Source organism: Pseudoalteromonas sp. S2893, assembly GCF_005887105.1.
In the GTDB taxonomy this organism is placed as follows: Bacteria; Pseudomonadota; Gammaproteobacteria; order Enterobacterales; family Alteromonadaceae; genus Pseudoalteromonas; species Pseudoalteromonas atlantica.
In genome coordinates, this window is record NZ_PNCY01000001.1 from 1 (window position 1) to 115,343 (window position 115,343).

Annotated in this window: 108 protein-coding genes, 4 tRNA genes and 1 other RNA gene (1 of these 113 running past the window's edge); 70 read left to right on the forward strand and 43 right to left on the reverse strand. The window is 40.8% G+C overall.

What is annotated here, in order from left to right; all coding sequences use genetic code 11:
• Nucleotides 1-9 precede the first annotated feature (9 nt).
• The 5 genes from CWC04_RS00005 to CWC04_RS00025 all read left to right on the forward strand — a co-directional run bounded on the left by CWC04_RS00005 (nt 10) and on the right by CWC04_RS00025 (nt 6,969).
• Nucleotides 10-86, forward strand: a tRNA-Arg gene (locus CWC04_RS00005).
• Nucleotides 87-626: 540 nt separating this feature from the next.
• Nucleotides 627-1,814: an exo-beta-N-acetylmuramidase NamZ family protein gene (locus CWC04_RS00010; protein WP_138684309.1), complete on the forward strand. Its 1,188-nt coding sequence runs from the start codon at nt 627-629 to the stop codon at nt 1,812-1,814.
• A 9-nt stretch (nt 1,815-1,823) separates the two neighbouring features.
• A complete protein-coding gene (pbp4b, locus tag CWC04_RS00015) occupies nt 1,824-3,488 on the forward strand; it encodes a penicillin binding protein PBP4B (protein WP_138684310.1) in 1,665 nt (554 codons plus the stop codon).
• 187 nt (nt 3,489-3,675) lie between these two features.
• Complete coding sequence (locus CWC04_RS00020; protein ID WP_029773935.1) at nt 3,676-5,052, forward strand: Na+/H+ antiporter NhaC family protein; 1,377 nt, start codon at nt 3,676-3,678, stop codon at nt 5,050-5,052.
• Between the two features lie 174 nt (nt 5,053-5,226).
• Entirely contained in the window at nt 5,227-6,969 is a 1,743-nt protein-coding gene (locus tag CWC04_RS00025; protein WP_138684311.1) for a potassium/proton antiporter, read from the forward strand.
• 219 nt (nt 6,970-7,188) lie between these two features.
• Here the strand turns inward: CWC04_RS00025 and CWC04_RS00030 are convergent, their stop codons facing one another.
• The 4 genes from CWC04_RS00030 to CWC04_RS00045 all read right to left on the reverse strand — a co-directional run bounded on the left by CWC04_RS00030 (nt 7,189) and on the right by CWC04_RS00045 (nt 9,829).
• Entirely contained in the window at nt 7,189-7,698 is a 510-nt protein-coding gene (locus tag CWC04_RS00030) for a hypothetical protein (RefSeq protein ID WP_138684312.1), read from the reverse strand.
• Nucleotides 7,699-7,996: 298 nt separating this feature from the next.
• Nucleotides 7,997-8,620: a hypothetical protein gene (locus tag CWC04_RS00035; RefSeq protein WP_138684313.1), complete on the reverse strand. Its 624-nt coding sequence runs from the start codon at nt 8,618-8,620 to the stop codon at nt 7,997-7,999.
• Nucleotides 8,613-9,179: a sigma-70 family RNA polymerase sigma factor gene (locus tag CWC04_RS00040; protein ID WP_138684314.1), complete on the reverse strand. Its 567-nt coding sequence runs from the start codon at nt 9,177-9,179 to the stop codon at nt 8,613-8,615. Before CWC04_RS00040 ends, CWC04_RS00035 begins: the two co-directional genes overlap by 8 nt.
• A 14-nt stretch (nt 9,180-9,193) precedes the next feature.
• Nucleotides 9,194-9,829 carry an energy transducer TonB gene (locus CWC04_RS00045; RefSeq protein ID WP_138684315.1) on the reverse strand — a complete coding sequence of 212 codons (636 nt, stop codon included), beginning with the start codon at nt 9,827-9,829 and terminating at the stop codon, nt 9,194-9,196.
• A gap of 145 nt (nt 9,830-9,974) precedes the next feature.
• On the opposite strand from CWC04_RS00045, the gene CWC04_RS00050 reads away from it, so the two are divergent.
• Nucleotides 9,975-10,481, forward strand: coding sequence for a DUF3087 domain-containing protein (locus CWC04_RS00050; protein WP_138684316.1), 507 nt, complete (start codon nt 9,975-9,977; stop codon nt 10,479-10,481).
• Nucleotides 10,482-10,515: 34 nt separating this feature from the next.
• Nucleotides 10,516-10,965 carry a low molecular weight protein-tyrosine-phosphatase gene (locus CWC04_RS00055; RefSeq protein ID WP_024031596.1) on the forward strand — a complete coding sequence of 150 codons (450 nt, stop codon included), beginning with the start codon at nt 10,516-10,518 and terminating at the stop codon, nt 10,963-10,965.
• A gap of 42 nt (nt 10,966-11,007) precedes the next feature.
• Here the strand turns inward: CWC04_RS00055 and CWC04_RS00060 are convergent, their stop codons facing one another.
• Nucleotides 11,008-12,120 carry an energy transducer TonB gene (locus CWC04_RS00060; RefSeq protein WP_138684317.1) on the reverse strand — a complete coding sequence of 371 codons (1,113 nt, stop codon included), beginning with the start codon at nt 12,118-12,120 and terminating at the stop codon, nt 11,008-11,010.
• A 455-nt stretch (nt 12,121-12,575) separates the two neighbouring features.
• Between CWC04_RS00060 and CWC04_RS00065 the strand changes: the two genes are divergently transcribed.
• From CWC04_RS00065 to csrA, 6 genes are all read left to right on the forward strand, one after another.
• Nucleotides 12,576-13,199, forward strand: coding sequence for a GTP cyclohydrolase II (locus tag CWC04_RS00065; protein ID WP_024031598.1), 624 nt, complete (start codon nt 12,576-12,578; stop codon nt 13,197-13,199).
• Nucleotides 13,200-13,279: 80 nt separating this feature from the next.
• Nucleotides 13,280-14,068, forward strand: coding sequence for a BPSS1780 family membrane protein (locus CWC04_RS00070; RefSeq protein ID WP_004587511.1), 789 nt, complete (start codon nt 13,280-13,282; stop codon nt 14,066-14,068).
• Entirely contained in the window at nt 14,068-14,520 is a 453-nt protein-coding gene (locus CWC04_RS00075) for a regulatory protein RecX (RefSeq protein ID WP_004587512.1), read from the forward strand. Before CWC04_RS00070 ends, CWC04_RS00075 begins: the two co-directional genes overlap by 1 nt.
• Nucleotides 14,521-14,539: 19 nt before the next feature.
• On the forward strand, nt 14,540-17,140 hold the full coding sequence (alaS, locus tag CWC04_RS00080; RefSeq protein WP_138684318.1) for an alanine--tRNA ligase: 2,601 nt from the start codon (nt 14,540-14,542) through the stop codon (nt 17,138-17,140).
• A 6-nt stretch (nt 17,141-17,146) separates the two neighbouring features.
• The gene (locus CWC04_RS00085; protein WP_054983851.1) at nt 17,147-18,364 is read left to right on the forward strand and encodes an aspartate kinase; all 1,218 of its coding nucleotides are present in this window, start codon (nt 17,147-17,149) and stop codon (nt 18,362-18,364) included.
• 89 nt (nt 18,365-18,453) lie between these two features.
• Nucleotides 18,454-18,645: a carbon storage regulator CsrA gene (gene csrA, locus CWC04_RS00090; RefSeq protein WP_004587515.1), complete on the forward strand. Its 192-nt coding sequence runs from the start codon at nt 18,454-18,456 to the stop codon at nt 18,643-18,645.
• A 50-nt stretch (nt 18,646-18,695) separates the two neighbouring features.
• Here the strand turns inward: csrA and CWC04_RS00095 are convergent, their stop codons facing one another.
• The 3 genes from CWC04_RS00095 to CWC04_RS00105 all read right to left on the reverse strand — a co-directional run bounded on the left by CWC04_RS00095 (nt 18,696) and on the right by CWC04_RS00105 (nt 19,737).
• Complete coding sequence (locus CWC04_RS00095; protein WP_138684319.1) at nt 18,696-19,163, reverse strand: YcxB family protein; 468 nt, start codon at nt 19,161-19,163, stop codon at nt 18,696-18,698.
• Nucleotides 19,164-19,319: 156 nt separating this feature from the next.
• Nucleotides 19,320-19,511, reverse strand: a complete 192-nt coding sequence (locus CWC04_RS00100) for a hypothetical protein (protein ID WP_004587517.1) — start codon at nt 19,509-19,511, stop codon at nt 19,320-19,322.
• A 52-nt stretch (nt 19,512-19,563) separates the two neighbouring features.
• Entirely contained in the window at nt 19,564-19,737 is a 174-nt protein-coding gene (locus tag CWC04_RS00105; protein ID WP_002961939.1) for a DUF1328 domain-containing protein, read from the reverse strand.
• Between the two features lie 528 nt (nt 19,738-20,265).
• On the opposite strand from CWC04_RS00105, the gene CWC04_RS00110 reads away from it, so the two are divergent.
• The 5 genes from CWC04_RS00110 to CWC04_RS19625 all read left to right on the forward strand — a co-directional run bounded on the left by CWC04_RS00110 (nt 20,266) and on the right by CWC04_RS19625 (nt 24,741).
• Complete coding sequence (locus CWC04_RS00110; RefSeq protein WP_024031602.1) at nt 20,266-20,511, forward strand: OadG family protein; 246 nt, start codon at nt 20,266-20,268, stop codon at nt 20,509-20,511.
• A 9-nt stretch (nt 20,512-20,520) separates the two neighbouring features.
• Nucleotides 20,521-22,299 (forward strand): sodium-extruding oxaloacetate decarboxylase subunit alpha, encoded by a 1,779-nt coding sequence (oadA, locus tag CWC04_RS00115; RefSeq protein WP_138684320.1) that lies wholly within the window; start codon nt 20,521-20,523, stop codon nt 22,297-22,299.
• A gap of 11 nt (nt 22,300-22,310) precedes the next feature.
• On the forward strand, nt 22,311-23,441 hold the full coding sequence (locus CWC04_RS00120) for a sodium ion-translocating decarboxylase subunit beta (protein ID WP_138684321.1): 1,131 nt from the start codon (nt 22,311-22,313) through the stop codon (nt 23,439-23,441).
• Nucleotides 23,442-23,579: 138 nt separating this feature from the next.
• Nucleotides 23,580-24,551: an aldo/keto reductase gene (locus tag CWC04_RS00125; RefSeq protein WP_004587521.1), complete on the forward strand. Its 972-nt coding sequence runs from the start codon at nt 23,580-23,582 to the stop codon at nt 24,549-24,551.
• 13 nt (nt 24,552-24,564) lie between these two features.
• Nucleotides 24,565-24,741 carry a hypothetical protein gene (locus CWC04_RS19625; protein WP_024031605.1) on the forward strand — a complete coding sequence of 59 codons (177 nt, stop codon included), beginning with the start codon at nt 24,565-24,567 and terminating at the stop codon, nt 24,739-24,741.
• A gap of 83 nt (nt 24,742-24,824) precedes the next feature.
• On the opposite strand, the gene CWC04_RS00130 is transcribed toward CWC04_RS19625, so the two are convergent.
• On the reverse strand, nt 24,825-26,138 hold the full coding sequence (locus CWC04_RS00130; RefSeq protein ID WP_004587523.1) for a peptidoglycan DD-metalloendopeptidase family protein: 1,314 nt from the start codon (nt 26,136-26,138) through the stop codon (nt 24,825-24,827).
• 379 nt (nt 26,139-26,517) lie between these two features.
• Here CWC04_RS00130 and tyrS point away from each other — a divergent pair, with 379 nt between their 5' ends.
• Nucleotides 26,518-27,717, forward strand: coding sequence for a tyrosine--tRNA ligase (gene tyrS / locus CWC04_RS00135; protein ID WP_024031606.1), 1,200 nt, complete (start codon nt 26,518-26,520; stop codon nt 27,715-27,717).
• A 70-nt stretch (nt 27,718-27,787) separates the two neighbouring features.
• Here the strand turns inward: tyrS and CWC04_RS00140 are convergent, their stop codons facing one another.
• The 4 genes from CWC04_RS00140 to folE2 all read right to left on the reverse strand — a co-directional run bounded on the left by CWC04_RS00140 (nt 27,788) and on the right by folE2 (nt 31,191).
• Entirely contained in the window at nt 27,788-28,732 is a 945-nt protein-coding gene (locus tag CWC04_RS00140) for a cobalamin biosynthesis protein CobD/CbiB (protein WP_138684322.1), read from the reverse strand.
• Entirely contained in the window at nt 28,733-29,440 is a 708-nt protein-coding gene (mtnN, locus tag CWC04_RS00145; RefSeq protein WP_138684323.1) for a 5'-methylthioadenosine/S-adenosylhomocysteine nucleosidase, read from the reverse strand.
• 119 nt (nt 29,441-29,559) lie between these two features.
• Nucleotides 29,560-30,156 carry a DUF2726 domain-containing protein gene (locus tag CWC04_RS00150; protein ID WP_024031608.1) on the reverse strand — a complete coding sequence of 199 codons (597 nt, stop codon included), beginning with the start codon at nt 30,154-30,156 and terminating at the stop codon, nt 29,560-29,562.
• 114 nt (nt 30,157-30,270) lie between these two features.
• The gene (gene folE2 / locus CWC04_RS00155) at nt 30,271-31,191 is read right to left on the reverse strand and encodes a GTP cyclohydrolase FolE2 (protein WP_055254809.1); all 921 of its coding nucleotides are present in this window, start codon (nt 31,189-31,191) and stop codon (nt 30,271-30,273) included.
• Nucleotides 31,192-31,417: 226 nt separating this feature from the next.
• On the opposite strand from folE2, the gene arcB reads away from it, so the two are divergent.
• Nucleotides 31,418-33,736, forward strand: a complete 2,319-nt coding sequence (gene arcB, locus CWC04_RS00160) for an aerobic respiration two-component sensor histidine kinase ArcB (protein ID WP_024031610.1) — start codon at nt 31,418-31,420, stop codon at nt 33,734-33,736.
• Between the two features lie 14 nt (nt 33,737-33,750).
• Here arcB and arcA read toward each other — a convergent pair whose 3' ends face one another.
• The 4 genes from arcA to trmB all read right to left on the reverse strand — a co-directional run bounded on the left by arcA (nt 33,751) and on the right by trmB (nt 38,512).
• Nucleotides 33,751-34,467, reverse strand: a complete 717-nt coding sequence (gene arcA / locus CWC04_RS00165) for a two-component system response regulator ArcA (RefSeq protein ID WP_004587530.1) — start codon at nt 34,465-34,467, stop codon at nt 33,751-33,753.
• A 490-nt stretch (nt 34,468-34,957) separates the two neighbouring features.
• Nucleotides 34,958-36,562, reverse strand: coding sequence for a HAMP domain-containing sensor histidine kinase (locus CWC04_RS00170; RefSeq protein ID WP_054983844.1), 1,605 nt, complete (start codon nt 36,560-36,562; stop codon nt 34,958-34,960).
• A gap of 154 nt (nt 36,563-36,716) precedes the next feature.
• Nucleotides 36,717-37,742: a methyltransferase gene (locus tag CWC04_RS00175; protein ID WP_054983843.1), complete on the reverse strand. Its 1,026-nt coding sequence runs from the start codon at nt 37,740-37,742 to the stop codon at nt 36,717-36,719.
• Between the two features lie 44 nt (nt 37,743-37,786).
• Nucleotides 37,787-38,512: a tRNA (guanosine(46)-N7)-methyltransferase TrmB gene (gene trmB / locus CWC04_RS00180; RefSeq protein WP_138578545.1), complete on the reverse strand. Its 726-nt coding sequence runs from the start codon at nt 38,510-38,512 to the stop codon at nt 37,787-37,789.
• Between the two features lie 161 nt (nt 38,513-38,673).
• On the opposite strand from trmB, the gene mutY reads away from it, so the two are divergent.
• Together mutY and CWC04_RS00190 are read left to right on the forward strand one after the other, a co-directional pair.
• A complete protein-coding gene (gene mutY / locus CWC04_RS00185) occupies nt 38,674-39,735 on the forward strand; it encodes an A/G-specific adenine glycosylase (RefSeq protein ID WP_031289382.1) in 1,062 nt (353 codons plus the stop codon).
• Between the two features lie 33 nt (nt 39,736-39,768).
• A complete protein-coding gene (locus tag CWC04_RS00190; protein ID WP_004587535.1) occupies nt 39,769-40,041 on the forward strand; it encodes an oxidative damage protection protein in 273 nt (90 codons plus the stop codon).
• A 50-nt stretch (nt 40,042-40,091) separates the two neighbouring features.
• On the opposite strand, the gene CWC04_RS00195 is transcribed toward CWC04_RS00190, so the two are convergent.
• Complete coding sequence (locus CWC04_RS00195; RefSeq protein ID WP_064385646.1) at nt 40,092-42,866, reverse strand: hybrid sensor histidine kinase/response regulator; 2,775 nt, start codon at nt 42,864-42,866, stop codon at nt 40,092-40,094.
• Between the two features lie 338 nt (nt 42,867-43,204).
• Here CWC04_RS00195 and CWC04_RS00200 point away from each other — a divergent pair.
• From CWC04_RS00200 to CWC04_RS00220, 5 genes are all read left to right on the forward strand, one after another.
• Nucleotides 43,205-43,280 (forward strand) — tRNA-Phe (locus CWC04_RS00200).
• Nucleotides 43,281-43,689: 409 nt separating this feature from the next.
• Nucleotides 43,690-44,322 carry a putative quinol monooxygenase gene (locus CWC04_RS00205; RefSeq protein WP_138684324.1) on the forward strand — a complete coding sequence of 211 codons (633 nt, stop codon included), beginning with the start codon at nt 43,690-43,692 and terminating at the stop codon, nt 44,320-44,322.
• Nucleotides 44,323-44,544: 222 nt separating this feature from the next.
• The gene (locus tag CWC04_RS00210) at nt 44,545-45,960 is read left to right on the forward strand and encodes a TolC family protein (RefSeq protein WP_138684325.1); all 1,416 of its coding nucleotides are present in this window, start codon (nt 44,545-44,547) and stop codon (nt 45,958-45,960) included.
• Nucleotides 45,950-47,266, forward strand: coding sequence for an efflux RND transporter periplasmic adaptor subunit (locus CWC04_RS00215; RefSeq protein ID WP_138684326.1), 1,317 nt, complete (start codon nt 45,950-45,952; stop codon nt 47,264-47,266). Before CWC04_RS00210 ends, CWC04_RS00215 begins: the two co-directional genes overlap by 11 nt.
• The gene (locus tag CWC04_RS00220; protein WP_004589597.1) at nt 47,263-50,346 is read left to right on the forward strand and encodes an efflux RND transporter permease subunit; all 3,084 of its coding nucleotides are present in this window, start codon (nt 47,263-47,265) and stop codon (nt 50,344-50,346) included. The genes CWC04_RS00215 and CWC04_RS00220 overlap by 4 nt, the downstream gene beginning before the upstream one ends.
• 142 nt (nt 50,347-50,488) lie before the next feature.
• On the opposite strand, the gene ssrS is transcribed toward CWC04_RS00220, so the two are convergent.
• Nucleotides 50,489-50,672: non-coding RNA, 6S RNA (ssrS, locus tag CWC04_RS00225), on the reverse strand.
• Between the two features lie 193 nt (nt 50,673-50,865).
• Here ssrS and CWC04_RS00230 point away from each other — a divergent pair.
• Genes CWC04_RS00230 through CWC04_RS00245 form a run of 4 tightly spaced genes read left to right on the forward strand, consistent with a single transcriptional unit; the run spans nt 50,866 to nt 55,134 of the window.
• On the forward strand, nt 50,866-51,420 hold the full coding sequence (locus CWC04_RS00230; RefSeq protein WP_004589599.1) for a UPF0149 family protein: 555 nt from the start codon (nt 50,866-50,868) through the stop codon (nt 51,418-51,420).
• A gap of 25 nt (nt 51,421-51,445) precedes the next feature.
• Nucleotides 51,446-52,768 (forward strand): Xaa-Pro aminopeptidase, encoded by a 1,323-nt coding sequence (gene pepP / locus CWC04_RS00235; RefSeq protein WP_138684327.1) that lies wholly within the window; start codon nt 51,446-51,448, stop codon nt 52,766-52,768.
• A gap of 15 nt (nt 52,769-52,783) precedes the next feature.
• Complete coding sequence (gene ubiH, locus CWC04_RS00240; protein WP_138684328.1) at nt 52,784-53,971, forward strand: 2-octaprenyl-6-methoxyphenyl hydroxylase; 1,188 nt, start codon at nt 52,784-52,786, stop codon at nt 53,969-53,971.
• Nucleotides 53,968-55,134, forward strand: coding sequence for an FAD-dependent monooxygenase (locus CWC04_RS00245; RefSeq protein ID WP_126006025.1), 1,167 nt, complete (start codon nt 53,968-53,970; stop codon nt 55,132-55,134). Before ubiH ends, CWC04_RS00245 begins: the two co-directional genes overlap by 4 nt.
• A gap of 289 nt (nt 55,135-55,423) precedes the next feature.
• On the opposite strand, the gene CWC04_RS00250 is transcribed toward CWC04_RS00245, so the two are convergent.
• Nucleotides 55,424-56,623, reverse strand: a complete 1,200-nt coding sequence (locus CWC04_RS00250; RefSeq protein WP_138684329.1) for an alpha/beta hydrolase-fold protein — start codon at nt 56,621-56,623, stop codon at nt 55,424-55,426.
• A gap of 368 nt (nt 56,624-56,991) precedes the next feature.
• On the opposite strand from CWC04_RS00250, the gene rpsF reads away from it, so the two are divergent.
• The 9 genes from rpsF to alr all read left to right on the forward strand — a co-directional run bounded on the left by rpsF (nt 56,992) and on the right by alr (nt 63,170).
• A complete protein-coding gene (rpsF, locus tag CWC04_RS00255) occupies nt 56,992-57,333 on the forward strand; it encodes a 30S ribosomal protein S6 (RefSeq protein ID WP_004588455.1) in 342 nt (113 codons plus the stop codon).
• A gap of 43 nt (nt 57,334-57,376) precedes the next feature.
• Entirely contained in the window at nt 57,377-57,694 is a 318-nt protein-coding gene (gene priB / locus CWC04_RS00260) for a primosomal replication protein N (RefSeq protein ID WP_004588456.1), read from the forward strand.
• A gap of 12 nt (nt 57,695-57,706) precedes the next feature.
• Complete coding sequence (rpsR, locus tag CWC04_RS00265) at nt 57,707-57,934, forward strand: 30S ribosomal protein S18 (RefSeq protein WP_002962753.1); 228 nt, start codon at nt 57,707-57,709, stop codon at nt 57,932-57,934.
• A 35-nt stretch (nt 57,935-57,969) separates the two neighbouring features.
• On the forward strand, nt 57,970-58,422 hold the full coding sequence (gene rplI / locus CWC04_RS00270) for a 50S ribosomal protein L9 (RefSeq protein ID WP_004588457.1): 453 nt from the start codon (nt 57,970-57,972) through the stop codon (nt 58,420-58,422).
• Between the two features lie 210 nt (nt 58,423-58,632).
• Nucleotides 58,633-59,181, forward strand: coding sequence for an RNA polymerase sigma factor (locus tag CWC04_RS00275; protein ID WP_138684330.1), 549 nt, complete (start codon nt 58,633-58,635; stop codon nt 59,179-59,181).
• Nucleotides 59,174-59,650 (forward strand): hypothetical protein, encoded by a 477-nt coding sequence (locus CWC04_RS00280; RefSeq protein WP_096740095.1) that lies wholly within the window; start codon nt 59,174-59,176, stop codon nt 59,648-59,650. The genes CWC04_RS00275 and CWC04_RS00280 overlap by 8 nt, the downstream gene beginning before the upstream one ends.
• A 9-nt stretch (nt 59,651-59,659) precedes the next feature.
• The gene (locus CWC04_RS00285; RefSeq protein ID WP_138684331.1) at nt 59,660-60,598 is read left to right on the forward strand and encodes a DUF4097 family beta strand repeat-containing protein; all 939 of its coding nucleotides are present in this window, start codon (nt 59,660-59,662) and stop codon (nt 60,596-60,598) included.
• A 113-nt stretch (nt 60,599-60,711) separates the two neighbouring features.
• A complete protein-coding gene (gene dnaB, locus CWC04_RS00290; RefSeq protein ID WP_126006033.1) occupies nt 60,712-62,091 on the forward strand; it encodes a replicative DNA helicase in 1,380 nt (459 codons plus the stop codon).
• Nucleotides 62,091-63,170: an alanine racemase gene (gene alr, locus CWC04_RS00295; protein ID WP_024031627.1), complete on the forward strand. Its 1,080-nt coding sequence runs from the start codon at nt 62,091-62,093 to the stop codon at nt 63,168-63,170. The genes dnaB and alr overlap by 1 nt, the downstream gene beginning before the upstream one ends.
• Nucleotides 63,171-63,184: 14 nt before the next feature.
• Here the strand turns inward: alr and CWC04_RS00300 are convergent, their stop codons facing one another.
• Nucleotides 63,185-63,424: a DUF2960 domain-containing protein gene (locus tag CWC04_RS00300; protein ID WP_004588463.1), complete on the reverse strand. Its 240-nt coding sequence runs from the start codon at nt 63,422-63,424 to the stop codon at nt 63,185-63,187.
• A gap of 98 nt (nt 63,425-63,522) precedes the next feature.
• Here CWC04_RS00300 and CWC04_RS00305 point away from each other — a divergent pair, with 98 nt between their 5' ends.
• The 3 genes from CWC04_RS00305 to CWC04_RS00315 are packed head-to-tail and all read left to right on the forward strand — an operon-like array spanning nt 63,523 to nt 65,243.
• The gene (locus CWC04_RS00305) at nt 63,523-63,774 is read left to right on the forward strand and encodes a hypothetical protein (protein ID WP_004588464.1); all 252 of its coding nucleotides are present in this window, start codon (nt 63,523-63,525) and stop codon (nt 63,772-63,774) included.
• A 41-nt stretch (nt 63,775-63,815) separates the two neighbouring features.
• Nucleotides 63,816-64,433: a nicotinamide riboside transporter PnuC gene (gene pnuC, locus CWC04_RS00310; protein WP_004588465.1), complete on the forward strand. Its 618-nt coding sequence runs from the start codon at nt 63,816-63,818 to the stop codon at nt 64,431-64,433.
• Nucleotides 64,434-64,436: 3 nt separating this feature from the next.
• On the forward strand, nt 64,437-65,243 hold the full coding sequence (locus CWC04_RS00315) for a phosphotransferase (RefSeq protein ID WP_138684332.1): 807 nt from the start codon (nt 64,437-64,439) through the stop codon (nt 65,241-65,243).
• On the opposite strand, the gene CWC04_RS00320 is transcribed toward CWC04_RS00315, so the two are convergent.
• The gene (locus CWC04_RS00320; protein ID WP_024031630.1) at nt 65,240-65,422 is read right to left on the reverse strand and encodes a hypothetical protein; all 183 of its coding nucleotides are present in this window, start codon (nt 65,420-65,422) and stop codon (nt 65,240-65,242) included. The genes CWC04_RS00315 and CWC04_RS00320 overlap by 4 nt on opposite strands.
• A 386-nt stretch (nt 65,423-65,808) precedes the next feature.
• On the opposite strand from CWC04_RS00320, the gene CWC04_RS00325 reads away from it, so the two are divergent.
• The 6 genes from CWC04_RS00325 (at nt 65,809) to CWC04_RS00350 (ending at nt 74,002) form a co-directional block, all read left to right on the forward strand.
• A tRNA-Arg gene (locus tag CWC04_RS00325) sits at nt 65,809-65,885 on the forward strand.
• A 264-nt stretch (nt 65,886-66,149) separates the two neighbouring features.
• Nucleotides 66,150-67,610, forward strand: a complete 1,461-nt coding sequence (locus tag CWC04_RS00330; RefSeq protein ID WP_138684333.1) for a PAS domain-containing sensor histidine kinase — start codon at nt 66,150-66,152, stop codon at nt 67,608-67,610.
• Entirely contained in the window at nt 67,603-68,208 is a 606-nt protein-coding gene (locus CWC04_RS00335; protein WP_201780875.1) for a response regulator transcription factor, read from the forward strand. The genes CWC04_RS00330 and CWC04_RS00335 overlap by 8 nt, the downstream gene beginning before the upstream one ends.
• A 166-nt stretch (nt 68,209-68,374) precedes the next feature.
• Complete coding sequence (locus tag CWC04_RS00340) at nt 68,375-70,009, forward strand: methyl-accepting chemotaxis protein (protein ID WP_138684334.1); 1,635 nt, start codon at nt 68,375-68,377, stop codon at nt 70,007-70,009.
• A gap of 19 nt (nt 70,010-70,028) precedes the next feature.
• Nucleotides 70,029-72,635 carry an EAL domain-containing protein gene (locus CWC04_RS00345; protein ID WP_138684335.1) on the forward strand — a complete coding sequence of 869 codons (2,607 nt, stop codon included), beginning with the start codon at nt 70,029-70,031 and terminating at the stop codon, nt 72,633-72,635.
• Nucleotides 72,636-72,775: 140 nt separating this feature from the next.
• Entirely contained in the window at nt 72,776-74,002 is a 1,227-nt protein-coding gene (locus CWC04_RS00350; protein WP_138684336.1) for a cyclic di-GMP phosphodiesterase, read from the forward strand.
• Here the strand turns inward: CWC04_RS00350 and CWC04_RS00355 are convergent.
• Complete coding sequence (locus CWC04_RS00355) at nt 73,962-74,285, reverse strand: hypothetical protein (protein ID WP_029772472.1); 324 nt, start codon at nt 74,283-74,285, stop codon at nt 73,962-73,964. The genes CWC04_RS00350 and CWC04_RS00355 overlap by 41 nt on opposite strands.
• A gap of 281 nt (nt 74,286-74,566) precedes the next feature.
• On the opposite strand from CWC04_RS00355, the gene CWC04_RS00360 reads away from it, so the two are divergent.
• Nucleotides 74,567-75,835, forward strand: coding sequence for an outer membrane protein transport protein (locus CWC04_RS00360; protein ID WP_138684337.1), 1,269 nt, complete (start codon nt 74,567-74,569; stop codon nt 75,833-75,835).
• A gap of 105 nt (nt 75,836-75,940) precedes the next feature.
• Here the strand turns inward: CWC04_RS00360 and CWC04_RS00365 are convergent, their stop codons facing one another.
• The 3 genes from CWC04_RS00365 to pepA all read right to left on the reverse strand — a co-directional run bounded on the left by CWC04_RS00365 (nt 75,941) and on the right by pepA (nt 81,076).
• Nucleotides 75,941-78,793, reverse strand: coding sequence for a valine--tRNA ligase (locus CWC04_RS00365; RefSeq protein WP_138684338.1), 2,853 nt, complete (start codon nt 78,791-78,793; stop codon nt 75,941-75,943).
• A gap of 55 nt (nt 78,794-78,848) precedes the next feature.
• Complete coding sequence (locus CWC04_RS00370) at nt 78,849-79,295, reverse strand: DNA polymerase III subunit chi (RefSeq protein ID WP_004588472.1); 447 nt, start codon at nt 79,293-79,295, stop codon at nt 78,849-78,851.
• 269 nt (nt 79,296-79,564) lie between these two features.
• Entirely contained in the window at nt 79,565-81,076 is a 1,512-nt protein-coding gene (gene pepA, locus CWC04_RS00375; RefSeq protein ID WP_029772475.1) for a leucyl aminopeptidase, read from the reverse strand.
• A 308-nt stretch (nt 81,077-81,384) separates the two neighbouring features.
• On the opposite strand from pepA, the gene lptF reads away from it, so the two are divergent.
• Both lptF and lptG read left to right on the forward strand, forming a co-directional pair.
• A complete protein-coding gene (gene lptF, locus CWC04_RS00380; RefSeq protein WP_138684339.1) occupies nt 81,385-82,497 on the forward strand; it encodes an LPS export ABC transporter permease LptF in 1,113 nt (370 codons plus the stop codon).
• Complete coding sequence (lptG, locus tag CWC04_RS00385; protein WP_031289389.1) at nt 82,494-83,561, forward strand: LPS export ABC transporter permease LptG; 1,068 nt, start codon at nt 82,494-82,496, stop codon at nt 83,559-83,561. The genes lptF and lptG overlap by 4 nt, the downstream gene beginning before the upstream one ends.
• 298 nt (nt 83,562-83,859) lie before the next feature.
• Here the strand turns inward: lptG and CWC04_RS00390 are convergent, their stop codons facing one another.
• Nucleotides 83,860-84,360 carry an RDD family protein gene (locus tag CWC04_RS00390; RefSeq protein WP_138684340.1) on the reverse strand — a complete coding sequence of 167 codons (501 nt, stop codon included), beginning with the start codon at nt 84,358-84,360 and terminating at the stop codon, nt 83,860-83,862.
• A gap of 306 nt (nt 84,361-84,666) precedes the next feature.
• On the opposite strand from CWC04_RS00390, the gene CWC04_RS00395 reads away from it, so the two are divergent.
• Nucleotides 84,667-84,751, forward strand: a tRNA-Leu gene (locus tag CWC04_RS00395).
• Between the two features lie 376 nt (nt 84,752-85,127).
• On the opposite strand, the gene CWC04_RS00400 is transcribed toward CWC04_RS00395, so the two are convergent.
• The 7 genes from CWC04_RS00400 to CWC04_RS00430 all read right to left on the reverse strand — a co-directional run bounded on the left by CWC04_RS00400 (nt 85,128) and on the right by CWC04_RS00430 (nt 92,988).
• Nucleotides 85,128-85,901 (reverse strand): polysaccharide deacetylase family protein, encoded by a 774-nt coding sequence (locus CWC04_RS00400; protein WP_138684341.1) that lies wholly within the window; start codon nt 85,899-85,901, stop codon nt 85,128-85,130.
• Nucleotides 85,898-86,617 (reverse strand): GDSL-type esterase/lipase family protein, encoded by a 720-nt coding sequence (locus CWC04_RS00405; protein WP_138684342.1) that lies wholly within the window; start codon nt 86,615-86,617, stop codon nt 85,898-85,900. The genes CWC04_RS00400 and CWC04_RS00405 overlap by 4 nt, the downstream gene beginning before the upstream one ends.
• A gap of 78 nt (nt 86,618-86,695) precedes the next feature.
• Nucleotides 86,696-86,989, reverse strand: a complete 294-nt coding sequence (locus CWC04_RS00410; RefSeq protein WP_055254763.1) for a hypothetical protein — start codon at nt 86,987-86,989, stop codon at nt 86,696-86,698.
• The gene (locus tag CWC04_RS00415) at nt 86,989-87,456 is read right to left on the reverse strand and encodes a DUF4405 domain-containing protein (RefSeq protein ID WP_138684343.1); all 468 of its coding nucleotides are present in this window, start codon (nt 87,454-87,456) and stop codon (nt 86,989-86,991) included. The genes CWC04_RS00410 and CWC04_RS00415 overlap by 1 nt, the downstream gene beginning before the upstream one ends.
• 322 nt (nt 87,457-87,778) lie before the next feature.
• Complete coding sequence (locus CWC04_RS00420; RefSeq protein ID WP_138684344.1) at nt 87,779-89,734, reverse strand: TonB-dependent receptor domain-containing protein; 1,956 nt, start codon at nt 89,732-89,734, stop codon at nt 87,779-87,781.
• 108 nt (nt 89,735-89,842) lie between these two features.
• Nucleotides 89,843-90,757, reverse strand: a complete 915-nt coding sequence (locus CWC04_RS00425) for a LysR family transcriptional regulator (protein ID WP_138684345.1) — start codon at nt 90,755-90,757, stop codon at nt 89,843-89,845.
• Nucleotides 90,758-90,918: 161 nt separating this feature from the next.
• Nucleotides 90,919-92,988, reverse strand: a complete 2,070-nt coding sequence (locus CWC04_RS00430; RefSeq protein ID WP_138684346.1) for a bifunctional 2',3'-cyclic-nucleotide 2'-phosphodiesterase/3'-nucleotidase — start codon at nt 92,986-92,988, stop codon at nt 90,919-90,921.
• 259 nt (nt 92,989-93,247) lie between these two features.
• On the opposite strand from CWC04_RS00430, the gene CWC04_RS00435 reads away from it, so the two are divergent.
• The 11 genes from CWC04_RS00435 (at nt 93,248) to CWC04_RS00480 (ending at nt 101,163) form a co-directional block, all read left to right on the forward strand.
• On the forward strand, nt 93,248-94,537 hold the full coding sequence (locus tag CWC04_RS00435) for a M20 family metallopeptidase (RefSeq protein ID WP_054983526.1): 1,290 nt from the start codon (nt 93,248-93,250) through the stop codon (nt 94,535-94,537).
• 73 nt (nt 94,538-94,610) lie between these two features.
• The gene (locus CWC04_RS00440) at nt 94,611-95,252 is read left to right on the forward strand and encodes a TetR/AcrR family transcriptional regulator (protein WP_138684347.1); all 642 of its coding nucleotides are present in this window, start codon (nt 94,611-94,613) and stop codon (nt 95,250-95,252) included.
• A gap of 30 nt (nt 95,253-95,282) precedes the next feature.
• The gene (locus CWC04_RS00445; RefSeq protein ID WP_004588484.1) at nt 95,283-95,696 is read left to right on the forward strand and encodes a GFA family protein; all 414 of its coding nucleotides are present in this window, start codon (nt 95,283-95,285) and stop codon (nt 95,694-95,696) included.
• A 368-nt stretch (nt 95,697-96,064) separates the two neighbouring features.
• Nucleotides 96,065-96,217 (forward strand): hypothetical protein, encoded by a 153-nt coding sequence (locus CWC04_RS19630; protein ID WP_024031649.1) that lies wholly within the window; start codon nt 96,065-96,067, stop codon nt 96,215-96,217.
• 85 nt (nt 96,218-96,302) lie between these two features.
• Nucleotides 96,303-96,887 carry a glycosyltransferase gene (locus tag CWC04_RS00450; protein ID WP_121637043.1) on the forward strand — a complete coding sequence of 195 codons (585 nt, stop codon included), beginning with the start codon at nt 96,303-96,305 and terminating at the stop codon, nt 96,885-96,887.
• On the forward strand, nt 96,884-97,903 hold the full coding sequence (locus CWC04_RS00455; protein WP_138684348.1) for a glycosyltransferase: 1,020 nt from the start codon (nt 96,884-96,886) through the stop codon (nt 97,901-97,903). Before CWC04_RS00450 ends, CWC04_RS00455 begins: the two co-directional genes overlap by 4 nt.
• Nucleotides 97,900-98,163 carry a glycosyltransferase family 4 protein gene (locus CWC04_RS00460; protein ID WP_138684349.1) on the forward strand — a complete coding sequence of 88 codons (264 nt, stop codon included), beginning with the start codon at nt 97,900-97,902 and terminating at the stop codon, nt 98,161-98,163. The genes CWC04_RS00455 and CWC04_RS00460 overlap by 4 nt, the downstream gene beginning before the upstream one ends.
• A gap of 16 nt (nt 98,164-98,179) precedes the next feature.
• Nucleotides 98,180-98,935, forward strand: coding sequence for a glycosyltransferase (locus CWC04_RS00465; RefSeq protein WP_249326002.1), 756 nt, complete (start codon nt 98,180-98,182; stop codon nt 98,933-98,935).
• A complete protein-coding gene (locus CWC04_RS00470) occupies nt 98,919-99,989 on the forward strand; it encodes a glycosyltransferase (protein WP_171038547.1) in 1,071 nt (356 codons plus the stop codon). The genes CWC04_RS00465 and CWC04_RS00470 overlap by 17 nt, the downstream gene beginning before the upstream one ends.
• Nucleotides 99,979-100,821: a glycosyltransferase family 2 protein gene (locus CWC04_RS00475; RefSeq protein ID WP_164521609.1), complete on the forward strand. Its 843-nt coding sequence runs from the start codon at nt 99,979-99,981 to the stop codon at nt 100,819-100,821. Before CWC04_RS00470 ends, CWC04_RS00475 begins: the two co-directional genes overlap by 11 nt.
• Before the next feature lie 117 nt (nt 100,822-100,938).
• Nucleotides 100,939-101,163 (forward strand): hypothetical protein, encoded by a 225-nt coding sequence (locus tag CWC04_RS00480; RefSeq protein ID WP_138684352.1) that lies wholly within the window; start codon nt 100,939-100,941, stop codon nt 101,161-101,163.
• On the opposite strand, the gene CWC04_RS00485 is transcribed toward CWC04_RS00480, so the two are convergent.
• Complete coding sequence (locus CWC04_RS00485) at nt 101,160-102,362, reverse strand: MFS transporter (protein WP_249326000.1); 1,203 nt, start codon at nt 102,360-102,362, stop codon at nt 101,160-101,162. The genes CWC04_RS00480 and CWC04_RS00485 overlap by 4 nt on opposite strands.
• 101 nt (nt 102,363-102,463) lie before the next feature.
• Here CWC04_RS00485 and CWC04_RS00490 point away from each other — a divergent pair, with 101 nt between their 5' ends.
• Nucleotides 102,464-103,246 carry an AraC family transcriptional regulator gene (locus CWC04_RS00490; protein ID WP_138684353.1) on the forward strand — a complete coding sequence of 261 codons (783 nt, stop codon included), beginning with the start codon at nt 102,464-102,466 and terminating at the stop codon, nt 103,244-103,246.
• 15 nt (nt 103,247-103,261) lie between these two features.
• Here CWC04_RS00490 and CWC04_RS00495 read toward each other — a convergent pair whose 3' ends face one another.
• From CWC04_RS00495 to CWC04_RS00505, 3 genes are all read right to left on the reverse strand, one after another.
• Nucleotides 103,262-105,322 (reverse strand): TonB-dependent receptor, encoded by a 2,061-nt coding sequence (locus tag CWC04_RS00495; RefSeq protein ID WP_138684354.1) that lies wholly within the window; start codon nt 105,320-105,322, stop codon nt 103,262-103,264.
• A gap of 74 nt (nt 105,323-105,396) precedes the next feature.
• On the reverse strand, nt 105,397-106,053 hold the full coding sequence (locus CWC04_RS00500) for a YoaK family protein (RefSeq protein WP_138684355.1): 657 nt from the start codon (nt 106,051-106,053) through the stop codon (nt 105,397-105,399).
• Nucleotides 106,054-106,064: 11 nt separating this feature from the next.
• Nucleotides 106,065-106,757, reverse strand: a complete 693-nt coding sequence (locus CWC04_RS00505; protein WP_138684356.1) for a substrate-binding periplasmic protein — start codon at nt 106,755-106,757, stop codon at nt 106,065-106,067.
• 118 nt (nt 106,758-106,875) lie between these two features.
• Here CWC04_RS00505 and CWC04_RS00510 point away from each other — a divergent pair, with 118 nt between their 5' ends.
• From CWC04_RS00510 to CWC04_RS00520, 3 genes are all read left to right on the forward strand, one after another.
• The gene (locus CWC04_RS00510; RefSeq protein ID WP_004588496.1) at nt 106,876-107,124 is read left to right on the forward strand and encodes a TIGR03643 family protein; all 249 of its coding nucleotides are present in this window, start codon (nt 106,876-106,878) and stop codon (nt 107,122-107,124) included.
• 76 nt (nt 107,125-107,200) lie between these two features.
• Nucleotides 107,201-107,563: a hypothetical protein gene (locus CWC04_RS00515; RefSeq protein WP_024031662.1), complete on the forward strand. Its 363-nt coding sequence runs from the start codon at nt 107,201-107,203 to the stop codon at nt 107,561-107,563.
• Between the two features lie 23 nt (nt 107,564-107,586).
• Nucleotides 107,587-108,669 (forward strand): endonuclease/exonuclease/phosphatase family protein, encoded by a 1,083-nt coding sequence (locus CWC04_RS00520; RefSeq protein ID WP_138684357.1) that lies wholly within the window; start codon nt 107,587-107,589, stop codon nt 108,667-108,669.
• Between the two features lie 143 nt (nt 108,670-108,812).
• On the opposite strand, the gene CWC04_RS00525 is transcribed toward CWC04_RS00520, so the two are convergent.
• The 5 genes from CWC04_RS00525 to CWC04_RS00545 all read right to left on the reverse strand — a co-directional run bounded on the left by CWC04_RS00525 (nt 108,813) and on the right by CWC04_RS00545 (nt 113,407).
• Entirely contained in the window at nt 108,813-109,331 is a 519-nt protein-coding gene (locus CWC04_RS00525; RefSeq protein ID WP_138684358.1) for a hypothetical protein, read from the reverse strand.
• Between the two features lie 102 nt (nt 109,332-109,433).
• Complete coding sequence (locus CWC04_RS00530) at nt 109,434-109,820, reverse strand: hypothetical protein (RefSeq protein ID WP_138684359.1); 387 nt, start codon at nt 109,818-109,820, stop codon at nt 109,434-109,436.
• Nucleotides 109,821-109,928: 108 nt separating this feature from the next.
• The gene (locus tag CWC04_RS00535; RefSeq protein WP_138684360.1) at nt 109,929-110,714 is read right to left on the reverse strand and encodes an HNH endonuclease; all 786 of its coding nucleotides are present in this window, start codon (nt 110,712-110,714) and stop codon (nt 109,929-109,931) included.
• A 615-nt stretch (nt 110,715-111,329) separates the two neighbouring features.
• The gene (locus CWC04_RS00540) at nt 111,330-112,706 is read right to left on the reverse strand and encodes an NAD-dependent succinate-semialdehyde dehydrogenase (RefSeq protein WP_055254734.1); all 1,377 of its coding nucleotides are present in this window, start codon (nt 112,704-112,706) and stop codon (nt 111,330-111,332) included.
• 182 nt (nt 112,707-112,888) lie between these two features.
• Nucleotides 112,889-113,407, reverse strand: a complete 519-nt coding sequence (locus CWC04_RS00545) for an NUDIX hydrolase (RefSeq protein ID WP_138684361.1) — start codon at nt 113,405-113,407, stop codon at nt 112,889-112,891.
• A gap of 238 nt (nt 113,408-113,645) precedes the next feature.
• Here CWC04_RS00545 and CWC04_RS00550 point away from each other — a divergent pair, with 238 nt between their 5' ends.
• Together CWC04_RS00550 and CWC04_RS00555 are read left to right on the forward strand one after the other, a co-directional pair.
• The gene (locus tag CWC04_RS00550; RefSeq protein WP_024031667.1) at nt 113,646-114,986 is read left to right on the forward strand and encodes a sigma-54-dependent transcriptional regulator; all 1,341 of its coding nucleotides are present in this window, start codon (nt 113,646-113,648) and stop codon (nt 114,984-114,986) included.
• A gap of 212 nt (nt 114,987-115,198) precedes the next feature.
• Nucleotides 115,199-115,343 carry the 5' portion of a hypothetical protein gene (locus CWC04_RS00555; protein ID WP_004588505.1) on the forward strand. It continues 71 nt past the right edge of the window, so 145 of the gene's 216 nt are visible here — the first part of the coding sequence; the start codon lies at nt 115,199-115,201; the stop codon falls past the right edge of the window.

A 115,343-nucleotide genomic window follows, 5' to 3' on the forward strand; every position in this document is an offset into this window, starting at 1 on the left:
AATGAAAGTGGGCGCATAGCTCAGCTGGATAGAGTACCTGGCTACGAACCAGGCGGTCGGAGGTTCGAATCCTCCTGCGCCCACCACTTTCATAGACTCTGCTTAGAGTATAAATAAGTAAAGTGTTGGCTTAAAAAGCCAAGCGGTCGGAGGTTCACTCTTAGAAGATACGTCCTGCGCCCACCACTTTCATACATATGCCGACATTAAGTCGGTTTTTTTGTGTCTGAAATTTGAGAAAGCTTTCAGCTATCAGGTATTAGTAAAATCCAATTTTACATAGTGCCAAATCTTCTATTCAGTCACTTCTCTAAAAGCGCAGCGCCTCTTAACCTCTTTGTGAATAATTTGTTTTAAGAAACATTACAAAGAGAAGTGAAAGAGGAATAAATGAGAAGCTCAAAACCAACATTAGTATTTAACCCATTTACGAGCTATGCTCGTCGCGCTAGCAAGCTTAGCGCCTACGGGAAAACTTTAAAGCCTGAGTTTAATTGTCGTGGACGTAGAGCGTGATCACGTTAGAAGCGCAGCTTCTAGTTACTTATGTACAGCTCAAAACCATTCACTGCTCTTTAACTTAAGCTGTGGTATTTTAAACACCTTGTTTAAAAGGAACTTGCTGTATGTTTAAAGCTGTATTCATCACCTTTGTTTTACTATTTATTATCACTATTTTTAATGTGGGCGCGCACGCTCACACAGCTCAAACAGCTCAAACAACGCCAATTGTTGGCGCTGCTCAATACAAACATTATTTGCCGCAGCTACAAAATAAACGTGTTGGGCTTGTGGTAAATCAAACATCGCTTGTTGAAAATACTCATTTAGTTGATGCTTTACTCACTAAAAATATAAACATAACCAAAATTTTTGCACCTGAACATGGCTTTAGAGGCGATCACGACGCTGGAGCCCATGTTAAAAATGCGGTTGATAGTAAAACCGGTATCCCGCTTATTTCTATTTATGGTAAAAACAAAAAACCAAGCGCTGAGGCTCTGAGCGAAGTAGATGTTATTATTTTTGATATACAAGATGTGGGCGTGCGCTTTTATACCTACATAAGCTCTATGCATTACATGATGGAAGCCGCAGCCGAGCAAGGTATTGAGTTTATTGCGCTTGATAGGCCAAACCCCAATATTGCCTACGTTGATGGGCCAATACTTGAGCGCCAATTTAAATCGTTTGTAGGCATGCACCCAATACCCGTGCTGCACGGCATGACAGTAGGCGAGCTTGCTAAAATGATTAAAGGCGAAAGCTGGATCAATAAAGCGGCTGATTTAAAGCTTACGGTGATCCCAGTTGATCATTATACGCGCTCAACATCCTACAATTTACCTGTAAAACCCAGCCCTAATTTACCGAACGATCAATCAATTGCGCTGTATCCGTCGCTTTGCTTTTTTGAGTCAACCCCTGTAAGTATTGGCAGAGGCACCGACTTTGCGTTTCAAGTAATTGGCTACTCGCCCGTTGCGCTTGGGGATTTTAGTTTTACACCGCGCTCTATTAAAGGGGCGGCAGCAAACCCTAAATTTAAAAATACTCCTGTAAAAGGGCTCGATCTACGCACAGCAAACACGCGTGGGCTTGATTTAAGTTATTTAATTACGGCTTATAATAAATTATCTAAAAACAATATTACCTTTTTTGAACGCGCTGATTTTATGGATAAATTGGCTGGTACCAACAAACTACGGTTAGCTATTGAAGCAGGGCAATCAGAGCAGCAAATAAAACAAAGTTGGCAGCAAGGGCTTGCAGCATTTAAAAAGCAACGAGCGCCGTATTTGCTGTACAAGTAAGGGGTGCAAATGGCTTTAGTAATAAATAAAAAATTAAGCAGCTGTTTTAAAACGGCTTTACTGGCGCTTGTTAGTGTTACTCTTGTAGCGTGCAGTACGGCAAATAAGCCAAATGAGTTTACAGCAAGTGAGCTTAAGCAAAGCAAATTAGTAACGCTTCCAAACGCCCAAGTTATTGTCACTTTTCCTGAGGCTAACCCAAGTAGCCGTGAGTACGTAAATAACCGTGGCACATTCAAAGCGTATAAAGGGCGAGGGCAGTTATTAATTCAAAATAATAACGCGATAAGCGCCGATATTTTTATAAATAACCAAAAGCTTAATATTACCAATCAATTAGCCGCTAATACTTTATATGAGTATTCGCTAGCAAGGCGCACCCACAACGGGGTAAATACGTTTAAGGTTGAAAATATTAAACCTAAAGGCGCAAGCCTTACCTTGCGCTTTGAGTTTCCGACCTTAAATACCGCTGCGCAAAGTAATATAGACTTTAGCCAGGTCGATGCCCTTATTGAAAAAGACATACAAGCTGGTTTTCCTGGGGCGGTATTAGCCGTTATTAAAAGTGGCGAACTCATAAAGCTTAGTGCCTATGGCGAAGCCAAAAAGTACCAGCAAAGTGATTTAATGCTACTACGCCCAGAGCCAATGCAAACACATACTCTGTTTGATTTAGCCTCTAACACCAAAATATTTGCCACTAATTTTGCCCTTATGAAACTTGTAAGTGAAGGGCTTTTAAATATAAATAACTCCGTACAAAGTTACTTACCCGAATACAAAGGTGATGGCCGCGAGCTGCGCACAGTTAAAGATTTACTCACGCATACAGCGGGTTACCCGCCTGTGTTTGATTTTCATCGTAAAGAAACTAAAAATGGCGATGCGTATTTTTCGCAAAATAGCCAAACCACAAAGCAGCTGTTACTTACGCAAGTACCGCTGAGCAATAAATACCCCGCACAAGCTGTTTACTCCGATATTGATTACATGATTTTAGGCGTACTAGTTGAGCGTATAACCGGGCAACCACTTGATGACTACCTAGAGCAACACATTTACGCCCCACTTAAACTGACCAATACGGTATTTAACCCACTTAAAAAGGGCTTTAAACGCGCTGAATTTGCAGCAACCGAGCTTAGCGGCAATACCCGTGATGGCCGTATTACCTTTGATAATATTCGTACCAATGTTTTGCAAGGCGAAGTGCACGACGAGCGAGCATTTTATTCGTTTAATGGCGTAGCAGGGCATGCCGGTTTATTTAGTAATGCACCCGATTTAGCTGTGCTTTGCCAAGTACTATTAAACCAAGGTGGCTTTGGCAATACCCAATTATTTAGCGCATCAACCTTAGCGCAGTTTGTAACGCCACAATTAAACAACGAAACCTATGGCCTAGGCTTTAGGCTTGCAGGTAACAACCAAGCCAGGCGTTGGCATTTTGGCCCTTACGCAAGTGCACAAGCGTATGGGCACACCGGCTGGACGGGTACAGTAACGGTTATTGATCCAACCTACGATTTAGCCATTATTTTATTGACCAATGCACGGCACACAAAAATAAAAGGAAGCCAAAAACATTACCAGTTTTTGGGCAAACAATACGAGACCGCGCAATATGGCTCGGTGGTATCGCTTATTTACGAAGCAGTACTAAATCAATAAATTATCGTTTAGGCTAAAACGGCCTAAGTGCAGTGCCTTAAGTGATTTATTTGCAGGTGACTTAACTAAGCCAATCCATTAAGCTAAGCGGTTTACAAATTCAGGCCTCATTTTTAAAACGGCCTGTAAAATAAGCGTTTCAACGTGAATAAAGCGAACGCACTTCGCTATTAATAAAGGTTAATTTATGTCTTGGTATTCTATATTACCGCCGCTCATTGCTATCGCTATCGTATTTTGGCGAAAAGAAGTAATAATGGCACTTTTGGTGGCCGTGGCTTCGTCAGAATTTTTACTCGCTATACAAGGCGAGGGTAATACCTTATTTGCTACATTTTTAAATACCATTGAGCGCATAATATCGGTAGCCAGCTCGCCGGGTAACACTCGCATTTTAATATTTAGTATTATGATTGGTGCCTTGCTTGCCTACATACGCGAATCTGGCGGCGTAGCAGCCACCGTTAATATGCTTATGAATAAAGGCATTGCAAAAAGTAAGCGCCAAGTTGGCTTTTTAACCATGTTTACCGGCATCGCGGTATTTATAGAGTCAAACCTCAGCGTATTAACCTCAGGTATTGTATCGCGTGGTCTGTTCGACAAATTTAAAATGAGCCGAGCGCGTCTTGCTTATATTATTGATAGTACCAGTGCACCGGTGTGTATTTTAATATTACTTAACGGTTGGGGCGCATTTGTACTGGGTTTACTTGGCAATTACGAACTAAGCGAATCGGCGGTTTCTATTTTATGGGGCAGCGTAGGGTACAACTTTTACGCCATTATCACGCTAGTCATTGTGTTTTACACTATCGCGTTTGATAAAGTACACGGCCCAATGAAAGAAGCCGAGCAAAAGCTAGAGCTGCAAAAAACCGATCTAAAAGAAGAAGTAAAAGGCTCTAAAGCGCGTTACATGCTCGTGCCATTACTTACCCTAATTGTGAGCATGGTAGGCTTTATGTTTTACACCGGCAACGGCGTACTTGCAGAAGGCAGCGGCTCTAAATCGGTTTTATACGCAACGGTATTAGCCATTGTAGTTGCATATGTTTTAATGATTAGCTCGCGCCAATTTACTCACCATCAATTAGTCGACACCGGCTTTAAAGGCATGGGCGAGTTATTACCGCTAGTGAGCATTGTATTGCTTTCACTTACACTGGGCGCAAGCTTAAAAGAGCTAGGCACGGGCGTATTTGTCGCATCACTAGTGGGTGATTACCTACCTATTTACTTAATTGTACCAGTGCTGTTTTTAACCGGCGCGGTTATGTCGTTTACTACGGGTACATCGTGGGGCACATTTGCCATACTTATTCCTATTGGCGTACCGCTTATTCAGGCGCTCGGTTTGCCACCTTCACTGGTGGTAGGCGCTATTTTAGGCGGCGGTATATTTGGCGATCACTGCTCCCCTATATCCGACACCAGCGCCGTATCGGCACTCGCCTCGGGGTGTGATTTGCTCACCCACGTTAAAACGCAGCTACCGTATGCATTATTTGGCGGCGCACTGACGTTTATAGCGTACTTAGTAACAAGCATAATAGTGTTATAAAATTTGCTCGTTTAAATACTCAAAGGCCTGCTTAATCGCAGGCTTTTTTGTTTTAAATATGCAGTTAAGTACCCGTATTTATATTTTTTAGGTTATTGTATGGCATGAGCTTTAAGCTTTTTAATAGCTATAAATTCTTACTTTTTAACTTATACAAGGCTGTAAACCCACACTATGTTTGTAATAGATAATATCATTCTTGTTAGTGCCATTTTAATTTTACTAGGGGTTATCTCGAGCAAGCTATCTGCGCGCGTTGGCTTACCCGTGCTAGTGCTATTTTTACTGGTGGGCATGCTTGCAGGTGAAGACGGTATTGCCGGTATATCATTTGATAACGCAGAGGCTGCGCATGCTCTGGGCACGTTAGCACTGGCTATTATTCTATTTGATGGTGGGCTACAAACGCCAACCAGCTCTATTAAACAAGTGTGGAAACCTGCTTCGGCTTTAGCAACGGTTGGGGTGCTATTAACGGCGGTAATTACCGGCCTTGTCGCCACTTATATTTTAGACTTACCCGTATTACAAGGCGTTTTGCTGGGCGCTATTGTGGGCTCTACAGATGCCGCAGCGGTATTTGCACTTTTACGAAGCGCCGGTATTCACCTAAATAAAAAGCTTAAATCAACCCTTGAAATAGAAAGTGCCTCGAACGACCCAATGGCTATTTTTTTAACGGTTGGTTTGCTCGAAATGCTAGTGAACGACATGCCAATAGGGCTGGGTTTACTGCAGTTATTTGTCCAGCAAATGGGCGTAGGCGCCGTTTGTGGGTTTTTAATTGGTAAGGTGTCGGTGTGGTTTATTAATCGAATAAAATTAAATGCATCAGGTTTGTATTTAGTAATGGTAACCGCATTTGGGCTGCTTTCTTTTGGCCTTTCTGCAACGCTTGGCGGCAGTGGCTTTTTAGCTGTATTTATAACCGGCGTTATTTTAGGTAACAGTAAATTTGTATATAAACGCGGTATTTTTCTGTTTCACGATGGTTTAGCGTGGCTTGGGCAAATAACCATGTTTGTTGTGTTAGGGCTTTTAATTAACCCCTCGTCGTTGGTTGATGTATGGCTAGAAGGGTTGTTAATTGCACTGGCACTTATTTTTGTTGCTCGCCCACTAGCGGTAGCGCCAATTTTAAAATTATTTGGCTTTAATAATCGCGAAACTTTATTTGTATCTTGGGTGGGGTTAAGAGGCTCAGTGCCGATTATTTTAGCTATATTCCCACTGTTGTTTGGCCTTTCAGGGGCGGAGCTTATTTTTAATGTGGTTTTTTTCGTGGTGTTAATCTCGGCCACGTTGCAAGGCTCAACTATGCCTTGGATGGCTAAAAAGTTAAGTTTAATAGAGCCGCCACCCGATTTAGCAGCTGCAACGCTCGAAATTACCGCCTTAAACGATATTGATATAGAAATTGTAGAGTACACGTTAAGTGATGTTTCTCGGGTTTCTGGGCGCAGTTTGTCTCATGCTGCACTGCCAGAAAGTGTAGTTGTAGCCATGATCACACGAGGACCTTCAATCATACCGCCACGCGGCTCAACTAAATTAAAACCAAACGATCATTTATTTGTTGTTTTAAAACCCGCTAACAGACCTTTTGTTGATTTAGTTTTTACAGCAACCGATAAAACAAACCATCAAGACAGTCACTTAGCGCGCAACGAACTTAAAGTGAAAGGGGTTACGCTAGTAGGCGATATATTTTACTCATACCACATGAAAATAGACGCGCCAGAGGGCATAAGCTTGGAAGAGGTGATCAACCAAAAGCTCTCAGGAGAAATCAGTAAAGGGTCAATTGTGGTTATTGGTAATGTTCAACTACGCGTTATAACAATGGTACATACGCGTATAGTGACCATTGGCTTAAAGTACTTACACAATCCAGAACAACGACTTTTAAAGCAGTAACCATTACCGATAATTTACAAGATATTAGCGACGTAGGTTGGGTTGAGTGACACGAAACCCAACGTATCACCGATGCAATGAGCAAACCCAAGCTAATTATATGTAGTGTTTATTTTAAGCGCATAGCTTGCTGATACACCGGGTGTTAGCCTGAGTTTAATTACAAAATACATAAAAGCCTGCTTAATAGCAGGTTTTATAAAGCATTGAATGTGGATTTTACTTATTAAATGAGTAATCAACGCGTGCAAAAGGCCATTCGTTTTTAATCCATGCTTTAACGCTCGTTTTTAATTCGGTAAAAAGTGGTGTAGCAATATGCTCTTTAGCGACCCAACTAAACACGGTGGCGTCAAACTTATCACTAGCGGCACCTGAAATGTAAATGCAGCCAATCACTTTCGTTTTATTGTTATTCATTACATGGAAGGTAAAAGATTCTTTATTATCAAATGCGATTAAATCATTTTCTAATGTTTGTGTGTTTTCATCCAAAGTAAAGTTATCAGCAGGCCATGTTGTGCCTAAGCTATTTTGAATAAACTCGCGAGCAGACATAAGCGCTTTGTAATCAAGAACTGTGTATTTAGGGTTTACCTTAACTAAGGTAAAGTTTTCAAAGCGCTTTTCAACCGGTACTACAAATACGTTACTCACTAAAGCCTCAGCCTGCACAAACGAGCAGCAAAATGTATAAATAGTAAAAACGAGTAAAAGTAGCTTTTTCATATTTTTTCTTAAATTTAAACTAAAAGTTAAATAAAATTATATTCGTACAACTCATAAATCCAAAGAGCTAAAATAATGTATTTTCAGGAGTGAATATATTTGCTGTCAATAAAAACCAAAATGAGACTGACTGCTTTCTAACTTTTATAGGGCGCTACTCGAGGCTTGAAATAATGATGAGGAATAAAGTTAGCTATGTAGTAATTTTACCTCTGTGCAGCGCGAAGCGCCTCTGTGTTCTCGGTGGTAATATATATCTAAATTACCACTACCACCAACCTTAACTGAGCTAAACCACCTAAGCCCCACACTGCCTAACTCCAGCACCCGCATGTTTAAGTGCTACAATCTGCCCTTTACCGTTATGCGCCATAGCCAGCATATCACCCGTATTTAGACCACTTTCTACCGCATGTTTACCCTTTAAATCACTGAGCAGTGACTGCTTAATTTGCACTAGTACCTCGTCATTACAGCTGGCTATGTACCAGTCGTTATCAACCTTTACTAGCGTGCCGTATTCTATGTGGCGTTGTTGGTGTAAGCGCAAGCTATTAGCGTGTTGAGTATCGAGTGCGTGTTTTTGCTCGGTAATGGCGCTTGTGTAACTGCCCGATGGGGTTATTTCGTGGGTTTTAATAATTGAGTAGTCGTGAATGTCTATAGTTTTAAATGAGCTGTTAAGCACCGTTTTAGGTGCGTGGTTAATGCCCTCGTTACTATCAAACACAATAAAGGCGAATACGCCCAGTGCGCAGGCAAGGCTGGTTAACTGTAGCGTAAAACTAAGCCTTGAGGGCTTTTTATGGCTGGCATTATTAAGTAACGCTTTTTGTTGGGAAGCGCTGAGTGTAGTGCGTGCTTTTCGCTCTTTGTAGTGTTGAGTGAGCTTTTGATCAAACTGCTCATCAGGCTTATTCATTGTTTGCTCCTAATAAACGTTTAAGGTTTTGCTTGGCATAGCGCAGCCTTGTTTTTACGCTCTCATGGTTGCTTTGCGTTATAAGCTCTATGTCGGCAAGGCTAAAGCCTTCTTGTTGTAAGGTAATGACTTCGCGCTGTACAAAGCTCAGTTGCTTGAGTGCGCTATCGAACGCTTGGTAATTTATATTGCTAATACTATTGTTATTACCTTGCTCATTTTGCTGCGCGGGTAGGTGGGTGTTTTCGTCAAGCTCTACAAAGCGTTGCTGTTTGCGGTATTCGTCTACTAATGTGTTGCGCGCGAGTTTAAATAACCACGCTTTTGGCGTGGTTTGCGCTTGGTAAAGGTGGCGTTTTTCGATTACTTTTAGCCAGGTTTGTTGGCTTACGTCGTATGCTAAATGCGTATTAGATTGCGTCACTAGGTAGTGATATAAATCGTTACTGTATAAGGCAATAAGCTGCTCTAAGTAGCGGTTGTCGCCACTTTTTGCGTAACTTGCCATGCAATCCTTGCTTGGCGTTTCAAATAACCATGACTTAATACTGAGTAGCATAGGCGTTTAGTCCGTTAAATAGAGTTATCTAATTTAAAATCGAGCTGTACGGTTTGATCTGTTTGTAATTGTGCCACACCTTCTATTACTTTGGGGCGATATTTCCAGCGTTTTATGGCTCTTATTGCTTCGCGGTCAAAGGTGCGTTTGGGCTCGGCGTTTATTACCACTGGGTTTATTACTTCGCCGGTGGGCGAAATACTAAAGCTCAGTTGCACCCAGCCTTCTATGCCATTGCGCGCGGCAGCTGTTGGGTATTTTGGATTTATGCGTACTATGGGTGTTGCATCGCCTGTTGGGCGGTTAATCGTGCTATTTATATCATCTCCAAAATCATCAATAGTGACCGGTGTTAATTCGTTAATCGCTATTACAGGGTCGTTTGAGGTATCTATTGGTGGTGCTTTAGGCGGCGTTTTTGGCACAGGCGGTGGTGGCTGTATTTTTTGTATATGCCTTACTTGTGAATCCTCTGGTGTCTGAAAAATCTCTACAATAATATCGTCGCCGAGCTTTATAGGTGCGCGCTGCTCGCCACTAATTAGGTATTGCATAAATGCAAAGGCGGCAAAGGTCATTACTGCGCCGCCAATAACGGCGGTTGATGTTTTAATAAATGCTGAATTATTGGGTATTTCAAGTGTGTGCATAAGCCGCTCCGAGTAAACTTATTGGGTTGTTTAAAAGCTATAACGGGGGGCAAATCAAAAAGGGGTTAAATAATTTTATAAAAATTGCGGGGTTTAGTTACAATAGCGTTCGCTATATTTTTACTTATTAATTTTTTAGGCTGTTATGCAACTCATACAAATAGATAAAGCACGTTACCGCAAACATTTAAATAGGGTAATTGCTGGGTGTGCGGCGGGTTTAGCTGTTGGTAGCTTGGCTATATCGCAAACGTTAATTGCGTTGTTTCCTGATGAAAGCGAGAGTCACTTTCATTGGAATTTAACCGGTGTTGTTATAACAAGTTTGGCCATTGGCTGGCTGTTAAATAAATACCGTACCCATAGTTTTATGACCGAAGTGGTATATGTGTGGGAGCTTAAACAAGCGCTTAATAAAATAACCCGCAAAATGCCAAAGCTAAAAGCGGCAGGGCGCGAGGGTAATGCCGATGCATTGTTAGCGATTCATTATAGTTATGCGGGCTCACGGCTTTTATGGCAGCTTGACGATAACACCATTACTATGGATGAGTTAGCTATAAAACAAGCGGAGCTTGATAGTGTGGCGGCCAAGTATAACCTGACGTTAAATGCCGATGACTATAACGAGGCTATATTAAAACAGTTTTAAAGCCTAGGTGGTTAAATTAGCTAAAGGAGCCTTAATGAAAAAAGTACTGATAGTGTGTTTAGGTAATATTTGCCGCTCGCCCACAGCAGAGGCGGTGTTAAAAGCGCGTGCTAAAAAATTAGGTGTTGAGGTAAAAGTCGACTCGGCAGGGACTATTGGCTACCACGAAGGTAAAACGCCAGATAGCCGCTCAATGGCTGCAGGCGAAAAACGCGGTTATAGCTTTAAAGGTATATTTTCGCGCCCAGTTCGCAGCAGCGATTTTACTGAGTTTGATTTAATTTTAGCGGCCGACACACAAAACTTAGCTGACTTAAAAGCGCAATGCCCCACCCATTTACATTACAAGCTGGCATTGTTTTTAGAATACGGCGAGCAAAGCCAAAGCGCCATACCCGACCCATACTACGGCGGCGATGATGGCTTTGAAAATGTGCTCGATTTAATTGAAGCCGCTAGCGATAAAATACTCGCAAAGCTTTGAGTAAAACTACCTGAACAAAAAGACGCTATAATACCTTGCGTGTTATCTGGCTATTTTAAAGTCGAGCTGTACTTGCGTACTTGCAACAACGGGTTGGCCGTCTTCAAATTTTGGTGCATAACGCCACTTTTTAAGTGCTGTAAGTGCTGACCTTTCAAACTCTTTCCCCCCTTGTGAGCTAACTACCTCTGGGTTTTTAACAAAGCCAGCGGTATCTACGTCAAATTCAACAACGACAATACCATCTCGCATTTGGCGTGCTTTGTTTTGTGGGTACTCAGGGTTTTTGCGGTATATAGGTGTTTGCTCTTGTGTTTTTTTCCACGGCACCATTTTAGCAATTGCTAAACAATGCTTAGTGGCTTGTTCGCTTTGGCCTGTTTTTTCGTAAAGGTTAACAAGCTTTGAGTGCGCAGTAAGCTCAGCGCTGTGATCAAAGCTTAAGTTGTTATCAAATACCGATACAACATGGTTTAGTCGTTCAATGGCTTCATTGTATTTTTTCTTACCTTGAGCAAACGACGCCATTAAAAAGTCGGCTTTAATGCGCTCTACGGTGTTGTCGTCTAGGTTATTACGGTAGTAGTCATCGGCTTGGTTAAGCAGTGTTTTAGCTTTATGGTATTTTTTATGAGCAAATTTTTTGGCTAGCAGCGAGGCTGCTTCAAACTGCATATCGGCAACAAATTTAGGGTTGTTTTGTGTTTTAGCTATTTCAATTATACGGTCGTAATCGTTATCGGCTTGATAGGCCGAGCTGGTGTTTTCCGCTTTGCCTATTAGGGCATCGATTGTTTCTATTGCATTTTTACCGTGGTTATTTGCCAGTATTGTATAGGCTTGCGAGTAAAGTTCGAAGCGTTGCTCTGATACATTTTTTTTGTCGTTGATAGAGCGCGGCGCTGTAATTGCTTTGGCGTAATTAATAGCAAGGCTTGCGGTGTTATCACTTTTATCACCATAAAGCGCAAGGCCTGTAATATAGGCATGTTTAGCTGCTTGCTCTATGTTTTCGTCTTTTTTAACAGCCGTTAAATAACTTTGGTATGCATCAGAAAAGGCGGCTTTATCATCGCTTACTTGGCTTGCATTGGCCTGGCTTGCAAAAGCCGTAAAGGTTAATCCGATAACTAAGGCGAGGCGTTGTGCTTTCATAATAATCCCTATTAGTGTTCAATCTAGAAACAAAATACCACAAGTGATAATAGTTTTCATTACTCTTTGTGTGGGCGCTTGCTTATAAAACTAACTAATTACCTAATACCCATGTGCACTAAGCTGTAACTAACTTTCGTCATTAAACTGTACTAATAGTGTCTACTGAGGTAACTAGGTAACACCGTTTTAGCTTTTTATAGGTGCGGTGTATTAACTTAATGTATAAGCAGCGTGGTAAAAGTAATAAAATTAAAATAGCAAATGCGTACAAGTTTGTCATTGTTTTGGGGAAATAGCTCTAGGTAGTGGGAGTTTATTGCATATTAAGATTGAAAATAGGCTGTGTAATCGCCATATATTTGCCATAAACCTAGTGTACTACGATCTAACTTTAAACATTTGTGATATTATCACCTTATGGTGTCGTAGTTATTTAATTATTTGGATTTGTCGTGGCGCAAGTAAGAGCAAGAGCCCAGCTTAATGTTGGCAAAAATAGTGATATTCCCGCAGAAATAGTGTCTTTTAGTGGCTTAAAAGACGGCCAAGAACACGTTGCGTTTGTATTTAATAATGCTGATGTAAATCAAAATGTGCCGCTTATTCGCATGCACTCTGAGTGTTTAACCGGTGATGTGTTTCATTCATCGCGCTGCGATTGTGGCGAGCAGTTAAATGAGTGTATTGAAATGATGCACGAGCAAGGCGGGGTGTTATTGTATTTACGCCAAGAGGGCCGAGGTATTGGTTTATATAATAAAATTGATGCTTACGTGCTGCAATCTCAAGGTATGAACACTTACGAGGCTAATAACCACTTAGGCTTTGCCGACGACTTACGAGATTTTTCGGACGCGGTATTAATGCTCAACGCACTTAATTTAAGCCACGTTAAATTAATGACCAATAACCCTAAAAAGCTTAATGCATTAAAAGATGCCGGCATTGAAGTAGACACCGTTATTGGTACCCATGCGCATATTAAAGCAGGCCTTACAGGTAACAAAGCTTACCTAGAAACCAAAATAAAACACGGCGCACATATGTTAGATATTAAAAAAATTAAAAAACCTTAACTATTTAATCATGTAGTGTCTGTTAATCCCCCCTCACGCCAAGTTATACTTGGCGTGTTTTGTTTAATTTAAGAGCCAGTATGTCTAACGAATTACGAATTTTTAAAGCCGATGCCGGGCTAAAGTGGTTTAAAGCCGGTTGGCATATTTTTAAAACCCAGCCATTTACCTTTGTAGTTATGCACTTATTAATAGGCATAGTGGGCATACTGTCGTTATTTTTACCTTTGCTGCAAGTTGTTGCGGCACTTGCTACGCCTTTTTTAACCGCTGGTTTTTACCAAGCGGTACTGAGCAAGCAGCAGGGCGGTAAAATTATGCTGGCCGACATACTCAAACCCTTTAGCGCAAAAGGTAACCGTTTAGGACTACTACGTTTAGCGCTTTACCAAATGGGGGCGGGTATTTTAATGGCCTTATTAGCTAATGGCCTATTTGCCGATGCGGTGGCTATTATGAGCCAAGAGGGGCTTGATCCTAACATTGCGCTTGAGCAAACCTTAAATAGTATTTCGGGCGCCAGTGTGGTGCTATTTTTAGTGGCAATGGCGGTGTATTTAATGGCGTTTGCTTACGCGGTACCGCTTATTTATTTTAGTAAAGAAAAACGCATTTTAACGGCGCTTAAAAATTCGCTATTGGTTTTTTATCATAACCTGTTCGCATTGAGTGTTTTTGGCATTATTTGTGTGTTATTTATGGCGCTTTCTATGTTCTTATCGTTCTTACCGCTGTTGATTTTAATGCCAATTTGCTACATTAGTTTCTTTGTATCTTATCAGGCTATTTTTATGCCAGTTGTACCGCCAAGTGACGATAGTAATGTTAAACCACTTAGCAGTGAACAAAGCGGGCGCTTTGACGCTTAATGGATGATAAGTTAAAACAAAAGCTTAAAAACTATGTACTGTGGTTACTTGGGCGCCAAGAGTATTCGCGCCGCGAGTTAACCTTTAAGCTTCAGCAAAAAGAAGCCAGCGACGAGTTTATAGAAACCCTGCTTAATTGGTGCGAAGAGCACAATTTTATTAATGAGCAACGCTATTGCGAAGGGTTTGTCAGAAAACACATTTTTAAAGGCCATGGCTTAAAGCGCATTCAAAGCGAAGCCATAGGCAAAGGGATTGACCGTTCACTACTTGAAAGAGTGGTTGAAGAGCTTGAAATAGACTGGTTTGAGCTTGCGCAGGAAGCGTACAACAAGAAGTATTCAACTACACCGGCCAACCTCGAGTACAAAGATAAAGCTAAGCGCGTGCGCTACTTAATGTACCGAGGATTTAGCTACGAACAAATTGATTTTGCAATGCAAGCACAGTAAATACAGGTGAGATTTTCACATGCAGCACATGACTACGGCACAACTTAGGCAACAGTTTTTAGACTTTTTTGCCAGCAAACAGCACCAAATTGTCCAATCGGCTTCACTTATTCCGGGTAACGATGCCACGTTGTTATTTAACAATGCCGGCATGGTTCCTTTTAAGGATGTGTTTTTAGGCGCCGAAACTCGCCCTTACACGCGTGCTACAAGTGCACAGCGTTGTGTGCGTGCTGGTGGTAAACATAACGATTTAGAAAATGTAGGTTACACAGCGCGTCACCATACATTTTTTGAAATGCTAGGTAACTTTAGTTTTGGCGATTACTTTAAACAAGACGCTATTAAGTTTGCGTGGGAGTTTTTAACTGAGGTTGTTAAATTACCACAAGAAAAACTACTTGTTACTATTTATCACGACGATGAAGATGCATTTGGCTTTTGGCACAATGATATTGGCCTAAGCGAAGATCGTATTATTCGTATTGCTACCTCAGATAACTTTTGGTCAATGGGCGATACTGGCCCGTGTGGCCCGTGTTCTGAAATATTTTACGATCACGGTGAGCACATTTGGGGTGGTCCTCCGGGCTCGCCTGAAGAAGATGGCGACCGCTTTATCGAAATTTGGAACCTTGTATTTATGCAGTACAACCGTCAAAGCGACGGTACTATGGAGCCGCTGCCTAAGCAATCTGTCGATACGGGAATGGGCCTTGAGCGTATTGCTGCTATTTTACAAGGCGTGCATTCAAACTATGAAATCGATTTGTTCCAAGGCTTAATTGCAGCTGCGGCAAGTGTAACTAACGCGCAAGATATGGATGATAAGTCACTTCGCGTAGTAGCGGATCATATTCGTTCGTGTGCGTTTTTAATTTCTGATGGTGTTATGCCATCAAACGAAGGCCGTGGTTATGTATTGCGTCGTATTATTCGTCGTGCAGTACGCCATGGTAACAAGCTTGGTGCACAAGGTGCGTTTTTCTATAAACTGGTTGCAGCGCTTATTGAACAAATGGGCCAAGCTTACCCAGAGCTGGCAAAGCAGCAAGAAATTATCGAAAAAGTACTGCGCATTGAAGAAGAACAATTTGGTAAAACCCTTGAGCGTGGCTTAGCTATTTTAGAGGAAAGCCTAAGCGAGCTTAAAGGCGATGTTATTCCTGGTGATTTAGTATTTAAGTTATACGACACCTATGGTTTCCCCGCTGATTTAACGGCCGATGTAGCCCGTGAGCGCCAAATGACAATAGACCATGCAGGCTTTGAAGAGTGCATGGCTGTACAGCGTAAAACAGCGCAGCAAGCGGGTAAATTTGGTGCCGATTATAACGAGCAATTAAAGTCAGAAAAACACACTGAGTTTAAAGGCTACGACAGCACACATCATAGCGCTACAGTAGTAGAAGTGTTTGCAAATGGTGAGTCGGTTTCTATTTTAGAAGACGGCCAACAAGGCATTGTGGTACTTAACCATACGCCATTTTATGCAGAATCTGGTGGCCAAACAGGCGATACCGGTACCATTACTGTTGCAGGTGGCGAGTTTACAGTGACTAACACTACTAAGCTGGGTAATGCGTTTGCGCACCACGGTAGCGTACAAGGGCGCATTGCGGTTAACGATAAAGTAGACGCAACTATTGATGATGCACGCCGTGAACGCATTAAGAAAAATCACACAGCTACGCATATTTTACACGAAGCTCTGCGCCAATTATTAGGTGAACACGTAAGCCAAAAAGGCTCGCTGGTTGAGCCTGAGCGTTTACGTTTTGACTTCTCACACTTTGAAGCGGTTACTAAAGACGAACTACGTGAAATTGAGCGTGTAGTTAACGATGAAATTCGTCGTAACTTTGCCCTAAACACTGAGCTTATGGCGATTGATGACGCTAAAGCAAAAGGGGCAATGGCGCTGTTTGGCGAAAAGTACGACGATGAAGTACGCGTAGTAACCATTGGCGATTACTCAATTGAACTGTGTGGCGGTACGCACGTAGAGCGCGCGGGAGATATTGGCTTATTTAAAATTGTATCTGAAAGCGGTATTGCTGCAGGCGTGCGCCGTATTGAAGCAGTAACAGGCGCAGATGCAGTGGCGTATGTAAGCGAGCAAGAAAAACAGCTAAACGATGTAGCGGCGCTGGTAAAAGGTGATAGCGCATCGGTACTTGAAAAAGTAACTGCGCTTCTTGAAAAGTCTAAAGGCCTTGAAAAGCAAATTGCACAGCTTAACGATAAGCTAGCCAGTGCAGCGGGTGCGTCTTTACTTGATTCGATTGTTGAAATTAATGGCGTTAAGCTACTAGTGGCAAACGTTGAAGGAACTGAGTCTAAAGCGCTTCGTGGCATGGTTGACGACCTTAAAAACAAGATTGGCTCAGGTGTTATTGCACTGGGTGTTGCCAGCGGCGAAAAAGTAAGCCTAATTGCCGGTGTAACGAAAGATTTAACCGGTAAAGTTAAAGCCGGTGAGCTTGTAAACCACATGGCAGGCCAAGTAGGCGGTAAAGGGGGCGGTCGTCCTGATATGGCACAAGCGGGTGGTTCACAGCCTGAAAACCTAAACGCCGCGCTTGAAAGCGTGACAGCCTGGGTAAGTGAGAAAGTTTAAGCTTACGTGGCACTTATTGTCCAAAAGTTTGGCGGCACTTCGGTTGGCTCTATTGAGCGAATAGAAGCGGTCGCCGACCTTGTTGTTAAAACTAAGCAGCAAGGTCATCAAGTGGTTGTGGTTCTTTCGGCCATGTCGGGAGAAACCAACCGCTTAATTAACCTCGCCAAGCAAATAGATACTCGCCCGAGTAGCCGAGAATTAGACGTACTTATTAGCACTGGAGAACAGGTTTCTGTTTCGCTCCTTGCTATGGCTATTATAAAACGTGGCCATTCGGCTGTAAGCCTACTAGCCGATCAGGTTAATATTCAAACCGATAACATGTTTGGTAAAGCCCGTATTGAAGAGGTTGCTGCGACGCGTTTAAAGCATGAGCTTGAGCATAATCGGATTGCGATTATTGCCGGTTTTCAGGGGCGCGATGTAGAGGGCAATATTACAACCCTTGGGCGCGGCGGCACCGATACCTCTGCGGTAGAAATAGCCGCGGCAATAAAAGCCGATGAATGTCAGATCTATACCGACGTTGATGGCGTATACACTACTGATCCTCGTGTAGAACCAAACGCACAGCGAATGCGCCATGTAACGTTTGCCGAAATGCTAGAGCTGGCAAGTTTAGGCGCAAAAGTATTGCATATTCGTGCTGTTGAGTCGGCTGGTAATCATAAAATGCCGCTAAGGGTGCTTTCGAGTTTTGAGCCCGATGAAGGAACGCTAATAAGTTTTGAGGAGAGCGATATGCCAACTAAGGTTGTGTCGGGGATTGCGTTTAATCGTGACGAATGCTTGATAAAGGTACATGGCGTACCATACTGTGTTCATTCTCTTACAAAAATTTTGAAACTTTTTGCAGAAAATGGCATCGAAATAGATATGATTAGTCAAGTTAATCATAACTTTGAAAAAATAGACTATGCTTTTACTGTGCATTCAAATGACTATTTGCAAGCACACGATTTACTAACTCAACAACAGGTAAATCTGCAGGCTGATAGCATTTCTAGTGATACAACAGTTGCAAAAGTGTCGGCTGTTGGCATAGGAATGAAGTCTCACAGTGGTGTAGCGCATCAATTTTTTGATGCATTGGCGCAAGAAGGTATACACATAGTTTTAGTATCGACGTCTGAAATCAAGGTATCGGTTTTAATTGACGAGAAGTATTTAGAACTAGCAGTAAGAGCGTTACACTCAGAATTTTTAACAGAAAATGGATAGTTTGGGAGTTTTTACTTACTTTTCAATCAATTTTTCATTAAAATGGTCAAGCGGAATCTTATAATTTATTGGAACATGGGAGCAAGAGAATGCTAATACTAACTCGTAGAGTAGGTGAAACCCTAATGATTGGTGACGAAGTAACTGTTACTGTATTAGGTGTTAAAGGAAATCAAGTTCGAATTGGTGTTAACGCACCTAAAGACGTTTCAGTGCATCGTGAAGAGATTTACATGCGTATACAAGCTGAAAAGTCTAACCCTAATCCGGGCAATGCTTAATCAACAGTTATACTTAGCTGAGTAATGCACTTAGCTATACCAAAAGCCACTCATTGAGTGGCTTTTTTGTTTATAAAATAGCGCATTTCATCGGTTAATACACTGCTAGAAATATATTGCATACCTTTATTATGGTGCACTAAGTAGCCGTGGTTAGTTTTAATAATATGGGTTATTTCTGCCCACTTAAATGTATGGCTTTTATAGTGGTTTTCGGTGCTAATAGCGTCATCGGTAAACGAAAGAGTAACCGTTGAGCCCGAAGCACGACTAAACATTTGGCGCGCAACCCACCAAGGCCTGCGGTAATAAAAGGCAACGCATTCTAATACACCCAGCATTATTAAAAATGTACCTAGGTAATGATCGTCCATAGCGTAAATACTAATTAAACCTAAGCACACCAGTAATGCCAGCAAAAAATACTTTGGTTTGGCTGCTTTACTATAAGAGTGGGACTCGTCAAAGCATTCGTAGTAGTAGGGTTTATCGAGTGTGTAAGTGGTGGTCAGTGCCATAATTGCTAATAAGTAATAGTTTTCGCTATTTTAACAAGCTAGCGTAAAAATCACACCCGTTAATGTAGACTATGCATTTTAAGAGTTAGAATCCGCTTTTTATTCGCGCACAAAAAAACGGCTTATTAAAAGCCGTTTTTTACGTTACCAAACAGATTAACAGTTAGTTTCTTCTGCGTTAACGCCTTCTTTTACATTTTCACATGCATCTTCAACAGAGTTTTGCACGTCAGTTACTGCTTCATCAATACGCTCACCTGCTTCTTCTGCGTGGTTGTCTTCACAACCCATCATAAAGAAACCTGCAAATACGGCGATTAGTGCTGCTTTTAAAGTTGTTGAGTTCATAATGTAATTCCTTGTATATGTTGATTGTTTAGTGTTTTAAGTATGTTAGTAGCTACCTAGGCGATTTACCGCGCAGCGCACCTGAAACTAAAGAAATCACTAAAAGTACTAAAAAGATAAAGAATATAATTTTTGCTATACCAGCTGCGGCACCTGCGATACCACCAAAACCTAACACTGCAGCGATTAAAGCAATAACTAAAAATGTAATTGTCCAGCGTAACATTGTTTTCTCCTTGGTTATCAAATTCGTTCGAAAGTAATAATGCTAGTTGCGTGCCAGAGTTTAATTTTATTAATTTTCAATATGTTATGGTTTTTTGAGCGAGGGTTATAAATTTAGGATTGGTAAGTTTTACGTTTAACGATGTAACTTATTCACACTATTGTAAAGAGAGTAAAAAAATAAATATTTTTTGTGCGCTTCTTTATTAATCTTGGTAAGACCAATTTACATTTTAGCGCAAAATGATTTTTTACTTGCCGTTTAACTTACTATTTTTTATGGTTTTTAAGTTTTTTTGGGTTTAACCATATAACCTTTGCCTATAACGGTTATTTTTATCATCTATATCTAAGCTAATTTAACCCAGTATTAGCTATGTTAACTATTGTGGCTGTATGTTAGTTTAATTTTAATTGGTTTTACCAATTGACAGGTGGTAGACAAAGTTAAAAGTTTTGTTATCATTCGGTGAATAATTATTTAAATAAAGCGGTTTTTTATATCGCTATATAGTGCAGGGGGAGAAAAATGGATATAGGAGCTGTACTCACAACCGCAGGTAGCTTGATGCTTACGGGCATGGTGGGCGTGTTTGTATTTCTTTCAATATTGATTGGTGCTGTGTCACTCATGTCTAACTTGGTTGCTCGTTTTGACGAGGCTGAAGTTGCAATACCGGTTAAATCACCATCTTTAAAATCTCAAGGTGTGCCAAACGAGCACATCGCTGCTATTAGTGCTGCCATTGCTCAGTACAAATCAAATAATAAATAAGAGGCACACATGGCTAAATTAAAATTAACAGAACTTGTTTTACGCGATGCTCATCAGTCTTTACTTGCAACCCGTATGCGCTTAGATGACATGCTCCCTATTGCTAACAAACTTGATGATGCCGGTTATTGGTCTATTGAGTCGTGGGGCGGCGCTACGTTTGACTCGTGTATTCGTTATTTAGGTGAAGATCCGTGGGAGCGTATTCGTGCCCTTAAAAAAGCAATGCCGAATACTAAACAGCAAATGCTATTGCGCGGGCAAAATTTATTGGGTTACCGCCACTATGCCGATGACGTGGTAGAAAAGTTTGTAGAGCGTGCCCACAAAAATGGTGTAGATGTATTTCGTATTTTTGACGCCATGAACGATGTACGTAACTTAGAAACGGCAATTAAAGCGGCTGTAAAAGTAGGAGCACACGCGCAAGGTACTATTTCTTATACTGTAAGCCCAGTGCATACCCTAGATATGTGGTTAACCCTTGCAAAACAGCTAGAGGATTTAGGTTGTCACTCTATTTGTATTAAAGATATGGCAGGCTTATTAAAACCATACGATGCAGAGCAACTTATTAAAGGGCTAAAAGAAACCGTTTCTATCCCTATTGCTATGCAGTGCCATGCAACCACAGGTTTAAGTACAGCTACATATCAAAAAGCCATTGATGCAGGCATTGATATGCTTGATACCGCAATTTCTTCAATGAGTATGACTTACGGTCATTCAGCTACAGAAACCATTGTAGCAATTGTTGAAGGAACGCCCCGCGATACCGAATTAGATTTAAACCAGCTAGAAGAAATAGCGGCTTACTTTAGAGATGTACGTAAAAAGTACGCTGCCTTTGAGGGGAGCCTTAAAGGTGTTGATGGCCGTATTTTACTCGCGCAAGTACCTGGCGGCATGTTAACCAACATGGAAAATCAACTGAAAGAGCAAGGCGCAGCAGATAAGCTAAATGAAGTATTACTTGAGATCCCACGCGTGCGTGAAGATTTAGGTTTTATCCCGCTAGTTACTCCAACATCGCAAATTGTAGGCACACAAGCAGTACTAAATGTGCTTACGGGAGAGCGTTATAAAACAATTACCAAAGAAACCGCCGGTGTTTTAAAAGGCGAGTATGGTTTAACACCAGCACCTATGAATAAAGAGCTGCAAGAGCGAGTGCTTGATGGCAGTGAGGTTATTACGTGTCGTCCTGCAGATAATATAGCCCCAGAGCTTGCCACGCTTGAAGCAGAGCTGCAAAAAGAAGCGCAAGAGCAAGGCTTAACACTTGCTGATGAGCAAATAGATGATGTGCTTACCTATGCATTATTCCCACAGGTTGGCCTTAAATTTATTAAAAACCGTAATAACCCAGATGCCTTTGAAGCAGTGCCAAGTGCTGATGATGCAAACGCTAAGCCTGCAGCAAATCCTGCAAGTAACAAAGGTGTTAGCGCTGAGCAATACAGCGTTAAAGTTGACGGTAAAGTTTACGATGTAGTGGTTGCGCAAGGTGGCGAGCTTAAAGAGGTAACGCTAAAAGATTCAGAGCACTTACCACAATCAGCATCGGTTGCATCAGGTGAAACACTGAATGCGCCACTGGCAGGTAATATTTTTAAGGTAAAAGTAAAAGCAGGCCAAGCCGTAAACGAAGGCGATGTGGTTGTTATTATGGAAGCGATGAAAATGGAAACTGAGGTTCGTGCAATGCACTCAGGTACTGTGGCTGAGGTCTTAGTGTCTGAAGGTGATGCTGTGACAACGGGCGATGCAATTATAGCGATGGCGTAGGAGTAGCTTTAATGGAAGGTCTTTTAAACCTTTGGCATGCTACCGGCATTGCTAACTTTACGTTTCCTAGCTTAATAATGGTTGCGGTAGGGTGTTTGTTGTTGTTTTTAGCCATTGCTAAAAACTTTGAACCCCTATTACTGCTGCCGATTGGCTTTGGCGCAATACTGACTAATATTCCGGTTGCTGGGCTTTCTGACCCAGGTGGTTTGCTTTATTACGTGTATTACGTAGGTATTGATACGGGGATCTTCCCTTTATTAATTTTTATGGGAGTAGGGGCGCTGACTGATTTTAGTGCGCTTATTGCCAACCCGCGTATGTTATTACTGGGTGCAGCCGCGCAGTTTGGTATTTTTGCCACCTTGTTTGGGGCAATTTTATTAAACTATGTACCTGGCTTTGAATTTAGCTTACAAGATGCCTCAGCCATTGCCATTATTGGTGGTGCCGATGGCCCTACAGCCATATTTTTAGCGTCTAAGCTTGCCCCTGATTTACTAGGTGCCATTGCGGTTGCTGCTTATTCTTACATGGCGTTAGTGCCAATTATTCAGCCGCCTATTATGCGCGCATTAACTACACCTGATGAGCGTGCTATTAAAATGCCAGAGCTGCGCAAAGTATCTAAAAAAGAGAAAATAGTATTTCCTTTAATGGTACTGAGCTTAACCGCTATGTTTTTACCAGCGGCTATTCCCTTAGTAGGCATGTTCTGTTTAGGTAATTTAATGCGTGAGTCAGGTGTTGTAGACAGGCTTAGTAACAGTGCCCAAAACGAAATTATTAATATAACCACGATATTTTTAGGTTTGGCAGTAGGCTCTAAACTAGCGGCCGATCAGTTTTTAACTGTAGAAACCATTGGTATTTTGGTGCTCGGTGCGCTGGCATTTGCTATTGGTACAGCGTCGGGTGTGTTTATGGCAAAAGGCCTTAACAAGCTTTCTAAAACACCTATTAACCCTTTAATTGGTGCTGCGGGTGTATCGGCAGTACCGATGGCGGCGCGTGTAGTTAATAAAGTTGGGCTTGAGAATAACCCACATAACTTTTTACTTATGCATGCTATGGGGCCAAACGTAGCTGGGGTGCTAGGAAGTGCCGTAGCCGCAGGTATATTACTGGCGCTTGTTGGCTAGTATTTAGGATTTAATCCAACCGATTAGCGCAGTTTACTGCGCTTTTTTTATGCCTATAAAACTGCACGTATTAAAGTTTGTTTGCAGACGTGTTTTTGTTTACAGTGAGGGCTATGCACACTAATAAGGATAGTCATCATGCTTCACACCCCTTTGGCAAAATATTTACCTCATGTTAGTAGACTCGTTTTTGGCTGTATGGGCCTAGGCGGCGGTTGGAATAAAGACGCCATTACTAAGGCTCACTTAAAGCAAACTCACGAGTGTATTGATGCAGCCATAGCTGGCGGCATTAACTTTTTTGATCACGCCGATATTTATACCTTTGGCAAAGCCGAGCAGGTATTTGGCCAAGCACTAGCTGAGCGACCAGAGCTGCGCGAGCACATGTATATTCAATCTAAATGCGGTATACGTTTTGAAGATGATAAAGGCCCTAAGCGTTACGATTTTTCGGCCAAGTGGATTGAAGAGTCAGTTGAAGGTTCACTTAAACGTTTAAACACCGATTATCTTGATGTGCTTATGCTTCATCGCCCTGATCCGTTAATGGAAGTAGAAGAAATTGCACAAGTATTTAGCTGTCTTCAAGAAAGCGGCAAAGTACGTAATTTTGCCGTATCGAACATGCAGCAGCACCAAATGAACTTTTTACAACACGCCCTAGATATGCCAATTGTTGCTAACCAAATTGAAGCAAGTTTACAAAAACACCAATTTGTTGATGAAGGCGTTTATGCAGGTAATGCAGATGGAAAAGATCTTAACTTTACACCGGGCAGTGTAGAGTATTGCCGCCACTTTGATATTCAAATACAAAGCTGGGGAAGTTTATGCCAAGGGCTATACACAGGGGGCGATTTAACAAATGCATCGCAAGCCGATATAAATACCAGCATACTCGTAAATAAGCTTGCTGCACTTTACGATACAACGCCTGAGGCAATTGTTTTAGCTTGGTTATTACGCCACCCTGCATTAATACAGCCAATTATTGGCACAACGAACGTTGAGCGTATTGCAGCGTCATGCGGTGCGCTAAATGTTACGTTAAGTCGCGAACATTGGTATGCATTGTATGTAAGCGCCAAAGGCCATGAATTACCATAATTAAGGTTTAGGAATGAATATATTTGTTATTTTAATTTGCTTGTTTGTCGCTCTAGCGGTGCTGATACCTTTGCTTGAAAAGTACCAAGGAAAAATGGGATTGGATGGCGCAACCAAATACAGCAAATATATTTGGCCGCTGGTTATGGTTTCTTTAGTCGTACAGCTAATTTATGTATTAATAAACTAATAAACTAATAAACTAATAAAAACACAAAAAAGCCTTTGCAAGTTAACCCTGCAAAGGCTTTTTTAGTATCTATAACTTATACGTTACTTAAGTGCTAGCTGTAGTTCGCGATTGCGTTCAAGCTGTGCAATAAAGTTTTCGGCAATAGGTTTAAACTTAGCAAGTTCAGAGCGTGGTAATGGCTCAGACTTAGGTAACTTAACGGTTTTAGGATTACGGTGTACACCATTTACTAAAAATTCGTAGTGTAGGTGCGCGCCTGTTACACGGCCAGTAGAGCCCACGGTACCAATTTTGTCACCTTGTTTAACCTTTTGGCCTGTTTTAACAAGCTTTTTGTTAAGGTGTAAGTACTTAGTTACGTACTGTGTGCCATGGCTTATAAATACGTAGTTACCATTGTACTTACTGTAACCTGCTTTAATTACTTTACCGTTACCCGAGGCTACAACCGGAGTGCCTGTACGTGCTGCGTAATCAATACCACGGTGCGCTCTTACTTGCCCTGTTACTGGGTGTAAGCGACGTGGGTTAAAGCTCGAGCTAATATATTTAAAGTTTACTGGCGCACGTAAAAATGCTTTTTTCATGCTGCGCCCTTCAGGCGTATAAAAGCTGCCGTCGGTATGGCGAATAGCCGCATAACGCTGGCCTTGGTTTATAAATTCTGCCGCAATAATTTTACCAGTGCCAATAAACTCGCCATCAACATAATGCGACTCGTAAATTAGCCCAAACTGATCGCCCTTACGAATATCGTTGGCAAAATCCACATCCCAACCAAATATATCAGCAAAGTTCATTATTTGGCGCTCGCTTAAGCCTGCAGCAATTGCTGAGGTCCAAAAGCTGCTAGAAATTTCGCCACCGGCTGTTTTGCTCAGTGTTTCTATTTCTTTGCTATCTATTGATGTGTCGTAATTACCTTCGTCATTTAAGGTAACAAACAAAGTATCTGTTTTTGAAATAACATAACGAAGCTGAGCTAAATCACCGTTTTCTGCTGTTGCAAAACTAAGTATTTCACCTGGGTGAATTTTAGTTAGTTTGCGTGTTTCAGCATTGGTGTTAATTAGCTTGTGAAGCGTTTGCGCTGAAAAGCCAGCACGCTTGAAGATAATTGCTAAATTATCGCCGTTTTTAACTTGATGATCGACTAAGTCGTATTCTGGCAGCTTTTCTGCTGCTTCTGGCGAATTTAATTCAGTTAATTTTTCGTTGTCTTCAACTTTAACTTGTAACTCGTAACGCTTACCAATTTCTAGTGCATTTGCACTATTGTCTTTGGATGCAGTCGCTTTTTCTGAAGGAAGAAAGGCTAAGCCAACAATAGCAGAAACCAAACCTAGAATAAGCAATTTGTGTTTTTTGGGAAGCGTGTTAACCACGTGAACCATAACGTGCCTTTTCTGCTGTCGTGAAAATAAAATATATATTAATGCAGGATATACGTAATAAGGTACGAATACTAGTAAATAAAGCTAAAAGCCCCGCAAATGTTAGTAAAATGACAATTTATAGTTGTTTAAGTTTATCGATTTAAACTGATTCTAAAGTGCGCTAAAATCGGCGTTTAAACACCATTTCTAATTGCCTAACACAGTGAGACTAAGCTTATTGAGTTTAGTTGCATTATTCGCATAAAAAATTGTTTTAATTAGGTAGAAATTTGTTATGTTAGCAACATAAGTGCTTTTGGTTTAAATCTGTTTTAAACCCTTATGTAGCAAGTCATCTAGTTGCCCCTTCGTTGGCAGAATTTTGGAGTAATACACAGTGGATTTACAAACCGCTCTAGCAGAGATAAAACGCGGTGCAGAAGAGATATTAATTGAAGACGAATTAGTTGAAAAACTAAAGTCGGGCAAAAAGTTAAAAATTAAAGCCGGTTTCGATCCTACCGCGCCAGACTTACATTTAGGTCACACTGTACTAATTAATAAAATGAAAACCTTTCAAGATTTAGGTCATGAGGTTATTTTCTTAATTGGTGACTTTACCGGCATGATTGGCGATCCAACAGGCAAAAATGTAACACGTAAACCACTGACCCGTGAAGATGTGCTTGCCAATGCTGAGACTTATAAAGAGCAAGTTTTTAAGATTTTAGACCCAGCTAAAACCACCGTTGCGTTTAACTCTTCGTGGATGGAAAACCTCGGTGCCGCAGGTATGATCAAACTTGCAGCTAATCAAACTGTAGCGCGTATGCTAGAGCGTGACGACTTTAAAAAGCGTTACGGTAGCGGCCAACCCATTGCAATTCACGAATTTTTATACCCACTCGTACAAGGTTGGGATTCGGTTGCACTTGAGTCAGACGTAGAGCTTGGTGGTACTGATCAGCGCTTTAACCTTTTAATGGGCCGCGAGCTTCAAAAAGTAGAAGGCCAAAAGCCTCAAACAGTATTAATGATGCCATTACTTGAAGGCACTGACGGCGTTCAAAAAATGTCTAAGTCGCTTGGTAATTACATTGGTATTACTGATGCGCCAAACGATATGTTTGGTAAAGTAATGTCGATTAGCGACGTACTTATGTGGCGCTACTACGACTTACTAAGCAGCTTATCAATCGAAGAAATTGCAGCGCAAAAACAACGCGTAGAGCAGGGCACTAACCCGCGTGATATTAAGATTGAGCTGGCGAAAGAGTTAATTGCACGTTTTCACAGTGAAGAAGCTGCGCAAGCCGCACACGATGACTTTATCAAACGTTTTCAGAAAAAAGCGCTACCTGATGAAATCCCTGAGCTGACAATTACCATTGCAGAAGAAGGTATTTTAATTGCTAACTTACTTAAAGAAGCTAATTTAGTAGCCAGTACTTCTGAAGCAATGCGCATGATTAAGCAAGGTGCAGTAAAACTTAACGGTGAGGATAAAATCACTGATACAAAACTTGAAGTAGCAAAAGGCACGACCGCTATTTACCAAGTAGGTAAACGTAAGTTTGCCAACATTACTGTAGCGTAAGCGCAGTTAAAACTAAAAAACCAGCTTAGGCTGGTTTTTTTGTGCGCGTATTTTGGCTGCTAAAAAACCACTAAATCAGCTTTAATATCTCAATACTGATAATGACTAACAGCCAAAATGCACGCGCTTGATTTAATCTATTTATGATCACAGGGACGTCTTCGGGTTTTGGGAGTCGCTCGGTTCCAATTCGCATTTTATTAAAACGCTTACCAAAATAAACCGCAGGGCCGCCTAGCTGTACGCCAATAGAGGCGGAGCACACACTTAAAATCCACCCCGTATTTGTTTGATAAAAGTGTCTGCCATAGTGCTTTATGTAATGCATACTTTGTTTACTGGCTTTGCTTGCGGCAATGGTTAATGCAAGTAAGCGTACGGGGATAAATTCGATTACAAACAAAAGGATTTTAAGCGGTTTTAAAAAGTGACTATTAGGTGAAATATTGGTGCGCCAAGCATGCTGCATTAAAGTCAGTAGCCGATACGCTAAAGCGGCAATTGGACCAAGTAATAAAAATATAAATATAACGGTAAAGTAATTACGGGCAGTTCGTAAAATTAAGCTTTCAATTAAAGCTTTAATAATACCTGGCGCTGAGAGCTTATTAACCTCTCGGGCAAGCAGTGGCTTTACGAGTTCACGCGCGGTAGATTTTTGGTTTTGTTTTACTAACTTTGCAACACGCAGGGCTTTTTTTTCAATCGCTTTGCTTTCTAGGCACAAATATAAAATGAGGCCCGCGAGCAGCTCAGGATAAAAGGCAAATTCAAGCAGTAACACAATAATAATAAGAATAACGCTTAAAACTAGCGCACAGGCAAGAGTGGATGCTAAATAAAGGTAACTTTTAGGTTCACTTGGTTTATAAACCCGTTTTCCTATAGCACTAAATACAGCGGTTAATACTGTATTAGGGTGATACCAGCTTTTTAACGGGAAAAAGCGCTCAGCAATGAGCGCCACAAAAAAGGCAATAAAGTCCAAATGGTTTTGAACAATATTGCTTAGCATTTACAGCGTAACTTTTGTTAGTTTTTTCAATAGTGCAACAACCATTTTTGATGAATTGATTGATGCAGTCTCTAGGTATTCTTCAAACGATTGCGGCGACTCTTTACCGGCAATGTCAGACATAGAGCGAATAACCACAAATGGCGTATTAAGCGCAAAACACGTTTGTGCAATAGATGCGCCTTCCATTTCTACTGCAAGCATTGTAGGAAAGTCGCTGCGTGCTTTATCAATTCGCACTGGGTCACACATAAATGAATCACCTGTACAAATTAAGCCTACTAAGGTTTTTACTTCGCTAATTTGCGCAATGGTTTGCTCGGCAGCTTCAACTAGTTTTGGGTGTGCGGCAAAGCCTGCTGGCATTTGTGGAACTTGGCCAATTTCGTAGCCAAAAGCGGTTACATCTACATCGTGATGGCGTACTTCTGAAGAGATAACAACATCGCCAACACTTAAAGAGGGATCAAAGCCACCGGCAGAACCTGTGTTGATAACACAATCAGGATTAAAGTTATCAATTAATAACGTGGTTGCAATCGTTGATGCCACTTTACCAATACCCGATTGCACAAGTGTTACTGTATTACCTGCTAATTCGCCTGTGTAAAAGGTAAACCCTGCTTTAGTTAGCACTTGTGGGTTTTGCATTGCTTCACGTAAAATTTTAACTTCTGGCTCCATTGCGCCAATAATACCAACATTCATAGTGTTTGATTCCTGAGTTTGAATACGTAGATTATACGTGAAGTTAGCAATAAAAAACAAAAAAGCGAGCTGTTTTACGGCTCGCTTTAAATACTTTTAGGAGAGTATTTAATTCTATTTTAAATTTCGGCTAACGCAGTGGTTTGCGCTTTAGCCTGAGAAGGTGACAATACCGCAGGTTTACTTACACGATTACGTGTTGGACGAGCTGATTGCACCGCTGCAGGTTTGCCTAATTTAAACATAATTGCATCGCGCACCTCAGAAGGGCGGTAGCCTGATTTTACTTTCATACGAATATGTGGAATGCCAGCGGATTCTAAAGCGCCGTTTACAAACCAGTCGCGCTGCGCTTTGTGGCCATCTTTATTGGCGTTGTTAACTAAATCGACCGCTGCCACTATCGTCATTTTTTCTTTATCTACCAGCACAAAATCGAGTTGCTTATTTTTAGCTTTAGCTAAAGCTGCACGTTTTGATTTAGCTGAGAGGCCTTGCTTGCAGTCGATTACATCGATGAGTTTGACGCGGCTCACAATTTTATATTGATCGCCTACCGCACGCTCTAAAAGATTTAAAAATGCACCCTCAACCTGTGTAAACACGGTTTGTTTGCGGGTAAAAGGATAGGGATTGCCGCCATCATCACTAAATTTTGACGCAACCACAGAGGCCCCAACCACTAATACTAAAATTGATAATAAAGCGAATTCCATACGGTAACTCCATAACAACAAATTGACACTGCTCAAGTAAAGCAATTTACGTGCCTAAAAATTGGTTGTTATGGCTAATTACCGTATGTATTTATTATTAATGCAGCAGGGCTGCTAGGCTTTGTAACCGCCCTCAATTCCTTTAACGGCAATAGCGACTGCATCATGCGCATGGAGTGATTCGTAATGATTAATTTGTAGCCAGTAATCACTAAAGTTATCGTTTTCAAGAACCGCTTTAATTTTACGTGCAGCGTCTTCACAAAACATTAAATTTTGACCGTTAAGGCGGGCAAATTCTTGCTCATCTTCACGTTTTACTGCCGCTTGTACGGGGGTTTTTAGCTCAGCTTCTAATGTATCAATTAAATTTACTACGTCAAACTCACTAATTGTGTTGTCTAGCTTTACTTTAACGTTTGCAATTGAACGCTGTGAGTGAGGCGTTGCCACAATACCCTGCGTTGTACCTAGCCATGCTAAAACATCTTTTTGATTCAGTGTTTCTTGATTAAACTTTTCGCTAAAAGCATTTTGAATAAGTTGGCGAGCAAGTGCTGCAGAGCATGGACAGGTTGATGAATAAGTAACATCAACGCTTAGCTCGTAGCTAATTACGCTATTTTCAATAGTGCTGGTTAGGGTAATTGGGTAGCTTTTCCAACCTGCTTTACCGCTTAATAACGATTTACGACGCAGCGGTAACTCAAATTTAAACTCTATTTGGGCTTTGTCACTTAATCCTTCGTGGCTGGTGATAAAGGTATCGAGTGCTTGAGCTAAAGTTTGTGGGTTAACTTGTTGCTCTGTTGAGAGTAAATCAAGCGCTAAAAATAAACGCGACATATGAATGCCTTTAGCGTCTTCTTTATGCAAATTAACAAAGGCACGCGCTTTTGCGTTAACGGTAACGGGTGCTAAATCTTTCGATTCAAAAATAAATGGCAGTTCTATTTCGCCCATACCAACCCAGTCTAACTTACCTGTTTGTAAGGCGGGAGCCGTATCAGCTATATCGGGCATGTTGGTTTGCATGTGCGCTACTCGTTATTGGTCATAATAAAGCGCAGCATTTTACACTAAATAATTTATTGCTGAAATGATGAGTTTAACAAGTAGGCAAAAGTAAACATGAAAATTTTCTGTTTTTGTCGCACAACATGAATATAGCTAATAGAAAAATGCTAAAATCTGCTGCAAAATGCGTTTGACTATTAATAGGCACTTTTTATTTATGCCTAGTAACGAGATACACTGACCTATGACCGATTCTTCTTTGAGCCCTTGGGCTCGAGTACTTTCTAGTTTAATAACTCGCTTTGGTGAGTTAAAAACCGCGGCAATGTGCTACGCGCTTTTATTAGGCGTGTCGCTTATATTGTCGAGTATGTTTTATTATGTGGCACTGGGTGAGGTTAATTTAGTTGATATTTTAGCGGTGGTATTTTTTACCGCGGTTGTATCTCCGTTTATGATCAGTATTTTACTCAACTCGATTAGACAATTAGATGCCTCATACGCTTATTTAGACAGCGCCACAAAACAAGAAAAGCTGTTAAATCAAACATTAAAAGATAATATTAACCGCCTCAACATTGAAATAGATGAGCGAAAAATGGCTTTTCATGCTAAGCATCGCGCCATTGAAGAGCTTCGCCGCGAAATAGCAGAGCGTAAAAAAACACAACAAGAACTAGCTCAGCAAGGCATGCTCCTTCGCTCTATTGTCGACTCTTCCCCCGATTTATTTTATTACCGAGATAACAACGGCGTGTTTGCCGGCTGTAATAAAATGTTTGAAGAGGTTATGGGCAAAACCAGCGCTGAACTAATTGGTAAAACAGTGGAGCAGATTTTCCCAAGCTACTTTTTAGCAGAAGTACTCAGAACCGATAAACAAGTCGAGCAAACGCATCAAGCGCTGACAATTGATGTTGAATATATGGTTAATGGCGAAAACCGTTGGTTTGAGCTGCGTAAATTACCGTTTATAAACGATCAAGGTGACTACATAGGTTTGCTTGCATTTGGCCGTGATATAACCAGCCGTAAAGAAGCAGCACAAGCGCTTGAAACAGCCTATAAGGATAAAGGTAAGTTTATAGCAACGCTTAGTCATGAGCTGCGCACGCCATTAAATGGCATTGTAGGTTTAACCCGCATGCTGCTTGATACAGAGCTTAATAAGCAGCAACGCAGTTGGTGTAATACGGTGTTTTCGAGCGCTGAAACCTTAGGTAATATTTTTAACGATATTATAGATTTAGATAAAATAGACCGAGAGCAGTTAGATATAGCAACCGACTCTATTAACGTTTCAGACTTTATTAACGATGTAGTGAACTTTGCCGGTTTAATTGCTGAACAAAAAGAGCTTGAATTTTCAATTGAGCGAAATGGCACATTAGATGTTTATGCACTCCTAGACCCAACGCGTTTACGCCAAGTGGTATGGAACTTAATTAATAATGCCGTTAAGTTTACCCAGCATGGCGAGGTAAAACTCACATGTAGCCGAGAAGAGCGTAACGATGGACCGTGGCTTGAACTTAAAATATCAGACACAGGGCAGGGGATCCCAGAGGATCAACTCTCGCGCATATTTGATATGTACTACAAAGCCCCAGATTTAAGCGGTAAAAATGCGATTGGCTCAGGCATTGGTTTAGCCGTAACCAAAGCGTTGGTCAGTGCAATGAAAGGCACTATTTCGGTAACCAGTACAGAAGGTGAAGGCAGCTGCTTTACAGTACACATACCGCTTAGCTTATGTGTAGCGCCTACCGAACAAAGCTATGCAGGTAGAGGTTTATATATTTTACTTGTAGAGGATGTGCCATTAAATGCTGAAATTGCGACAAACCTGTTAGAGCAGCGCGGCCATGAAGTAATTTGGGCCGAAACGGGTGAAGATGCACTTTCGTTTGTAGAAACCGAAGACGAGCTAGATTTAGTACTACTTGATATGCAACTGCCCGATATAAATGGTGATGAGGTGGCAAGACAAATACGTGCCGATAGCCATTTTGATAAATTACCTATCGTTGCGCTTACAGCGAATGTACGTAGCGCCGAAGAAGACTTAGAAGGTATTTCGGTGCAAGGGGCGCTTGCTAAACCGATTAATACAATAAAGCTTGATAAAATGCTGGCTGATTTGTTTGATATTCAACAAAGTGAATCTGACAAGCCGCTGCTAACGGTAAGTAAAGAAGCGCTTGAGGGTATTAATGCAGGTGTGCTTGATGTTGAAACCATTGAAGACTTTGTAAACTCTATGGGGCTTGAAGTATTTAAGCGCAGCAGTGGTTTATTTGAAAAACTAAACCCGCAATATCAGCAAGAGCTGCAAAGCGCGTTAAATGAAAACGACAGGGAAGAGTACAAATCGGTGGCGCATAAGCTTAAAGGTGCTGCGGGCTCTGTAGGATTAAACGACGTACAGTTACATGCTAAAAAGATGGAGCACGGTGCGCTTGATGAATCAGATGAAGTACTAAAAGAATGGTTAGATATATTGGCAGATAAAATAAATGAAGGACAAATTGCCCTTCATTCGTTTTTACAATTATTAGAGTAAGCGGTTTACTCTAATTAAGCGTCGATTTTACCAATAAAGCGGTAACCTTCACCATGGATGGTGCTGATTAGCTCAGAAGTAGAATTATCACTTTCGAAGTGCTTACGAATACGACGAATCGTTACATCTACTGTACGGTCATTAGCGCGAAGCTCACGGCCAGTCATATGCTTAATAAGTTGCTCACGGCTAAAAATACGCCCTGGAGAATCAAGCATTAAACGCAGTGCTCTGTATTCACCTTTAGGTAAACGCTTAGCATCACCATTTGGTGACGTTAAACAACGGCTGTTTTCGTCAAGTTCCCAACCGTTAAATGTAATTACACCGTTGGTTTCTAGCACTGACTCTTCGCCGCCTAGCGCTGTACGGGTAATTAAGTTGCGAGCGCGTATAGTCAATTCACGAGGGTTAAAAGGTTTAGTGATGTAATCATCAGCACCAATTTCTAAACCTAAAATACGGTCTACATCGTTATCACGGCCGGTTAAAAAGATTAAACCGACTTTACGTTTTTGGCGTAATTCACGTGCTAAAATTAGCCCGTTTTTACCCGGTAGGTTGATGTCCATAACTACAAGATTGACGTCATCATTATTTGTAAGCTTGTCATGCATATCATCGCCATCAATGGCTTCAATAACTTTGTAACCTTCAGCTTCAAATAAACTCACGAGGTTTAGTCGAGTTACGTCTTCATCCTCTACGATTAGAATGACTGGCGTTTGCATTATTAATTAACCTTTTTGGAATATTTTATTTACAAAAAATCGAATCTTAACTAAATAATTCGATTACTAGAGATTATAGGATTATACCCAAATGTTAACAAGAAAAAACAAGTTGGATAAAAATAAAACAGTAGGGGTGTTCCAAACTAACCAAAAGGCATTGTGCAAAAACTACTGTTTAATGATATATAACGGATGCAGCTTTTTGAATTATGAAAACGAAGCCATTTCCTTTAATAATTGATACATCCACCAATCGCTTAAAGGTACTAAAAATAATCGCGCAAATTCAAAACGGAATTATATCATTTTATAACCTTTCATCAATGTATGTGATACTGCAAAAGCAATAAAGTTCAGAAATTGTATCGCTTAATTATTAGATCAAGTTAAATAATTAAACATGAAATATCACATGCTCTCTCTATAAGGTCATTAAATGGTAATTCAAGTAAAAAGCGTAAATAAATACTCTTTTTTTAAACACTTTTTATGGAATTGTAATAACAAAGCGTACGCCGGGTTTTGCATCTAGGTCATACAGTATATGCCCACCTAATGCTTGGGTTACTAAGTTGTACACTAAGTGCATGCCTAAACCACTTGCCCCTTGGCCTCGCTTAGAGGTTACAAATGGGTCAAATATCCTATTTTTGACATTTTTATCAACGCCTTGGCCGTTATCTGTGTAGATTATTTTTATTTGTGGGCCCGTTATTTCTATATCAAACTTAATTTCGTTATTTTCGCTATTGCTAAAACCATGAATGGCAGAGTTTAAAATAAGCTGTTGGAAAATTTGTTGTAGTGGCTCAGATTTACTCTCAATGGTTAAATCACTCGGACAATTGATCACAACGTTAGGCTTTGACTTTATTAACTCTGATTGAATCGACATTAACACATCAGATATTAACCTATGGATGTTTACATGGGTTTTAATCCCGTCATCCTGAATTACAGCTACCTTTTTAAAGTTAGAGATAAGGTCGGCCGCACGGTTTAGGTTTCTATAAATTAAATCAAGGTTTTCGATACCTTCGTCAATAAAGCGTTTTAGTTGGTTAGAAGTTAGAGACTTATTATCAAAACTAAGCTGAATATCGGCAAGTTTATCGCGCAGCAAGGTTGAGCCAGTAATACCTAGGCCAATTGGGGTGTTAACCTCATGGGCTACGCCGGCTACCATTTGCCCTAATGATGCCATTTTTTCGTTTTCTACTATTTGTTCTTGGTATTGGTGCATTCGCTCAAGGGTAGAAAGCAGTTCTTGGTTTGCTTCGCGCAGGGCTATTGTTCTTTGGCTTACCTTTTCTTCTAAGCTTTGGTTGAGCTGTTTGATCTCTAGTTTGTCTTTTTCATGACGTTCTATTTGCTTACGGGTGCGGGTAAGCATGATATTTAAGCTGTTTGATAAGGCTGTAACCTCTTTTACGCTGGTGCTTGGTGCGCGTACGTCATAGTTATGATTTTTTGATACGTCTTGTAGCAATACACTTAAGTGTTCAATAGGGTTAGCGATACTTTTTTGTGTTTTTATCGCTATAAAGTACACAAAAAACAAAATAAACAGGGTAAGGAAAATATCTATAATAATTTTTTGTTTTATAAATTCATCTAGGCTTTCTAAGCTGCCACGCATATAAACGTAACCCACCACCTGCTCGTTATTAAGTACAGGTGTTATTAGCTCAATGTAGTTGTTGGTCACTCTTGGCTCGTTAAGCTCTTTAATGCTGTCTACGCGCAGCGGAACAGGTGGGGTTTTTTTAGCATTAAAGCTAATAAAAAATACAGGTTTACTCGATGTTTTTTCTATTGCGTAAATATGAATGTTTTTAACAAGGGGGATTTTATCAAACGACTTTAGGCGTTTTTCTTCTGTTTTTCTGTCGTCTTTTACCAATGAATCTGCGGCATCAAAAGCAACAATATCGGAAAGGATCACGAGCTTGTTTATGATCAGTTCCTTTTGTTCTTTTACACTCATATAAGTGGAAATTGAAACCGATAAAGTTAAACAAATAGCAGTGATAAGCATGATGGTGTTGATCAGCGCTTTTCGAATACTTTTTTGATGTACTTTTTTTGGCATTATTGCTGCATCGCCTAAGCATGAATATTTATATTTAGAACTTTAGTTTAGCAAAAACCATAGAAAGTGAAGGGAAATAGTGAAATTAATTCTGATATTTATTCGAAAGTTAGGCTAAGTATTAATTACACTTAGCCTAACTAAGTATAATTAGTTAGCTACTGTAAACGGCAAATTTGTTATTTTTGTACACAGTGTGGAAGCTACCAAACTGCGCCTCTAAAATTGGCGGGTATTTTAAAAAGCTATTAGCCACTATGCTTAGCTTTCCTACCTTGGTTAAGTGCTGCTTAGCATTTGATAAAAATGCTTCTGCAATTGTGTAGTCGGTCGCTATGCCAGTATGAAAAGGCGGGTTACTAACTATTAAATCAAACTTGCCGCTAATACTTTTTAAGCCATCACTTAAAATAGTGCCGCCTTTAATATTATTAAGCTTTAATGTTTGCTCAGTAGCATAAGTTGCAAGTGCGCTCACATCGCTGCAAGTAAAAGTCAGTGCTGGGTTTTTAATACCCAAAAAAGTGGCTATTAAGCCTGCGCCACAGCCAAAATCTAGTACATTACCTTGTTTAGTGGTCGGGGCATTTTCTAGTAGCATTTTTGTGCCAGCATCTAAAGCGCCGTGGTTAAATACACCCGGAACACTGATAGCATCAAACTCTACTCCTGCTACATTTACTCTAAACGTTTTATGGTAGCGGCTAATCTCAAAAGTTGGGTTGTTCTCTAGTTGCTCAAATGAAAACAAAATACAATGTTTAGCAGAGTCAATTTTATTACTGTACTGCGCTTTGCCCGCGAGCTGTTTTTCTATCGATTTAACGCCACTTTTATTTTCACCTACCACAAGTAGCTGTGCTTTTTCGTTAATAACGGCGCGAATATTATCAAGTGCCATTAATACTTCAGGCTTTGATTTTGGGTAGTAAAGAATGACTAAATCGTAGTCGTTGGCGGCCATTTCATGGTTAACACACACGTTTATGCCATTTATTTTTTTAGCAAATTCACCATTAGCATGGTTATAACTAAATGCGGTGATGGCACTTTGAGGATTTAGCTGCTTTAGCTCTGCTAAAAAGCCATCTTGAACAAAGTTGACCACCAAGATAGATTTTCCCACTAGTTCTTCGCTATTACGAAGTAACAGTAAACTTGGGTTGGTTAATACGCTCATAAATGGCTTTGCCTTACAAATTATTGATTAGTAAATTGGTGTAATTATTTTGTGCGCTCAAACATTAAGTCCCACACGCCGTGACCTAAACGGTGGCCGCGCTGTTCAAACTTAGTTAGCGGGCGCGAATCAGGGCGAGGTACGAAGTCGTTGGTAGATGACTGATTTTTATAGCCTGGCGCTGCTTGCATAACTTCTAGCATGTGCTCGGCGTAGTTTTCCCAGTCAGTAGCCATATGAAAAACACCGCCAATTTTTAATTTGCTACGCAGTTTTTCAGCAAATTCTGTTTGCACTATACGGCGTTTATGATGACGCTTTTTATGCCATGGATCAGGGAAGAATAACTGCAGCGTTGTTAAGCTTTCATCTGCAAGGCAGTCAGCGAGTACTTCTACCGCATCGTGTTCAAATACACGTAAATTAGTAACACCGGCTTCATCTGCATCCATTAAACATGCGCCAACGCCTGGGCGATGTACTTCAATACCAATAAAGTTTAGGTGCGGTGCATTTTTTGCCATTTCAACTAATGACTTGCCCATACCAAAACCAATTTCTAATACTACATCATTGTTATTGCCAAATACTTGAGCTAAGTCGAGTAGGCCATTTTTATGCTCAAGCCCCATAGTTGGCCAGCATTTTTCAATTGCGGCAGCTTGGCCTTTAGTTAAGCGGCCTTCGCGTTTTACAAAACTGCGAATTGTGCGGATATACTTACCTTCTTGCTTAGCTTGCTCAAGGTTGTTGTTACTTGATTCACTCATATTATTGGCCTGACAAAAACAATGTGTTTAAAAATGGTTGCGTATTATCCCTGACCACGCAGCTAATCACAAGTATTAGCGTGTTATAGCCCCTTCATACCTTGATCTTTTTATTAACTGCAATAGACTGAGCCGCTATTGAGCATGAGTAAAAGTAGTATATGTTGGATTTAAATAAACAGCAGTCAGACAAATTTGCTAACCAAGTGGTTCAGTGGTATCACCTTCATGGGCGTAAAACACTGCCTTGGCAACTAGGTAAAACACCGTATAAAGTGTGGGTGTCAGAAGTAATGTTACAGCAAACGCAAGTTGTTACGGTTATTCCATACTTTGAAAAGTTTATGGCAAGCTTCCCAGATATCATTGCTTTAGCAAATGCAGATGAAGATTTAGTGCTGCATCATTGGACTGGCTTAGGTTACTACGCACGGGCACGTAACTTACATAAAACGGCCAAAATAGTGCGAGATAAATACCAAGGTAAATTTCCAACTACACTTGAAGAGGTCATGGATTTACCCGGAATAGGGCGCTCTACGGCAGGTGCGGTATTATCGCTGTCGCTTGGCCAGCACCACCCTATTTTAGATGGTAATGTTAAGCGAGTGCTTGCCCGTTATTTTATGGTTGAAGGATGGTATGGGGTAAAAAAAGTAGAAAACCAACTTTGGCATTTGTCTACCCAGTTAACCCCTAAAAACAATGTGACTGAGTTTAACCAAGCCATGATGGACTTGGGCGCCAGCCTTTGCTCTCGCAGTCGCTTTGACTGCCAAGCGTGCCCACTTAATAGCGATTGCGGTGCGTTTAATGCCGGTAAAGTAAAAGAGTTTCCTCATTCTAAACCTAAAAAAGTGGTTCCTAAAAAGAGTTGTCATCAATTAATTATTCAGCATGACGAGAAAGTTTTAATGGAAAAGCGCCCAAGTAGCGGTATTTGGGGCGGTCTGTTTGGCTTTTTTGAGTTTAACGAATACAGCGAAATGGTGTTATTTTTAAATCAGCAAGGCTTAAAAACCGAGCTGGAAGAGTTAACGCCTTTTACTCATGTGTTTTCGCACTTTGAGCTGACAATAAATCCACATGTGCTTAATATTAATAACGTACCGGATGTAGTAAACGATAAACAACTTGTGTGGTACCCACTCGATCAATCTATAGAGGTGGGTTTAGCCGCACCGACTAAAAAGTTGGTTAAACAAATGAGCCCAATAGGTTAAACTATTAGCATTTAGCGCTTAAGAGAGTCAATTATGGCACGTACAGTATTTTGTCAAAAGTTACAAAAAGAAGCCGAAGGGCTTGGATTTCAGTTATACCCTGGTGAACTAGGCGAGAAAATTTTTAATAATATTTCTAAAGAAGCATGGGGCCAGTGGCAGCATAAGCAAACTATGCTAATTAACGAAAAGCATTTAAATATGATGGACCCAGAGCACCGTACGTTTTTAGAAGAGCAAATGGTTGGCTTTTTGTTTGAAGACAAAGACGTAGAAATTGAAGGTTATCGACCTCCTGAAAAGTAATTTTTAGGCATAAAAAAAGGGCTGTATAGCCCTTTTTTTATAGCTATATTTTATAGCGTTTCTTCATCAGTATTCGCTGAGCGCACTTGCTCTTTTAAAAACTGTGCGGCTTTAGAGTATTCAATTTCAAGGGTATCTCTTTGCGCTATTAGCTCATCAGTATCAAGCTCTGCATTTCGACACTTCTCTTCAAACTCTTCTGCACATTGCGCAACGGCCTCAGCACCAATAGTTTTAGAGATAGCCTTGAGCTGATGACAAGCACTGCTGATCTCGTCTCTGTCATTAACCATAACGCCGGAATTAATGCTTTTAATTAGGCTTTGGCTTTGCTCTAAAAACATTTTGAAAAAGCGTAATTGTTTGGCTTCGTCGCCGTTTACATAAGTAGATACCGCGTCCATATTAATAGGCATGGCAGGCTTTTGATGAATAACAACAGTTTGGTCTTTATTATGCTTATCATACCAACGCTTTAAGGTATCTTCTAAGGCATTAAGCTCTATAGGCTTAGTAATAAAGTCATTAATACCTACCGCCAGGCAACGCTCCTTTTCACCTTTGAGCGCATTGGCAGTAACCGCAATAATATAAGGCTGAGCGTCTATAGAATCTAACAACTCGGCTTCATCACGAATTTTTTCAACCATATCGTAACCTGACATTTTTGGCATATGTAAGTCGGTTAATATGAGCGAGTAATTGTTTTGACGCCACATATCTAAACCTTCTTCACCGTTATTTGCTACTTCAACGCCATAGCCTAGTATATGCAGCTGGTCGGTTAAAACTTGCTGGTTTAGTAGGTTATCTTCTACTAATAAAATGAGTTTATTGGCATCGCGTGCTTGTTCAACATTTAAATAATTGTTGAGTGTTTTTGTTTTTTTAATTTGTTTAGGTTGATGCAAGCCTGCTGCTACCAATATCGACATCATAAAGTTAGATTTACACAGCGGTGAGGCATTAATATAAAATACATTTTTATGGTTTATAGCGGCTTCATCAAGCTTACTTAATACCACTACTTGTTGATTATTATCTTCAAGTGAGTAAATAAGACGACGCAGTAAAGAGTTAACTTTTTCCATATCATCTATGCCATCGACAACCCATATAATGTCGTGCTGCTCTTGTTGAGCTTCTATTTCTTGCTGGTTGTGCACGTAGGTAATTTTAGCGCCCATAAATGATAAATAGCGGTACATTGCTTTTTCGCGCTCTAAATGATTACTCACTACCACTACATGTTTGCCATTGAGCGCATTTTTATGTGCGTACTTAATTTTTCCTGAGGTACCAAATGGAAGCTCAACGGTAAATTCGCTACCAATGCCTGCATGGCTAGTTACATTAATAGTACCGAGCATAAGCTCGGTTAAACTTTTACAAATAGATAGCCCTAAACCAGTGCCGCCGTATTCACGGGTAATTGAGTTTTCAGCTTGCACAAACGGGTTAAATATTTCTCGCAGTTGCGCTTGGGTCATGCCCTTGCCATTATCGGTTACGCAAAAACGCAGCGTAAAATGATCCGCCGTATTATGGGCCACTTCTACCGATATTTTTACGTGCCCTTGGCGTTTGTCATCAGTACTGGTGAACTTAATTGCATTACTACAAAGGTTATACAGTACTTGGCGAACCCGTATTGTATCGCCAGTTAAATTAGTTGGAATATCTGGCGCAATAGAAAGCTCTAAATCTAATTTGCGCTTTTTAGCAACAGATGAAAGCACGCGAGCCACTTCTTCAATCGTATCAGTAACTGAAAAAGGCGTAGGGTCAATATTTAGCTTACCCGCTTCAATTTTAGAGAAGTCTAAAATATCATCCAAAATACTTAATAGTGAAAACGCTGACTCACGGATAATAGTACTTAAACGATGCTGCGCGCCATCAAGCTCTGTTTGTCTTAATAAATCTATAGTGCCAATAACGCCGTTCATAGGCGTGCGAATTTCATGGCTCATAGTGGCTAAAAAGGTCGTTTTAGTTTCGCTAGCGCGTTGTGCTTTTAATGTCGCTTGCTCTAATGCAATTGTTCTTTGTTGTACTTCGCTCTCAAGGCCAGTTTGTAATTTTTGAAGCTCTTTTTGCGCAGCCTCTTTTTCAGACATTACCGAGTTAACTTTATCTAGTAGCAAGTTTATGTTTTTAGCCACGCCAGATAAGCCTAAGTCTAGTTTTTCACTTACTTTACTGTCGTAATTGCCATTTTCGGTAATCGCTTGAAGTTCTTCATTTAACAAATGGCTACTTTTACGTAAGCGAGTATTTATATAGGTATTAAATAGTAGAGCTAATGCAAATAAGGCAAACACGCTTACAATTGCAATAATATAGGCTATTACTTGCGAGTCTTGCTGCGTTAAAGGCGGTGCTGGTAACTGCTGTTTTATTATTAGCTCACCAATAGGCTGGTCGTTCAAAAGCAATATATGGTGCAATACACCTTGCTCAGTTAAATGCTCATTTACTTTTTTAGACTCGATAGCGGGTTTAGTGCTGCTATATACAAGTTGGGTTTCTGAGGTGGCATTAAAGCGATAGAGCGTATATTCAAACTCATCATCTAATACTGAAGTAAGCTCAAGTAGCTGGCGAACCTTGCCTTGCCCATACATAGTAAGTGCATCTACCATTGGTAAATCAAGTTGTTGTGCTAGCTGCGTAATACTTACTTTTTGTTTGGCTGCTGGTGCAGGTTGTGTGTTTTGCGAGTAAAACGCAAAGGCAACAATAGCAAGCGCTGTTACTGCAATATTAATTATTAAAAAAAGCGGCAGTAAGCCTTTCACCGGCGAAGAGAATTTACTCTGCATTGATTGTTCCCATTGGTATTTGTTTGTACGATAAGCCCTTATCGTATTTTCACAGTAATCGTATCATTTACGTAAAATAATTCACTACGTTTTTAGTCTGGTTTAATTGATTAAATTAAGGTTTTTTGTGAGCTTTTGTTGGATAAATAAACATTAGTCTATAAAAACTCGCTTTGTTGTGTGAAAACCGTTCAAACAGTTATAAAGAGTAAAAAAAAAGTTGACTTGTAAGGGCAAAACTCGTTTAATACGCCGCACGCACAGATGGCTCAGTCGATAGCGCTGAGTGGGAATTGCATTAAAAATCATTTATGATTTTTAATTAGCACTGTGAAAGTGCCTCGATAGCTCAGTTGGTAGAGCAGAGGATTGAAAATCCTCGTGTCCCTGGTTCGATTCCGGGTCGAGGCACCATTTATATTAAAGCCCTGCATACACATGCAGGGCTTTTTTTTGCTTTAAATTTATTATGGACAAAACAGTCCATATTAATTGGGTATATCCTCTCTTTTTCTCCCTTGTTTGCATGCGCATAATTACCTCATCAAAAGGTTAGGTGCTGTTATTACTCACTCCATTTACTCACTCAATATGATTGATTTAAGTAATAAAGTGCAGTGTACCTTTAGCCCTAATAATGCCAATCCGTAATAATATTTAATCATTTTGCGGGGCTAAACGTGTCGCTACCGGCGTTAAAAATTCCTACTTAGAACAACTGAATAGCGAGTTTTTTGCCTAGCTATCAACATGATTTTCAAGCCTCAAAATAGATCACTTAATTAAGCGTATTGGTATAAGTAATTTAAAGCTGGAGCTAATTATGATCACGCAAATTGTTAAGTTTGAAATTAAAGACGAGCACATCGCACAATTTAAAGCGCTACTAGAAGAAGACAAGCAAGGCGCTAAAGCCGAAACAGGTCTTATAGAGATGCGTTTATATCAGGATAAAAACGAGCCAGGCGTCTTTTTTGCTTATGAGCGTTTTGAAGATCAAAATGCAGTTGATTACCATGGCGCACAAGATTACACACAAACGTTATTAAATGCGTGGCCTGAAATCAGCCAATCGGCGCCACAGGTCATGTTATTAGAAAATACAGTGCCAGCTCCGCTGCATGAGCGTAATACAAAAGTTGTTAACCCTGAAGATGATATATGTATTGTGTTTTTTATTTTTAAGATTAAGCCAAGTTTTAAAAATAAAGTCATTGAGCGTTTCGCAACTCATGTAACGCAAACGCGCAGCCAAGAGCCTGGTAACTTAGTGTTTGATTTGTATAGTATTGAAAATAACGACGATACATTAGTTGTTTATGAACATTGGCGCAGTGAATCTGCGTTGTGGGATATTCACTTTAAGCAGCCGTACGCAGTAAAAACAAGCGAATTATTAGCGCAAGCAGTTGTTGGCGATATGCAGCAATATATGAGCTTCGTTAAAGAAATTTAAAGGCTTGTGTTTAACAATATTACTTATCCCGTTTAGCAAATAGTGTATTACACGCTATTTGCTTTTTTGTATAAATACCCTCCAAATTCCCTGCCGGTTTTTATAATAACTGACTATTATGTTAATTCATCGCAACGTATGTAATGTTATGTAAAGTAAGTTGAGCAAAATTTGCCAAAGTGCTTGAATTACATTCATAAATGGCAGTAATTTAGGTTAACTATGATTTGGCAAACTAAGCCAACTTTATTGGCTCTTAGCTTGGTATTGTTGAGCGGCTGTGCGGGTACGCTAAACCCTCAGCAGCGCGAGCAAGCACCCAGCGACATTGCAGCGACATGGCAACATGGTTTAGCACAAAATACACTTGCAGTAGATCAGCAATGGCTGCAAACCTTAGAAAACCCTTACATTGAAAACCTTGTTAGTAAAGCACTTAATAATAATCAGGCTTTGCTGCAAAGTGCCTACGATGTACAAATACAAAAGCAGCAATTAATAATTTCAGGCTCTGCGCTTTGGCCCGATCTTGATTTATCTGCGCAAACTAGGCGCAGTAAAGACAATAGACCTGTAAGTTATGATAATGCCAGCTCTGTCACGCTAGAGCTAAGCTATGAAGTAGATGTGTGGGGTAAGTTATCTGATGCTAAACGCCAAGCCAACCTAAACTACTTAGCGCAACAAGCTAGTTTTGAGCAAGCTAAGCAGCAATTGGTGGCCGATGTTGTCACCGGCTGGTTTGATTTAGTAACCGCCCAGCAGTTACTCGATTTATATAAACGCCGAGAAGAAAACGCACAGCAAAACTTAGATATTATTGAATCAGGCTACCGCCAAGGTATTAATGAAGCACTCGATGTATATTTAGCCCGTAATGAGCTTAATAACGAGCGTACGCGTATTGCTAATCAACAAGCCACGCTTGTAAGCGCGTCGCGTTCTTTAGAGCGCTTATTAGGCGGCTACCCCAAAGGCGATATATCAGCAGAGGTTGAACTGCCTGTTTTTCTTTCGCCAATTAATACCGGTATTCCCTCTGAGCTAATTACACGCAAGCCTCAATTGCGCGCAAGCTGGTACCAGTTATTAGCAAGCGATGCAGGCCTAGCCTATGCACATAAACAGCGTTTCCCTAGTTTAAACTTATCAGCAAGCGTGAGTGATAGCACCGATAGAGTGAGCGATTTATTCTCGCCATCAAGCTTAGCGTGGTCTTTATTAGGCAGTATTTCTGCGCCAATATTCAATGGTGGCCAGCTAAAAGCAAATGAAGAAATAGCACGCTTAAATGCACAAAAACAAGAGCAAGTATATTTAGATACCTTGTACGATGCATTCAGCGATGTTGAAAACGCAATTACTCAGCAGCAATCCTTGCAAGCCAGTTATAAAAGCACGTTAGAGGCACAAGAAAACGCCCTTGCAGCAGAGCAACTCTCGTTTGAGCAGTACCAAAGCGGCTTAGTAACTTACACTACTGTGCTTGATGCCCAGTCGCGCTCTTTTGATGCGCAAAGCTCACTCATTGAAACAAAAAACCAGCTAATTGCTAACCGAATAAACCTATACGTTGCCCTTGGCGGCGATTTTAACGCCCCAACAAGCGAACCTAAGAGCAATAACGATGAAAACTAAATCAGCAAAACTTTTAATCCCAGCCGTAGTGGTGGTGGCCACCATTTTAATTGTTATGTTTATTAAGGGTAATCCACCTGAAGCAAAACGTTTTGGCTCACCTCCTAAAGCCACGGTGAGCGTATCGGTAAGAAAGATTGAGCCACAAGATTACTTAATTTTTATTGATAGCTATGGCACGGTAAAGCCGCGTACTCAAAGTTTGTTAGTTGCTCAAGCATCTGGGCAAATTAATAAAGTAAGTGATGATTTTAGAGAGGGTGGTTTTTTTGAAAAAGGCGATGTACTGCTACAGCTAGATGATAGAGATCATCAGGCTGAGGTCAAATCGGCGCAGGCAGCATTACTTACTGCAGAGCAAAGTTTGTTAGAAGAAAAAGCCCGCGGCCAACAAGCAATTACTGATTGGAAGCGTTTAGGTGGATCATCGCAAGCGAGCAGCTTAGTACTTCGCGAGCCCCAACTAGCGGCTGCACAAGCACAAGTACTTTCAGCACAAGCCGCACTTGAAAAAGCACAGCTTGATTTAGAGCGCACCCAAATTACTGCGCCTTACGCTGGGCGTGTGCTTAGTCGTAATGTAGACCTTGGCCAAGTGGTAAGCGAAAACACAGAACTTGCAACTATTTATGCCATAGACAGCGTTGAAGTGCGCTTACCAATTAAAAATAAAGACCTCTCGTATATTAGTTTGCCAGAGCAATACAGAGATGGCAGTAAAAACCAAGCCGGCTCACTCGTTAAGTTTAAATCTGACTTAGTGGGCGAGCAAACATGGCAAGGGCAAATAATACGCACTGAAGGCGCTATCGATGAAGGTGCACAGCAATTGTATATTGTTGCGCAAATAAATGACCCTTACAAAGCCACGGCTAATAACCAATACCCAATTAAAATTGGGCAATACATCACTGCGCAAATTAGCGGTAAAACAGTGCCTGATGCGTTAATAATCCCTAATAGTACTATTTATCAAGGCAGCTACGTGTATGTGGTTGAAGAGGGGCTGTTAAAGCGTAAAAACATTACGCTTGCATGGCAAAATGCTACACAAGCTATGGTAAAAACAGGCCTTAATGCAGGCGATAAGTTAGTAATTACACCGCTTGGGCAAGTAAGTTCAGGCACAGCAGTAAGCATTTTAGGCGAAACCGATACGCAAAATATGCGAGCAAAAGGCCCAAATGGCGCAGGCAAAGGTAAGCGTCCATCGCGTGAGCAGCTAGAAAAAAAAGCGCAAGAAATGGGAATTAGTGTTGAAGAGCTAATACAAAAACGCCGCGCTGCACAAGGAGATAAGCCATGATCGCTTGGTTTACAAAAAACCATGTAGCAGCCAATTTATTGCTTATTACGTTACTGCTATCGGGTTTATTTAGTTTATCGAGTCAAATACCGCTTGAGGTGTTTCCATCGTTTGAAACAGATCGCATAAGTGTAAGCGTTACTTTGCGCGGCTCAACCCCAGAGGATGTAGAGCAAGGGGTTACCATTCGAATAGAAGAAGCCGTTCAAGATTTAGAAGGTATAGAGCAAATATCTAGCCGCTCATCTGAGGGCTCTGCGTCGGTAACCATAGAAGTAGAAAGTGGCTACGACCCGCGCGAGTTATTAGCCGATATAAAAAGCCGTGTAGATGCTATAAACACTTTTCCGGCCGATGCTGAAAAGCCCATTGTGGCGCTTGCCGAGCGAAAACGCGAAGTAATAGCTGTTACCGTAGCGAGCGATTACGGTGAAAAAGAAACCTTAGAATACGCCGAGCAAGTTCGCGACGATATTTTACGCCTTCCGAATGTAACGCAGGTTGAGCTAAGTGGTGTACGCGATTACGAGCTCGCCATAGAAGTAAGCCAAGATACACTTCGCCAATATAATTTAACCCTTGCGCAAATATCCACTGCTGTGGCTAAGTCGAGCTCTGATATTTCGGCTGGTAATTTAAAAACAGAAGGGGGCGATGTACTTATAAGCTCAAAAGGGCAAGCTTACCGAAAAGATGAATTTGCAAACATTGTAGTTAAAAATCAAAGCGACGGTACAGTAATACGCTTAGGTGATATAGCAAACATTAATGATGACTTTGAAGAGACCCCAGTACGCACACGCTTTAATGGTAAACAAGCCGCCTTTATAGATGTATACCGCATAGGGCCGCAAAGTGCGATAGATGTCGCAGATGATGTAAAAAACTACATAGAGTCTAAGCAAAGCTCCTTACCACAAGGTTTTGAATTAAGTTACTGGGATGACGACTCTCAAGTTGTAAAAAGCCGTATTGCTACGCTAACCAGCAGTGCCCTTCAAGGGGGCATTTTAGTACTGGCTTTGCTAACCCTATTTTTACGCCCAGCCATCGCATTTTGGGTGTTTATTGGTATTCCTGTTTCGTTTATGGGCGCATTTATTGCGATGCCTATTTTTGGTGTAACCCTTAATATAATGAGCTTATTTGGCTTTATTTTAGTACTGGGTATTGTGGTGGATGACGCCATAGTAACGGGGGAGAACGTTTATACTCATTTAAAAACCGCAGAGTCGGGCGAACAAGCTGCCATTTTAGGCACGCAAGAAGTAGCAACACCAGTTACCTTTGGGGTACTAACAACCGTAGCGGCTTTTTTACCTTTAGCGTTTATTGAAGGCGCGCGGGGTGCCTTGTTTGCACAAATTCCGGTGGTGGTTATTCCTGTATTACTGTTCTCATTAATTGAGTCTAAGTTTGTGCTGCCAGCTCATTTAAAGTACATAAAACTACGTAATCAAAAAACAAAATCATCAAAGCTTGAAGTACTTCAGCAGCGTTTTGCAGACGGATTTGAAAGCGCTATTTTAAAATACTATCAGCCTATTTTAGCTAAAGCATTGCGCTATAAATTAGCGACGGTGAGTTTGTTTGTTGGTGTGTTTTTTATAATTTTAACTTTAATAACCAGCGGTTGGACTAAGTTTGTATTTTTTCCGCGTATCCCAAGCGAAACCGTACGAGTAACATTAACCTTGCCCACAGGCACGCCGTTTGAAGTTACCAATAAATATGTAATGGATATGTCGCAAAAAGCGCAGTTATTGCAAGACAAATACCGCGATGAAGATACCGGCGAAAGCGTTATATTAAATATTTTAGCCTCAACCGGTGGCCGTGGTGGCGTGTCTAACTCAGGCAGTGTGCGCTTTGAAATAACTCCTGCAGAGAGCCGCGACTCAGACATTGGGTCACGTGAGCTGGTAAGTGAGTGGCGCGATTTAATAGGGATTATTCCTGGCGCCGAAAGCGTAACCTTTAGGGCCGAAATAGGACGCAGCTCAGACCCTATAGATGTGCAGTTAAGTGGTACATCGCTCGATACGTTACAAAAAATTGCCGAAAGCGTTAAAGCGCGCTTAAGTACTTACCCAACCGTATTTGATATTGCCGATAGCATGTCTGATGGTAAAGAAGAGTTGCAAATAGAGCTTACCGAGCAAGGTTTTGCTTTAGGCTTAAACCGAGTTGATGTAGCAAACCAAGTTCGTAACTCGTTTTTTGGCTCGCAGGTGCAGCGTATTCAACGCGGGCGTGACGATGTACGCGTTATGGTACGCCTACCTATTGAAGAGCGTCGCTCTGTAGCCGACTTACAAAATATACTTATTACTACGCCTACGGGCGGCTCGGTGCCACTTTCGCATGTAGCTACATTAATTGCAGGGCAAAGCCCATCTACGATTAACCGAATAGACCGCTACCGCACACTTAACGTGACTGCCGACATAGAAAAAAGCAATACCAACATGACCGCGCTGCAAGCCGACCTAACTGAGTATTTAGATGAATTAATGCAGCAATACCCAGGTGTTGATTACAAGCTAGAAGGTGAAGCTAAAGAGCAAAGAGAGTCGTTTGGCTCGCTTGCTTGGGCATTGTTATTTGTATTTTTTATTATTTACTCACTATTAGCGATACCGCTTAAATCCTACATGCAGCCAATTATTGTAATGAGCGTTATTCCGTTTGGCATGATAGGCGCTGTAATAGGGCACTGGGTTATGGGGATGGAGTTAACCATTATGAGCTTACTTGGTATGTTGGCACTTATTGGTGTGGTGGTTAACGATTCACTTGTGTTGGTCGACTTTATTAATAAAAAACGCAGTGAAGGCGGCAAAATTATTGATGCGGTTAAACTTGCAGGGGCTGCACGTTTTCGCCCAGTAATGCTCACAAGTTTAACCACCTTTATTGGTTTAATGCCGCTACTATTTGAAAAGGCGACACAAGCACAGTTTTTAATTCCAATGGCAGTAAGCCTTGGCTTTGGTATTGTGTTTGCTACGTTTATTACGCTTATATTAGTGCCAGTAAACTATATGCTGATGGAGCGTTTTCAAAGCTGGTTTAGATAAATAACGAAATGTGTTCTAGGACTAAGCTGTGGTTGATTAATATCAATTGCAGCTTTTTTTTTGCTAAAAATTTATAAAGGTAATAAAGGGTATTTAAAAACAGGGGAGTAGCAAAAAATGCAAAAACAGAAAAATAAGAAAAGTGTTCCCCAAGCGTGCGGTGTCCGGCGTCAGTCCTGAAACCAGAAGGTTTCAGGGCGGAAAGCTGCGGTCTACCGTAGGCTTCTCGGTACATGCCGAGCTTGCACAATAGTAGACGAACAGAAATCCTGGTATAAAATTTATCGGCTCAGGGACTTAACCAAACTCCGGCACCCCAGGGAACAAGTTCAGTATATAAGACATAATCCATTCCTTAAACCCCAAACGTAAAAAATTGAACCGTTCGAGCATTTTTCGCCCGCTGGTAACTCGCTATTTACTTATCATGCTACTTTTTGAGCAGGATCATACAATTAATTGGAGTTGCTTTTTATCGAGTGGTAGCATTGCCTTAACTAGCAAAGCGAAGATATAAACATGAGCGACTTACCAGATTACCAAAAAGCCCAGCTGCTTTTAGAAAAAAACGAAATTTTTGTCTCACCGGCAGAAGCGCACGGCGTAATTAGTGGATTACTAGCGTGTGGTTTAAGTATTGATGACAAAGAATACTTAGGCCTATTAAGTGATGTATTTAATGATGGCCAAGCGTTTAGCAACGACCTAAAGCAGTTTTTTGGCACCATTTATAAGCAAGTGGTAGCAAGTTTTAACGATGAAGCTTTTGCGTTCGATTTATTTTTACCAAGCGATGATGAAACACTCATCGATCAAGCCAATGGTCTCGTATCATGGGTTGCAGGGTTTATGCTTGGATTTGGTTTAAAGCAAAAAGATTACGGTAAGTTATCGGCAGATGTAAAAGAAGTTATTAGCGATTTTAGCGAAATTACACGCCTGGATACCATGTTTGACGAAACCGAAGAAGACAGCCAAGCCCTGCATGAAGTGATTGAATATGTACGTGTATCGGCATTGCTTTGTTTTGCCGAGCTTGGCAAAGAAAAAGCACCTAAAAAAACACTACATTAATCTAAATAAAACGGGTTGTTAAAGCATGGTTGAAATACAAAAGTCAGAATTTAAAGCACGCCGTGAGCGTTTACTTGCGAAAATGGATGCAAATAGTGTGGCCATTATTCCTGCGGCCAGTGAAGTAACTCGTAGCCGCGATACGGAATATGCATTTAGACAAGACAGCGACTTTTTTTACTTAACCGGCTTTAACGAACCCGATGCCGTTTTAGTGCTGTGTAATAACAGCGATACGCCAAGTACGTTATTTTGTCTTGATAAAGATAAACTGGCCGAAATTTGGCACGGCCGCAGAATTGGCTTCGAAAAAGCTAAAAATGAGTACTTATTCGACGAAACTTACGCATTAAGTGAGCTAACTGAACAATTATTAGATTTGGTTAACGGTCAGCAGATTTTATTTTATGCACAAGGCGCTTACCCAAGTTTTGATACCAAAGTATTTACCTTGTTAAACACACTTCGCAGCGCGCCTAAAAAAGGCTATCAGGCACCGAGTACGATAAAAGATGTGCGTGGTCTTATTCACGAAATGCGCTTGTTTAAATCGCCAAGCGAAGTAAACATTATGCGTGAAGGCTGCGAAATAAGTGCCCGTGGGCATATGCGCGCAATGCGTTATTCGCACCCTGGTGCTACTGAGTTTCAGCTAGAGGCAGAGCTGCATCATCATTATGCAATGAACGGAGCCCCGCACCCAGCGTACGGCACCATTGTTGGCAGTGGCGATAACGCTAATATTTTGCACTACACGCAAAATAGCGATGTGCTAAAAGATGGCGACCTAGTATTAATTGACTCAGGGTGTGAGTTACAAGGTTACGCTGCCGATATTACGCGTACTTTTCCGGTTAATGGCAAGTTTAGCGAACCTCAAGCCGCGCTTTATAACATTGTACTTAAAGCCCAAGAAGTGGCTTTTGAAGAAGTTAAACCCGGCGGGTTTATGTCGCATGCCAATAAACGTGCAATGGAAGTAATGACTCAAGGTTTACTTGATTTAGGTATTTTAACCGGCGACTTTGATGAGTTAAGGGCAAAAGGTGCCTGTAAAGAATATTACATGCACGGCCTTGGCCACTGGTTAGGCCTTGATGTTCACGATGTAGGCGATTACAAACAAAACAATGTTGAGCGCGCATTTGAGCCAGGCATGGTTTTAACCATAGAGCCTGGGCTTTACATTAGTGAAGATTCAAACGCACCGCAGCAATATAAAGGCATTGGTATTCGTATCGAAGATAATTTACTTATTACTGAGTCAGGGCATGAAAACCTCACCCTGAGTGTGCCTAAAACCATAAACGATATAGAAGCATTTATGCAAAGTGCAAAAAGCGCATAAGCTTGGAGAAATAAAGTGGCTAAGCAGTTTGATGTCGTTGTTATTGGGGGCGGGCTTGCAGGGGCAAGTTGTGCGCTAAGCATTGCTAAAACAAACCCTTCACTCACTATTGCTGTAGTAGAAGCAAACCAAGTAACGGGCGATTACCACCCAAGTTTTGACGACAGAAGTATTGCTCTTGCACAGCAGTCGGTTGAGTATTTACAGCAGTTAAATTTATTTGAGCCAAGTGCGCCATACACAGCAGCAATAAAAAAAGTAAGCGTGTCGGATCGTGGTCACTTTGGTAAAGCACATATTAGTTGCGACGAGTTTGCTAAACCGTCATTAGGTTACGTGGTTGAGGTAAACCCGTTTGGCCGCGCACTTTATCAGCGTTTAACGCAAGCGAGTATTGCACTTTATTGCCCCGATAGCGTAAGCGCTATTAAGCAAAGCCTAAACAGTAATGAGGTTACTTTACAAAGCGGCGAGCAACTCAATACTAAACTACTGGTTATTGCTGATGGTGCGCAATCTCCAACCCGTAACTTACTTGGTTTAGGCTTTAATACTCAGCCCTATGAGCAAGGCGCTATTATAGCCAATGTTGAAGTAGCAGGCGGGCATAACAACCATGCGTATGAGCGCTTTACCGAGCACGGCCCGATGGCACTTTTACCAATGAGCAATAACCGTTACTCATTAGTGTGGTGCATGAAACAACAGCACGTTGAGCAGCATACCGTTTTAAGTGAAAGCGACTTTTTAAATGCGCTACAAAGTGCATTTGGTTACCGAGCAGGGCAATTTACAAAAGTGGGCACACGCACAAGCTACCCGCTGGTTTATGGCCAAGCTGAATCATTAACGGCGCATCGTACAGTAGTCATTGGTAACGCTGCGCATGCTATTCACCCTATTGCAGGGCAGGGCTTTAATTTAGGCCTGCGTGATGTACAAGTACTTAGTAATTTAATTGCAACAAGTAAAAACGAGTTAGGCTGTTATGCGTTTACCCGTGAGTATTCACTAAAGCGTAGCAGCGATATAAATACCGTAATGAGTTTAACCGATGCACTGGTTAGGCTTTTTTCAAACTCGTCACGGGTATTAGCGCTTGGGCGCAGCATTGGGCTTTTCTCAATGGATTTATTTCCCGTATTAAAAGCACCGTTGGCCAAGCAGCTAATGGGGCAAGTTAAACAAGGTACACGTTTATGAAGCAAGCACAGGTTTGTATAGTGGGTGGTGGCTGCGTAGGCTTAACCCTCGCGTTAGGACTCGCTAAAGCCAATGTAAGTGTTGTGGTGTTAGACGCCGCGCCAAAGCAATTACCGCCAAGTGATGAATACGCCTTGCGCGTAAGTGCGCTGAGTATTGCAAGCCAAAACCTGTTTGAGCAATTAAACGTGTGGCCACACATAATGGCAGAGCGAGCGTGCGCATATACGCATATGGACGTACGCGATGCCGACAGCTTTGGTAAAATAACCTTTAATAATGAGCAACTTGAGCTTGATCACTTAGGCCATATAGTTGAAAACGATATTATTCGTTTTGCACTTATAAAAGAGCTAGAGCAACAACCAAGTGCCACGTTGATGTTTGATACTGAGTATCAACAAATACACCAAAGTGAGTCTGATGTATTTATAACCCTTAAAAGCGGTGAGCCTATTATTGCTAAGCTGCTGGTGGCGGCCGATGGCGCAAATTCGGCTATTCGTAAACAATTTAATATGGCGCTAAGCTTTAAAGATTACGACCATCATGCATTGGTTGCTACGGTTAAAACCAAAGAGCCACACGCAAACACCGCACGCCAAGTGTTTTTACCAACTGGGCCACTGGCTTTTTTACCCCTTAGCGATGACAACACCCATTCTATTGTGTGGTCTACCAGCCCTAATCATTGCGATGAATTGCTAGCAATGGACGACGCTACTTTTAATAAAGCTGTAATGGCAGCCATAGATGGCCAATGTGGGCTGTGTGAAGTGCAAAGTAAACGCGCAGCATTTCCACTTAAAATGCGCTACGCCCAGCAATGGGTGAGCGGCAAAGTGGTATTAATGGGCGATGCAGCTCACACCATTCACCCACTTGCAGGGCTTGGTATGAACCTAGGCCTAAAAGACGCCGCGTATTTAATTGAGCTACTGACCAGTGATAGTAAAGAGTTTGCGAGTACCCGCACGCTTCGCGATTATGAGCGCACCCGTAAGCTCGACGCGCAAAAGCACATAGCCATGATGCAGGGGCTTAAAGAATTATTTGAAGGGGCCAACCCGGTTAAAAAGCTGATACGTGGAGTCGGGCTATCACTCGTTGATAACCTAGGCCCAATAAAACACCTATTCGCCAAAGAAGCGATAGGCAAATAACGTAGGTTGGGAAGAGCGAAGCGAAACCCAACGTATAAAGTAAAGTAGTTAGTTTTTAGCTATCAGCTTTCAGTAAAGAAAAACCGATGTTTAGTTTAAACATCGGTTTTTTGTTTTTAAGTGGCTTTAAACAGATTAAAAACTGCGCTTTTCACGCGAGCAAGCTTTGCGTCTACATGCAAAGTTTAACACTGAGCTTAATTTTACCTGTAGGCATTTAGCTTGCTGACGCGACGAGCGTAGCGCGTAATTACTATCGTTAGTTAAAAAGCGCTTTGCGTTAAATTAGTTACAAATTGGCTTGCGCTTCATTCACCATATCTTGTAGTGCATCAATTAACAGTGGGTCGCGCGAGTTTTGTTTAGCAAGTTTTAGTGCATGCTTCATGCTAGTAACAGCCTCTTTAAACTGTTCGTCAGCCGTGTACCCTTGCGATAACCGCATGTGGGAGTAAGCAGCATTAGGGTAATCACGAGTAAAGTGTTTAAGTGTAGTTATCGCTTTTTTAGTGTTATCAAACTTTTGCTGGCTGTGGGCAAACTCTACGTACACATCTTGTGGAATTTTAAGCTCAAATCCGTACTTATCGCTCAGTGCTTGGTAGTAACTTGAAATAAGCGATACATCGGCAAATTTTCCGTGCTCGTCAGTCACGTTAAATATTAGGTCACTAAATAAGTGAATTAGGCTATCGCTAAGGGCTGGCAGTATAGTGCCCATATGAGTAAAAGTAGGGTAATGCTTATATTCCCATTTTAGCTGTGTGGGCATTTGTTGTTCTAAATTTACTAACGTATTTAATGCGCCTGTATAAAAACGTGCGCCTTCACTCGCTACACTAATAAATAACTCTTGAGTGCCTTTAGGGTTTTTAGTGTATTTAATAATATTATTTTTTAACTCTTCGTCACTCCACCAACTATTTGGGCTTATAGCTATGTAGTTGTTAAATAATTCAGGCTGATTAACTAAAGTGTAAAGCGCTAATGTACCAGCATTAGAGTGACCAATTAAGGTGTTGTAGCCGTTAGTTGAGTAATTGCTATTTATGTAGGGCATGAGCTCGTCAGACACAAATTTTAAAAAGCTGTCGGTTTTCCCAGCATCAGGCCATTTATTTTTTACAAAGGTTTGAAACTCAGTTTTCGGCTCGTCATCTACTTTAGGTAAGTAATCACGCACGCGGTTAGTTGTATCAATACCAACAAGCATGGCATTAGGTATTTGTTCGTAATCAACTAAGGATTTTATAACACCTGACGCCGTATGAAAGTGCTCAACACCATCTAGTAAATAAATAACATAAAGCGGCTGATCGTCTTTTACAGTGTCAGGTATGAAAATTCTGATAGGCCTGTCTTCGTTAAGTATTTTTGATTGTAAAATGATTTTTTTACCAACGGTTATGTCGGTTGTAGCAGTGTCTGCGTGGCTTAAAAAAGAGGTACTAAAAGCAAGTGTAAATACAAGTGATAGTAAGAGCTTCATAAATATCCTTATTAAATAATGTGTTGCTTAATAATTGCACGGCTTTAGGTTTGAGTAAATGTTTATATTTTAGGCGCAAATGGAGGGGGTAAGTAATTAAAAGCTGCGCTTTTTACGCAAGCAAGCTTTACGTCTACACACAAACCCAACGCACTTATCGTAATTCGGCTTGTTGATATAAAGTGAACGCATATTAATATCCCCCTGATAGCTTTAACACTTATCTATCAAAGCTTAAAAAACCTGCTTGCTTAATTATCCATCTAAGCGTAAAATGCGCGCTCATTTCGGCTTTTACACTATTAATTCCTTGCCTTAAACCGACCGGCCGAAACGGTAGAAGGCTCTATTAACCGTAAGGAATATCCATGCGTCATTACGAAATCGTATTCATGGTTCACCCTGATCAGAGTGAGCAAGTATCTGGTATGATCGAACGTTATACTGGTTCTATCACTGAAGCTGGTGGTACTATCCACCGTCTTGAAGACTGGGGCCGTCGTCAACTGGCTTACCCAATCAACAAGCTTCACAAAGCTCATTATGTTCTTATGAACGTTGAAGCACCTACTGAAGTAATCAGCGAGCTAGAAACTACTTTCCGCTACAACGATGCAGTGCTTCGTAACTTAGTTATGCGTACTAAAAATGCAGTAACTGAAGCGTCTCCTCTTGCAAGAGAAGAGAAGAAAGAAGCACCAGCTGCTTAATTGTTTTGAGTCCTAGCATGGCACGTAGTCAGCAGTTAGTGTAATGGTTAGCCCATATATGAATCAGCTGGTTATATCGGGGGTTGTTTGTAAAACACCCAAGTTTAGCCAAAGCCCTGCAGGCATACCGCATTGTATTTTTGTTGTAGAACATAAATCGATGCAAACCGAAGCAGATCTTAACCGTAATAGTTACGTTAGGCTTCAGGTTGTTGCCAGTGGTAAGCAAATGCAACAACAGACTCAACATTTGCACGTTGGGCAGGCATTGCAAGTGAGTGGTTTTTTAAATCGCCACGAAGGTCGTAACGGCCTTAGCCAATTGGTTTTGCATGCTCAGCATATAGAAAGAATTATTTGAGGAATTAATCTCATGGCACGTTATTTCAGACGTCGTAAGTTCTGCCGCTTTAAAGCGGAAGGCGTACAACAAATCGATTACAAAGATCTAGCTACTCTTAGAAACTATGTTACAGAAAGTGGCAAAATCGTACCTAGCCGTATTACAGGTACTAGCGCTAAATACCAGCGCCAGCTAGCAACTGCTATTAAGCGTGCTCGCTACTTAGCCCTTCTTCCATACACTGACTTACATAAGTAAGCAGCGGATTAACAGTTTTTAAAAGGTGTAGAAACATGCAAGTTATTCTACTAGATAAGATCGCTAACCTAGGTGGCCTAGGTGACCAGGTTGTTGTTAAATCTGGCTTCGCACGTAACTTCCTTTTCCCGCAAGGTAAGGCAGTTCCTGCAACTAAAGCAAACATTGAAACGTTTGATGCTCGTCGCGCAGACTTAGAAGCGAAAATCGCTGAACAGTTAACTGCAGCACAAGCACGCGCTGACAAACTAGAAGCATTAGCAGAAGTTACTTTAGTATCTAAAGCTGGTGACGAAGGTAAGCTATTCGGTTCAATCGGTACTCGTGACATCGCTGACGCTATCTCAGCTGTTGGTGTTGAAGTTGCTAAATCAGAAGTTCGTTTACCTCACGGTACTATCCGTGAAACTGGCGAATTCGACGTTGCAATCGCAGTACACTCAGACGTAACAGCTACTATTAAAGTAATCGTTATTGCTGAAGCTTAATTTTTAATTAAGCCCAAAAAGCCGTGCTTTTAGCGCGGCTTTTTTGTATCTAAAATTCCTCTTTAATACCCATCTAATAGATCTATATAAAATTATTTAACTATTTTTATTATTAGTTTAAACCTTTCTTGTCTGTCTTTGCGTCTTAGTAATCAATACACTCATTAATACACGTTTTTAAATAAAAATAATTAAAAGGCGACATCACGGATGTTACACACAAAACCCGAGCACACGCCCCTATGCGACCTTGCACTCATTGAGCGTGTTAAAGCGGGGGATCAAAATGCTTATAAGGCATTATATGAGCTGCATATAAAGCGTGTTTACGGTTTATGTTTGCGCTTATTGGCCGATGAAGCGCACGCTGAAGATGCCGCCCAAGAGGTATTTGTGCAGGTGTGGCATAAAATAGCGCAGTTTGACGGGCGCTCACAATTTTCTACTTGGCTATATAGCGTAGCAAGCAACATTGCGATTAGTTATGTACGCAAGCACAAAAGCTGGTTAAACAAAGTTGTGAGCATAGAACAAAGCGGTATGGATGAGCAAAGCGCGCAAAGTTGTAAGGGATTAAACGGGTTAGATAAATTAATTGTTCGCCTACCAGAGCGCGCCCGCATGGTGTTTGTTTTATATGCTATTGAAGGCTACCGCCACGAAGAAATAGCCCAGCAATTGGGAATGGCATTGGGGTCGAGTAAGTCGCAATATCATCGTGCAAGGCAGTTATTACAAGAGTGGTACGAGTATGAGTAAACAAAATTTTGATGACTACTTAAACGAGTCTTTAAACAATTTAAATAAAGACATAGCGCCCAATAAAGCACTTTGGCAGGGCATTGAGCACGCCATAGTGACAGCTAAGCCACCTGCTGTTAAAGCGCCATTATGGCCTAAATTGAGCGCTATTGCTGCGTGCAGTGCAGCGGCGTTATTAGCAATAAATATATTTATGAGCAATAACGAGCCAAGCCAAGTGGCTGCTATGAGCGATTATTTTAAAGCGCAAAAGCAAAGTTTATTAGTGCAGTACAAAAACCAAGATGCACTTACCAATAACTGGCAAGCACAGTTACAAGAGCTTGAAGAAGCAGAGCAAGCAATTAAACAGGCACTTGAAAACGAGCCACAAAATCAGGCATTACTGACCATGTTGGCGCAAGTTTACCAGCAACAACTCGACTTAATTAACAAGGTGCATGCACCGCGTTGGCAGCAAATATAGGGGAATAACATGAAAGCAATTTTACTTGGGCTAAGCCTATTACCACTGAGCGTTTTAGCGGGCGAAAAAATAGATAAGCAAATAGAGGTACCAAGCGGCGGCACTATTTTTATTGAAAACCAACGTGGCGATGTAAACATAACCGGCTGGGATAAAAACGAATTTAAAGTCTCCGGCGAGCTTGACGACAAAGCAGAAGGGTTTGAGCTTAAAACGACAGGCGATAAAACCGAATTTATAGTAAAAATGCCACGCAATTTGGGATGGGGTAACAATGGAGATGGCTCTAACTTAACGGTATTTATGCCAAAAAGCAGTCGCTTAGAATTTGCTGGCGTAAATGTGTCAGTGACTGCAAAAACACTTAAGAAAGGCGCTGAGGTTGATGTTGTTAATGGTGAAATTACGGTAGATGACATTAGCGGCACTGTTAAATTAAGCACCGTAAATGGCGATGTAAACGCACAGAACTTAAGCGGCAATATTCAATTTGAAACCGTAAACGGTGAAATTAACGATAAGCAATCAAGCGGAGAGCTGCGTTTTAGTGCCGTAAATGGCGATATTAAATCAAGCACAACCGCAAACGACGTACGATTAGAAAACGTAAATGGCGATATCGATTTTACATTATCGAGCATAAAAAGCTTACGTATTAATACTGTAAACGGCGAAGCTGAAATACACATCAGCGAGCTGCTAAAAGGGGCTGATGTTCGCTATGAGTCGGTAAGTGGTGATGCTGATTTTTACTTCCCGCAAAGCGTGTCGGCTCAGTTTGAGATTAAAGCTCATGCCAATGGTAAAATTATTAATAAAGTAACCCGCGATAAAGTGACTAAAGCTAAATACGGCCCTTCTAGTGATTTAGAGTTTAGCGCAAATGGTGGCAGCGCAAGTGTTGAAATGGATACTATAAGCGGGCGCATTGAGCTGCGAACTAAATAACGCTAATTAGCGTTGATGATTACAAAAAGCAGGAAAAGATTTCCTGCTTTGCTATTTGCACAGCCCCGCCAAGTCGATAGAATAGAGCCATTCAATTTTAGTACTGTGAAGTTATGGCCAAACCAGATAAGCAAGTCGATACCCTTAAAGTCCCTCCCCATTCAATAGAAGCTGAACAATCTGTTTTAGGTGGCTTAATGCTTGATAACCAAGCGTTTGACCGCGTAGCAGAGCTGGTTGTTGCGCAGGACTTTTATACCCGCACGCACAAGTTAATTTTTGAGGCGATGACGGCGCTTGCTGAAATTGGCGATCCGATAGATTTAATTACAATTTCAGAAAGCCTTGAAAAAAATAATCAACTTGCTGGTATTGGTGGTTTTGCTTACTTAGCTGAAATAGCTAAAAACACCCCAAGTGCTGCCAATATCGATGCATACGCCAATATTGTGCGTGAGCGCGCGGTAGTACGCGAAATGATTGGCGTAGCTAATGAAATAGCCGAAGCTGGTTTTAACCCAGAAGGGCGCACCAGCCACGACTTATTAGACTTTGCCGAGAGTAAGGTATTTAAAATTGCTGAGCAACGTACAAAAAGTACCGAAGGCCCGCAAAGCATTCATAACATTCTTGAAAAAACCGTCGATAAAATCGAAGAGCTATACCAGTCGCCGCAAGACGGTGTAACCGGTGTAAGCACTGGGTATGCTGATTTAGATAAAATGACAGCAGGTATGCAGCCTTCTGATTTAATTATTGTTGCAGCACGTCCGTCGATGGGTAAAACCACCTTTGCGATGAACCTTGCTGAGCACGCCGCAATGACGCAAGACAAGCCTGTGCTTATTTACTCATTAGAGATGCCCTCTGAACAAATTATGATGAGGATGTTGGCATCACTTGGTCGTATTAACCAAACTAAGGTACGTACTGGCCAGCTAGATGATGACGATTGGGCACGCCTTTCATCAACTATGGGGCTGTTGATGGAAAAAGGCAAAATGTATGTTGATGATGCATCGGGGCTTACACCTACCGATGTGCGTTCACGTGCAAGACGTATAGCGCGCGACCACGGTGGTATTAGTATGATCATGGTCGATTACCTTCAGTTAATGCGCGTACCTAGTTTATCAGATAATCGTACTTTAGAGATTGCCGAAATATCGCGTTCATTAAAAGCGCTCGCTAAAGAGTTACAGTGCCCGGTTATTGCGCTTTCGCAGCTAAACCGTACGCTAGAGCAACGTGCCGATAAACGCCCAATTAACTCAGATTTACGTGAGTCGGGTTCGATAGAGCAAGATGCCGATTTAATCATGTTTATATACCGTGATGAGGTATACAACGAAGACAGTACAGAAAAAGGCATCGCCGAAATTATCATAGGTAAACAGCGTAACGGCCCAATTGGTAAAGTGCGCTTAACCTTCCAAGGGCAATTTTCTCGCTTTGATAATTACGCGGGGCCAGCAGTTGATGATGAATACTAATGCGCCTTGCCACTGCCGAAATTAACCTAACCGCCCTTGCGCATAACTTATCGCAGGTAAAACGTTTTGCGCCAAATAGCAAAATAATGGCGGTATTAAAAGCCAATGCGTATGGGCATGGTTTAGTAAAAATTGCCCAGCACTTAAATAGTGCTGATGCATTTGCTGTTGCCCGAATTGATGAAGCCCTCGCACTGCGCGCCGGTGGTTTAACAAAGCCAATAGTACTGCTTGAAGGTTTTTTTAATAAAGCCGACTTACCTATTTTATTGGCTAATAATTTTCAAACTATTGTGCACGACGAAAACCAGCTTGCAGCAATAGAAAATGCCACCTTAGATGCGCCAATTACTTGCTGGCTAAAAATAAACACCGGCATGCACCGATTAGGTATAGCACCGGAGCAGTTTGACGCGTTTTATAGTCGCTTGCAGCGCACACCCAATGCTAAAAGCACCATTAATTTGATGACCCATTTTTCGTGTGCCGATGATACGCACAATACTAAAACGGCGCAGCAAATTAGCTTATTTGATACGCTTGTAAAGGGCATAGACCAAGCGCATTGTTTATCAAACTCGGCCGGTATTATAGCTTGGCCTGCAGGACACGGTGATTGGATACGCCCAGGACTTATGCTTTATGGGGTGTCGCCAATGGCAAACTGCACAGGGCAAGAACACAATTTAAAGCCCGTCATGCGTTTAACCACAAAGGTGATTGCAGTGCGTGATGTTGCCGCCCATGAGCGAGTAGGGTACGGAGGCCGTTGGCAAAGTGATAAACCGACCCAATTAGCCGTAGTGGCTATGGGTTATGGCGATGGCTATCCGCGTCATGCCAAAGAAGGCACACCGGTTATGATTGCAGGGCAGCGTTACGGTATTGTAGGCAGTGTGTCTATGGATATGATAAGCATTGATATAGGCGAAAACGAGCACAATGTTAAAGTAGGCGACAGCGTTACAATGTGGGGGCCGGAGCTTCCGGTTGAAGAAATAGCCCACTGCGCCGATACTATCCCTTACGAATTACTGTGTAATATTACACCGCGCGTAAGTTACGAGTACCAGCGATAGTTAATAAGTGATATTTATTCTTTAATAAAGTAAATATCACTAAAGCCCATACGGGCAAATTCTTGGTCACGAAAGTTACGTACAGCCGAAGAGCCTTTTGAGGTCATTTCTATTTGGCGTACCATGTTTAAGTAGTTGGTTAAATCAATACCTTCGGCAGCGGCAATAGCTTGATACATGTCGTGGTATTTGTCTTTTGCGAAGTTAATTTCGCGCGGTTGGTTTTTAAATGTATAGGTTATTCTGCGTGCCATAATAAGCTCAGCTAATTGAGTGTGAGTGTAATTTTACACTGTATTGAACTGGCATTGAACGATTTGTTGAAATCAAATAATTAAAAGTAGAGTTTAAAATGAAATTATCAGTAGAGATCAGTAAATACCCACTTCATCAAGATTACATCCCGTTTATTAAGGGCTTTATTGACCGTTTAAACGAATACGACAACTTAAAAGTGATCACCAACACGCTTTCTACGCAAATTTTTGGCGATTACGATTTAGTAATGCAAGTGCTAAACACTGAAATTAAACGCTCGTACGAAGAGTTTGGTAAGGCTATTTTTGTTTGTAAGTTTTTATCTGGCGATTTATCTCCAGAGTAATCGCCTTTATTTAACGTGTATTAAAAACGGTAACCGCACACATGGATTTTTTAACACAAACCTTAAGTGGTTTTACAGCAATGTCGCATTGGGAATATATTGCGGTAGGGTTGTCTATTGCTTATTTGTTACTGGCAATAAAAGAGAGCCTATGGTGCTGGCCTGCCGCTTTTTTTAGCACGCTTATTTATACCATAATGTACTGGAATGGCGCGCTGCTTATGGAGTCGCTACTCAATTTTTATTACATGTACATGGCTGTATTTGGCTGGATGGTATGGCGCAAAGGCAAAGCAGATAATATTAGTATTACCTCATGGTCTACACAACGCCACGCCATTCTTATAGGCGCTACGAGCTTAGCGGCCATTATTATTGGCTATGTAATGCAAAACTACACCCACGCCGATTTTGCCTACCTAGATAGCTTTACAACCTGTTTTGCGGTGGTAACCACGTATTTGGTTGCTAAAAAAGTACTCGAAAACTGGCTGTATTGGATTGTTATTGATGCGGCCTCTATGTATTTGTATTACGAAAAAGGCTATTACCCAACGCTCGCGCTATTTATTTTTTACACTATTATGGCCGCGTGGGGATTTAAAACCTGGTACGAAGAGTACGAGCAAAGCCAAGCTAAGCCATTAGCGCAATTATAACGCATGCACCGTAATCCAAATATTGCCGCGTTATGTAGTGAGTTTGTGGCACCTGAACACGTGCTACAAACCACTAAATTAGTGAATGGTTTAAGTAACGACAATTACCTAATAAAAACCGCACAGCAAAACTACTTATTAAAATGCTACAAATCACATTGGCCTAAAATAGGGCTACAAGCCCAAACTGCACTTAGCCAACATAACGTTTGCCCTAAACCCATTTGGCTCGATAAGGCTAACAGGCGAGCTGCATTTCGCTATATTTGTGGTGATATTGCTACTAATAATTACAGTATTGACCTAGTTGAGAAGTTGGCACGCGTTCATAGTTACCCTCTAGCTACACAGCCAATGGATATTGCAAAAGAGCTTGTGTATTACGCTAATAGCAACATATATCAACAGCACAGCCGCTTAATTGAAGATACGCTAAGCGCCATTAATGACATGCCCTACAACAGTGGCTTTTGTCATAACGATTTAGTTAAAGATAACCTAATAGTAAATTCAAGTGGCATGTATTTGATTGACTTTGAATATGCGCAAACAAACGACGTGTATTTTGATTTAGCGGCACTTGCGGTTAGCTTAGAGCTAAATGCGCACGCAGAGCACACTTTGCTTGAGCAATATAGCGCCCAGCAAGCAATACCCAGTGAGTTTTATTGCGCTTATGACAAGCTACGTTACTTTAAAGTGGTGTTTTTGGTGTTGTGTATAGGGTGGTATGAGCAGCGCGACATAAATAATAAGGCAAGCACATTACGCGCGCAGCTAAATAAGTTATTAAACGAGATACAAGATTAAAGCCCGCCAAAACGCGCGGCAAGCTCTTTGTACTTTGCTACTTCGTCAGCATCAAATTGGGGTTCACCGTTTTCATCTTCAGACTTGGCAATAAGCAAGCTCTCACGAGCAAGGCGTTTTACCCGCTCGGCTTTTACACCTAAAAACTCAGCCACTTGCTCAGTCGACATTAAACTCATAATTACATCCTCTATATAATCCGTAAGCATTCAGAACATGTTGCCAAACGGTTACTATTTTTTTATCGAATACCAATAAATAGCTTGTTTTTGGCAAGTTGTGAAGTGTTTTATCAAAAACAGTTTGATTTATAGGCATATAACTCAATGATGCTGGTATTTATTTAAAGATCTCTTTATTATTGCCAGTGCTAAAGCATTGATATCGCGAGTTAGTGTTTTGGCAACAAATGTGCTTTTGTGGTGAAATGGATATCACGTGGTCCACCTTGTGGTGAGCTATATAAAACAAGCGCAGTAATAGTGAGCTTATAATGCATTTTTGTAAGTTCACATTACAACTTAAGGTAATTATCCTCTAACTCATTAGTAGTTATGATTATTGGCCGCCCGTAGCTCAGCTGGATAGAGCGCACCCCTCCGGAGGGTGAGGCCAGAGGTTCGAATCCTCTCGGGCGGGCCATTTTACAAATCACTTCAATATTATTTATCTTCCATACCTTACACCGAAAAAGCCCCCTTGAGGAAATATGCGCTTAAATGCATATTTTTGTATTAATATATAATAATTATTCATATACTTGTAACAAATGTAATTTACTCTTGGATGTTAGACTAAAACTCATAACGTTTTGGCTGTGTTTTATTCTAAAGTTATGCTCATTAGCTTTTGAATCATAGGGATATTTTTTATTCATTTATTAACCTATGTTTTGGCGGCCTATTCGTGTATACAATTTTTAATATTTATTGGATTAACTCTGTAAAACCTGTAATTACAGCCTCAGTATTGATTGCTGTTATTTTGGCAATATTTTTTGTCGATACATTTTGCTCAATTAATATCTCTATTCCTGTCTTTTATATTGTTGTTATAATTTTTTACTCTAATAAAGAATCGCTACAGCGAGTATATGGCTTAAGTGCAGCCTGTATGCTGCTAACCGTTTTAGCCTTCTTACTTGGCCATTATAACAACATATGGTCTATCGAATTTGCCCACTGCTTTGTTAACCTAGTTGCTATTATTAGCACCACCTTTTTGATCAGAAAAAACAAATTAAAAAGTGAAAAGCTACGCTACAGCGAAGAGCTTTTAACGCAAACTCAAGAGCTGAGCAAAACAGGCAGTATTCGCTTCGATTCCCCAACAAAACAGGTTACTTGGTCACATGAAACGGCCCGTATTTTTGATTATGATTTAACTAAACAGCCAACCTTGGCATGTATTTATCGACGAGTACATCGTGCAGATATAGTTAATTTAAAAGAAGCGTTAACTGAATTTAGTGATGAATCATCCCTTGTTTCTGTGCAATTTAGGCTAATGCTTTCAAATCATAAAATTAAATATGTTTGTATGCTGTTAAAAAGGGTACCCCATGGCGATACAAGCGCTGTATACATTGGCGCAATTCAAGATATTACAAAGTTTAAGTTAAATGAATTTGCTAAAACCAAAGCCCAGTCTGATCTGGCTCATGCAAACCGTGTAAGTGTGCTTGGAGAGCTGACGACTACGCTCGCCCATGATATTAATCAGCCGCTCTCAGCAATTACTATAAATAGCGAAGCTGCAGGGCGCTGGCTTGCGCAAAGCCCGATAAACACGCACGAAATAAAACAAAATTTACTTGGAATTAATAAAGGGGCTCAAAAGGCCAGTGACATTATTCAGTGCATTTATGCACTTGCTAAAAAATCACCTATAGATAAAACCTTAGTGCCAATTAATAGTATATTTAGCGAATCATTTGCCCTTATGGATGGGTTAATTAATAAAACAGATGTGGCAATTGATTATCAAGGGAACTCGGCTGATTGCGCTTTATTTGCTAATAAAGTGGCTCTTCAGCAAGTGATAATTAACCTCTTACTTAATAGTATTCAGGCGTTTAAACATGACCAAGCAGATAAAAAAATTAGTATTACGGTACAAATAAATGGCCCAAATATAGAGATAACAATGAAAGATAATGGACCTGGTTTTAAAAGTGATAGTGCGTCAAAATTTTTTAATGCGTTTTACACAACCAAAAAAAATGGCATGGGAATGGGGCTTACTATCTGCAGCACTATTATTAAAGATCATAACGGGAGCATTAAGATTAGTAACAATCCAACAGGGGGAGCATGTGTCATATTAAGCCTAAAGGCTCAATGTGATGGGGGAGAAGTATATGAATAAGCCTTTAGTAATCGTGATTGATGATGAGCAAGCAATTCGTGAGGCTATAGGCAGCCTTGTGCGCTCTGTAGGATTAGACTTTTGCGGCTATGGTTCTATTCACGATTTTAATGCCACTGTAGATCAAACTCGCCCTAGTTGCCTAATTTTAGATGTGAGAGTTAATTTGGATAATGGGCTAGATTTTCAAAATAACTTAAAGCAATTAGGCTTACAAATCCCCATTATTTTTATAACGGGTTATGGCGATATTGCTATGTCGGTTAAGGCAATGAAAGCCGGTGCTATCGACTTTTTAACTAAGCCTTTTAGAGAGCAAGATTTACTTGATGCAATAATGCAAGGCCTACAAAAAAGCCAATCGCATCTAAAGCTGCTGCAATTACAACAAAAATATAAGCAGTTAAGTATGCGAGAAAGAGAAGTAATGAGTATGGCTGTAAGTGGTTTACTTAATAAACAAATTGCATCTGAGCTTAATTTAAGCCTAATAACAGTAAAAATTCACCGTGCGAATGCGTCTAAAAAAATGCAAGCCAGTTCATTTGCCGAATTAGTAAGAATGAACGAAATGTTACTTTCTTCGATGAATGGTTAATGAATAAATGCCTAATAAAACACCTCATTAACTTTAGGATCAATCACCCTATACCAAGGTATAGGCAGTACATACGCACGTACAGATACAGTAACATTTGAGTACAATTTTCATTATAAAGTTTACAGCGTAGCATTGCGCACAATTTAAACTACTGTGAAATATAATGGATATTAGAAAAGTAAGCATCGCAAAACGAGCTGTATTATTTTGCGCATTTTTAACATTAGTATCATGCCTAATTGGTAGCGGTGCTTTTTTTGTTTTATCTAAAGTTAACTCTATAACGAACACCATTAATGAGTATTGGGTGCCAGGCCTTATACAAGCGCAAGAGCTAAGTAATGATATTGCGAGTATTCGCTTAGAAGGTCAGCGCATTCGTGCCACAGAGCTCTCTTCAGTGATTGCCACGAGTAAACAAATTATTGTGCAAAACGAAGCAAATATTACAACCACCTTATTTACTTTAAAAAATGTACATAATGATCCAGAAAAAACCGCAATAGCTAATCAGCTCAGTACTGCGGTTAATACTTATTTTCAAAGCCTAAATGAGCTTATTGGCAAAATAGAAAACAACTCGCTAAGCCAGCAGCGCTCAATAGAGCTCAATAAAGAGCTGGCTGTTAAAGGCAGTGAGCTATACCGCCACTTAGGCGCGCTTATTAAATATAATGAAGTGGGCGTGAGCAAAGCAACTCGCTCTGCGGATCAAACATTTAATAACGCAATCATAATTCTTGTTGGTGTTATTTTAGCCGCTGTGATAATTAATATATTGCTGGGAATGTTATTTATTCGCAGTATTGTTACTCCACTAAATCAGGCTGTAATACTGTTAAATAGCATTTCACAGGGCAATTTAAATAACCAAATTGAAATTAACGAAGCACATAATGACGAAACCAGTCTGCTTTTTCATAGCATGCGCACTATGCAGCATAACTTATCAAGCATGGTTGAAAAAATTACTTTAAGCTCACAAAACCTGTCCTCAGCTGCATTTCAAATTAATGAAGTGATGGCGCAAAGTAATAATGATTTACGCTCGCAAAGTGAGCAAATAGATCAGTCTTCAGAATCAATTTCGCAAATGAATATTGCGATTGACGAAGTTTCGCATAATGCCAGTGTCACCTCGGCGTTATCGCAATCATCCGATCAAGATGCGCAGCAAGCAAAGGCTAATTTAGATGAATCAATGCGTGCAATTTCTGAGTTAGTAAATGAAGTATTAGCCGTATCTAGCAGCACCAGCTCACTTGAAAAAAGCACAGATGAAATAGCCAGTGTTTTGGTCGTTATTCAAAGTATTGCCGATCAAACCAACTTACTTGCACTTAATGCCGCTATTGAAGCTGCTCGTGCAGGAGACTATGGCCGCGGTTTTTCTGTTGTTGCAGAAGAAGTGAGATCGCTTGCTCATCGTACGCAAGAGTCTACTAAAGAGATTGAGTCGTTAATTAGTAACATTCAACACCATACCAAAAACACCGTGGAGTCTTTAAAAGAAAGCTCGCAAAAAGCAAGCTATACCCTCACTCAATCTGAGCAAGTAAGCACCTCACTTGAGAAAGTAACGCGGGCAATTAGTGAGATAAACGGTAAAAATATTGTGATTGCTACAGCCACAGAACAACAAGCTATGGCAACGAAAGAGCTCAACCGAAATATAGACAATGTAAAAGAGTTATCTACCTCTACGGCCAGTGGCGCAAATCAGACATTTGTTGCTACGCAGGAACTTAATAATTTAGCGGCAGATCTTAATGATGCTGTGATGAGCTTTAAAATTTAACTGTTAAGGTTATAAATACATGAATAGCATTATTGGTGTTGAGCTAGATAAAACTAAACCTAAGCTAAATATAAAGTCGTTTTTAGTTAATAAAACCTTTAAGTGGGCAAGCTTTTGGGGCGGGACATTACTGTTACTTTGCTGCTTTTTGTACATGAGTTATACGCAAATTCAAAAGCACACCATAGCGCAACAGTACAATCTTAATTTAGCATTAGAGTCACGTATTTATGATGGTCTTATTTTTCCGCGTTTAAGCTCGCTAAGAAAAATAGATCAGTTTATAAATCAGCAGGTGATTTTACAAAAGCAAGAAGTGTTCGCTTATAACCAGTCGCTGCAATACTCACTGGCAAATATAAACGTATACAACGCGTTAGGCGATATTGTCCTTGGGGCAGAGCACGTAGAGCTTGAAAGCTTTATTAAAGCAAAACCGCCTTTGCGTGAAACGTTATACGCCGATCAAGGCAATAACTCTCTGCATATTATTATTCCTACACAAAGAAGTGGCGAGTTGTCGGGCTGGGTCTCTACACAAATGCCACTGGATGCAATTACTGCACTTTTTGCCTCTATAGATGTGGGTAAGCATGGCATATTAGCTATACGTTTAGATAATACTTATAGTGATTTAATCCACTACCCACGCCTTTTACCTAGCTCTGAGCAAAACTACCCTAAGCTATTAGATAGCATGGTGAGTACGTCAAACTCAGGCACCTTAAAAAGTGCTGATTACTACGATAAAAAGAACCGTTTATATAACTATAAGCGCATAGGCGACACCGCCCTTTACCTAGTCACCGGCTTAGCAGTAAAAGATTACTTAGCTGAGTGGATTATTTATGTATACATAGCCATTGGCCTAAGTGGTGCTATGTTGTTTTTAGTTTATTGGTTTAATAACAAGTTAGGGTTATCGGTAAAGCGTGAATACACCGCACTTGAAAGTTTAAAACTACACGAGATACAAACCAAGTTATTGCTCGATAGCATAGGGCAACCAATTATTATTGTGAATTTAGACGGGGGATGTCGCTATTTAAATAAAGCGGCTTATAAACTCACGGCTATAGCTCAAGATGTGGTTGATGCAAATTACACCCTAAACGAGTTGTTTGGTCATAACGCGACATTTATACCTAGCTTGCTTGATAACATAAATAGTGCAAAAGAGTTCTCGGCTGAGCTATTAGAGTACACGAATGATCACGGCCATACCTTTTCGTTAGAAATTAGAGCGTACCCAAACTTACAAGAGCAAAAGCTGCTTGGCGCATTTATTAGTGTTCACGATATATCTGAAAAGAAAGCCGCAGCCGAAAAGCTAGCTTATATGGCGATGCATGACCCATTAACAGGTTTAATTAACCGCTGGAAGCTAACCGAAGAGTTTGATAAAGCTGTTGCTAAGGCAAGTTACACGCACCAGGAAGTTGTGCTCATTTTACTTGATTTAGACAACTTTAAAGCGATTAACGACTCATTAGGGCATGGCGCAGGCGATTTAGTGTTAGTTGAAGTGGCAAAACGTTTGCAGCAATTTAATAATGAAAGCCATTTTATATCGCGTTTAGGGGGAGATGAATTTTTACTATTGGCCAATACTCAAGGGCTTGCTCAGCTAAATATTTTATTAAAAGAAATGCTATTTTTGTTTAATACCGCATTTGTAATTGACGACTACCAAGTTGTTATTACGCCTTCTATTGGCGTTGCGCGTTATCCAGAGCATGGAACAAGCTTTGAAGAAATGCTAAAAGCGGCTGATCTTGCGCTTTATGATGCAAAAGACAGTGGTAAAAATGCATATAGTTTTTACGCACCGCATATGGGTGAAGAAGGGGTTCGTAAGCTTTATGTGCAAACACAATTAAGGCAAGCATTTGAGCAGCAAGATCTGTATTTAGACTACCAACCACAGTTTGATATAAATAGTCGTAAAGTTGTTGGTGTGGAAGCCTTATTACGCTGGAAGCATGCAGATCTTGGGCAAGTTTCACCTGCTGAATTTATACCGGCAGCAGAGCGAAGTGGCTTGATTATTCCTATTACGCAGTGGATTTTAAACCAAACATGCGAGCAAGCCGCAAAGTGGGAAGCGCAATATAGTCAAAAAATTGTATTAGCTATTAACTGCTCTGCGCATCACTTTACACAGGGCTGCCTTGTAAGTGATGTAAAGAGTGCGTTGTCTGAGTCGGGGTTAAGCCCTGAACTACTCGAGCTAGAAGTGACCGAATCGGCATTATTAGAATCATCAGAAAAAGTAACAACTATTATTTCTGCTCTAAAAGAGCTTGGTGTTAAATTTGCGATAGATGACTTTGGTACCGGTTACTCTAATATGGCTTACTTAAAGCAATTTGCCGCTGACAAATTAAAAATTGATCGTTCGTTTATCTCTAGACTTGATAGTAAAAGTGATGTTTCTATCTTAGAGGCCATTATAACGCTTGCTCATAATTTTAATTTAATAGCGATTGCAGAGGGCGTTGAAATGGAAAGCGAACTCAAAACTTTACAAGATAATGGCTGCAACCAAGTACAAGGGTTTTTATTGTCAAAGCCTATATCGAGCGATTCAATACATAGTATGTTGGCAACACAATGTAATGCTTAATACTTAATATAAAATAACTAGGTTTGTACTTTTTAGTATGGTTCTAGTTATTTATTATTTGCTAAATCTCAAAAAGTAGACTTTTAGGGTTAAACAATGCTATTTAGTAGGCATATTTAATTGTAGAAAACGCTTCTGCCATGCTCATCGCGTTACCCATTTCAGAGCTCACCCCAGGTATGTTTGTTGACAGTGTTACCAAACAGCATGAAGGGCTCAACAGTATAAAAATAAAAACCAGTGGCTTAGTGCGAAACCAGGCAATTATAAAACGCTTAGTAACCGAAGGCGTTTTAGAGCTGCTTATCGACTTTACCAAAGGCGATGCCGCCATACCCGATAAGTACAAACCTAAGAGTGCGCCCTCACAAAAGAGCACCACATCAAGCAGTAAAACAAAGCCACCCGCTGTAAAACCTGCGATTACCCTTGAGCAAGAATTTGCCAAAGCTAGCATCAACTTTGAGCAGCATAATCGCAAGCTGCAAGCTTTGTATGGTGATGTAACCACAGGGCTGTCGGTTAATTTAAAGGTGATTGATGAAATGGCTAACGATATAGTCAGCTCGGTATTTAGAAATACCAGCGCAATGACCATTTTAACCCGCATAAAAGACAAACATAGCTACAATTGGCGCCACATGATTAACTGCGCTATTTTCACCGCCGTGTTTGCTAAATATTTAGGATATAAAGAAGAAGCCGTGCAGCAGCTTGCTATGGGCGCGTTACTTCACGATTTAGGCCAAGCTAAACTCCCGCAGGGGATTATTTCTAGGCCAAGTAAACTCACTAGCAGCGAAATGGATATTATTAAACGCCATGTGGCTCAAGGTTTAGGTTTGGTTAAAGGTGAAAAAGGCATTACTCCCCTAATACTCGACATGATAGTTAACCACCATGAGCGATTAGATGGCTCAGGCTATCCGCGTGGTATTACAGCTGAAAAGCTTAGTCGCCCAGCGCGCATGATGGCAATTGTTGATGTGTACGATGCGCTAACAGCCGATAGACCGCATCAAGAAGGGGATGAACCCATTAATGCGCTGCGTTATTTGTTGGCTAACAAAGAGCTATTTGATGCAGAGCTAGTACAGCACTTTATTAAATGTTTAGGTGTGCACCCAGTGGGCACTATTGTTAAATTAACCAATGAGCGATTAGCTCTCGTGCTCGAGGGCAATAAATCAAATCCCATCAAGCCTAAAGTTAAGCTATTTTATAATGCTAAGCATGGGCACCACGTCACCCCTAAAGACTTAGACTTAAATGAACCTGATCAAAGTATTAAAATAGTGTCGAGTATCAAGCCACTAGACTATCAAATTAATTTGGCTCGTTTGTTAAAAGAGCACTTGTTGAATTAGCTTTTTTACAGCGTTTAAGTTTTTCGCGTTTAGCAGAAATATAAGCGCCTAAAAAACAACTCGCCATTAACGTTAGCCATAATAATGTTCCTTGCTGTACATGCAGTGCAATACAGCAAAAAGCTAACGACACTAATGCATTTAGCATGGCCCCTAACCAGTAATGGTTTACGGGGTTATCGCATTGGCCGGCTTGTGTACAGGCACAATAGTTTGCTTTATAAAAACAAAACACACTGGCGCCACAAAAAATGAGCCCTGCAATAATAAGTAAAATGATCACCTATTTGCTTCCTTTGTGATTTTGTAATGAGTTTAAAATGCAGGGAATTACAAGTCAATCTAAATGATAATTAATTACAGTTAGAGTATAAGCTCTAATAACACATTTCTGCTCCGATGAGTTTTAAATAGTTGTTAAAATGTAGTTAAAAAACGTGTTTTTTGGTGTTTTTTGTCGCTTTGTTACAGTTTTTTATAAAAAATTAAGGTAGTGTAGCCAAGTTTAAAATCCTAATAACAACACATAGATACCCAAACGCTTGTTTGGTTAAGGACACAACAATGAAATTTTCTAAAACTCTAATCGCAGCTTCGCTTGCGTTAGTATCTGCAGATACATTTGCTGCTGCGTTTCAGTTAGCTGAGCAAAACGCATCAGGCCTTGGCCGCGCATACGCCGGTGAAGCATCTATTGCAGATGATGCGTCTGTTGTTGCTCGCAACCCAGCATTAATGACTTTATTTAAAGATAAGCAATTAAGTGTTGCAGCAATCGGTGTAGTACCAGATGTAAGCATTGAAGGTGAGTCTACTAACAACGGTATAGACCCAAGTGCGTTAGATGACGATAGCATTGCGCCAAGCGCAGTGGTACCTGCCGCTTACTTTACTATGCCGTATAACGATAAAGTATCAGTAGGTTTTGGTGCGTTTTCTAATTTTGGTTTATCTACAGAATTTAACGATGACTACGTAGCGGGCCAAATTGCAGGCGAGACAGAAATTTTGACCGTTAACTTTAATGCAAGCGTTGCATACAAAGTAACAGAGCAATTTAGTTTTGGTATTGGCTTAAATTACATTTATGCAGATGCAACGGTAATTCGTAAAGTAGGCGCTAATACAAGCGGCTTTGATTTTGGTGCTGATGCAGTAAACCTTCAAGGTGACGACACAGGCCTAGGTTTAAACGTTGGCTTAATGTACCAACTAGACGAAAATAGCCGTTTTGGTTTCAACTACCGCAGCGAAACAGACATCACATTTGAAGGTGATTTCTCAAACGACCTACCAGTAGCAGTAGGCGGCACCGGTGGTGCACAACTACCAGGTTCTGTAGAGCTAACGTTACCTGCTATTGCTGAGTTTTCTGGTTCTCACCAGTTAGATGAAAAACTAGGCTTACACTACAGCGTATTATGGACAGGTTGGAGTAGCTTTGAGTCACTAGAAGCACAAGTAACTGCACCAACAGGCGACAAGTTTGTTGCTTTTGAAAAGCAAGAGCAGTTTGACGATGCATTCCGTTACTCTATCGGTGCTGATTACCAATACAACGAAGACTTACTTCTTCGTGCAGGTGTAGCGTTTGATGAGTCGCCAGTATCACAAACTCACCTGTCTATCTCTATTCCAGATACTGACCGTTTTTGGTTCTCGTTTGGTGGTAACTACGCAATCGATACACAATCAAATGTTGATTTAGGTGTAAGTGTTGTTCGTGGTAAAACACAGAACTTTACTGAAACTGATGATTCAGGCAGCCAATGGGGCTTTGAGTCAAAAGGCCATGCGGTTGTAATTGGTGCTCAGTACAACTACAAATTTTAATGTAGTTGTGCCATGTGGTTAATCGCAGGGCACAAAAAAGCCGCTCACTTTAACAGTGAGCGGCTTTTTTAATGCCTGCTAAATTGCTTTAGCAGGCAACTAAAATTATAAGCTTTCTATTTTAGTTTTTTGCTCAAGTAGCTTGGTTTTAGCATCAGTGAATTCAGCGAGCTTCGCGTTCTCTTTTGCAAGTACGGCTTCTGGTGCGTTATTTACAAACTTTTCGTTAGCCAGCTTGTTTTGCACTTGGGCTAGGCCTTTTTCTGCTTTTTCGAGTTGCTTGTTTATACGTGCAAGCTCTGCTTCAACATCAATTAAGCCCGCCATGGGGATCATAATTTCAAGGTTGCCAACATAGGATGTTGCACACGCTGGTGCATCGTCTTTGTTTTCAAGCAGGGTGAACGATTCAAGTTTAGCAAGCGAGGCAATAAATGACTCGTTCTCGTTAATGCGGCGCACATCATCGCTTGATGCGTTAGCTAGTAACACGTTAAGTGGCTTACTTGGGCTAATGTCCATCTCACCACGAATAACACGAATTGCTAAAATAAACTGTTTAACCCACTCTAAGTCGTCCATAGCTTGGGCATCAACGTTTGCTTCATTATAAACAGGGAAGCCCTGTACCATGATGCTGGTGCCTGCTGTTTCAAGCCCTGCAAGTGGTGCAACGCGCTGCCAAATAGTTTCGGTAATGTATGGCATCATTGGGTGCATTAAGCGCAGTAGGCTTTCTAGTACCGTAATGAGTGTATTACGTGTACCACGTTGCTGTGCTTCATTGCCTTTAAATAATACCGGCTTAGTCAGCTCTAAGTACCAATCACAGAACTGGTTCCAAGTGAATTCGTAAAGCGTGTTAGCCGCTAAATCAAAGCGGTAGTTATCAAGATGTTCAGTGTAGGTTTTAACCGTTGCTTCAAACTGACCTAATATCCAACGATCGGCTAATGAGAACTCTTTTTGTGCATCGTTGAAGCCACAATCTTGCTCTTCTGTGTTCATTAATACGTAACGGCTCGCGTTCCATAGTTTATTACAGAAGTTACGGTAACCTTCTAGGCGGTTCATATCCCAGTTGATATCACGGCCGGTTGATGCCATTGCTGCAAGGGTAAAGCGAAGCGCATCGGTACCGTGTGCCTCAATACCATTTGCAAATACTTTGCGCGTGTCTTTTTCAATTTTTGCAGCAAGTTTAGGCTGCATCATGTTACCGGTACGCTTTTGTACTAAATCTTCAAGCTCGATGCCGTCAATCATATCTAGTGGGTCAAGTACGTTACCTTTTGACTTAGACATTTTATCGCCGTTGTCATCACGTATTAGGCCAGTAACATACACTGTTTTAAACGGCACTTGTGGCTTACCATTTTCATCTTTTATAAAGTGCAGCGTCATCATGATCATACGCGCAACCCAGAAGAAAATAATATCAAAGCCCGTTACTAACACGTCAGACGGGTGGAAGGTTTTTAAATCATTCGTGTTCTCTGGCCAACCTTGCGTTGAGAACGTCCAAAGCGCAGATGAGAACCAGGTATCAAGTACGTCTTCGTCTTGGCTTAGCGTAACATCATCGGCAATGTTGTTGTCGCGGCGTACTTCAGCTTCATCACGGCCAACGTAAACGTTGCCTTCGCTGTCGTACCAAGCCGGAATACGGTGACCCCACCAAAGCTGGCGTGAAATACACCAATCTTGTACGTCGTTCATCCACGAGAAGTACATGTTCTCGTACTGTTTAGGCACAAACTGAATGTCGCCATTTTTAACGGCATCTTTAGCAGGCTCTGCAAGTGGCGCAACACGTACATACCATTGGTCGGTAAGTAGTGGCTCAATGACCACACCAGAGCGGTCGCCGTAAGGTACAGTTAACGCATGGTCTTCGATTTTTTCAAGTAAACCAAGTTCTTCAAATTCTGCGATAATCGCTTTACGCGCAGCAAAACGGTCTAGGCCGTGCAAGCGCTCAGGAATTGGCGCATCAAACTCAAGCTCTTTACCGTCAAAGGTGTATGTTTCACCTTGGCTTAGAATGGCAGCGTTTTTATCGAAAATATTGATCATTGGCATTTTATGACGCTTGCCAACTTCGTTATCGTTAAAGTCGTGTGCAGGGGTGATTTTTACACAGCCCGTGCCTTTGTCTTTATCAGCGTGTTCATCTGCAACAATTGTGATACGACGATTTACGATAGGCAGTAAAATCTCTTTACCAATTAAATCTGTGTAGCGCTCGTCATCTGGATTAACCGCAACACCTGAGTCACCTAGCATGGTTTCTGGGCGTGTTGTTGCTACGACAATGTAGTCTTTGCCGTCTTGTGTTTTAACGCCATCAGCAAGTGGGTAGCGCAGATTCCACATGTGGCCTTGTTTGTCTTTGTTTTCAACTTCAAGGTCTGAAATAGCGGTGTGTAATTTTGGATCCCAGTTTACTAGGCGCTTACCGCGGTAAATTAGGTTTTCTTTGTGAAGACGTACAAAGACTTCTTTAACCGCTTCAGATAAGCCATCGTCCATCGTAAAGCGTTCACGGTCCCAATCAACCGATGCGCCAAGACGGCGAAGCTGTTTAGTGATAGTACCGCCAGATTCGTTTTTCCATTCCCAAATTTTATTAATAAAATCTTCGCGGCCTAAATCGTGACGTGTTTTACCTTCTTCAGCGTGTAGTTTACGCTCAACCAACATTTGCGTTGCAATACCCGCGTGGTCAGTACCTACTTGCCATAATGTGTTGTTACCTTGCATACGCTTAAAACGCGTAAGGGTATCCATTATTGTATCTTGGAAGGCGTGGCCCATGTGCAAGCTACCGGTGACATTTGGCGGCGGGATCATGATCGAATACGGTACGCCTTGGCCAGATGGCTTAAAGTAGCCTTTTTGTTCCCAGTCTTGGTATAGCGACTGTTCAATATCTTGCGGATTGTAGGTTTTATCCATTACACAGAACCTTAAATAAGTACTTAAATTAGTTGGTTAGCTTTATCCTAAACGGCTAGCTATTAATCTCTTGCGTGCTGATATTGGCACCAAGTTGGCGCAGCTTTTTAAAGCGCTCACGAGCGGCTTGTTTAGCTACAGACTCTACTGGTACAAAATCAAAAACTTGGCTAAAACGCCTAATAAAATCAGGCAGGTTAGTAGCTAAGTTAATTAAAACGTTACGTTTGCCAACAGGAGGCGTGGTGCCTATTTCTACTGGTGCGCCGGCTTTAGGGCCTTCGCCTTGCAGGTTATGCGGCACAAAACTGTCGGGATCAAATGCCCAAATGGTTTCGTCAATGGCATAGGCGGTGTGTTCGTTATCTACAAAAATAAATACACGATGCCCTAATCGATACTGCTCTGCGGCAATTTGAGCTGCTAAAGCAAAATGATCATCAGCCTGCGCTTTAGATTCATCTTGTTGCTTTAGAACGAAAAATTGAGCATTCATGTTCATTGTATCGGGGTTTCCCATGACATTGAATGTGCACATAGTTGATACACATAAATTAAGAGGCAGATTTTGCCATATAACGGGGTTTGCTTCAATTAATACACAGATAATTACAGCAATAAAAAAGGCGCCAAATGGCGCCTTAATACAAGTTAAATAACCTAAGCTCTGGTTAAAATATTTTTGCCATAGGGCAAATAAATTTAACGCTGTTAGCGCTAAAAATACCTGCTGAGTGGCTTTTCTAAATAAGGCTCAGGTTAATTAGGTTATTAGTCGTGCGTAGCTTCGCTTACACCCGCTCGGTTTAATAAATACTGAGTAAGCATAGGAACAGGGCGACCCGTTGCACCTTTTTTAGCGCCACTGCGCCACGCGGTACCGGCTACGTCTAAGTGAGCCCAGTTATACTTTTTAGTAAACTTAGATAAGAAACACGCTGCGGTAATAGTACCAGCAGAGCGCCCACCTAAGTTTGTAAAATCGGCAAATGGGCTATCGAGTTGATCTTGATAGTCATCCCACAGTGGTAACTGCCATGCACGGTCGCCACTTTGCTCCGACGCTTTTAATAAATCATGCGCAAGTGGGTTGTGGTTTGACAGTAAACCTGTTGCGTGTGCACCAAGGGCAACAATACATGCGCCTGTTAGTGTTGCTACGTCAATTACTGTATCTGGGTCAAAACGCTCAACGTAAGTTAACGCATCACATAATACTAATCGGCCTTCGGCATCAGTATTAAGCACTTCAACGGTTTGCCCCGACATTGTTGTTAAAATATCACCAGGGCGATACGCGTTAGAGCTTGGCATGTTTTCACAGCCGGCTAAAACACCAATTACGTTAATAGGTAGCTGCATTTGTGCCAGTGCGCGCATAGCGCCAATTACACCGGCTGCGCCGCCCATATCGTATTTCATTTCATCCATGGCTTCGCCTGGCTTAATTGAAATACCGCCCGAGTCAAACGTTAAACCTTTACCTACTAGCACAATAGGCGCTTGCTCATCGCTTGCACCTTTGTAGTTAATAACCGACATAACCGATTCGTTATCACTTCCGCGACCAACGGCTAAGTACGAGTTCATACCTAGTTCGGCCATTTTTTCTTCGCCAATAATATCAACGGTAATGTTGTCAAAATTGCTAGCCAGCTCTTGCGCTTGTTCGCCTAAATAAGCAGGGTTACAAATATTAGGTGGCATGTTGGCTACGTCTTTACATAGCTTACTACCTGCGGCAATGGCTAAGCCATGCTCAATGGCGCTTTCACCAATGGTCAGCTCGCGACGTGTTGGTACGTTAAACACAATTTTACGAAGTGGACGACGAGGGTCTACTTTTTTGCTTTTTAGCTGGTTAAATGTGTATAGGCAATCTTGTGTTGTTTCTACCGCTTGGCGAACTTTCCAGTAGGTATCACGACCTTTGACGTGTTGCTCTGTTAAAAAGCACACCGCTTCCATTGAGCCGGTTTCGTTTAAGGTATTAATTGTTTTAGAAATTATTTGCTTATATTGCTTATCATCAAGCTCGCGCTCTTTACCACAGCCAACAAGCAATACGCGCTCGCTTAAAACGTTAGGTACATGATGCAATAATAACACTTGCCCCGGCTTACCTTCTAGGTCGCCACGGCGTAGTAAATTTGAGATATAACCATCGCTGATTTTATCGAGTTGTTCACCAATGGGGGATAACCTACGTGGTTCGTAAACGCCAACGACAATACACGCGCTGCGTTGTTTTTCTGGGCTACCACTTTTTACGTTAAATTCCATTGTTACTCCTGGTTGTGAGTCATATACGTTATTAATTGGGGCTAAAAAAATAAAATCTAGTCTTCGCTACGTAACTTATGTAGAGATAATCTTAATTTTAGCTGATTTTTTCTGACTCTTACTGTGTAATTGAACTTTATATGTTTAAGGGCTACTAATGCAACAATATATCGTGCACTTAGGTAGGATAATTAATTTTGTTAGCTTATAATAACGACTTATTTACCAGATAAAACTGGGTAAAATAGCTACTTTATTATCAAATTATCACTATTGTAGTGAAATTCTATGTTTAACAGGGGCGAGCATTGCTTATTTTTCGTTATTTGACCGTTGAGGTTTTAAAATCGCAGGTCGCCGTATTTTTAACTTTAATGACCATTTTTGTGTCACAAAAGTTTGTGGTTATTTTAGGAGATGCTTCTGAAGGGAGCATTCCTGCCAAATTAGTATTATCGATGATTGCGCTTAAACTGCCGCAATTAGCTTCGCTGATCCTGCCATTGAGTATATTTTTGGGCATTATTTTAGCTTACAGCCGTATTTACGCCGACAGCGAAATGACCGTTCTTAAAGCCTGCGGGGTGAGTGAATGGTATGTGGTACGCGTTACTTTAATTTCGAGTGTGGGTTTGGCTATATTAGCCGCCTCTCTCACCATGTACCTTGCGCCGTGGGCGAGTGAGCAAGAGTACCAGTTAAAAGAGCAAGCCAAAGCCGATGCGGGTTTATCTGCGTTAAGGGCTGGGCGGTTTCAACAAACCGGTAATGAAAAAGCCGTGGTGTTTATTCATAACATTGAAAACGGTGGTAAAGAGCTAAACAAAGTATTTGTAGCGCAGCTGCCGGATACCGAAAAAGATGATCTTGCACGTTTAGTGTATGCCGAACAAGGTGTGGTGGTAGAGGCAATAAATGGCGAGCAACAATTAGTGCTAACCGATGGCAAACGCTACGAAACCGATGGCAAAACACCGGCTCTTAATTTAACGCAGTTTGATGGCTACAGCGTACAAATACGCGAGCAAGAAATAGAGCATCAGCGCCGTAAATTAGAAGCAATACCTACTAATCAACTATTGCCACTCAATACCTCTGAATCTATAGCCCAGTGGCAGTGGCGTATTGCAATACCGCTTTCTATTCCGTTACTAACGTTAATAGCAGTACCGCTAAGTGTGGTTAATCCGCGCCAAGGTAAGTTTGCTAAATTAGTGCCAGCCATTAGCTTGTACTTAGGTTATTTTATCTTACTCAATGCTGCAAAATTTGCCGTAGAAGATGGCAAAATACCGCCTTCAATTGGTTTGTGGTGGATTCACTTGAGCGCTTTATTTATAGGTAGTTTATTAATTATAAAAGGTCGCCCATTGGGCGCTTGGCTTAAAGCCGTTGTAACAAAACGGGAGTTAAGCGCATGATGAAAACACTCGATTGGTACTTAGGCCGCAGCATTTTACAAACCACCGGATTTGCTTTGTTGGTGCTAGTAGGGATTAGTACATTAATTAAGTTTATTGATCAGCTAAAGTCGGTTGGTCGTGGCAGTTACGATTTAATGACCGCAACGCTTTACACCTTTTACAGTATGCCGGGCGATTTAGTTATATTCTTCCCGATGGCCGCGCTTATTGGTGGCTTAACTGGCTTAGGTGCATTGGCTTCAAACAGTGAGCTTGTGGTAATGCAAGCTGCGGGTATGTCGCGCTTGCAAATTATAGGTTCGGTAATGAAAACCGCCGTGTTTATGGCTGTGTGTATGATGGCTCTTGGTGAGTGGGGCGCACCAGAGGCGCAACAGCACGCCAAAGAAATGCGTAATCAGGCAATTTATGGCGGCGATGTATTCAATGCACAAAAAGGCGTATGGGCTAAAGATGGCAACAATTTTATTAATATTGAAGATGTAGATCAAAACGGCCGTTTAAACGGCGTGCACATGTATCAATTTGATAAGTCCCTCGATTTAACTCAAATAACCAAAGCTAAAGTGGCCATTGGTCGTGATGAAGGTTGGTTATTACGCGATGTAAACAAGGTTCATATTAGTGATGAGCAAATAAGCAGTGAACACATTGATGAAGAGTTTTACCCTTCGCAATTAACGGGCGAAAAGCTTGGTGTTGTATCGGTAAAGCCTGAGTCGCTTTCCTTTACAGGGCTTTGGTCGTACTTAGGGTATTTACAGCAAAATGAGCAAGATACCAGCACCTATGAGCTGGCCTTGTGGCGTAAGCTAATGCAGCCAGTTTCTGTTGCCGTAATGCTACTGGTTGCACTGTCGTTTATATTTGGCCCGTTACGTACCGTTACTATGGGTGCGCGTATCATTATGGGTGTAGTAACGGGAATTGTATTTCACTTAATAAATGAGATATTTGGCCCTGTGGTAATGGTTTATCAAATACCTGCTATTATAGGCGCGGTATTGCCAAGTATACTATTTATAGGCTTTGCTACGTACATGATGAATAAGCGGGTATAGCCGTTATAAGCGCTTATTTAATACTAAAAAAGGTGACCTATGGTCACCTTTTTTGTTTTTATAACGCGTTATTCAAAAACTATTAGCAGTCAGCTTAATTAAGTGATCAATTTTGTGGCTGGAAAAACATCTTGATAGCTAGGCAAAAAAATCGCTATTTAGTTGCTCTCGTCAATTGCTCCTGCATTGCTCTACCTTCTGCATCCATGTAGTCGTAAATGAGAATTTTTTACGCAGGTAGCGACAAGTTAGCCCCGCAAAATGATTAAGTATTATTGCGCATTGGTATAAATAGGTATTAATCTAGCTCGTGGTAAATACGTTTGTTTTCTTCTTTTGTAAGAGTAATTACCTCAGTTTTTGAGACATAGTCTTGCAGCGCTTTTTTGTTTTTAAAATCAATTAATACCACAAGATTACCTAAACCAAGCAGGGCACTTAGGCTGCGAACAATAGACTGCGGCCAACTAATTAAGTTTCCTTCACTAGTTTGTACTTTTAAACGCCATGCGCGCATGCCAATAGTTTGCCCGCTTTTAGTCCAAAAATAGCCAAAAAATACTAAAGTAACAATAACAAGTAAGGCACTTCGAATACTCGACAGCAGCAGTGACTCTTGAATAAGTGCCGATACATCTTCAGCACCATTTAAACTAATAACATCAAGTGAAATAAGCCCTTGTACGGCAAACAAATAGAGCACAACCGTTAACATAGCAAACGCAATAATAGCTAACGTATCATAAACTAACGACGCAAAACGACGCCAAAAACCAGCTCGTGGAAACTCACCCGACATAAATACACTCTCAATGTTAATATGCGCGCTAGTTTAGCAAAAAAGCTCACAAATACTAAGCGCTATAGTTCAGTGATATACCTTGGCGTTATTATTAGCTGTATTTAATACTTCAACCAGTAAACGACATTTTGCACAGGCTGTCTAAATGTTAAGCGGTTGATCAGGCTAATGTCATAAAACGCTTGCTGCCACCCCTATTGTTTGTATAATGCTTGGCATAGAGACGAAGGCACATAAATAATCCTTAGCTCTAAAGTGGTTTTTCTTTATCTTCTCGTGTTTAGAAGGTTAAAGAAAAATGATGCCAGCGTGATGAAATTGGTATACATGGGGGATTCAAAATCCCCTGCCGAAAGGCGTGCCGGTTCGAGCCCGGCCGCTGGTACCACTTTTTACAGCCTCTGCTAGTTTTAGCAGAGGTTTTTTTATGCCTGAAATTTGTGTTGGGACGGACTCGAGCGCCACTCAGAGTGGCGCTAATATCAGTTACAGTCCGTCCGCTGGTACCACTTTTTATGACCCTAACCAAATTGGTTAGGGTTTTTTTATGTCTGTAATTTGTGTTGGGACGGACTCGAGCGCCACTCAGAGTGGCGCTAATATCAGTTATAGTCCGCCTGCCGGGTGAGAGTGAACCGAAACGAAGTTTCGCAGTTACTCGAAGTGAGTTAATGGATTAACGATGGATACTGCTTCAGGATGAATTAATTACTCTTACTTCATTAAAATGGGCTTATATGAGCTTTACTTAGCACTGCGCACGCTTATTTAGCTTCTAAAAACGCGATGAACTCTCCAGCCGATACATACCAAATATCATCTTTATTTGAGATTGTTTGAACGAGCTTTTCGGCGTAATCCCAGTTGTTATTTACTGTGTTTTTATCAAATTCCCACGAATGACCCAAAATCATCATTACAGTGAGCTTATTGCTTTTAAGCGCAATATATTGCTCTATTAATGGCATTGCTTTTGAGTGGTGAACGGTTGGGTTCCATGCCATGTAGTTGGTAGGGAGCTCAAAATTAAGGGCGTCGTTTACTGTTCGGGCATTAGTAAAGCCCGCTTGCTTTACTAATTTCATAGCGGTTTTATCGTAAGACCCTAAAGGGTATGCAAAAGAGTGTAAGGAGCTGCCTTTTATGGGCGATAGAATGTGCTTATCGCGGGCTAATTGTAATTTTAATTCTGCTGTATCTAAGCCCGCAAAGCCCGGATGTGAGTAACTGTGGCTTGCTATTTCATGGCCTTTATAAAGTGTTTTTACTTCACTTTGTTTAATATATTCGCCTGCTTTACCGGTAAAGGCTTTCATCCACGGTAGCTTTTTAGCAAATAAACCTGAGTTTAAGTTAAACGTACCAACAACCTGGTACTTATTAAATAGTTCCACAAGCTTTCTGTCTTGTATGACGCCATCATCGTAGCTAAAAATAACAGCTTTAGTCGCGCCGTTAGGGTAGCTTTTTAAAGGTGCTTTACTGGCTGCACACGTAAAGCTTGCCGCCATTAATATAGCAATTAATAAACTCTTCATTTTAAGGTTTTCATTATTGATGCAAGTTGTTTAGCCCAAAGGGCGTAGCCTGCTTGGTTTAAATGGGTGCCATCGGTCGTGAGCGATTTTTTAAGCGTACCTTGTGGGCCTAAAAATACGGGGTGTAAGTCTATATAGGTAAAATTTGCGTGCTCAATTGCTTTGATTTGTTGGTTAACTGTTTGCGCCATTTGCGTAATAAAATTGCGATGATCGGGCAAAATACTTTGTACATAAATTTGTGTATTTGGGAGTGAGTTATTGAGCTGAGTCACTATTTTTTCGATATTGTTGCTCACCGACGCTAAGTCTTTAACTTGCTTTATATAATGGTAATTAAAAATATCGTTTACACCAATTTTTAAAAATATAGCTTTAGGTGGGGCTGCTTTTAATTCGTTTAAACGCGCTAAAACACCGTAGGTCATATCGCCACTAATACCGCGGTTTCTTACGCGTAGGTCGTTAAACCGTATGCTCCAATTTAGCCCTTGCTCTGTAATGCTATCACCAACAAAAACAATATCGCCTTTGCGTAAAGGTTGTAGCTTAAAATGGGCTATACGCTCAGCATAGTGTTTTTTTAGCCATTGCGATTGAAAAGGAATTGCCTTTTCGGCATTAGCTTTAAAGCTTATTAATACAGCACCTATAATTAATGTGCCAAGTAGAAAAGTGATGTGTTGGAGTGTGTAATTACTTGGTTTATAACTCATAAAAACCTGCGCTTATAGACATACTAACTTAGCAATGTATCTATAAACGCCGGTTTTTGATACGTGTTGCATTCGTATTCAGGCTTTGTTTTTAACCACCCTTTTTATTAAGCCTAATAGTTTAGCAATCCCTAAAGTAAGTAACATAGGTACGCCTATTAAAATAAGCTCTTTTACAAAGGGTAAAATGTACATCAAAATAGGGGCTATTTTCGGCTTTTCACCCTCAGCTGCACCGTGGGAGTATCCCTGCTGATTTATTTGTGCGGCCCAATCGGTGAGCTCTAAACTAACCAGCAAAAGGCTCACTAAAACAGATACAACTAACACAATGCTGGTGCGGGTTTTCCACTGTTGTTTTAGGTGCTTCATTATTTAGCCTCCTTGGCAAACATGCGTTTAGTCAATTTTACTATCCAAGAAAAATTAAGCGCTAAATGCACACCTAGCATGGGCATAATAAAGGTGGCTGAATCGTGATGTATTTTCGACCAAAAGTCTTGAATGTTTAAACTAATATTAAGTGCGGGTAGCAGAGCCACCGACACTAAAAAGCCGCTTACAAATACTAATAACATCATTATATAAAGTAGGTAATCCCACACTATATTAAAGCGCTCGCGTGCTGTTATATTGGCAAATAAACGGCCAAAACTGCGTGTTACCCAATCCCAATGTAGCAATAAATGTACAACAAAAGGAATAATAAAAAATAGGCTAAACCATTCGTGTAAAGGGATGCCAGTAGCTTGAGGTGCACTTACTAGCATAAAGCTAATAAGCAGTAAGGTGTCCATTACATAACGGAACTTTTGTAAGTTTTGTTTCCAATCAGACATTATTGACCCTGAAATAATTTATTTATAATACCAATCCGCATAATTAAGTGAACTATTTTGAGGATGGAAAAACGTGTTGATAGCAAGGCAAAAAATTCGCTATTTAGTTGTTCTCGGCAGTTGCTCCTGCATTGCTCTATCTTCTGCATCCATGCAGTCGTAAATGAGAGTTTTTTAACGCAGATAGCGACACGTTTAGCCCCTAAAAATGATTAAGTATTATTGCGGATTGGTATGGTTGACGCTATTTAAGGTACGCCCCCCTTAAACAGCAAAAGGCTCAATAAAATATTGAGCCTTAAATCATGAGCAAGTTATTAAATTAAAAAACGTAAGACGCGCTTAATTTAACATTACGACCCGCTTCGTAATCTTGCACTGTGTCGCTTGAGTATGAAGCGTGAGAGTAATACGTTTTATCAAAAATATTCTCAACACCTAAGGTCATGCTTAGTGCTTCAAGCTGGCTTGGTAGCCACTGCATGCTGATGTTATGAACCTGATAACCCACTTTATGAATATCAGCACCGCTTGATACTGAGTCATCAGTTCTGTTAACTAGGCTGGTCCAGTTAAATTTCAAGTCGTATTTTGGTACTTCGTAGCCAAGGTTTAGTGAAATGCTATCACCTACTTCATAACGCAGTTGCTCGCCAGTCTCTAGTTGTTCAGAGTCTGACTTAGAGTAACTTAAACGCGCACTAAATAGCGCTTTACGCAGTGAAAGCGTTGATTCAAAACCATCTATATCGTAATCACCCGAGTTTTCATAGGTACCAATTGGGCGACCTTTACCAATTGCCCAGTTGTCTATGTAATCTTCAATACGGGTTTTAAACAGGTTTAATGAAAAACCAAATGAGTCTAAGCCCATAATGTTTTGATCTTTAAAGGCAAAACCAATGGCGTTATTTACACCGGTTTCTGCTTTTAGGTCTTTATCAAAGTTAGTACTGTAATCAACATAGCTTTCACGCAGGCCAGGACCTTGAAAAAGCTCTGTTGAGCTTGCGTTAACACTCCAGTTATCGTTAATTAGGTATTTAGCCGCTAAACCAAACGTTAACTCGTTCCACGATTTATCTAACGAATCGTTAGTACCGGCTGAGTACATATCTACTTTAAAGTAGTTGTAACGCACGCCAGGGATTACAAATAACTGATCGGTTACAGCGATTTCGTCTTCAATATAAATAGCGTGCGAGTCGGCAGTGTCTTTATTGGTTTGTACGTGGTTTTCTATACGTTTTGATACTTGCTCATATCCTTCGCCGCCATAGCGTAATGTATGGTTAAATCCAGCAAGTGCAATTTTAGATGTTGCAAGGGCAGTGTAGCCCGTATGCTCAGAGTTACCCTCAGTTCCTAGTGCAATATAGCTTAGTTCGTTGCGATAAACGCTAGCGCGTAGGGTAATGGCATCGCCTTTATCTAGCTCGTAGGCAAGTGAAGTGCTGGTACGTGTGTAGTCAATATCTTCTGTTTGCGCGTCTGAATCTTCAGCAAAGCCTGCACCAAAGTTGGTTTTTACGTAGTAATCACCTTCATCGTTATATCTGTCGTATGAGAACACGAAACGGTTACTCTCGTTTACATCCCAGCCGAGCTTGAATATGCCATCTACCGTGCGGCCTTCGTTACCTGTAACTTCTTTACCATTGCCGTTTTCAAAGTTATTTCTGTCGGTGTAGGTGTAGTAGGCAAGGGCGTCTATGTTGTCGGTTAGCTGACCATATACCGCAGCAGAGCCACCTGCGTAATCATTAGTACCTAAGTTTGTGTATAAGCGTGCCCCAAAATCTTCACCTGGCTCTAGTAAATCTTTAGCATCTTTGGTTTCAAAGGCTACACCACCAGAAAGGCCGCCAGTTAGCACTGAATTAGTCCCTACTTTTATATCTACTGCTTTTAAAATATCAGCATTAATAAGTAAGTTTCCTGAGTGGTGGAACATATTATTGTTTTGGCTAATACCATCAACAGTAATGTTGAGGTCTAAATCGTCAACACCACGAATATTAATACCTTGTACAATAGAGTGCGAGCCACCTACGTCAATACCAGCTTGGTCACGGAGTAAATCACTTAAATGGTTGGCTTGTTTTCTTTCAATATCGTCTTGTAATAGCGAGTCATTAGTAATTGTTGTGCCCCATACTTCAATGGTTTCTGAGGTATCGGGAGCTTGTTCCGCTAAGCTTATGAATGACATACCAGTACACAAAGTACCAATAACAACGTTAAGCGCGTGCTTATTAAATGGGAGCGTGTTTTTCATGGTGAGTATGTTTATCTAATTTTAATATTATTAAGAATGATTCGTATTAAACCGTTCACCGCCTTAAATGGCAATTTAAAATACATACCCTACATGAATAACAGTTATTTAAACTTCAAATACTTTATTTTTTACAAGCTCTCTAAACCATTGACATGCAGGGTCATTATGGTGGCGTTGATGCCAGTATAAAGCCACTTGTGCATACTCTGAGCTAAGCTCTGGGGGCGGGGTTCTGGCAACTACGTCATGCTGTTGGCACACATCTGCAGCAAAATGATTGGGCACATAAAATATTAAATCAGTGTTTTCAGCAATGCTGCCAATACTGTAAAAGTTTTTTAAGCGTATTGGCGTCGCTATATTATCAATGCCTAGCGCGGCAAAATTTTGTGCAATAGTTAATGCTTTTTCACCCTGAATTGATATTTGTCCAAAATTACAATCACGCAATAAATCAACGCTTAATTCTTGTTTAGCCAGCCTGTGGGAGCGAGCCATTACTAATTTAAACTCGCGCTCAAACAACGGCTGTTGATATAACTTACCCTCTGAATTAGCGGGCTTGTGACCAGTAATCACAAAGTGAGTATCGCCTTTAAGCAAATCAGAAAACTGCGGTTTAGGCAGGGTGTCTATTTCAAGGGTGATATTAGGCGCTTGCTCGCGAACATCTTTAATTATTGTTTTTATAAATAAATGCATTTGCGGCGGTAGGCCAAACAGTTTTATGGTGGCAGTGCTGGTTTTAGGGTCGAAGGTTTGCTTGTTAACCAGTGTTTCTACCATATTTAAAATAGAATTTAGGTCTTGCTGAATTGATTGCGCTTTTGGTGTTAGCTCGTACCCTCCTGCCATTCTTATTAATAATTGATCGTCAAACAAGGAGCGCAATTTACTTAACGAGCGGCTTATAGAAGGTTGGCTCATGCCTAAAGTTAAGGCGGTATTGCTAATATGTTTTTCGTTTAAAAGCTGCTTTAAAATAATAAGAAGGTTTAGATCGAGCTGATTTAAATTCATAGTTAGGTTTGCAAGTTATCAGTATTTCAAGCCATTATCCTAGCACTTAAACAGAGCTTGGCGTAAATGTGTTTTTAATAAAAATAAGCCAGCACATCAAAATACACCGCCGTTAAAAACAAAAACCAGCAATTAAGCTGGTTTTTGTAGGTTATGTGCGATTAGTTTTTTAAATCTATGGTGTATAGCGCAAAACCATTTTCGTCTGTTTTAAGTGGTGAGGTAGGCGCAACAGCAGGGAGTGCTTGTGCAATAGTAGCTACCTCATCAAGCGGTGATGTTCTAAACACAACGTTTAGCTCTGTGCTGGTGGTCACGGTGCTAAAGCGCCAGTTATTATCGGCCGAAGGGTCAATACTGCCTGTGCTACTTTTAGCGGCTTCGCTAATAATGTAGCTACGCAGCACACCGCGGTTTTCATCTGGGCCTTCAAATGTTTCACGGCTAGTACCGTCAATCGCCGGGAAGTTACCGCCGCCCGATGCACGATAGTTATTAGTTACAATTAAAAACTCTGCTTCTAAATCTATCGCTTCACCTTGGTATTGCAAGTTAGTAATGCGCGAATTGTTTTCACTTATTAATAGGCCATCGTTGTCGTATCGTTTTGGCTGAGTGACGTCAATTTCAAAGGTAACGCCGTCAATAATATCAAAGTTAAAAGTAGGAAAAGTGGTATCGAGTAGGTTTTGCTCAGCGCTGCTGTTTACATCAATCTGATTAAACTGACCCGCAGAGCGTTCAAGCCACTCTTTAACATCGCTACCTGTTACTTTTACCATACGAATAGTGTTTGGAAACACATACAAACTAACGGTATCTAGTAAGGTAATATCGCCTGCTTTTACATTGGTGTAATCTTCAATACCATTGCGGCCAGCTCTAAAAGGGGCAGCTGCCGAAAGCACAGGTAAGCCATCAAGCTCAGTGCCTTGAATAAATGCTTTACCCCACGCTATTTGTGCATCTGATACTATTTGAATTGACGGGTCGTCTTGCACCAAAGCAAAAAAGCTATAAATTGGATTTGAAATTTCAGCAAATGGTTCGCTCACCCAATCAATCGTTGCTTGGTGTTCAAGCTCAATTGCGGCAGCTACATCGGTATCTACAGCAGCTAAATCAACAAAGTCGCCGTTTTCATCTGTACCACTAATGGCGCGGGTTTCTACTTTTGAGCTGGTTACTTCCCAGCCGCCTTCATCGTTTGGCTCAACAATTAAATCAATAACCCCTAAGTTATTGCCAAAAAAGCCAGGCATAACAGCCGGTACGCCATTAAGTTTACCGTTTACGTTATCAATACCCGCCGATTCATAGCCATCGTACGACGAATCACCCGGAAACAAACGGTGGTTATGACCAAACAATATGGCATCTACGTCATCTACTTTAGACAGGTAAAGGGCCGTATTTTCAGCGAGGTCTTCTTGGGCGCTGGCTGTTAACCCAGAGTGCGGAATGGCAATAATAATATCGGCGCCTTGTGCTTTCATTTGTGGAATGAACTTTTCAGCAGTAGCAACAATATCTTTAGCAATGACCTTACCTTGTAAGTGCGCGCTATCCCATTGCATAATTTGCGGTGGGGTAAGGCCTAAGTAACCAATTTTAATTGTTTGTTCGTTGCCGTTTATATCAAATACGGTTTTATCTTGAAGGTAGTACGGTGTGTAACGGTTTTCATCGTTGCTGTCGTCATCATCACCATCATCAACGTATACATTGGCATTAATATACGGGAAGTCGGCACCACTTAATGTGGCATCTAAAAACTCTAAGCCAAAATTAAATTCATGGTTTCCTAAGTTAGCAACATCGTAATCAAGCAAGTTCATTGCTTTAAAGGCCACATGGGTTGCGCCATTTAAAATATCGTCTTTACGTACAATCGCTTCGTAATCGCCAAGCGGGCTGTTTTGAATTAAATCACCATTATCAACAAGTACACTGTTTTGCACTTCATTGCGGGCTTCTTTTATAAGGGTAGCGGTATTAACAAACCCTAAGGTTTCTGAGGGGGCTTGTGCAAAGTAATCGTAGTTAGATAAATACATGTGTATGTCGGTTGTTTCCATTACGCGCAAAGTAACCGGTGCAGGCTCTGGTGTTTCTACAACGACAGGGTCATTATTATCGTCATCATCAATGTCGCAGCCACTCAATGCGAGTGCAATAGTCAGTGCCAATGTTGATTTTAAAACGTGCTTTTTAGCGATTCGATTTTTCATGGTCATTCCGTGTAATTTAAAAAGAGTACAGTAAAAAAGATTTATTAAAGTATGATGAATTAAAATGTGAATCCATATTTACATTTTTAGATGGTGCTATTACAGTAAACAGTGTTTTAGTATTACTTTCAAACTTGTACGCCTTAGCGCTCGTAGTAAAAAAATAAATTTAAAAATGGTGTAGGCTATAACTTAACAGCACTTTTCGATAACACTAAATCGGTTGTTGGGCTTCATTAAAATAATAAAGGAAATCAGGATGAAAAAATCACTACTTTCAGTGGCATTAGGTTTTGCTGCACTTGGTGCGTTTAACGCACAGGCGAACCTTGATCAACACGTTAAAAATGTAGAGCAACAGGTAATTGAATGGCGACGCGACTTTCACCAAAACCCAGAACTTGGTAATCGCGAAACACGTACCGCAGGCATTGTGGCTAAACATTTAAAGTCGTTAGGTATGCAAGTACAAACCGATATTGCTTACACTGGTGTTGTTGGTATTTTAAAAGGCGCAAAGCCTGGCCCTACAGTAATGCTACGCGCCGATATGGATGCGCTACCGGTAACAGAAAAAACAGATGTGCCATTTAAATCAACCAAAACCACAAATTTCCGTGGCGTTGATGTAGGCATAATGCATGCTTGTGGCCACGACACGCACGTAGCTATGCTAATGGGCGCAGCCGAAGTATTAGCAAATATGAAAGATGAATTGCATGGCAACATCATGTTTGTGTTTCAGCCTGCTGAAGAGGGCGCACCTTTAGGCGAAGAGGGCGGTGCAGAACTAATGCTTAAAGAAGGTATATTTAAAAAATATAAACCTGACGTAGCCTTTGGTCTACATATTACATCGAGCCTACATACGGGGAAAATTGGCTATCGAAGTGGGCCGTTTATGGCCAGTGCCGATCGCTTTGAAATAACTGTACACGGTCGCCAAGCCCATGGCTCAGCACCTTGGACAGGCGTTGACCCTATTGCTGCCGCTGCGCAAATTGTAACGGGCGTTAACCATATTGTTAGCCGCCAAGTAAATATAACCAAAGAGCCTGCTATTGTGTCGTTTGGTAAAATAGCGGGTGGTGTGCGTAATAATATTATTCCTGAAGAAGTTGAAATGGTTGGCACTATTCGTAATTTTGATATGGATAATCGTGCGCAAATCTTTGAAAATATTAAAACAACCGCTACACATATTGCTAAATCATCGGGGGCAACGGCCGATGTGCATATTCACGAAGGTTACCCGGTAACGGTTAATAACCCTGAACTTACTGCGCAAATGTTACCTAGCCTTGAAAAAGCAGCCGGTAAACAAAACGTGCAAGAAATGGGTAAAATAACCGGCGCAGAAGACTTTTCGTTTTATGCCCTAGAAATACCGAGTGTATTTGTATTTTTAGGTGGTACGCCTGACGATCAAGACTTAAAAACGGTAGCAAGTAACCACTCACCTTATTTTTACGCCGATGAGTCATCGTTTAAAGTGGGTACCAAAGCGCTTAGCCAATTAGCGGTAGATTATTTAAATAGCCAAAAATAACGACATAACTACCCAGCGAGTAATGTAATTGCTGGCTGGGTATTGTTGTTTATATTAACAAGCTGCACAGTACGTGCGCTTACAACTCAACATGTTTGAATTTATGTCTGAACCCCCTTTTTTGGCGCCTAAGCAACAACGCAGCCAACAAACCCATGAAAAACTAGTAAAAGCGCTGCATCACATTTTAAAAAGTAAGTTTTTTGAGCACATAAGTATAAAAGAGCTGGCCGATTACGCCGAGGTGTCGGTAGGTACGTTTTACCGTCGCTTTAAAAATAAAGAGTCGTTGCTGCCCATGTTGTATCAAGACTTTGGTATTGCATTAGATAACTGGGTAAGTGAGCTTGAGGCGCAGCATTATAAAAACTTAGACGATGTAGTTAACACTTTATGCCATAAAACCTATGTGTTTTTATCATCACAGCAGGGGGTATTTAGAACCCTGCATTTAAATTCGCGTTTACACAGCGAGTTATTAGGCAGTGATAAACACATAAACAGGCGAGTAATTTATCAGCGGTTAGCGCAATTAATTAGCCAAACAGATACCAAAGTGAGCGAAGCAGCGGCAGGTACGGCGGTATTTTTAATTGTCAGTTCATTGCTTGATAAAGTGCTGTATCACGATTTAACCCCTGCGATAGCCTGTGATTTATCGGCGCAGCAATACGCGCAAGAACTACCTAAAATTATTTTAGCTTATTTAGGTTAAACACCTTTAAACATACTCAAGGAGAGTAAAATGAAAATTACTGGAAGCTGCTATTGTGGTGAAATTAAATACCAAGCTCAGTCGCAAAATAATAACGTACTTGTATGTCATTGTAGCGATTGCCAACGCATGTCGAGTGGACCATTTAGAGCGGTAATTATGGCTGAGCCAAACTCGGTGGTATTTACTAAAGGCGAGCCAAAAGAGTATGTTAAAACAGCACAAAGCGGTAATAAACGCGCACAAGGTTTTTGTGGTACGTGCGGCACTACACTTTACGCAACCAACGAAGCAAAAGCTGATAGAGTGTACGGCCTGCGCATAGGGGCAGTTGATCAGCGTGATGAATTTACCCCAGCAGCGCAAATTTGGTCGCAATCAACGCTTACATGGCTAAACGATTTACACCAAGTGCCGGCTTTTGAAACTACGCCTCAATCATAAGCGCAATGGGCGCTGAGTAAATAAAACAACTTATTAGCCATGCCTTGCTAGTGGGAGAGTCCCACTAGCAGCTATTTTAATTACCCTTCCTTTTGTATTCTTCTTTATATTTAAATCTGTTTATTGTTGCTTTAGAGCGTTTTTTAACGCGAGTGATTAAGTATTTATGAGCTAAAGCGCTTGTGAATTATTTTCATATTTTATTGAAATATATGCATATGCCCTCCTTTATAAAAACACATTTCCACTTTTTTAAATATAAGTTTTTGATATTTATAAATATATATTTAATTTTTAGCTGTACCTATTTGGCTTGTTATTTGCTGATAAATTCTTATGGACTGCATATTTATTATGAGGTGAAACAAATGAGAATTTTATCTACAAGCGAAGTGGGGGCTGAATTGGAAGCGGCCAAATCACGTTTAAAAAAACTACCACACTGGAAACTCTCTGAAAAATTAGCCTTAGAGCTGCGCTTAAAGCAATTAAGTGCATATTTTAACGATTACAAAAGTTAGCGCTTAATTTATTAGCGTAAGAGATACGGAAATTAATGCCCTTGTTTAAAGCGGTTTTAAATAAAAATGTGGCTAAGGAAGAATAATGAAAAGCAAAAGATACTGTAAAACTGCCATTGTGTTAGTAACTTACCACTGCAATGAAGGTGTTATAGATCGGGTTAAAGAAATACAAAAATACGCCAGTAACTGCATCATAACCATTGTTGATAATTCAACGCAAAAGTACAAACAGAGGTATAATTTACGCCTAAGGTTAAAGGCGATTGACCCAAGCATCATTTATATTGATCACCAGCTAAATTGTCGATTTGCGGCTTATAACGTGGGGCTACAAGCTACGTTGAGTGACTTTGTGGTTTTTCGTACAGATGATGACGTATTTGATGAAAAGCACACTTTTAAACTAATAAACGAAGGCTTTGAAGAGGACTTTGTTTTTACTCCTTATTACTTTGATAACACAAAGAAAGTAGATCGCACCTATCAAAGACCGCTGGAAAGCATAATATTTAAAAAAGATTCTTTATTAGAGTTTTTACCCTTTGAAACAGCGCCAAGCAGTGATTGGCAGTTAATGAAAAAAATGTTTACTGCAAAAAGCAAAAAGGAAGCGCCATGGGTTCTTTTGTATAAAAAGCCGCACGGACGCGAGGAGCTTGCAGTATGAAACTTGCGATTATAGCTCACCCTCGATTTCCTATTAAATCGCCCTATGCTGGTGGGCTAGAAGCCTTTACTGGTGCACTGGTTGAATACTACCAATCAGTGTATGAGGTTACTTTATATGCTCACCCAGACAGCGAGGTTAACTGTAATTTAAAATCGTTTCAGATAGATAACAGCCAATATCAACAATACCCCGATATAGTTGAAAACGATTTTATGCTCAAAGTAATGGCCGATATAGCTAAAGAGCAGTTTGACGTAGTACATAATAACTCTCTTAATCCCATCCCCATATTGTGGGCCAGTAAACATAACATTCCCATGTTAACCACATTGCATACGCCGCCTTATTCAAAACTTAAAGCGATTGTGGGGCTGGCTTCTTACTCGCCGTTTATACACTTCACCGCAGTGTCGCATTCTTTAGCTGAGGCGTGGAAGCCCTTTATAAACGACAAAGTAGAAGTTACTTACAATGGCATAGACCTTAAACGTTGGCAGGTAACAAAGAACCCTCAAGATTATGTGTTTACTTATGGCCGAATATTACCGAGTAAGGGCATTGATATAGCAATATCTACAGCGCAACAAATGGGTATTGCTATAAAATTTGCCGGCCCCATCGCAGATAAACACTATATGGATGATGTAGTACGCCCTTTGCTAAGACCCTGCGATAGCTATTTAGGGCATCTTGATCACCACAGTATTAAACTCCAATTGGCAAATGCCAAAGCTGCTGTATTTGGTACCCGCTGGGATGAGCCATTTGGGCTTTCTACTTTAGAAGCTATGGCAACAGGTACGCCAGTGGTGTCGTTTAATCGCGGTGCGTTTGCTGAAATAGTCAGTGAAGGGGCAGGCGTACTGGCTAAAGGTAATAACGTAAACAGTTTAGCTGCCGCGCTTGAAGCTTCTTTTTCGTTAAATAAAAATGATGTAATTGAAAGCGCGCGTAATTTCCCTATAGCTAAAATGTGCAGCGAATACAGTAACATATTAGGGAGAATTGCATGAGAATACTAATGGTCGCAAGCCCTATAGTTTCTTTGCGACAACCTTTTAAGGGGGGGACAGAGGCCTTTGTTGCTAATTTAGCTAACGCACTTTGTAAAAAAGGGCACACTGTTGATGTGTTGTGTAAAGACGCTGATGAAGAAAACGAGTTTAACATTTTACAGTTAGATGAATCCCCCCTGCGCATGAAAGACAACATAACCACAGAAGAAGAAGGCCAAAAAACTGTATCAGGCCGCCCAGTTTGCGCTAATAGATAATTCGTATTACGACGTGGTGCATTACCACAGTTATTATCATGCGATATATGATGTTGCATTACTGCACAATATAAAAAGCATGATTACTTTACATGCCCCTGTATCACCAAAGCTTGGCTTAATACATAAGCTGCATAAAGCGCGTAGCGATCATCGTTATATAGCCGTGTCTAACCGGTTGTGTAAAGAGTGGGAGTCTCAGCTTGGTAGCGCAATTAAAGTGATTTCAAATGGCGTTACTATGCCCAAAAGGGAATGTGTACTAGAGGAAAATAAAGCCCATGATTTGTTTTGGATGGGGCGTATTAACGCCGAAAAAGACCTAGTATCGGCGATTCAAATAGCGCAAAAGTTACAGCGCAATTTATCTATAGCTGGCCCCATTGAAGATGAAGAATATTTTAAAGCTAAAGTCGAACCCTTACTTACAGACTCCATTTGTTATTTAGGGCATTTAAAACATGATGAGTTATTTATTGAGCTTGCTAAATCTCGCTTATTTTTAGCCACCTCTAAGTGGCACGAACCTTTTGGCCTAACCACCATTGAAGCGCTTGCTCATGGCATACCGGTTGTAGGCTTTAAAACAGCCATACCCGAAGAATTGCGATTTTCTAATGTGTGCACCGCACTAAACAATGTGGATGAAGCTGTATCAGCCATTAAAAAACTGGGCAAAATAACGCCGCAAGCGTGCCAATCATTCGCTAAAAACTTCGACTTTAACGTTACTGTTTCAAATTATGAGGCCGAATATGCAGCACTTATATGAGCCAAATTATGAGCCAAATTTACCGACTGTATTTTTTTATGTTCATCATCATGGCGCGGGCCACATTACACGCGCTGAATTACTTATAAATAAGCTTCAAAATAGCTATAACGTAGTGGTGCTCTATGGCGATTTAAAAGTCAAAATGGCTTTAAATAAAGTGTGTAAGCGGGGCGTTTTCGAAAAGCTGCCTTCAAAATGGGTAGGGCAAAGCTCAGTGCAAAGGAGCTATAACGCAGCGTTTGAAGGAATAGAATATAGCGAAGCGCCACTTGAGCGCTCTATAACTTTTAACTTATTAGCGCAGCAATACAAACCGGTATTATTTATAAGTGATGTATCGGCCGAACTCACTATTATGGCCAGAAGTATTGGTATACCTGTTTTAATGCAGCGCCATTCGGGTGATATTAGTGGCGACCCTACTCAAGTGTTTGCCTATGAATGCGCGACTAAATTATACGCCCCGTACCCAAAGCAGCTAGAAATACCTCACTACGGCTATTTTAATAAAACCCATTATTTGGGGTTTATATCAAAATACACAGATTGTGAAAACGCCTCAAAAACAGGTTTTGGCAATCATATTACTTTGCTAATAACAAATGCCCAAAGAGCGGCATTAATTGCACGTGTACTTACTAATTACACAGATCACGTTGAGGTTATTGGCTGCCACGGCGAGCCTATTAAAGGAGTAACCTATAAAGGGATGGTGGCTAATATAAGCCAAGCGATTACTGCAAGCGTTGTAGTTACAAGTGGTGGCAACAATGCAGTATCACAGTTGTTAGCACTGGGAAAAAAGCTGATTGTTATACCCGAAAACAGACCCTACCAAGAGCAAGATGAAAAAGCGCGTATGTTAGCTAAAAATAATCTTGCCGTGCATTTACCTTTTTCAGCGTTTTTACAGCAAAACAATGCCCTAATAGAGGCCGCATTAATTGATGCAAGAAAAACCAAAATGAGTAAAGCACAAATAATAAGTGATACAGAACAGTTTATTAGCGAATTTATTACGTTAGTTGAGGAGGTTGCAATTGAGCCATAAATTTTCAGTCGTTACTATTGTAAAAGGGCGTCACCAGCAACTTGCTAACCTTATTCATAGTATAGAAAATAGTACGCTGCGCCCAACCGATATGGTGGTGGTGTGGATGGATGAAAAAAACAGCCACAATGTTACCCCAAGCACGTCTTTTTTAACCAAAAATGTATATATGCAAAGCACAGGTTTACCCCTCGCTAAAGCGCGTAATACTGGGGTTGAAAATGCTCAGCAAAATAACGTTATTTTTATAGACGTAGACTGTATTTGCTCTCCCACACTTTTTGAAAATTTACTGACTAAATTAACCCATAAATTAGTGGTAAGTGCCAAGGCAAAGTATTTACCGTATGTGCCTTGTAATGGTAACTACGAGCTATTAGTAGAGGAGGCTGTTGATCATCCAAAACGCAAAAACCTGCCTATAAACGAAAATGTAGATTTTTTAACTTTTTGGTCTTTAATTTTTGCGATTAATAAACGTGACTTTAATAAAGTGAATGGCTTTGATGAGCAATTTATTGGTTACGGCGCTGAAGACACCGACTTTGCTATGCAGTGTAAAGTTAACAACATAAAGCTTAATTACATTGATGATTGGGTACTGCACCAATACCACGACAAGTTTACGCCACCTATAAACTACGCTGAAGATATTTGTAATAACGCCAACACCTTTGCAAAAAAATGGCAGTTTTTACCTATGTTTGGTTGGCTAAAAAAAATGGCCGTTATGGATATAGTTAAAATTGACGAAAAGAGCCACAGCGTTAAATTTTTAAAAAAGCCGACCCGCGATGAGATAGAAGCATGCCGCTCTACCTCGCCGTATTAAATGAGGTGTGCTGCATGCTAAAAGCTAAACAGCATAAAATGATAAGCAAATATTATTAATTGAAATTTTTTTAACCAAATGACTGTCTATTTATAAGACAGTCATTTGGAGAAAAATATGTGTAGTTCACCGAAAAGTAGCCGAGCAGTTAAAAAGTCAGCCATTAACTTTAATGACGAACTAACCCAAGAGCAGCGTTTGCGTTTTGCTGCAAAAGCTAATTTAGCACAGCTGCGCCGCGAGCAACGACAATCTGCTAATAAACGCTTTGAGCAAAAGCATCGCCCCGCAAAAAAGCCAGCAACGGGCTTGTTTTCATGGTTACAGCAGCTAGTAAGTTAACTATTATTAAGCGTGGTGTTTTTGCCGCTAAACCATCCACATGTAGCACATAACACACCTGCACCTGCACATAACCAAAGCGGCGCACTCCAGCTGCCGGTACTTGTATGTAGCGCCCCAGCTACCATAGGGCCAATAGCCGCCAACAAATAGCCAATACTTTGTGACATACCCGAAAGCGAAGCCGCTTGCTTGGAGTTATCGGTACGTAAGCTAATAAACGACAGCCCTAAAATAAAGCACGCCCCCGAGCTAAAGCCAAGTAGTAGCGTCCACACTAATGCAAAGCTTGGCATATAAAGTAGCCCTAGCGCACAGCACGCACTCAGTGATGCGAGTATAAAGCTAAGCGCACTTTGATCTTTTAATTTTCCTAGCAAAGGTATAAGCACAAGCCCAGGTATGGCGGTCGCAATTTGAAAAGCACCATGATATGCGCCTGCTTGCGTTGCGCTTTGGCCCGCTTCGGTGAGTATGCTAGGCAGCCAAGTAATAATGATGTAATTTAAAAATGAATTTAGCCCCAGTAACAAGGTAATTTGCCAAGCAAGTAGGTAGCGCCATACGCTTTTGTTAAGTGTTGAGGCCTGTGCTGTTTGTGCCGGTTTTGTGTGTTTATTTAATTGCGCCATCCACACAATTAAAGTGGTAATTGTAATGAGTGCACTTGCCCCTAATGCAAACTGCCAGCCTAACCCTTCATATTGGCTAAGCGGATAAACTAATGCTGAAAAGCCACCCGAGGCAATGCCCATAGTGAGTACATAAGCAGAGGTCATTACCGCCACTTTTGCCGCAAAGTCGCGTTTTATTATACTTGGTAGCAATACGTTAGCTATGGCAATACCTGCGCCTATTATGGCTGTGCCTACAAATAGCATAATGGATGAATTAACCACCCGTGCAGCAATACCCAGTAATATTAAAAATACAGCAAAAAACAATGTCCGCTCAAGCCCTTGGCGTTTAGCGAGGCTTGCAGCCATAGGCGATATAATGGCAAAGGAAATTAGCGGTAACGTGGTAATAAAGCCTGCTTGCGAAGCGGTTAAATTAAAATGCGCAATTATTTGTTCAAGCACAGGGGCAACCCCTGTAAAAGGCGCACGTAAATTGGCAGCAATAAGTAAAATACCTATAACAAGCAATACGCTTGAAAAGCGCGACATACCAGCATTACTGTGAGGTTTATGAGTCATTATTACAAAATAAATTAGCTAATTATTGGCGCTAGTATAAACAAATCAGCAGTATTATAATTTAGCTATACTGACATTAAATAACTAAAAACTGACAAAATATGTTTGAGCCTAAAGGGTGGGGATACCTACAAAACTACGAGCACATGGTACAGCCTATAATTGCCAAAGTAGATACCGCACAAGGCAGTAAAGAATACCCGTTACACACTCACCCTAAGGGGCAGCTAATTTTAGCGCTTGATGGTTATGTTACCTGCGAAGCGGCTAACAAAATGTGGATGGTGCCAACGCACAGCGCTATTTGGGTACCTGCAAACACTTTACACAGCAATCGCGCATCTGATAACGCCAAATTATGTTTTGTATTTATTGATGCCGATAAGCACGGTATGCCACAGCATACCTGTACGTTAGCAATAACGGGGCTGGTAAAAAGTTTAATGCTAAAACTAGCAAGCGAACACCAAGCCTATAATGAAGGCTCTAAAACAGCACGTTTAGCTCAGGTACTGTTTGATTTATTAATTGAAATGCCCGCCCAGCCGCTCGACTTTGTGTTATCTAAGCATTCGGTTATTCAAGCAATGGGGCAGCAGTTACTCGCACAGCCAAATAATCGTAAAACCCTTGCACAATGGGCACAAAATTTTGCATTAACCGAACGTACGTTGGCACGGCTTATAAAAAAGCAAACCGGTATGACCTTTGGTAAGTGGCGAATGCAATTACATATAATTACAGCGCTGCAGGCACTATCAGATGGGCAAAGTGTACAGCAAGTGTCGGCATTATTGGGGTACGAATCGGTGAGTGCGTTTATAACTATGTTTAAAAAGGTAATGGGAAAGTCGCCCACTAAATATATGGGCGATTTAAATTAACCTTTATACATGGTTTTACCACGTGTACGTAGCTGAAAGCATGGCGTTACGCGGTTTACCCGGGAAGTACCTATCGCCAGTAAAGCTGGTGTAATCAGCACGCTCTGCATAAGCTTCGTCGGTAAGGTTAATTATACGTGCAAGCACTTCTAAATTATTGGTAACTTGCCACTTTGCACGCAAGCTTAAAATATCATGCCCCTCGTAACTATGTAGGTTTTCTGGGTCGGTATAGTAACTACTTACGCTATGCCATTGCAGTGCAAGCGCTAGGTTATTAAAGGCTTGCCAGGTTAAATCAAGGTTAGCCACATTGCGAGGCGCGGTGTCTACGTTGTTACCGTTTATATTTAGCCCATTAATTAACTGATTATTGGTATACGTGTGCTTTGCATGCGTACCTGCAAATTGTAAGTTAAGCGTTTTGCTTAATGCATAATCTACTTCAAGCTCAATACCTCTGTGACGTGAACTGCCATCGTTAACGTTAAAGAAGTCGCTATCGCGATAAATAGTATTGTGTTTGCTCATAGCATACACAGCCAATGCGTAACTTACATTGCTGTAATATCCTTTTAAACCAAGCTCGGCATTATTGGCTATTTCGGGGTTTAAATCGGCGGTCGTTTGCTCGCGTTGTAATTGGTAAAGCTCTGCCGCTTGCGGCGCTCGGTAGCCACGGGAAAAGTTAGCGTATAGCGTATTGTTATTGTTGAGCTTGTAGCTCACGCCAAATTTAGGTGAGGTATTGCTAAAGCTATTTTTACCACTGGCTGGGCGACTATAACGGCAACCGCCAAAACCACATTCTGTGCCGTCTTCTGTTGTGCGCCCTGTGAGCATATTATTAGTGTAATCGTACTGCATATGCTCATACCTGAGGCCGGCGCTAATAAACCATTTATTTAATTGCCACTCAACTGATGCAAACGGCGCATACAGGGTTGCGTTTACATCGTAATCGTAGTGTTTGCCTTGCGGTACTGTGGCTACTAAAAATGCAGAGCCTTGAGTTGGCTCGTTTTGGCTTTGAGTAAAGTCGCTGCGAGTGTATTCGCCATCAAGCCCTAGGTTTACTTTTACATTACTTTGCAAGTTATGTTGATACAGTGATTGCACACCTATGCCTGTTTGACTGTTGGTTTCAAGCGGGGTGCCAGGTAAAAAATGCTTAAAAAAGTCCATGCTTTGGTCGCGCACATAAGGCGTAATAGAAAGCACATTGCCGTTTTTTAATTGCCACTGGGCGTTGCTCCACGCTCTAAATGAGCGGGCTTTTCTAAATGCATCGGGGTCAAAGTTTTGCTGTGCTATGTCTTCGTTTTTATAGCTTTCAAAACCCGTAATAAAGCCCGCAGTGTGCTGATCTAAATTTGTGTATGTAAGGCCAGAGGTAAGCAATAGGTTTGAGTGCTCAAAGCGGTGGCGAATATTTATTTTTTGCTGTTTAACGCTTTCATCATCACGGTAACCGGTATCGTCGGTAACACTGGCGTTTATGCCAATACCACTGTTGCCGTAGTCTTGCCCAGCGCGAAGCTTATAACGGGCATATCCGTATGAGCCATAATCAAGCCCGACTAATCCACCGCCTTGGGTTGTATCAGGGGTTATTACGTTAATTACACCGTGTACGGAGTTTGAGCCATACAGTGCAGAGCCCGGCCCTTTTAACACTTCAATACGCTGCGCCATTTCGCTATGCGCTTCAAATAGCTCGTTAATATTACAAAAGCCTGCAGCACGCAGTGCAATGCCATCTTCAAGGGTTAGTATGCCGCCACAGGCTGCCGCGCCCGAGAGCACCGGCGAGCGAAGTGCCGGTAGGTATTCTTGCCCATTACCGCGCTGTACGTTAGCACCTGCAATACGTTGTAACGACTCTTCAACATGAGTAGGTGCAATGCTATTTAACTGCGCTTCAGATAAAGTACTAATAGTAAGCGGATAGGGGGTAGCCAGTGCTTCTGTACGTGATGCGGTGGTTGTTATGGTTTCTATTGCATCATCGTTTTTATTATCAGCAAGTGCAACGTGGCTGAGTGGCAATAACAGCGGCAAAATATAAGGTTTCATACATTCCTTTAAGGTGAGTAACGCTTTATTAACGCCATGGTAAGGTGTTTTAAACAGTTTTTAAACCGCTTGCGTTAAAGTGCGCGTATTCTATATACCCGATAAGTTAGCGATAATATAAAGCAAGCCGCAGCGGGCACGGTTAAAGCAAGTAGGGCTAAGTGCTCATAAAGCATAAACCCGCACACTCCACCTAGTAAAAAGCCGGCAATAATAAGTATAAATATGACGCCTTTGCGGGTATCAAAGGGTTCACCTTTTAGCACTTTGCCTATCATTAAACCTAGGTCGGTAAAAATACCGGTTAAATGAGTGGTGCGCACTACTGCGCCGCTGTAGTTAGTGGCAAGGGCGTTTTGTAAACCACAGGCGGCAGAGGCAAGCGTTATGCCATAAACATGGGCGCGGCTGAGTAAATAGGCGCTTAAAAGCAGTAATAGGCCTTCAATAAATAATAGGGTGTCGTAATGGCGTCCCAGCTTTAACGAGCCGCCGGTAAGTAAAAAACCAGAAAGGGCAGAGCCAAGCATAAAGCTTAAAATTATACTCATTAGTAGTAACGCAGCAGAGGTACTGCTCATTAGTTTTATACCAAGTAAAGTAACACTACCGGAAAGGTGAGAAATAGCCTGATGCTCAAACCCTAATAACCCTACAGCATTCACAATGCCAGCAATAAAAGCGAGCGCAAACGCGCCGTACTCAACCCATTTTGGTAATTTAGTTAACATTGCCTACCTTATTAATGCACACCGAATTGCGCTTTATAGCGTTTTATTTGCTCATCAACGAGTGCGGTGTCGACCACACCGTGCTTAAAAGCAATATAAACAGGTAGGGCGTAGCCTTCAAGCTGCTTAGCATGAATGTTTTTATAGCCTTTTGAGTACCATAAGCCGGCTTGATAATTAGTAATTGCGTAGTCAACACGCTGTTTATCAAGCAAATCAAACGTGGCTTTAGTAGAGAGTGAATGCATAAAGTTGCTTTGTTTAATATTGTATTCTTTTGCCAGTACATTGGGTAATTTAACGCCTCTTAGCATAGCAATACGTGAATTTGATAAGTCATTATTAAGGGTTGCTTTTTCTGTGCTAAATAAACCAAATTGAGTGGTGTGTAGCGGCTCAGTGGTAAATTCTAAATATTGCGCACGCTCGGTATTATTAGCCAACGCAAAGTAACAATCGTAGTAACCTAACGACATTTCTTTTTTAATGCGTGCCCACGGTAAATGCACCACCTCAATGTTTAAATTTAAATTACGCTCTATAAAAGCTAAATAGTCTATGTCTATGCCCGTAAAGGTATGTGTTTTATCGTCATAAATTGTAAAAGGCGGGTAATGGGTAGTTGCACAGCGCAGCGTTTTATTAGGCGCGGCTAATAATAGCGAAGAAAAACTAAAAGCTAAAAGCAGCAATAATGTGCGCATGAATGTAAATCCGATTTTTTCTTATGTTAGTGTGTTTATTATACAGCTATATTCGGTTTTGAGGTGATGATCTATGTATTTTTTCTTCTCGTATAAGTTTAAATTTTAAGAGATAACCATGTTTAACGCAGAGCAGCAATCGCGAATTATAGAAATGGCGTGGGAAGACAGAACTCCCTTTGAGGCAATAGAGCAGTTATACGGGCTTAATTATTCACAGCTGGTATTGTTCATGCGAGAGCATATTTCAAAGGGTAGTTTTAAAGTGTGGCGCAAACGCCACGCAGGGCGTAAAACCAAGCATTTAAAACTGCGAGACCCAGCCATAATGCGCAGCCATTGCAAAACACAGTACAAGCCGAGATAAATAGCTGCTTGCAGTTTCATATGATGTTCAGGCGTGTTTGATAATCTTTAGCTATTAACATTATTAGAGATTATTTATGAAAGCGTTTTTATATACGGTTTTTTTAGCGGGTGCCTTGGTTAGCGTTAATGCACAGGCAAAGCCCGACAAAGACAATCACGGCCATAAAAATGGCCACCATAAACATCAGCAGCACAACTATAAAAGCAGTAAGAAACTATCTAAAAAGCAGCAAAAAAAGTTAGTGCGTGCTGGGTGGACGCCACCAGGGTTAAGTAAGCGTTACCATAGAGGCGATTACTTAGACCGCAATGTATATAAACAAGGCCGCGTTATTGAACGTTCTAGAGATAATGGTACAGTAAGTATAAAAATAGACAGTACAGTTATACACATGGTGCACGATACCCGAGAAATACTTTCAATTTTAACTCGTTAAGTACAATTTATAAGGATATTTAAATGCTCATTGCACTGGCTATAATCATTGGCTTTTTTTTATTAGTGACCTTATTACCTATGTCATACAGTCAGCACTACTTAGTGCGCAGCTGCGACTTCGTTCGACTACAGGTATTTTATATAGCCAGCACTGTTGCAATTATATCGTTTTATTTACTGTGGCAAAGCGGCAATAGCGGGTATTTGTATACTGCTTTAACCGCATTACTAACCATGGCATTACAAGGTAAGTGGATATTTCCTTACACTTGGCTTGCTAAAAAAGAAGTTAAAACGGCCTCAGTGAGCGAAGATCACAGTGTTAGAATCATGTCGGCTAATGTGCTTATGTCAAACCACAATAGTGAGCAACTAATCTCACTGGTTGATAAACACCAGCCCGATTTATTAATTACCCTTGAAAGCGACAGCTGGTGGGAAAACAAATTAGCTGTTCTTAAAAAAAACTACCCCTATTATATTGAATGCCCTAAAGACAACCGCTACGGCATGCATTTATACAGTAAATTTAAAATTCTTGATGCGCAAATATGTGAGCTCATTGAAGATGATATTCCTTCAATTCATATCCTGTTCGAAAACAATGAAGGCCTTGAAATGCAAGGGCACTTTATACACCCCGCGCCACCAAGTCCCACAGAGGAAGACTCATCGCGCCCACGTGACTCAGAGCTAATAATGGTCGCTAAAGCACTTAAAAAGCCAACACGCCCGACCATTGTAGCCGGTGATTTAAACGACGTGGCATGGTCGCGCAGCACCCGTTTATTTATGCAAATAAGTGGTTTTTTAGACCCACGTAAAGGCCGTGGTTTTTATAACACCTTTCACGCAAGTTACTTTTTTATGCGCTGGCCGCTCGATCATTTATTTCACAGCCAAGGGTTTAAAGTAAAGCGTATTAAGCGCCTTGCTAAATATGGCTCCGACCACTTTGCACTACTTACCGAGCTGGTGTATGAAAACGCCAAGCAGCATTCATTAGAAGATAAATCAGACGAGCTTAAGCAAGAAGAGATACAAGAACTTGCTATGAGCAAAGCCGATAAACGCAAAGTACCAAGGTTTGAAAAAGAGTCGTAGCTATTAGCTTGTGTAGGTCGTATAAGCGAAGCGCCATCCGACACAGTAAAATACCTTGCCAATTATAATCAATATTTATGTCGTCGAGTGGCAGGAGAGTGCCAATTGCAAACAGTGGTAACGTCGCAGTAACTTACGAAGCGTCAAGTTGACTGCTTTTTCTCACGACTAACCCAGGAAGCAACAGCGAAAGAGTATGCAACTGTGTCAGAACCATGACCACGCTTCCCCTCTTTCAGTAAACTTGTTACATCTAGCACGATTTGATTTCCATCGGCAATCTCACCTGTCATTTGCATGATAGTAGTTTCGAAACTTTTCATTAACTGTGAAGTTGACATCATTATTTTATGATCTTCGGCAGCTTCATGTGCGATAAAGTTTCTTGCTTTTCTTGCACCATGAATCTTTTCTTCTACCCAATCAGGCAATCCATGCTCATCAATGAGTAGTTTTATCTTAGCATGCAAAGTACCTGACTTGACTAGCTTGCATACCTCATAAGAGAACTCACTCTCCGATTTTTCAATATCAAAAAGGTGGGCTAACGCTCTACAGTTACTTTCAAATTCTGTAGCATATGCCAACGCTCGTCCCAATACAGCATAAACCGCATCTGATTCTTTTGTTCGTTCTGGCATTGGCAATAGCGGATGGTTCATAGACTTTTAACTTTTAAATAAGGGGCGCAGAAATGTGGGGCATAATGGCGAAGCCGCCTGCCTGTTTGTGCCCCAGCTCGCCTGCGGGTGACATAATTTTTGTTAGGTGACATTTAAAATTAATGGCCCTTTTCTGGTAATTACGTGGATGAACTCATTGCCAGTCATGATAGAAAAATGCCTAAGTTCACCTGGCGTTGTGTCATAGATTAAAGTCTCTGATTTTAAATATTCTATGAGACTGGAATTTTGATATTCTCCAACTACACCACTTTCCCTGTTAGCATGAAAATCTTTTGAATGATCACATTCATCGTAAACTTGATATTGAATCGTATCTGAAAAAACAACAAGGAATTTCTTAGGATCTGTATGCTCTTCTGAAACCCTAGAGCTTTCACCTAGCGTCAGAGTCAAGAGCTTGCCCTGATACTGAAGGTTTTCCAAGTACCAACACTGATAATTGTGAATATCTAAACATGTTTCCATTATGGCTCCTAACGCCGCATTAAGCGGACTAAAATAGTGGGTTGAAATGTGTAGCGTAGCGAAACCTAACCCGCTGTTTTAGTTCAGTTTAAATGCCTTGTTAGATTTTCACCAAAATGTTGGATGCAAGTTTGTTGTAACAATAGTATCTCCAAGTTTTTCAAGATTACACTTTTCACATAACATCTGGAGATTACTTGAGTCATTAACACCACCTAAATTAAGTGGCACCATATGATCTATTGCTAACTTTCCGCCAGTATGAAAAATTGAACTAAGATCAGTTTTACAAATTGCACAAAGACCTTTCTCTCTACAGAATAAGGCTCGTTTAAGCCAAGCAGGCCAATATGTAGCCCGTTTTAGTACACCATCTCTTTTCAAAACGTTGTGGAAATCAATAACCTTTAGACCTGATATCTCTTCTGCTATTGACTTATTAAACTCAATCAAGAAACATCGGTCAGAAAATAGTAAATTAAAAACTTCAGTTTGAATTAATGGCGTTAATTCTGTTGAAGCCATATTGAGTAGATATTCAGTATTGTATTCAAAAAAATCTGCTTCGTCTTCAACCCACTCAATACCAACACTCGTGTAGTATTCCTCTGGTGTTTTTAGAGGTATTTTATACTCTTCACACCATTGAGTAATTTCATCACCACTACATTCATCTCCTCCTGCATCCATAAGATAAAAATAAAAATATCCATTTATATAATGCGTAATGTAATCATGGAGTAAGGAATTTTTAATCGGTTTCATAACCTGATTTTCGAAATCCGACGCTATTTCTAGTGGAGGATCGCAATAACCATCAAACACTGCGGCTCTAACTTCATCTGCCAGTTTATAGCTAGCGCAAAATTTAAAATCATGATGTCTTGGAAACAAATATTACTCCCGATGTAATGTTGAAATGCACGAAAATCTAACAATTTAATAGTGCGCTCATCGCGCATATTTCTGCCGACTCCAAGCTCATTTCTCTGCATGATATAGTTTTAGCAAATAACCTAAGGTATTACTATTACTAAGTTTTCTAAAACTTTAAAGAAAAGATAAATAGAACAATATGCGCTCGACGCTCATTTTCATGAATATATGCGCAAAGAGCAGTTTAACCAATCTATTAACGACGAAGTTTAGCCAGCCTCAATGAACGCTCCTCGCTCATTATTGTCTGTCATTTTTAGTCTATCCATCAAATCTTTAGGTTTTGTACCAGCTTCTATATATCAAATCTTAGCGCTAGGTTTTACAGAGTTTATCGAGCTATCTGAACTCACAATTTTAAACAATATACTTGGGCTTTTACTAAATAAGCTAAATTGGGAAGTGAAGTTTTAGGTGTGAATTTTTAAGCAAAATATAGCCTTTAAATGCATTACACTTAGCGCCTATACCCATAAAAAAGCCTAAAAGTGATTGCTCACCTTTAGGCTTAATAATATTTTTTAAAACACGTATAAATATTTTTTTAATACGTGTATCTCAGGTGCAGCTAAATTAGCTATTGATCATAATACATTTGATATTCACAAATTCGCGCATACCAAAGCCGCCGTGCTCTCGGCCGTAACCACTTTCTTTAACACCACCAAACGGTAGGTTTGGTTGGGCAAGGCCGTAACCGTTAATATTGATCATACCGGTATCAAAGTGCTTTTTAGCCAGTTCAATGGCTTTTTTCTCATCTTTAGAGAAAATACCACCGCCTAAACCATAGCGAGAGTCGTTGGCGATGCGCATTGCATCGTCGTTATCTTTTGCTTTAATGAGCGAGGCTACAGGGCCAAATAACTCGTCATCGTATGCTGGCATGCCCGGCGATAAATTATCAAGAATAGTCGGTGGGTAGTAGTAACCTGTTTGCGATGGCACTTCACCGCCTGTTACTACATTTGCACCTGCTTCAACGGATTGCATTACTTGGTCGTGAATTTTATCACGTAAATCTTCACGAGCCATTGGGCCTAAATCGGTATCTTCGGCCATTGGGTCGCCCATTTTTAGTGCTTCAAATTGCGCTTTAATTTTTTCTTTAAAGTCATCATATAGTGACTCTACAACCACAAAGCGTTTTGCCGATACACAGGTTTCGCCGTTGTTGATCATGCGCCCTGTAACGCAGGTTTCAACAGCAAGGTCTAAATCTGCATCATCAAGTACTAAGTAGGCATCGTTACTACCAAGCTCAAGCACTGTTTTTTTAACGTATTTACCTGCTTCTTCAGCTACTTTTTTACCGGTAGCGTCACTGCCTGTAAATGTTACGCCGCTGATTGCTTTGTGTGAAATAAGCGCGCTGGCAGTTTTGCCATCAATAAGTAAGTTGCTAAAGCAATATTCAGGGAAGCCCGCTTGTTTAAACAGGGTATCGATTTTCTCTGCCATACCAAATACATTACCGGCATGTTTAAGTACGGTGGTATTACCGGCCATAATGTTAGCGGCACTGTAACGAATTACTTGGTAAAGCGGGAAGTTCCAAGGCTGAATACCTAATAAAACGCCCGTTGGTTGGTAGCTAACAATAGCGCGGCCACCATCCATATCGCGCTCTTCATCGCCAAGTACTTGTGGGCCGTTTTCGGCTGTGTAACGACAAATACCAGCGCACAGTTCAATTTCTTGAAAACCTTGCTCGTACACTTTACCCATTTCTTCGGTCATTAGCTTAGCAATGGCTTCTTTTTGATCTTCAAATAAAGAGGCTAGTTTATTTAAATACTTAGCACGCTCGGTAAATGAGGTTTGGCGCCATTTTAAATATGTTTCGTGAGATTTTTCTACTACTTGTTCAGCTTCCTCTTGAGAAAGCAGCGTGTAGGTATCAATGGTTTGTTCAGTTGCGGGGTTGATTGTTTTAACTGTGTTACTCATTTTTATCTCCTTACAAATTAGTTATCAGTAAGGGTGCAAACACAAAGCCAGTTTGTTTTATAAAGTAAAATAGAGCTTAAGTTATTGAATATTAGTCGCTTTAAATTTAATTGTGGGATGTAAATAAAAAGCGAGTGATGAGCAAGCAGTAAAAAATACTGCTTTATGCAAATTTTACAGCCTTAGTTAAATAGTTGCTGTGCTATTTGTTTTAGTAGGTAAGTTTCACGAATGATAGACAGCCCTTGTTTTTCACTAAGGCTCATTGTGCGCTCGTTGTGTGCAATGGCGTCGTATATATTGACCCATTTAGGCGTCATACCATTTTGTTGCTCGTAATGTTCAAGCTTTGCTTTGCCAAGCTCTTTGTCTGTATCGCATAAATAGCAATACGACTGTATATGTATAATATCAAAGTCGTCTTTGTACCAAGGGCGGTACTCTTCGTATAACCCAAAAGGTTTAATAACCTGTATATTTTGCGCGCCAGTTTCCTCGCTAAGCTCTCTTATTAACCCTTGCTCTAGGGTTTCACCTTCATCTACACCGCCGCCGGGTAAACTGTAGTCTTCGTAGCGATTGGTATACATTAATAAAATGTGTGCATCTTTAATCACAATGGCGCGGCCTGTGCGGCGGGTAAATTGAGTGCCTTGGTTTAAATTTATGCCAGGGTGGACCATTGTTTTTAATAATTGCATTTTGTCTCCTTTTTAAAAGCAAAATTATATCAGCTGGTATACTTAGGCGAGTAGTAAAAATAATTCTAATTATTTTTAAAAATTATGATCGGTATGGCTTAAGTTTACGTACATACTCGGTTGTTAAAATTAAACGTTAAAAGACTCAATAGTTTAATCATTTTTAAGAGATTCTAGTAGCCCCTTTTATTTGCAAAATAGGGTGCGTAGAATAAGAAGAAAAGCATAGGGATTTATCATGTTAAACATACTTTTAGTCGATGATGACGTTGAATTTAGTGACGTTGTTTGCCACATTGTCGAATTCCTCGGGCACAACATTTGTACTGCAACTAGCTTAAAAGAAGCACATCAATGGTTTGAAAATAATACCTTTGATCACGTATTACTCGATTTTATGCTGCCAGATGGCAGTGGTCTTCATTTACTCGATCATTTAAAAATGATTGGGCAGTCTCCAAAAGTGACGCTTATTTCTGGCCACCCTTCAGTAAAAGGGATTTTGGCAGACATGTGTGAGCAAGATGTTGGGCATTTATTAAAGCCGTTGCAACGCGAAGACCTAGAGCTGGTATTAAACGGCCCTAAAAAAACAGCTAAAAAAGCTAAAGTTCCGGCGATTACTCGCCATTTTAATAGTTTAATTGGTGAATCAGAGCCAATGCAAAAGCTTTACACCATGATAGAGCGCGTAGCTAAAACCAATGCTAACGTGATGCTAATGGGTGAAAGCGGTGCAGGTAAAGAAGTGGTCGCCCAAGCAATTCATAACGCAAGCCAATGCGAAGGCCCTTTAGTGGCGAGCAACTGTGGTGCTTTGTCTAAAGAGTTAATAGGTAGTGAGTTATTTGGCCATGAAAAAGGGGCTTTTACAGGTGCAATTGCCCGTAAAGAAGGGGTGTTTGAGCAAGCAGACGGCGGTACGTTATTTTTAGATGAAGTAACCGAAATGCCTATAGATATGCAGCCAAACTTACTGCGTGTGCTTGAAACTAAAAAAGTAACACGTGTAGGCGGCAATCGTGAACTGCCTATAAACTGCCGCGTTATTTCTGCGACTAACCGTTCGCTGACCGACTTAGCGCAAAACAATATTATTCGTGAAGATATTTACTTTAGGCTTGCGGTTTTTCCCATTGATATTCCTGCGCTGCGTGAACGAAAAGAAGATATTCCACTGCTTGCGAAAGCCTTTTTAGAGCAGCTTAACGATGAAAATGGTACTTCGTTTTATTGGCACAACGAGCAGCTAAAAGAACTACAGCAATACGAGTGGCCAGGCAATGTGCGTGAACTTCGCCACGCTATCCATCGCGCCTTTATTATGAGCGACCCACAATCGAGCGAAATTACACTTCCGGATAACTTAGAGTCGCCGTTTTCGCGTGTAAATACGCAAGTGGCCGACAACCATGTTTCGGCAGGGCAAACCATTGAAGAAGTTGAAAAAGAGTTAATCCACGCCACGCTAGATAAGGTGCAAGGTAATAAAACGCTAGCTGCGCAAATGCTAGGGATCAGTACAAAAACATTGTATAACCGATTAAACGCATACGGCGGAATTGGAGAATATAAATAACCTGAACTCTGAATAATAAACCTATCTCTAGCAGCTATTTTCAACGTTAACTGCGTTTAATTTGCTTGCAATAGGCCAGCTATTGACGCGTAAATTAGCCTTGTTTTCATTGAAAATCTCTGGCTAGAGAAAAGAATTTGGTTATCACTATAATTTAATATTTTAGTGGCTCTCTTAATCAGAGTTCAGGTTGAATAAGTATAGGAAGTAATATGAGTGATGAAAAAGAAGTTAATACGCTAAATAAATTGGTACATGATGCGAGAGCTCCACTGAATAGAATTTCTATGAATGCAGAGCTCATTAAACTGGTATTAGAAAACGATATGCCAAAAGATAAAGCGTTAGCAGCACTCG

Coding starts and splice junctions, on each gene's coding strand:
- CWC04_RS00010 (WP_138684309.1), top strand. CDS start 627: ATGTTTAAAGCTGTATTCATCACCTTTGTTTTACTATTTATTATCACT.
- pbp4b (WP_138684310.1), top strand. CDS start 1,824: ATGGCTTTAGTAATAAATAAAAAATTAAGCAGCTGTTTTAAAACGGCT.
- CWC04_RS00020 (WP_029773935.1), top strand. CDS start 3,676: ATGTCTTGGTATTCTATATTACCGCCGCTCATTGCTATCGCTATCGTA.
- CWC04_RS00025 (WP_138684311.1), top strand. CDS start 5,227: ATGTTTGTAATAGATAATATCATTCTTGTTAGTGCCATTTTAATTTTA.
- CWC04_RS00030 (WP_138684312.1), bottom strand. CDS start 7,698: ATGAAAAAGCTACTTTTACTCGTTTTTACTATTTATACATTTTGCTGC.
- CWC04_RS00035 (WP_138684313.1), bottom strand. CDS start 8,620: ATGAATAAGCCTGATGAGCAGTTTGATCAAAAGCTCACTCAACACTAC.
- CWC04_RS00040 (WP_138684314.1), bottom strand. CDS start 9,179: ATGCTACTCAGTATTAAGTCATGGTTATTTGAAACGCCAAGCAAGGAT.
- CWC04_RS00045 (WP_138684315.1), bottom strand. CDS start 9,829: ATGCACACACTTGAAATACCCAATAATTCAGCATTTATTAAAACATCA.
- CWC04_RS00050 (WP_138684316.1), top strand. CDS start 9,975: ATGCAACTCATACAAATAGATAAAGCACGTTACCGCAAACATTTAAAT.
- CWC04_RS00055 (WP_024031596.1), top strand. CDS start 10,516: ATGAAAAAAGTACTGATAGTGTGTTTAGGTAATATTTGCCGCTCGCCC.
- CWC04_RS00060 (WP_138684317.1), bottom strand. CDS start 12,120: ATGAAAGCACAACGCCTCGCCTTAGTTATCGGATTAACCTTTACGGCT.
- CWC04_RS00070 (WP_004587511.1), top strand. CDS start 13,280: ATGTCTAACGAATTACGAATTTTTAAAGCCGATGCCGGGCTAAAGTGG.
- CWC04_RS00075 (WP_004587512.1), top strand. CDS start 14,068: ATGGATGATAAGTTAAAACAAAAGCTTAAAAACTATGTACTGTGGTTA.
- alaS (WP_138684318.1), top strand. CDS start 14,540: ATGCAGCACATGACTACGGCACAACTTAGGCAACAGTTTTTAGACTTT.
- csrA (WP_004587515.1), top strand. CDS start 18,454: ATGCTAATACTAACTCGTAGAGTAGGTGAAACCCTAATGATTGGTGAC.
- CWC04_RS00095 (WP_138684319.1), bottom strand. CDS start 19,163: ATGGCACTGACCACCACTTACACACTCGATAAACCCTACTACTACGAA.
- CWC04_RS00100 (WP_004587517.1), bottom strand. CDS start 19,511: ATGAACTCAACAACTTTAAAAGCAGCACTAATCGCCGTATTTGCAGGT.
- CWC04_RS00105 (WP_002961939.1), bottom strand. CDS start 19,737: ATGTTACGCTGGACAATTACATTTTTAGTTATTGCTTTAATCGCTGCA.
- CWC04_RS00110 (WP_024031602.1), top strand. CDS start 20,266: ATGGATATAGGAGCTGTACTCACAACCGCAGGTAGCTTGATGCTTACG.
- oadA (WP_138684320.1), top strand. CDS start 20,521: ATGGCTAAATTAAAATTAACAGAACTTGTTTTACGCGATGCTCATCAG.
- CWC04_RS00120 (WP_138684321.1), top strand. CDS start 22,311: ATGGAAGGTCTTTTAAACCTTTGGCATGCTACCGGCATTGCTAACTTT.
- CWC04_RS00125 (WP_004587521.1), top strand. CDS start 23,580: ATGCTTCACACCCCTTTGGCAAAATATTTACCTCATGTTAGTAGACTC.
- CWC04_RS19625 (WP_024031605.1), top strand. CDS start 24,565: ATGAATATATTTGTTATTTTAATTTGCTTGTTTGTCGCTCTAGCGGTG.
- CWC04_RS00130 (WP_004587523.1), bottom strand. CDS start 26,138: ATGGTTCACGTGGTTAACACGCTTCCCAAAAAACACAAATTGCTTATT.
- CWC04_RS00140 (WP_138684322.1), bottom strand. CDS start 28,732: ATGCTAAGCAATATTGTTCAAAACCATTTGGACTTTATTGCCTTTTTT.
- mtnN (WP_138684323.1), bottom strand. CDS start 29,440: ATGAATGTTGGTATTATTGGCGCAATGGAGCCAGAAGTTAAAATTTTA.
- CWC04_RS00150 (WP_024031608.1), bottom strand. CDS start 30,156: ATGGAATTCGCTTTATTATCAATTTTAGTATTAGTGGTTGGGGCCTCT.
- folE2 (WP_055254809.1), bottom strand. CDS start 31,191: ATGCAAACCAACATGCCCGATATAGCTGATACGGCTCCCGCCTTACAA.
- arcB (WP_024031610.1), top strand. CDS start 31,418: ATGACCGATTCTTCTTTGAGCCCTTGGGCTCGAGTACTTTCTAGTTTA.
- arcA (WP_004587530.1), bottom strand. CDS start 34,467: ATGCAAACGCCAGTCATTCTAATCGTAGAGGATGAAGACGTAACTCGA.
- CWC04_RS00170 (WP_054983844.1), bottom strand. CDS start 36,562: ATGCCAAAAAAAGTACATCAAAAAAGTATTCGAAAAGCGCTGATCAAC.
- CWC04_RS00175 (WP_054983843.1), bottom strand. CDS start 37,742: ATGAGCGTATTAACCAACCCAAGTTTACTGTTACTTCGTAATAGCGAA.
- trmB (WP_138578545.1), bottom strand. CDS start 38,512: ATGAGTGAATCAAGTAACAACAACCTTGAGCAAGCTAAGCAAGAAGGT.
- mutY (WP_031289382.1), top strand. CDS start 38,674: ATGTTGGATTTAAATAAACAGCAGTCAGACAAATTTGCTAACCAAGTG.
- CWC04_RS00190 (WP_004587535.1), top strand. CDS start 39,769: ATGGCACGTACAGTATTTTGTCAAAAGTTACAAAAAGAAGCCGAAGGG.
- CWC04_RS00195 (WP_064385646.1), bottom strand. CDS start 42,866: ATGCAGAGTAAATTCTCTTCGCCGGTGAAAGGCTTACTGCCGCTTTTT.
- CWC04_RS00205 (WP_138684324.1), top strand. CDS start 43,690: ATGATCACGCAAATTGTTAAGTTTGAAATTAAAGACGAGCACATCGCA.
- CWC04_RS00210 (WP_138684325.1), top strand. CDS start 44,545: ATGATTTGGCAAACTAAGCCAACTTTATTGGCTCTTAGCTTGGTATTG.
- CWC04_RS00215 (WP_138684326.1), top strand. CDS start 45,950: ATGAAAACTAAATCAGCAAAACTTTTAATCCCAGCCGTAGTGGTGGTG.
- CWC04_RS00220 (WP_004589597.1), top strand. CDS start 47,263: ATGATCGCTTGGTTTACAAAAAACCATGTAGCAGCCAATTTATTGCTT.
- CWC04_RS00230 (WP_004589599.1), top strand. CDS start 50,866: ATGAGCGACTTACCAGATTACCAAAAAGCCCAGCTGCTTTTAGAAAAA.
- pepP (WP_138684327.1), top strand. CDS start 51,446: ATGGTTGAAATACAAAAGTCAGAATTTAAAGCACGCCGTGAGCGTTTA.
- CWC04_RS00245 (WP_126006025.1), top strand. CDS start 53,968: ATGAAGCAAGCACAGGTTTGTATAGTGGGTGGTGGCTGCGTAGGCTTA.
- CWC04_RS00250 (WP_138684329.1), bottom strand. CDS start 56,623: ATGAAGCTCTTACTATCACTTGTATTTACACTTGCTTTTAGTACCTCT.
- rpsF (WP_004588455.1), top strand. CDS start 56,992: ATGCGTCATTACGAAATCGTATTCATGGTTCACCCTGATCAGAGTGAG.
- priB (WP_004588456.1), top strand. CDS start 57,377: ATGGTTAGCCCATATATGAATCAGCTGGTTATATCGGGGGTTGTTTGT.
- rpsR (WP_002962753.1), top strand. CDS start 57,707: ATGGCACGTTATTTCAGACGTCGTAAGTTCTGCCGCTTTAAAGCGGAA.
- rplI (WP_004588457.1), top strand. CDS start 57,970: ATGCAAGTTATTCTACTAGATAAGATCGCTAACCTAGGTGGCCTAGGT.
- CWC04_RS00275 (WP_138684330.1), top strand. CDS start 58,633: ATGTTACACACAAAACCCGAGCACACGCCCCTATGCGACCTTGCACTC.
- CWC04_RS00280 (WP_096740095.1), top strand. CDS start 59,174: ATGAGTAAACAAAATTTTGATGACTACTTAAACGAGTCTTTAAACAAT.
- CWC04_RS00285 (WP_138684331.1), top strand. CDS start 59,660: ATGAAAGCAATTTTACTTGGGCTAAGCCTATTACCACTGAGCGTTTTA.
- dnaB (WP_126006033.1), top strand. CDS start 60,712: ATGGCCAAACCAGATAAGCAAGTCGATACCCTTAAAGTCCCTCCCCAT.
- alr (WP_024031627.1), top strand. CDS start 62,091: ATGCGCCTTGCCACTGCCGAAATTAACCTAACCGCCCTTGCGCATAAC.
- CWC04_RS00300 (WP_004588463.1), bottom strand. CDS start 63,424: ATGGCACGCAGAATAACCTATACATTTAAAAACCAACCGCGCGAAATT.
- CWC04_RS00305 (WP_004588464.1), top strand. CDS start 63,523: ATGAAATTATCAGTAGAGATCAGTAAATACCCACTTCATCAAGATTAC.
- pnuC (WP_004588465.1), top strand. CDS start 63,816: ATGGATTTTTTAACACAAACCTTAAGTGGTTTTACAGCAATGTCGCAT.
- CWC04_RS00315 (WP_138684332.1), top strand. CDS start 64,437: ATGCACCGTAATCCAAATATTGCCGCGTTATGTAGTGAGTTTGTGGCA.
- CWC04_RS00320 (WP_024031630.1), bottom strand. CDS start 65,422: ATGAGTTTAATGTCGACTGAGCAAGTGGCTGAGTTTTTAGGTGTAAAA.
- CWC04_RS00335 (WP_201780875.1), top strand. CDS start 67,603: ATGAATAAGCCTTTAGTAATCGTGATTGATGATGAGCAAGCAATTCGT.
- CWC04_RS00340 (WP_138684334.1), top strand. CDS start 68,375: ATGGATATTAGAAAAGTAAGCATCGCAAAACGAGCTGTATTATTTTGC.
- CWC04_RS00345 (WP_138684335.1), top strand. CDS start 70,029: ATGAATAGCATTATTGGTGTTGAGCTAGATAAAACTAAACCTAAGCTA.
- CWC04_RS00350 (WP_138684336.1), top strand. CDS start 72,776: ATGCTCATCGCGTTACCCATTTCAGAGCTCACCCCAGGTATGTTTGTT.
- CWC04_RS00360 (WP_138684337.1), top strand. CDS start 74,567: ATGAAATTTTCTAAAACTCTAATCGCAGCTTCGCTTGCGTTAGTATCT.
- CWC04_RS00365 (WP_138684338.1), bottom strand. CDS start 78,793: ATGGATAAAACCTACAATCCGCAAGATATTGAACAGTCGCTATACCAA.
- CWC04_RS00370 (WP_004588472.1), bottom strand. CDS start 79,295: ATGAACATGAATGCTCAATTTTTCGTTCTAAAGCAACAAGATGAATCT.
- pepA (WP_029772475.1), bottom strand. CDS start 81,076: ATGGAATTTAACGTAAAAAGTGGTAGCCCAGAAAAACAACGCAGCGCG.
- lptG (WP_031289389.1), top strand. CDS start 82,494: ATGATGAAAACACTCGATTGGTACTTAGGCCGCAGCATTTTACAAACC.
- CWC04_RS00390 (WP_138684340.1), bottom strand. CDS start 84,360: ATGTCGGGTGAGTTTCCACGAGCTGGTTTTTGGCGTCGTTTTGCGTCG.
- CWC04_RS00400 (WP_138684341.1), bottom strand. CDS start 85,901: ATGAAGAGTTTATTAATTGCTATATTAATGGCGGCAAGCTTTACGTGT.
- CWC04_RS00405 (WP_138684342.1), bottom strand. CDS start 86,617: ATGAGTTATAAACCAAGTAATTACACACTCCAACACATCACTTTTCTA.
- CWC04_RS00410 (WP_055254763.1), bottom strand. CDS start 86,989: ATGAAGCACCTAAAACAACAGTGGAAAACCCGCACCAGCATTGTGTTA.
- CWC04_RS00415 (WP_138684343.1), bottom strand. CDS start 87,456: ATGTCTGATTGGAAACAAAACTTACAAAAGTTCCGTTATGTAATGGAC.
- CWC04_RS00420 (WP_138684344.1), bottom strand. CDS start 89,734: ATGAAAAACACGCTCCCATTTAATAAGCACGCGCTTAACGTTGTTATT.
- CWC04_RS00425 (WP_138684345.1), bottom strand. CDS start 90,757: ATGAATTTAAATCAGCTCGATCTAAACCTTCTTATTATTTTAAAGCAG.
- CWC04_RS00430 (WP_138684346.1), bottom strand. CDS start 92,988: ATGAAAAATCGAATCGCTAAAAAGCACGTTTTAAAATCAACATTGGCA.
- CWC04_RS00435 (WP_054983526.1), top strand. CDS start 93,248: ATGAAAAAATCACTACTTTCAGTGGCATTAGGTTTTGCTGCACTTGGT.
- CWC04_RS00445 (WP_004588484.1), top strand. CDS start 95,283: ATGAAAATTACTGGAAGCTGCTATTGTGGTGAAATTAAATACCAAGCT.
- CWC04_RS19630 (WP_024031649.1), top strand. CDS start 96,065: ATGAGAATTTTATCTACAAGCGAAGTGGGGGCTGAATTGGAAGCGGCC.
- CWC04_RS00450 (WP_121637043.1), top strand. CDS start 96,303: ATGAAAAGCAAAAGATACTGTAAAACTGCCATTGTGTTAGTAACTTAC.
- CWC04_RS00455 (WP_138684348.1), top strand. CDS start 96,884: ATGAAACTTGCGATTATAGCTCACCCTCGATTTCCTATTAAATCGCCC.
- CWC04_RS00460 (WP_138684349.1), top strand. CDS start 97,900: ATGAGAATACTAATGGTCGCAAGCCCTATAGTTTCTTTGCGACAACCT.
- CWC04_RS00470 (WP_171038547.1), top strand. CDS start 98,919: ATGCAGCACTTATATGAGCCAAATTATGAGCCAAATTTACCGACTGTA.
- CWC04_RS00480 (WP_138684352.1), top strand. CDS start 100,939: ATGTGTAGTTCACCGAAAAGTAGCCGAGCAGTTAAAAAGTCAGCCATT.
- CWC04_RS00485 (WP_249326000.1), bottom strand. CDS start 102,362: ATGACTCATAAACCTCACAGTAATGCTGGTATGTCGCGCTTTTCAAGC.
- CWC04_RS00490 (WP_138684353.1), top strand. CDS start 102,464: ATGTTTGAGCCTAAAGGGTGGGGATACCTACAAAACTACGAGCACATG.
- CWC04_RS00495 (WP_138684354.1), bottom strand. CDS start 105,322: ATGAAACCTTATATTTTGCCGCTGTTATTGCCACTCAGCCACGTTGCA.
- CWC04_RS00500 (WP_138684355.1), bottom strand. CDS start 106,053: ATGTTAACTAAATTACCAAAATGGGTTGAGTACGGCGCGTTTGCGCTC.
- CWC04_RS00505 (WP_138684356.1), bottom strand. CDS start 106,757: ATGCGCACATTATTGCTGCTTTTAGCTTTTAGTTTTTCTTCGCTATTA.
- CWC04_RS00510 (WP_004588496.1), top strand. CDS start 106,876: ATGTTTAACGCAGAGCAGCAATCGCGAATTATAGAAATGGCGTGGGAA.
- CWC04_RS00515 (WP_024031662.1), top strand. CDS start 107,201: ATGAAAGCGTTTTTATATACGGTTTTTTTAGCGGGTGCCTTGGTTAGC.
- CWC04_RS00520 (WP_138684357.1), top strand. CDS start 107,587: ATGCTCATTGCACTGGCTATAATCATTGGCTTTTTTTTATTAGTGACC.
- CWC04_RS00525 (WP_138684358.1), bottom strand. CDS start 109,331: ATGAACCATCCGCTATTGCCAATGCCAGAACGAACAAAAGAATCAGAT.
- CWC04_RS00530 (WP_138684359.1), bottom strand. CDS start 109,820: ATGGAAACATGTTTAGATATTCACAATTATCAGTGTTGGTACTTGGAA.
- CWC04_RS00540 (WP_055254734.1), bottom strand. CDS start 112,706: ATGAGTAACACAGTTAAAACAATCAACCCCGCAACTGAACAAACCATT.
- CWC04_RS00545 (WP_138684361.1), bottom strand. CDS start 113,407: ATGCAATTATTAAAAACAATGGTCCACCCTGGCATAAATTTAAACCAA.
- CWC04_RS00550 (WP_024031667.1), top strand. CDS start 113,646: ATGTTAAACATACTTTTAGTCGATGATGACGTTGAATTTAGTGACGTT.